Source organism: Hallella multisaccharivorax DSM 17128 (assembly GCF_000218235.1).
Classification (GTDB): domain Bacteria; phylum Bacteroidota; class Bacteroidia; order Bacteroidales; family Bacteroidaceae; genus Prevotella; species Prevotella multisaccharivorax.
Genome location: NZ_GL945017.1, coordinates 1664376 through 1779718, shown reverse-complemented (window position 1 = coordinate 1779718; position 115343 = coordinate 1664376). Strand labels below are relative to the sequence as shown.

The following is a 115343-nucleotide window of genomic DNA, read 5'->3' as shown; positions in this document are numbered from 1 at the left end:
TGAAGGATGCTGATGCTATAATTGTACGTTCAGATAAAATCACGAAAGAAGTGCTCGATGCTGCTCCGAAGCTGAAGATTGTGGTGCGTGCGGGTGCTGGCTACGACTCCATTGACACGGCTTATGCCAAGGAAAAAGGTGTTGTGGTGGAGAATACTCCAGGGCAGAACTCTAACGCAGTGGCGGAGCTCGTCTTTGGACTACTTGTCTATACCGTACGCAATTTCTTCAATGGAAAATCGGGATCAGAGTTGAAGGGCAAGAAACTTGGTATCCTCGCTTTTGGTAATGTGGGTCGTAATGTGGCGCGCATCGCCAAGGGATTCGATATGGATGTCTATGCTTTCGACGAGTTTGTGCCGTCCGACAAGATTGAGGCGCAGGGTGTACATGCCGTAAAGAGCCGCGATGATCTGTTCAAGACCTGCGACATCGTGTCGTTGCATATTCCTGCTACCGACGAGACACGCAAGAGCATTAACTATGAGGTGGCCGGCCTGATGAAGAAGGGCGGTATCATCATTAACACCGCCCGTAAGGAAGTCATTGACGAGGACGGGCTGCTGAAGCTTTTAGCCGAGCGTGAGGATATGAAGTATATCACCGACATTATGCCTGACAAGGACAGCGATTTCCGCCAGTTCGTCGGACGATATTTCTCCACACCGAAGAAGATGGGTGCACAGACGGCAGAAGCAAACATTAACGCAGGCATCGCAGCGGCTAATCAAATCAACGCATTCTTCAAGGACGGATGTACGAAGTTTCAAGTGAACAAATAATTACTGATTACCGATTACTAATTATTTTATGGCAACAGTAAAACCATTTCGGGGCATACGTCCACCGAAAGAGTTCGTAGAGAAAGTGGAGAGCTATCCATATGATGTGCTCTCCTCGGAGGAGGCTCGTCAGGCTGCCGGTGATAATGAGATGAGTTTCTATCACATCAATATGCCGGAAATCAACTTCCCTGAAGGGGTGGCATCTGATGACCCACGCGTCTATGATGTGGCGAAAAGGGAGTTTGATAAGTTTCTCAGCAAGGGATGGTTGAAACAGGACAGCAAAGAGAATTACTATCTCTATGCGCAGTCGCTTTCTCCGGAGAAAACGCAGTTTGGAATAGTCGTAGCGGCCTATGCCGACGATTACCATAAGGGTATCATCAAGCGTCATGAACTCACGCGGCGTGAGAAGGAAGATGACCGCATGCGGCATGTACTCGCTACGGACGCCAATGTGGGTCCGGCTTTCTTTGCTTATCCTGACAATGAGGTGCTTAACGACATTATATCCCGCTATGCGCGTACAGCGCCGGAGTATGATTTTGTGGCTTCTGAGGACGGTTTCCGCCATCGCTTCTGGGTGATTAGTGACAAGAAAGACATTGATACTATCACCAATGAGTTTGCCAAGATGCCCTCGCTCTATATCGCTGACGGGCACCATCGCTCGGCGGCTGCCGTGCGTGTGGCTGATGAGAAGGCAAAGGCTGATCCTAATCACACGGGAAAGGAGGAGTACAACTACTTCATGGCTGTATGCTTTCCTGCCAGTGAATTGACTATTCTCGATTACAATCGTGTGGTGAAGGATCTAAATGGTTTGACGCACGATGAGTTTCTTAATGAGCTTGAGAAGGACTTCGTTGTTCTGCTCATGGGATCTGAGGAGTATCGTCCAAGTCATCGCCATGAGTTTTCTCTCTATCTGGACGGTAACTGGTACAGCTTGACAGCACGTCCAGGAACGTATGACGACAATGATCCGATAGGCTGCCTTGATGTAGACATATCGAGTCGTCTTATCCTTGACAAGCTCATGGGTATCAAGGATTTGAGGTCAGACAAGCGTGTTGACTTCGTTGGTGGACTGCGTGGTTTGAAAGAGCTCAGGCGTAGGGTCGATGATGGTGAAATGCGCTGGGCATTGGCGCTCTATCCGGTATCCATGGATCAGATCATGAGAATAGCCGACTGCGGAAAAATCATGCCGCCTAAAGCTACTTGGTTTGAACCTAAGCTCAGGTCGGGACTTGTGATACATAAATTGTCTTGATAGGAAAGGACTTGATGGAAGATTCTTATCTGACAATAAGCTCTGAACAGACAGGCGAGGGATTTTACACGGAGAAGCGCAGTAAGTTCCTCGCCTTTGCACATCATGTTGACACTATTGAGGAGGCAATGGAGCTCATTGCCGGCTATCGTAGAAAGTATTATGATGCGCGCCATTGTTGTTATGCTTACATGCTTGGCAGTGACCGTGAGGAATATCGTGCGAATGATGATGGAGAACCGTCATCGACTGCCGGCAAGCCTATTCTCGGGCAGATCAATAGCCATAATCTTACGAATATTCTTGTTTGTGTCGTCCGTTATTACGGTGGCGTCAATTTGGGTACAGGCGGTCTGATCGCCGCTTATCGTAGGGCTGCTGTAGATGCTATTGAACATGCGGTCATAGAAGAGCGGCTAGTTGAGGAGGCCATTACCTATGAATTTACTTACCCTATGATGAATGGAGTGATGCGTGTGGTGAAGGAATTGCAGCCGCGTATTGTCAGCCAGCGCTTTGATAGCGATTGCTCTATCACACTTGCCATTAGGAGAAGTAAGGCGGAGGAACTTAAAAGCAAGCTTGGACAGCTTGCCTTCGATATGTGAAGATACAGCTTTTGTGGTTTTGTAGATGCTGTTTTCGTGACTTTTTTATTGTGTGATGATGGATGTTTTTGTATCTTTGCACAATAAAGATATAATGAGAGATTGATGAATTATTTGCTCTTTTCTTTTGCCCCTGAGATGATGTGGGCGCAAATTTTGCTTCTTCTTGTCGGCATAGTCTGTGTGTTGAAAAGTGCAGACTTGCTCACTAATGGAGCAGTTGGACTGGCCACAAAGCTTGGAGTCTCACAAATGGTGATTGGACTGACCATTGTTGCTATAGGGACGTCTATGCCTGAGTTCTTTGTCTCGCTTGTCTCTGCGGTCCATGGTACGCCTGACTTGGCCGTGGGAAACATCGTTGGTAGCAACATATTCAATTCGCTACTCATAGTAGGTGTCGCTGCATTAGTCGCACCTATTGCCATTCAGCGAGTTACAGTAAAGAAGGATATCCCCATCGCTGTGCTTGCCTCTATCATGCTTATGGCGATGACCCTTGATGACACTATTTCTCGGGTAGACGCATTATTGTTGTTTTCTGTTTTTATTGCTTTTATTTGGATCACGCTTCGTGGTGCTCGAAGTGATGCTCAGGAGAAAGAATCGTCAGAACAACCAGTAGGAGCCGGTAAGGCACTTTTCTTGTTGTTGGTTGGGCTTGTTGGCCTTCTCTTGGGATCAAATATCTTTGTGGATAACGCCTCAGCGTTGGCACATAGTTGGGGCATCAGTGATGCGGTGATCGGCCTTACTATTGTTGCTGGTGGTACATCGCTGCCGGAACTTGCGACGAGTGTAGTGGCAGCAAGAAAGGGAGACAGTGGAATCGCAATTGGTAATGTCTTGGGATCTAATGTTTTTAACATCTTGATGATCCTTGGTGTGACAGGTCTTATAACTCCGATGCATATTCAAGGCATTACGATGGTGGACTTATCGGTGATGGTCGTGTCTATGGTATTACTTTGGCTTTTCTCATTTACCAAATTCCGTATTGAGCGTTGGGAAGGCGGTGTTCTGGTTACTTCTTTCTGTGGTTACATGGTTTGGTTGTTGATTAATGTATAGCGTTGTAGAGCTGTTCATATCGCTTTGCCACCTTGATATAATCATGGTGGCGGCGGATATACTCCACGCTTTGTTGTTTTAGTGCCGGGATGAGATCGGGATTCAGTATGAGTCGCTCAAGCTGTGTATAGACACTGTCGTAGTTTGGCTCTACATTGATGATGGGTCTCAACTCATGCTCATTCAGAATGTCGTAGTTTTCAGGCTCGCCTCCACCTATCACGATAATACCACGACTCATTGCTTCCAATGCGTTCATGGCGGGAGTATAGCTGTACAGCTGGTCGAGAAGCACGTCTGATTGCTGCATAGCCTTGGTGTACTCAGGGAAAGGCAGGCTCTCTGCGATGAATAGCTGCGCTCTATCGGGATATTTTTCAGATATGTTTTGTGCGGCTTTTAGCATGATGTCTGTGCCCTTGTACACACTACGTTCCTGATTGATACCGATAAATAGCCTCAAAGGATAAGAGAAAGAGTAGGATTCCGGTACCTTTTTCAGTTTGATGGGGAAGGGGATGAATGATGTTTTCGTAGGGTAAACCGGTTGGTAGGCAACCCAATACTCATAGAGTCCTGCAACGATGGCATCACAGTCCTGAGCTATCAATTGGTTGGCTCTCTCTTTTTCAGTTCTTGTCCAGTCGTTGATGTACATTGCCGCTTCGTGATCTTTTCGCAGTCGATGACCGATATTGAAGTCGCTGTATCGTAGTGGGAGCCGCGTAATGTTCTCATGTACCCAGTAATAGTCCATCCCGAAGGCACCGAGCACGATCTTGCGATTATGATTTCTCAGATATTTGTATAGAGGTGGAATATGCTTCGCCTTCAGCTCAAAAAACAAGGGATTGATGAGTTGAACGGTATCGTAGTTTCTGAGTTTAGGCAGGATGGAGGCAATTTTCAATGATAATTGATATCCGCCCCATCTTCCTTTTTCTCTGCTGACATCAATGTCTCTCGGATAATTCTTCCAGAAATCCCCATTGCTGACAACGGTCACCGAATGGCCTAATTGTCGCAGTCCTTCAGCAAGGGTTGCGTGTACATTGCTGTATTCTCCTATTAGCAAGATCTTCATGTCTCCCCCTTGGCTCTTGTGATTACAGCGTGGCAATAAGTATGAGTTGCCCGGCACGCTTTTGTATCATGTATCTGAAAATGACATACTCTGTCGTGTACTTCTTGTCTGGCAGTGGATAGAGAGAGTGCTCTTTGAGCAGTTCAATGGCTTTGAGAAGCTGTTGGCGGCTCTTCGTCATGCGGATGACATTGACTAAAAAATCCATTGACAACTGTGCCACACGCCGTTCCATTGATTCACGATGGGCCGGATCGCCATGAGCTGCAATGTCATTGAGATGCAGAATGACTTTTAAGATGTCCGTAAGCCGTTTGTTTTTCTCCTTTTCATTATCCGTATGCGTGATAGAGCCTTTTCTTTCTCTGTAAAAATAGGCTTTGGCTGAGGTACAGTAAATATTGCGCATCTTAAGCACGAGTTGGGGAGTAAACTCTTCATCTTCATGGTAGATGCCGGGAGTGAATCTCAATTCTCCCATCCTGCTCTTTCGAAAGATATAACCACAAGCTGCCGCTCTGAGGTTTTCGTTAGTCATGTACGTTTCCCCAGAGATAGGACCGTTAAATGTAAAGTCGGTTGGCTGGTTTCGTAAGTTTGATGTAAGAAACATGATCATGTCGACAGGCTCTTTATATCTGATGATGTCCAGACAATGCTCATAGGGCGCGTCAATGAGGCAGTCATCGCCATCAACAAACTGTATGAACTTTCCTTTTGCGAGACTTAAGCCAATATTACGTGCTATGGAGAGTCCTCGGTTGGGTTGTCGGATAAAGATGATGTCGTTAAGAATCTCTGTCATCTCGTTGACGGGAGAGAAGTCGGACCCGTCATCTACAATAATTACCTCTCTTTCCTGAGGCGATAGGGACAGAGACGCGATGCTTTCAAGGCATTCACGTAGCATGACAACTGGCAGATTATAGGTTGTGACGATAAATGAGATTAAAGGTTGCGGCGTATTACTCATCATTTGGATATCTGATTATCAGTGCAAACTTACGAAAAAATCCCGTCAATATGGCAATAATGACGGGATTTTTCTATTTGAGTGAGGATTTTTTGGTGGTTATCCAAGGTATTTGATGAGCAATTTCGCGTAGCCACTCTCACGCAACTTTACGATGCTTTTCTCTCTAATCTGCCTGACGCGCTCACGTGTCAGACCAAGCTGATCGCCGATTTCCTCCAATCCTTTCTCAGGCCGGCCTATGCCGAAGCACTCCGTCACGATGATAATCTCACGGTCTTTCAGCACTTTCCGCAGCACTGTGTCGAGCTCCTTAGCCATACTTTCATAATCAACCTGCTTGTCGGCACGGCTGTCTTCGCCTGACGCGAGCACGTCAGCCATCGAGTTGTCATCATCATCTTGGAAAGGTGCGTCGATACTCATGTGATGATTGTCGGCCTTGATGGTCTGATCGATCTTTGTCTCGTCTATATTTGTCAGTGAAGAGAGCTCCTGAACGGAAGGCCGACGCTGGTTTCTCTGCTCAAACTTTGAGATCTCAGAGTTGATCTTTGACAGAGCTCCGACCTGGTTGAGCGGTAAGCGCACAATACGGCTCTGCTCCGCAATGGCCTGCAGAATGCTTTGGCGAATCCACCACACAGCATAAGATATGAATTTAAAGCCACGCGTCTCATCAAACTTCTCGGCTGCCTTGACGAGGCCAATATTACCTTCATCGATGAGGTCGGTGAGGCCGAGGCCTTGATGCTGATACTGCTTTGCCACAGACACCACAAATCTCAAGTTGGCTTTTACCAGCTTCTCCTTGGCGCGCTCTCCCTCGCGGCCACCCTTGCGGATCTTCTGTGCCAATTCAATCTCTTCGTCCACACTGATCATTGGTACTCGGCCTATCTCTACGAGATACTTGTCCAATGCCTCACTGGAACGATTGGTGATGCTCTTCTGAATCTTTAACTGACGCATGTTTGTTTTACCTTACTTTAAATAGGGTACTCCTTACATTTCGGCGTGCCCGTAATACCTATGAAGACTTATATCTTTTCTTCGTAAGGGCATAATAAGCCCAATTAGGCTGCAAAGTTAGTAAAAACACCTCAAAGTTGTCGCTTATTTATTGCTATTTAATAATTTTAAAACAATATTTAGAACTATCTTTGACGTCTTTCCAATAATACGACATTTTCCACGTGAGGGGTATGGGGAAACATGTCGACGGGTTGAACTTCCGCAATCCTATACGTTGTGTTGAGCAATTGCAAGTCGCGGGCTTGTGTTGCGGGATTGCAACTGACATAGACGATGCGCCTGGGTTTTGCATTTATGATGACATTCACAACGTCGGGATGCATGCCGGCCCGTGGTGGATCGGTGATAATAATGTCGGGCTGTCCATGCTGTGCGATGAAGTCGCCGGTTAATATTTTCCGCATGTCACCTGCAAAGAACTTCGTGTTCTCTATGCCATTGATCTCACTGTTTATTTTCGCATCCTCAATGGCTTCAGGCACATACTCTATACCTATGACCTTACTTGCCGATCGGGCCACATAGTTGGCAATGGTACCCGTGCCGGTGTAAAGGTCATAGATGAGCGGCCTCTCATCGTGCGACAAGTCTTTGAAGGCAAAGCTTTTCGCAATATCGTACAACCTGTGAGCCTGCTCTGTGTTTGTCTGATAGAAACTCTTAGGCCCTACTTTGAACTTCAGGTCGCCCATCATCTCATAGATGAAGTCGGTACCTTTGAACGTCGTCAGGGAAAGATCGCCAATGGTGTCGTTGCCTTTTTGGTTGTTGACATATATAATAGATGTCAGTTGCGGGAATTTGTCTCCGATGTGCTGCATGAGCTGTCGGGCAAGTTTCTCATCGCCTGTATTGTCATAATGGAATTGTATAAGCAGCATCCATTCGCCGGTATTGGAGTCGCGAAACATCAGATTTCTCAGGAGTCCATGCTGTCCCCGGACATCGTAAAAGGTCATGCCGATTTCTTTGGCGTAGCGTTCTATCTCGTTGCGCACTTGATTGTGCAAGTCGTCCATCAGCCAGCATTTCTCAATGGGATAGATCTTGTCAAACGCACCGGTGATATGAAAGCCTATGGCAGAATGGTTGCCATCGGCAAGGTTCAGGTTCTCATCCTCCAGTTCTTCCTTGGTGAACCACCTGCGGTCGCAACAGCCAAACTCCAGTTTGTTGCGGTACTCCGTTGTCTTCGCTGATCCGAGGATTGAGTTTACAGGTGGCAGCTCCACTTTGCCGATTCGTGTCAGTTGGTCGGTTACCTGTTGCTGTTTTGCTTTCAGTTGTTCCTCATAGGGCAGATTCTGCCATTTACAGCCTCCACAGATACCGAAATGCTGACAGAAAGGCTCCGCACGCACATCACTTTTCCGGATAAATCGGGCTATGCGGCCTTCTGCATATTTGTGTTTCTTGCAGATGATCTCTACGTCTGCAATATCGTCCGGTACACAAAACGGCACGAAGACGACATAGTCGTCGTGGTGGAAAAGGCATTTGCCTTCTGCAGCTACAGCCTCTATGGTGACATTCTCAAGGATAGGATTGGCTTTGTGGTTTCTGCTCATAATGACATATCTTTTTATGTTGCAAAATTACTTGAAAAGCGCGTTATAGGCAAACCTTTTGGCTTTTTGTTTGCGCTAACTGAAAAAAATGTGGGGTGTTGCAGTATCTTTTTCCCATTTCCTTTGCAGTAATGAAACTTATACACTATCTTTGCAAAGTCAACATTGCAAAATAACCATATACTGACACAATTTATAATAATATCTTACTATAATGGAAGAAAAGAGGGTATACACCTTTGGTAACGGCAAGGCCGAGGGCCGTGCCGACATGCGCAATTTGCTTGGTGGCAAAGGCGCGAATCTTGCGGAAATGAATCTTATTGGCGTGCCGGTGCCTCCTGGTTTCACCATCACGACGGAAGTGTGCAACGAATACTTTGAGAAAGGCAAGGCTGACGTTGTGTCTCTTTTAAAGGATGACGTAGAGAAGAGCGTGCGTCACATCGAGAACTTGATGGGGCTCCGTTTTGGTGATGCCAAGAATCCGCTGCTTGTCAGTGTGCGCTCAGGGGCGCGCGCCTCTATGCCCGGCATGATGGACACCATCCTGAATCTGGGCCTTAACGACGAGGTGGTCGTTGGTTTGGCCAGGAAGACCGACAACGAGCGCTTTGCTTATGACAGCTATCGTCGCTTCGTGCAGATGTATGGTGATGTCGTGCTGGGCATGAAGCCTGTCAACAAGGATGACATTGACCCCTTTGAGGCCATCATTGAGCAGGTAAAAGCCAAGCGTGGCATCGTTCTTGACAACGAGATGAATGTTGATGAGCTCAAGAAATTGGTTGCGCTCTTCAAGGCTGCCATCAAAGAGCGCACGGGTGAGGTGTTTCCTGAGAATCCTATTGATCAGCTGTGGGGCGCCATCTGCGCTGTGTTCGACTCCTGGATGAACGAGCGCGCCATCCTTTACCGTAAAATGGAGGGCATACCGCAGGAGTGGGGTACCGCTGTGACCGTCATGGCGATGGTTTTCGGTAACATGGGTGACACGTCGGCCACGGGCGTGTGCTTCAGCCGTGATGCCGCTACCGGAGAAAACCGCTTCAATGGTGAGTATCTTGTCAATGCGCAAGGTGAGGACGTCGTGGCAGGTATCCGTACCCCACAGCAGATTACGAAGGAAGGCTCTCTGCGCTGGGCCAGGCAACAGGGCATCTCCGAGGAGATCCGCGCTGCCAAGTTCCCGTCGATGGAAGAAGCCATGCCCGATATCTATAAGCAGCTTGACGCTCTGCAGGACAAACTGGAAAAGCACTACCACGACATGCAGGACATGGAGTTCACGGTGCAGGAAGGTAAGCTCTGGTTCCTCCAGACCCGTAACGGCAAGCGTACCGGAACAGCCATGGTGAAGATTGCCATTGACTTGCTGCATGAGGGTGAGATTGATGAGAAAACAGCCATCGAGCGTTGTGAGCCCAATAAACTTGACGAGCTGCTGCATCCCGTCTTCGATAAGGAGGCTTTGGCAAACGCGAAGGTGTTGACACGTGGTCTGCCTGCATCGCCGGGCGCAGCCTGCGGACAGATTGTATTCTTCGCCGATGACGCTGCCAAGTGGCACGATGCAGGCCATAAGGTTGTCATGGTTCGCCTTGAGACGTCGCCTGAGGATTTGGCAGGTATGTCTGCGGCTGAGGGTATTCTCACGGCCCGTGGCGGCATGACCTCGCACGCTGCTGTCGTGGCGCGTGGCATGGGCAAGTGCTGTGTATCGGGTGCAGGCGCTATTATGGTGGATTATAAGACCCGTACTGTGGAGATTGACGGCGTGGTGCTTCACGAGGGCGACTATATCTCTCTCAATGGTACTACCGGTGAGGTTTACAATGATCAGGTGACAACGAGGCCCGCCACTGTTTCCGGTGACTTTGCTGAGCTCATGAAGCTTTGCGACAAATACACTCGCATGGTGGTACGCACCAATGCTGATACGCCGCACGACGCTGAAGTGGCTAAGAATTTCGGCGCCATCGGTATCGGTCTCTGCCGTACGGAGCATATGTTCTTCGAAAACGATAAGATTAAGGCGATGCGTGAGATGATTCTTGCTGAGGACAGGAAGGGCCGTGAGGTGGCTCTGGCCAAGCTCTTGCCACTGCAGGAGAAGGACTTCTACGGCATCTTGAAATGCATGGATGGTATGCCGGTCAATATCCGTCTGCTCGATCCGCCTCTTCATGAGTTTGTTCCCCACGATCTTAAGGGTCAGGAGGCAATGGCTCAGGAAATGGGCAAGAGCCTCGATTTCATTCAGAAGCGTGTAGCTTCCCTTGCCGAGGTCAACCCGATGCTCGGCCTTCGCGGTTGCCGTCTCGGCATCACTTATCCGGAGATCACGGCCATGCAGACCAAGGCTATTCTCGGTGCGGCCTTGCGCCTGAAGAAGGAAGGCCTTGATCCCCGACCGGAGATCATGGTGCCGCTCGTGGGTACTGACAAGGAACTCAAGTCGCAGCAGGCTGTCATCAAGGCAGCCGCCAAGGAGCTCTTCGACGAGAAGGGCATGAGCATCGACTTCAAGCTCGGTACGATGATCGAGATTCCGCGTGCCGCTCTTACCGCTGACCGGATTGCCAAGCATGCCGACTACTTCTCGTTTGGTACCAATGACCTCACGCAGATGACCTTCGGCTACAGCCGCGATGATGCGGCCCGCTTCCTTCCCACTTATCTTGACAACAAGATTCTGGAGGTGGATCCGTTCCAGGTGCTTGACCAGACAGGCGTTGGCCAGTTGGTGGATATGGGTGTCAAGAAGGGGCGCTCCACCAATCCGATGCTCAAGTGCGGCATCTGTGGCGAGCATGGCGGTGAACCCTCATCGGTGAAGTTCTGCCATCGTACAGGTCTTGACTATGTGAGCTGCTCTCCCTTCCGTGTGCCTATCGCCCGTTTGGCTGCGGCACAGGCTGCTGTGGAAGAGTAAGTCTTTGTATAACAATCAGAAAATGGCGGCTTTTCGGGTCGCCATTTTTATGCTGTCTTATTGCGGGTAACGTCACACACGTTTTCCCTTTACACCGTAAAGGCATTGTCTCTACAGTGTAAAGGCAATGCGTTTACGCCGTAATCGCATTGCCTTTACACTGTAATGGGAAAGCCGTTTTATTAGAGTGGCCTGATGACGTTGCAGGGATTGCCTGCAGCCAACACATTGCCGGGGATGTCATGCGTGACAACCGATCCGGCTCCAATGGTGGTGCCGCTTCCGATGCTCACCCCTGGCAGGACGATCACATTGCCGCCAAACCACACGTTGTCGCCAATGTGAATGGGCAATGCCGACTGTATGTCTTGATTTCTTTTCTCTATGTCCAGCGGGTGTAAGGGCGTGTAGAATGAGCAATTGGGGCCAACGAAGACGTGATCACCAAAGGTGACGAGGTTCTCGTCAAGAATCGTCAGGTTGAAATTGGCAAAGAAGTAGTCGCCTACCTCTATATTGTAGCCAAAGTCACAATGCAGGGGCGCATGCACGTTCAGATGAGAACCTGTCTTCCCGAAAATCCTTTTCACAAGTTCCATGCGCTCTTCTTGTCTTGACGGTGCCATTTGGTTGAAGTCGAAACATAGTTGCTGGCACTGGTGAAGCTCACGGACAAGCTCCTCGTCAGCAATGGCTTCATACCATTCTCCATCGCGCTGTTGCTGTCTGATGGTCTTCTTGCTGTTGTCTCCGGTGGGGATTTCTTTCATAGTTGTTGGCCTTCATTTATCCGCATATGTTTTTGTAGATACATGTGCTGCATCTCTCCTTATGTTCTGTAGGCACGAAAGGACGCTGCTCATCGAAAATCTCGCCGAGCAATTGCCTCAGGTGCTGTGTGAAATTGTCGTGTACGCAGGCAATGTCGTCTATTTCCTTATAGACGGGTCTGCGTGCGTCTTCCTGACCGTCTTCCTTTATTTTCAAAATGGGATTGTAGCTTGTTTTTCCTGCCTGACGGATGAAGAGCAATGCCGGTGCCACAGCTTCCCCATTTGGATTGGCCGTTTTTCTTGCCTGTGGGCTGTTGCGGATGATGGAGGAGTAGAGAAAAGTCTGAAGATAATAGATGGAGTGTTTTGAGTCGACATAGTCGGGATTGAAAACCTCTTCCATGGAGGGAGGCGCCAAAGCCAACGGCTGACCGGTCTTGTAATCGACCACGCGGAGCCGCTGTCCGGTTTTGTCAAGCCGGTCTACCTGCCCCCCAAGCGTGAGGGTGCGCTGCTCGCCATTGGCCTCAAAGGTCAGGTCGTCGTAATAGCTTTCCTCCAAGGCGATGATTTCGAATGGCGTGTTGGCCTTGTCCAGGCGCAACAGCCTTTGGATATATAGTTTCAGCACGTTACGGTTGAGCAGTTGCAGGCCGTTGTAGCGCGGGTGGAAGTCGGCACGGTCCGTCTTGAACAGCTTCTCCCGGAAGGCCTGGTCAAGAAACGCCTCTATTTTGTACTTCTCCTTGACAAGCTGATCGATGGCTTCAGCCGTGACGGTTTTGTTGTGCCCTTCGCCGGAGAGCTCATTGTAGATGAGCTCTGCCGTGCGGTGGAAAATGTCGCCAAAGATCTTGCTGTCTATCTCCTGCTCGTCGTCATCTTCCTGCTCATACAGTCCGCATAACGTGTTGTAGTAGAACATCAGCTGGCATCTCAGGTAGCGGTTAATAGCCGATGGCGAGAGCGATGTAACCTTACGGAGCCGCTTTGCCACCGCTCCGGTCTTGGCAATGGGCACTCGCGACACGGGCGACACATTCTGCCCCGACAGCATAGTCAACCTGCGGATGTTCTGTTTCTGTCCGCTCTCCACCATGAACTGAAGCATGAACCGGCTCATTTCACCCTGCCGCCCTTCGTCGGTGGCGTTGTTATAGGTTAGCGTAATGTCGGAGGCGCGCTGCAGGAGGGAGTGAAAGTAATAGGAATAGATGGCGACTTTATTCTCTATAGTCGTCATCTCGTAGCCTTTTCGCAGTGAGTGTGGAATGAACGAGGCATCGTTGACGCCCTTGGGCATGTTGCCCTCATTGCATGAGAGTAGCAGTACATGGTCGAAATCAAGGTTGCGGGTTTCCAGAACGCCCATGATCTGGATGCCGAGGGCAGGCTCACCGTGAAACGGCACCGACGTAGAGTCGATGAGTTGGGAGAGAAGCCGCTGCAGCAGTACGGGGGTACTGTCTACTTCTGATTGTGCGAAGACCTCACGCAGCCGGTTTACAATGGTGTACATCCGGAAGATGGACTCATGCGTCAACGGGTCCTCCTCCTCGCGTGAGCCAATACCTGCGAGCTTGAGCATGTCGGAAAGCCATTGCAGCAGGCTTATGGTGAATGCCTTTCCTTGCTTTGTGGTGCCGTCTTCGTGGATGAAGAGCCGCCGGATCGCGTCGCTCTGATTTACGGTCAGCTGCTGGGTGGAGGGGAAGAAAGTCTTGCTGGCGTTGAGATTCTCATAGAGTACGGTGACATCTTCAGAGATAAACTTGGCGTAAGGATGGCGTAATACCTGGTTGACATAGGCGAGGCGGTAAGTCCGGCCGTCTTTTGACAAGCCTTGTAGGCGTAGGGCCAGAAGGGCGCCGATCAGTGTGGCGGCAGGCGTGGCAGAGAGCGGATAGCCTGTGGTGATGTTCACATCGCCTACTGTCTCCGGCAGACTATGAATGACATTCTGCAGCAGTCCCTCATCGCACAGCACGATGGCGACCGACCTTGGGTCAGTCTTCACCACGTCGCCCAAGCCCCGCAACCAGGTGGTCACATAGCGTGCCTGGATGTCTTCCGTCGGTGCAGAGATGTAAGTGATGTCTTTTTTCTCGGACAAGCGGTTGTACAGCTTGTCGGTGTCAATGTCGGCAGAGGCTCTCTCCGTATTCAACTCATTGGGCAGACGGTCAAGATACTGTCGGATATAGCGTCCCGCCTCATGGCCCTGCAACATGAAATAGTTGTCGTAGTCCCAGTAAAACTCGGCCTTTCCGACTTCTTTCAGTTGCAGGAACAGCCGTTGCTCCACTTTTTGCAGCAGGTTGAAGCCGATGAAGATGTAGTGCTTGTAGTGGAAGTCGGTGACATGGTGCTCCACTACATCACGGTAAAGCATGCCCTCGTAGGCGAGTCCGTTGTCTCTCAGGTCCTTGCGGAAAGCGTGATAGAGTGGGCCAAGGTTTTTCCAGATGTCGTTGAAGCGTTGTTGCAGCACCGTGTCGGTCTCTACCTTACCGAAGAATTCCTCCAAGCTTTTGCGTTGCTGATCAGAAAGAAACGAGAAGTCGCGCATTTCCTGCCATGCTTCGAGATTGATGAAGAGCTTATCGGCGTCCACGAGGTTCTTGTCGAGATCATCGAAGTCGGAGAGCATGAGTTGTCCCCAGGAATAGAAATGATCGAGAGGCTCATCGCTTCCTGTGAGCCGGACATAGGCTTGATAGAGTCTGAAAACGAGGTCTATCTGGCCGGCCACGGCAAGGGAGGAGTGGTTCCGGAAAAGGTCGCTGATGGTGAAATAGGATGGGCTCCACACCGCATGCCCTGCCTCTTCGTAGAGCGCCTGGTTCAGAAAGAGAGAGGCCCGCTTGTTGGGGAAAATGACGGCAATGTCGGCGAGATTCTCACCGCCATGCTTAGTAAGGATATCCTTGGCTACGTTTTGTAGGAATGTACTCATGCTGATTATCTCCTTACGTTGATGATCTTATTTTACTTTTTCAATATTTCCGGGGCGGATATACCATAGGTACCCTTCCACATCATGATACCCTATTTCCTTGAGCAGGCTGATATAGTTTTTCACTTGGCTCTTGTGCCTCTCTTGTTCACGGCCGGTTTTGAAGTCAATGACGATCATTTTCTTTCCGTCATAAATGACGCGGTCGGGCCGTTGCTCGCGTACACGCTGCTCGTTGGGATCATAATAAAGCATGGAGCATTCGTTATAGACCCTCCATTTGGGTGAGAACCATTCGTGTATCTGCGGATTGGAGAGGGCTTTGTCGATGAGTTCTTTCAGCTGGGCGCGTGTCATCGGGCGGTCATAGAGAATGCCGTCAAACTCCATCTTGCTGATGGCGTCGTCCACCTCGGTGTAGTCGTGGATGGAAGCGAAGAGCTTGTGGAGGATATTGCCTGTATTGATATAGCTTTGACGTTTCTGTAGCTCTTCCATTTCGTCTTCAGGGGTCATGAAGTCGGTACTGTCATTGCTCTGAAGGAAGTGAGCTGTCGTCTCGGTGCCTTCTATTTTCACGGGTATGCCTTGCTCTCTCCGCTCAAAAATATTTTCAGCAGGCAGCTCGTTCATGTTGTCAGGAACAGCGGTCTTCGTGCTTTGTCTGACTGAGAGCTTGCCGAAACTATAGTTCACGATGCCGTCCTCGTCCTCTGTCGGCTCCGTTATCCGCATGTCTGCCATCACGTTTCTGATGAGCGTGGAGGGAAACTCAGCGCTCTCTTTCTTGCCCATGACAAAGAGATTGCGTGATGCACGGGTAAAGGCTACGTAGAGAATATTGATATTGTCGATGATGTTCTTGACGTGCTCGACAGTGTAGTCGGTAGCGTAAACAGAGTTTTTCAGCTTGTTGGCATTAAGATTGACGGGCACGACAGGCAGCTCATTGAAAGGTTTCACGGCGGGTTCCACCCACAAAATGTCTGTGGATTTCTCTAATCTCCAGTCGCAGTAAGGCATGATGACATTGTCAAACTCCAGTCCTTTACTTTTGTGGACGGTGAGAAGGCGTATACCGTCAATGTCATCGCTATGGATAGACTTTCCGCAGAGGGTCTCATCCCACTCCGTGAGAAAGTCATCGATACCCACGATGTGACGTTTCAGATAGTTGGAGAGCTGGTCGAAGAAAGCGCAGACATATGCATTTTGATTGCTGAGCCGCTCGAGTTGGAAGATGCTGTAAAGCTTTTCGGCAAGGTCGATAAGCGGCATTGAGAGCAGTGCTGTGCGGTTGACAATCAGCTCCTGCGGTAATAGAGCCTTGTAATTATCGGTTGTTTCTATTGGTTCTTTATCTTCCGTGGGCTGGCATTTCTTGCCGTAGGGTTGCAGCTCGGTACCGGTAAATGCTTTAGCAAGAAAAGCCACCGTCAGGCGATCGCTGGGGTGAGTGAGGAAACGCATGGCGTTGACAATGACGTTTACAGACTGTGAGGCGTCAAGACGGAAGGCTTCGTCAGAGACCATTCTAAGCATGCGGGGCTCTCCATTCACGTTCACAGGGTTGTGAAGGAAGTAGTCGGCAAGCAGCCGGATGTGCTTGTTTCTCCTCACAATGATGGCTATTTGATTGTAGGAAACACCATTTTCAAGCAACATCTCAATAGTCCGCTGCACCTGTGCAATCATTTGTTGCTCATAGTTCTTGCTGGGCAGGAGTCTCACTTCCACTTGTCCGGCTTCGGGTCTGCTTTCAGGGATCTGCTGCCTGACGTCGGCATAAGCCTCCGTCACAATGGGTACATCTTCAGAAAGCTGTGCCGCGGCAGTACTGAAAAAAGCGTTGTTGAAAGCCACTACATTGCGTTGCGAGCGGTAATTGGTGCCGAGTGTTTTCACCTGGACTGTTTCGGGATAATTATTCTCGTTGAGAGATTGCAGCAATTGCCAGTCTCCGTCGCGCCATCGGTAGATGCTTTGCTTGACGTCGCCTACGATGAGGCTGCCTGCTTGATGAGCGATACAGTCGTCAAGAAGCACTTTGAAGTTGGCCCATTGCACGGTGGATGTGTCTTGAAACTCATCGATCATGATGTATCTCAACTGCCCGCCGATCTTCTCATATATAAATGGAGAGTCCTGTCGGTCAATGAGATCGTTGAGCAATTTCTGTGTATTGGATAGTGGGTAGTCGTTATTGTCGGCATTGATACGGCTCACTTCTTGCTCAATACGTCCAAGAAGTCGCAGCTGGTTGACGTTCTGGAGCGTCAGATCAACCGAGTTGACGGTGATTGCTGCATGTTTTCGCATCTCCTCAGCTTCTTCTATCAGCGGCGCGACAAACTCGCGTATGGCTTGAGTTTCGGGCTTGTCGAGGTCGCTTTTCTTCACGAATTTGTCCGAATCAGCAAGTCCTGAGAGAATGTATGAGTTGGGCATCTTGGGCTTATCACCAAGAAAGTTGCCGTTGCCAAGGTTCTCGAAATAGCCGGGAGCGTTGCTATGGCCATGCGAATAACATGTGTCTGTGAGCCCGTATTGCGTGGCGATGGTGGTGTAGCGGTCGGCGTAGGTTTTCATCTCCTGCATGGTCTTTGCTTTCAAAGCACGCAGTTGGGAGGTGTAGCGCTTGAAAAAGTCAGCATCGTCCATAATAAGGCGAAGCTGTTGTTGGTGGCTTTTATAGAAATCGGTGAAGATATTCTGTCCGAAATCCTTAATATTGCTCACGACATTCCAGCTTTTGTCGTCTTCCATGCGCTCGTTGACAAAGTCCATGATCCATACGAGAAGGGGATCGTTGCCGTTGTCGATATTACTGATAAGATCGTCCACGGCTTGGCTCTCCACTTCATTGTCGTTGAGCATCACCTGTAGATTGGCCGTGAGGCCAAGTTCCCGGGCGAGGTTTCTCAGTACTCGTTGGAAGAAACTGTCGATGGTTTCCACGCGGAAACGACTGTAGTCGTGTACCAACAAAGAAAGCGCGTCACTTGCTCTGTTGCGAATGACACGCTCTGAAAGATTTGGAAACGAGGCCTTTACATTATTGAAATAGTCCTCAGCGTCCGGTAAGTTATTGGCAATACCATAGAGTTTCGACAAAATACGCTGTTTCATCTCTTGCGTGGCCTTATTGGTAAAGGTCACGGCAAGAGTAAAACGGTAGTTCGTCGGGTCGCTGACGAGCAACTTGATATACTCTACGGCAAGTGTGAACGTCTTTCCTGACCCTGCACTCGCTTTGTAGACGGTGAGGGGTGCGTCCTTAGTAGGCACGGGCGATAATTACTTTATATTTGGCTTTTGCGCCACTGACCATATCTTTTAGGCCGTCGACGTCTTGGTCGTAGGCAAACGGAATGCAGCGGATGGTGGCCTGCGTGTCTTCTTTGATCTTCGCTTCAGTCTCGGCAGTGCCATCCCATGGGCAGAGAAAGAAACCGCCATCCTTGATTCTCTCCTTAAACTCTTCGTAGTCATGGCACTCGTAGACGTGAGCGTCACGGTAGGTCTTGGCCTTCTCGAAGATAGATTTCTGCATGTCGTCGAGGATGTTTTTCACACGCTCTACAATGCCGTCGAAGCTCACGTTCTCTTTCTCCAGTGTGTCGCGACGCATGATCTCGATGGTGTTGTTTTCCAAATCACGTCCGCCCATGACGAGACGCACGGGCACACCTTTCAGTTCATAGTCAGCGAATTTGAAGCCAGGACGCTTGTTGTCGGCATCGTCGTATTTCACGCTGATACCTAATTGACGCAGCTCGTTGATGACGGGTTGAAGCTTTGCTGAAATAGCCGTGAGTTGTTCTGCGTTCTTGTTGATAGGCACGATGACAACCTGGGTAGGAGCCAATCGCGGTGGCAACACGAGACCATTGTCGTCGGAATGCACCATGATCAGAGCGCCCATGAGGCGTGTAGAGACGCCCCACGATGTTGCCCACACATATTCTGGTTTGTTATCCTTGTTGAGAAACTGCACGTCGAAACTCTTGGCGAAGTTCTGTCCAAGGAAGTGGCTCGTGCCACTCTGCAGTGCTTTACCGTCCTGCATCATGGCTTCGATGGTATAAGTGTTGAGGGCGCCGGCAAAACGCTCTGTAGGACTTTTCACTCCCTGCAGCACAGGCACGTCCATCCAGTTCTCTACGAAGTCGGCATACACATGCAACATCTTCTGTGCCTCGGTCTCAGCTTCTTCCTTCGTAGCGTGGGCGGTATGCCCCTCCTGCCAAAGAAACTCTGATGTGCGCAGGAAAGGACGGGTGCGCATTTCCCATCGCATGACGTTGCACCACTGATTACACATGATTGGCAGGTCGCGCCAGGAGTGAATCCAGTTTTTGTAAGTGTGCCAGATCATGGTTTCGGAAGTGGGACGAATGATGAGGGGCTCGTCAAGCCTGGCGTCGGGGTCAACAACAATCTGCCCGTCGTCAGTGGCTTTCAGACGGTAATGAGTCACCACAGCACTTTCTTTTGCAAAGCCTTTCACGTGCTCGGCTTCCCGTGCGAAAAAGCTCACGGGAATCAGCAAGGGGAAATAAGCGTTCTGAACACCTGTTTCCTTGAACATCTTGTCAAGTTGAGCTTGCATCTTCTCCCAAATGGCATATCCATAAGGCTTGATTATCATGCAGCCACGTACGGGTGCTATCTCCGCCAAATCGGCTTTCATCACCAAGTCGTTGTACCACTGGCTGTAGTTGTCAGCGCGCTTGGTCAGTTGTTTCAGTTCTTTTGCCATAATTTTTCAGTCATAGGGAAATCCCTACACGAATGTAGGCGTTTCCGGAATGCGCAAATTTTATTATTGTTTAATTTTGCGGCAAAGTTAATAAAAAAAGATAGCATAAACGGCTTAACCGCGAAAAAAAGGCTACCTTTGCACTAAGAAAAAAGGAATAACATATAATTAACACAAACATTATGAAAAACGCAAAGTCTATTGCACTTGGTATGTGCATGCTTACACTCGTAGGTGGAACGTCATTAACCAGCTGTGCCACAAAGCAGGGTACAGGTACGCTTGTCGGTGGTGGTGCCGGTGCAGCCTTAGGTTCTGTCATTGGCGGCATTTTGGGTCATGGCAAAGGTGCCGCAGTCGGTGCTGCTATTGGTGGTGCTGTCGGTTCTGGCGCGGGTGCCTTGATTGGTCATCATATGGACAAGGTAGCTGAGCAGGCGCGCCAGGTGGAGAACGCCAAGGTGGAGACAGTGACCGATGCTAACGGCCTGAAAGCTGTGAAGGTGACCTTCGACAATGGTATCCTCTTCAAGTTGGGTAAGTACGATTTGCAGAGTGGCGCTATCAAAGACCTGACCCAGTTCTCCAAAGTACTGAAGAATAACCCTACTTGTTCGGTTGATATTCAGGGCTATGCCTCTTCTGACGGCTCCGATGAAGTGAATCTCAAGCTCTCTCAGAATCGTGCTAATTCAGTGAAGAACTTCCTCGTGGGCAACTGTTCTGTTCCTTCCTCACAAATCAAGAACGCTGTGGGTTATGGTGAGAGCAATCTTGTCACCAATGCTGATGGTACAGAGAACCGCTCTGCAAGCCGCCGCGTGGAGGTCTATCTGTATGCCTCACAGGCTATGGTCGACGCTGCCAACAACGGCACGTTGAAGTAATGAAACTTTTTCGCAAAATAGTACGCTGGGTGGTGGGGGCATTCTTTGCTTCCACCATTCTTGCTGTCATAGCTTACCGTTTCATTCCTGTCTATATTACTCCGCTGATGGTGATTAGGTGTTTCCAAAACGGTTCAACAACCATTCATCATCATTGGATTTCTCTTGACGAGATGTCTGCGCACATGCCGGTTGCCGTCATGGCCAGTGAGGACTCGCGCTTCTTGCTGCACCATGGCTTTGATTTTGATGCCATAGGCAAAGCTGCGGAAAACAACCTCAAGGGAAGACGAAAGCACGGGGCCAGCACAATATCGCAGCAGGCGGCCAAGAACGTCTTTCTGTGGCCGGGACGCTCATGGATAAGAAAAGGCTTTGAGGTTTATTTCACGGCTCTGATGGAGCTTTTCTGGAGCAAGCAGCGCATCATGGAGGTATATCTCAATTCCATTGAGATGGGACCAAGCATCTATGGTGTGGCATCGTGTGCCGAATACAATTTCGGAAAGAAGCCGGCGGACTTGACGCGCGCTGACTGCGCGCTCATTGCGGCCACTCTTCCCAATCCCCGTAAGTTCTCTTCTAAATATCCGAGTGCTTACATGCGCAAGCGGCAGCGGCAGATTATGGCCAACATGCGCTATATACCGACCTTCCCTAAAGAGGGTGAGGACTATAATCCAAATACAGCTGTAGGCGGCACCTACCATTGATCTTTTTAATTGCCAATAACACCATCATGCAGACAGACGACACTATTTTCGCACAACTTAATCCCGCACAACAGCAGGCGGTAGCTTATTGCGATTCCCCGCAGCTTGTCATTGCCGGCGCTGGTTCGGGGAAAACACGGGTGCTCACTTTCAAGATCGCCTACCTTCTGCGGCATTACGGTCTCAAGCCCTGGAATATTTTGGCGCTGACCTTTACCAACAAGGCTGCGCGGGAAATGAAGAACCGCATTGCCGCCATTGTGGGACAGGAGCGGGCAAAGTATCTGCAGATGGGTACCTTCCACTCTGTCTTCTCTCACATTCTTAGAGTGGAGGCACAGTCGATCGGCTATGGTTCTGACTTCACTATCTATGATGAGGCTGACTCCCGCTCGCTCATCAAGAATATCCTCAAGCTGATGGGCCTCGACGACAAGACCTACAAGCCCGCCACGGTGCATGCTGCCATCTCTATGGCTAAGAACCATCTCCTTGGTCCTCAGCAATATGCCGCGGACAGTGACGCCCTGCAGCGTGACCGGCGCCGCAACATGCCGGAGACGTCCAAGATCTTCGCGACCTACCAGCAACGCCTCAGACAGGCCAATGCCATGGATTTTGACGACCTGCTCATCGAGACTTTCCGTTTGCTGAAAGACCATGAGGACATCCGTCAGAAATACGCGGCGCGTTTCCAGTACGTCCTCGTTGACGAGTATCAGGACACCAACTATGCTCAGCAATGCATCGTGGAATTGCTCACGAAAGACAACCCACATGTCTGTGTGGTGGGCGATGACTATCAGAGCATCTATGCTTTTCGGGGCGCTAATATTGCCAACATTCTGAAGTTCAGCAAGATTTATCCCACTGCCAAACTTTTTAAGTTGGAGCGGAACTACCGCTCAACCCAGAACATCGTGGCGGCAGCCAATTCGCTGATGAAGCACAACCATGACCAAATTGACAAGGATGTGTACAGTGAGAATGCTGAAGGCGAGAAGGTTACGGTCTGTGAAACCATCTCCGACAAGCGCGAGGCGAGTATTGTCTGCCGTGAGATCAAACGGCTCATGAAAGAGGAGAACCTGCACTACAGTGATTTTGCCATCCTCTACCGCACCAACGCACAGAGCCGTACCTTTGAGGAGGAAATGCGAAAACCCGAGGTGGGCATGGGAGCCAACTACCGTATCTATGGCGGGCTGAGCTTCTATCAACGCAAGGAGATTAAGGACATCATCGCTTATTTCCGTCTCGTCGTCAATCCTGATGATGAGGAGGCGTTCCGCAGAATCATCAACTATCCCGCCCGTGGCATCGGAAACACCACTGTCCTAAAGATTGTTGCGGCAGCTGAACAGGACGGCGTGAGTCTTTGGGAAGTCCTTAATCATCCCGCAGAGCACCGCTTGGATGTGAACAAGGGCACGATGTCGAAACTTTTAGGCTTCCGTTCACTCATCTCCTCTTTTATCGATGAGTCACGGGAAAAAAACGCAATAATGCTTGGCCAGAACATTATTGAGAAGTCCGGCATTAAAGCTGATCTTGCCCAAGACAAGACTCCGGAGGGTGATTCCAGACGGGAGAATGTTGACGCACTGGTTTCAGGCATTGCCTCGTTTGTACAAGCGCAGCGGGAAGACGGGCAGGGCGAGTTCACCCATCTGGCGGATTATCTGCAGACAGTGTCGCTAATGACTGATGCCGACGACGACGATGACTCCGACGACAAGGTGACACTCATGACCATACATTCGGCTAAGGGTCTGGAGTTCAACACGGTCTTCGTGGTCGGCTTAGAGGAAAACATCTTCCCCAGTATGATGTCGCTCGACAATCCCAAAGACTTGGAGGAAGAGCGCCGCCTCCTTTATGTAGCTATCACGCGAGCCGAGAAGCATTGTTACCTTACTTGGGCGCATACACGCTGGCGATATGGCAAGATGGACGCGTTTGTCAATCCCAGCCGTTTCATTGCGGAGATTGATTCCAGATGTCTACGCACGGAAGTTGAAGGAGGCCGGAGCGCCGGCGGTTTCGCTTCGTGGGCGGGTTCGCCGGAAGGCTCATTCCTGGGTGATAACGATTATGAGGCTAACAGACCTTATACGGGCTACCATGCCTGGGGTGAGGGTTACACGCAGCGCAGCGGACGTATGCAGAACTCAAGACCGGTGGCAGGGCAGTTCATGGCTGACCCCATACCCAAGGCCACAGCGCCACACCGAGCGGAAAAGGCAGTCAATCCGTTCTCCGAGGCTTTTGAGCAAAAGCTCCGTCAAAGCGGCAGATGGTCGAAAGTGTCGCGTGCCATGACAAATGGTGGCCGCGCTGTGAGCAACGGGACAACTTCGAGTTCACAGGCTCTGAAGACGGGTGATGTGATTGAGCATCAGCGCTTTGGTAAAGGCACCGTGGTGAAGATTGAAGGGGAGGGCGAGAACAGGAAGGCTACCGTTTCATTTGAACAGACCGGCATGAAACAGCTTTTGCTGAAATTTGCCCATTTCAAGGTGGTGTCGTAACACCTCACTTTTGTTTTCTTTACTTATGTGATGTGATCGTGTGACAACTGTCGAACGATCGTCAAGCAGTTGCCGCACAATCGTTCCACAGTTGCCGCACAATCGTTCGACAGTTGTCGCACGATCGTAAATAACAAGTCGGGTGCGATTTACTTTACGATACCTTTCTCCAGATACTCTTCCAAATTGACCCTTACTTTAGCGGCAGCATCATTAGCAGCAACCTCTTTCATGTCGTTGTTGACCATGATTTTGACGAGTTCCTCGAACGAGGTTCTGGTGGGATTCCAGCCGAGCACGGCTTTCGCTTTTGTTGGATCTCCCCAGAGATTCACTACGTCCGTTGGCCGGTAGAAGTCGGGTGATACCTCCACAAGAATTTTTCCTGTGGCTTTGTCAATACCCTTTTCGTCGGCACCCTCACCGCTCCATGCCAACTCGATGCCTACTTCATGGAAGGCAAGGGTCGCAAATTCGCGCACGGTGTGTTGTTTACCTGTCGCGATGACGAAGTCGTCGGGTCTTTCATTCTGCAGGATGAGCCACATGCACTCCACATAGTCTTTTGCATATCCCCAGTCACGGCGACTGCTGAGATTGCCGAGATAGAGCTTATCCTGCTTTCCCTGCTTGATGCGTGCTGCTGCCAGTGTAATTTTCCGAGTCACAAAGGTTTCGCCGCGCCGCTCGCTCTCGTGGTTGAACAGGATACCGTTGCATGCAAACATGTGGTAGGCATCGCGGTATTCCTTTACAATCCAGTAACCGTACTGCTTTGCGACGGCATAGGGAGAGTAGGGATGGAAGGGTGTGTTCTCATTTTGGGGCACTTCCTCCACTTTGCCATAGAGCTCGGAAGTCGAAGCCTGATAGATGCGGCAACAGTCGGTGAGTCCTAATTGGCGCACGGCCTCCAGTATGCGCAGCACGCCTACGGCATCCACGTTGGCAGTGTATTCAGGCGAGTCAAAACTCACTTGCACATGGCTCTGTGCGGCAAGGTTATAGATTTCTGTAGGCTGGACAACGCTTATGACGCCGAGAATGCTCATAGAGTCGCTCAGGTCGGCATAGTGAAGGTGGAAATTTGTTTTTCCCTCAAGATGCGCAATACGGGGCCGGAAGTCTACGGAAGACCTGCGAATGACACCGTGTACATCGTAGCCTTTTTCTAATAACAATTCGGCCAGATAGGAACCGTCCTGGCCTGTGATGCCCGTAATAAGGGCTGTATTTCTTTTCTTCATAATGCTGTTTGTGATGATCTGTCCTTTTTGAAGGGTAGCGTTTTAATGGTTTAGATGGTTGCTTAATGCCGCGATTGTGTTTTTCACGCGTCGGACTGTTGTTATCATCCTTTCAGAAGACTCCTGCATGGAATCGGGTTGGAAGGAGACTGGGCTTGTCATGGGTTCGCGCGCGGAGAAATGATATTCCCTGATTCCCGTCTTTTTGTAGAGTTGAAGAATGTTTTCTTCATTGACACCGCTTCCGGCAAGAATGGCAATGCGGCCAGCTGCCTGAAGATAAAGATCGTGGAGGAGAGAAGCTCCGTCAATGGCGTTAGAATGCTGCCCGGAGGTAAGCACGCGGTCGAAACCGAGTCCGATGAGTTTTTCCAGCGCCTCTTTTGGCTGTCGACAACGGTCGAAGGCACGATGGAAGGTTACCGAGATGCCTTTACAGTGCGCGAGCAACTGTCGGCAGGCATTCCCGTCAAGGGTGCCATCGGGGTGAAGACAGCCAAAAACGACGCCGTCTGCACCAAGTTGTCGGGCCATGTCGATATCAGTAGCCATTCGTTCCAACTCGAGTGGAGAGTAACAGAAGTCACCGCCACGGGGACGGATGATGACATGAAGGCGGATGGCAGTCAGCAGTTTTCGGGCGGTCTTGATCTCGGCATAAGAAGGTGTTGTGCCACCTTCTGGAATGCCTGCACAGAGTTCCACACGGTCAGCGCCACCTTCCTGCGCGGCCAGACAACTCTCAACGCCATTGGTGCAAATCTCAAACAGAAAATTCTTTCTATTCATAAAAATTGCTTTTATGGTTGTAAAATTACAACTTTCCATTGAAACATTTGCTCTTTTATTAAGAAAAAAGTACTTTTGCAATGATAAATAATTTTAGCAATGAGACACAGATCACTTCTGTTTTGCTGTCTGTTAGCCTTTGCGATGACAGCGCACGCCGGTCATTTCATCACTGATGCGTCTTATCGCCAGAAGGTGAATACGGCATTTAATCACAAGATGCATCTGGTGGGAACCAAGTTTTTTCAGGTCCGTAACCTTGGCGTAACGCAAGAGGAGCAAGAGGCTTTGGAGTTTCTCTATGCCTACATGCCAATTGCTGATGTGACTGACTATCCTACGCGTTACCATTTGAACAATGTGCGTGTAGCCTTGCGCGCCCGTCGTGAGATGCCTTGGGGTGGTCGTGTGCCGGAAATGCTCTTTCGTCATTTTGTTCTTCCTATGCGTGTCAACAATGAGCCATTGGACTCATCAAGAGTTGTCTTCTATCGCACATTAAAGGATAGGATCAAGGGCATGACTATGGAGCAGGCCATTCTTGAGGTCAATCACTGGTGTCATGAGCACGTGACATATGAGCCGAGTGATGCGCGTACTTCGTCACCTTTACAGACGCTCCGTACGGGTCGCGGGCGTTGTGGTGAAGAAAGCACGTTTACGGTGGCGGCGCTCCGCTCTATCGGCATACCCGCGCGCCAGGTCTATACACCGCGATGGGCGCATACCGATGACAACCATGCCTGGGTTGAGGCATGGGCTGACGGTAAGTGGCATTTTCTTGGAGCTTGCGAGCCCGAGCCGGTTTTGGACCTTGGATGGTTCAATATCCCGGCCTCACGGGCCTTGCTTACCCATACACGTGTGTTTGGTGACTATGAGGGACCGGAGGAAGTGATGCTGCGTACGCCCAATAATACAGAGATCAACTTGATCGATAATTATGGCAGTTCGGCTCCGGTTAGGTTTCATGTTGTTTTTGCTGATGGCTCACCGGCTGCAGATGCACGAGTAGATTTCAAGATATATAACTACGCGGAGTTTTATCCTGCAGTTGCTAAATATACGGACAGAGATGGATATACCACTCTTTCAGCAGGAAAAGGAGACATGTTGGTATGGGCTTCGAAAAATGGTTATTACGGTTATGTGAAGGCTTCTTTCGGCAAAGACAGTCTGTTGACCATTCGTCTGACCAATAATGGCAGTACCGTGTTCTCGGGTCAGGAATTAGATATTGTGCCGCCTCCGGAGCAAGCTCATCTGCCGGTAGTTTCAGCTGAAGCGCGTGTGAAGAATGATAGGCGTCTCTCTTATGAGGATTCCTTGCGCAATGCCTATATAGCTTCTTTTCCCACCGTTGAAAGTTTGAAGCAGTATCCTGACACAGCCGTGGTGCCTTTGTTAGTCAAAGCTCGTGGCAACTGGAAGGTGATAGAGGCTTTCCTCTTAAAATACAAGGGCCAGCATGACCGTGCAATCCGGCTTTTGGAAAGCCTCTCGGATAAGGATTTACGTGACATCCCGATGGAAATACTGGATGACAACATGCTGGCTTCGACGGATCAGCTTTGCCCCCGCGTGGAGGATGAGATGATAACGCGTCCTTTCAAATGTTTCTTTGAAAGGGTATTTGCCTCTCAGGCAAAGTCTTTCCGTGCGGATCCTTCGAGGCTTGCGGTATGGATGAGCACTCATATAAGACTGAATCCGGATAAGAAATCCATGAGTATTGCCCAAACGCCGGTAGGCGTCTATGAGAGCGGACTTACAGATGAACGTGGCCGTGATATTTTCTTTGTGGATGTCGCTCGTAGCTTGGGCATAGAGGCGAGGAAAGACATGGTAACATCGAAAGTCCAATATATGAGAAATGGTCAGTGGGTAGATGTGAATTTTGACCACCAAAAGTCATCAGTGGCGCAGCAGGGTACTTTGGTGTTGGACTATCAGCCCACTGAGCAATTGGAGAATCCAAAGTACTATAGCTATTTCACGATCAGTAAAATAGTCGATGGCCGCACGAGTCTTCTCAATTTCGATGAGGAGCAAGTAGATATGGGTGGCGGTACGTCCTGGGCAAATACATTCAAGAATGGCACGCCGTTGGATGCGGGTACTTACCTGCTTGTTACCGGACAACGTCTTGCTGACGGAAGTGTGTTGGCGAGAAATACAATTTTCAGGGTGATGCCGGGCAAGACCACGCATGTGGCATTAGTGATTCGCGAATCAACGGATGGGGTAAAGGTCATTGGTAATTTTGACAGTGAGTCGCTTTATCAAAGCCAGAATAAAGGTATGGTCAGTATTCTCAGCCAGACGGGAAGAGGCTATTTCGTGGTTGGCTTATTAGGGATCGGGCAGGAACCTACCAATCATGCACTGCACGATTTGGCTCGGGTCAAGGCACAACTTGACCGTTGGGGACGCCCGTTAGTCTTTCTCTTTGAAAACGAAGAGGCTGCGAAGAAGTTTGTGGTGCAAGCGAATGAGTTTGGCGCTCTGCCGTCCAACACTCTTTATGGTATTGATAAAGACGGAAAGATCCGTAAGCAGATTGTAGCGGGGATGCACCTGAAGAGCACCACTCAATTGCCGGTCTTCATTATTGCCGATACGTTCAATCGCGTACTGTTCGTTTCACAGGGATATACTATTGGTCTTGGAGAGCAGATCTCCAAGGTGGCAGCAAAGTTATAAGCAAAATGAAGGGGCCCTGAAAAGGCACCCCTTATTTTTGGTTAATGGTCTATTTATAAATACTCTGAAGTGAACAGTTTGGATCGTGCGATCATGGCGGCACCGATTACGCCTGCCTTCTTCTTGAGTGTGGAAGTCTCAATGATGGAGTCGTCACTGACCAAATGCAACGCGTATTTCTTGATAGCACTGCGGACACTTTGTGTAATATAGCCGCCGTCATTGGACAGTTCGCCTCCAATAATGAGCTTGTCGGGGTTAAAGATATTGATCATTCCGGAGAGGAACATGCCAAGCTTGTCTCCCATCTGACTGATACACTCAATGCACATCATGTCTTCTTTGCCCAATGCAGTAAGAATATCGTCCAGACAAAGCACTCCGTCTTTCCCAGAGCCACCCTTGCAGAGTATAGACTGCTCACCTTTTGCCAGCCGCTCATTGATGATCCGCAAGAGAGCAGCGCCAGAGACCTCCGTCTCCAGGCAGCCTTTTTTGCCACAGCGGCAGATGATTTCATTGTTAAAATAGTGCATGTGCCCGATCTCTCCGGAGAATCCAGACTTCCCAATGTAAAGTTTTCCGTCTGTGATAATGCCCATTCCTATTCCATAACTCACATTGACAAAAAGAGCATTTCTTACACCTTCTGCACAGCCTTTGATATGTTCGCCGTAAGTCATGGCACGGGTATCGTTGTCAATGTGCGTAGAGACTCCCACACGGTCGCTGAAGGAATTGGCAAGGTTTTCCTCGAAGGCGAAGGTGCTGAAGCTATTTCCGGTGTGAGGCTTCACACGGCCAGAGATATTGACGCAGACCTTGAATAGGTTACCGTTGTTAAGTTGTTTTTCTTCGATGTAGGTCTTGATGCCCTGGCATAGTTTTTCAAAACATTCTGGATTGTTTTCCAAATGGAAGGGAATTCCCATGCGCAGGTCTTTCACCTCGCCTGCAAAGTCCACGAGGCAAAAGTTGAGTGCATCTTGACAAGGATCCACACCGAGGAAATATCCACATGCGGGATTGAGTCCGTACATCATTGGCACGCGTCCCAATCCACTTTCATGCTTTCCCATCTCTATGACAACACCTTTTTCCAAAAGTTCTCCAACAATCTTTGTTGCTGTTGGCGTGCTCATCATAGCACTTCGGGCCAAGTCAGGAATGGAGGTTTGTCCTTCTGTGATGAGCGTGTTCATCAACTTTTTCTTAGGCAGCGTGTCCATCGCTGCAATGACAGATTTGACTAATCGTTCCATTTAAAAAAATGTTTAAGGCCTTTATCAGCTCTCATGGAAAAGATGAAGAGCATTTTATTAATAAATGCCAGAATACTTGCTCCTTTCTTTTCGAGGGAGAGCTGGTAAAGGGGAGATTAGGGTCGTAACAATAGTGTTACGGCCGGTATTGTACGAAGGCTTCCATGGCTTCATAGCAAGCCAGTCCGAGATCATCGTAAAGCTTTGCCGTTCCACGGTTACGATCTTCAGCTCGTTGCCAGAATAGGCGCTCGTCGTTGCCGAGGAAGGGCGCGCTTTCCATTTGTGAGCTGTGCTTGAGGATAGCGTTTCGTTTAGCTCTTAGCTCTTCCGGCGACATAGGAACACACATCTCGATGTTTTCAATTTCCCATTCTGCCCAAGCTCCACGGTACATCCAGATGCGGCAGTTCTTGAGCCACTGTGCGCCAGCCTGCTTCTCAAGGTCTATGGCTGCCAACACAGCGTCGGTGCATTTACGGTGGGTACCGTGTGGGTCAGCGAGGTCACCAGCTACGAATATTTCGTCCGGATGGATCTCGACAAGCAACTTTCTGACAATGTTCACGTCTTTCTCCGTCATGGGGAATTTCTCAATGCGGCCGCTCTCATAGAAGGGAAGGTCGAGGAAATGGACGTGGTCGAGTGGAATGTGGTTGTAAGTACAGGCTGTACGTGCTTCACCACGCCGGATTAATCCTTTGATATGGCGCACGTCGGGAGTATCAATATCTCCTTCTTTCTTCTCGGCAAGGAAAACTTTGATGTCTTTATACATCTTCTTGATGGTCTCATCTTTCTCGCCTATGAAGATTTGATTGAATCCGTTGATGAAATGCATGAAGCGAGTCACCTCCTCATCGCCCACTGCGATGTCTCCTGATGTCTCATAGGCTACATGGAGGTCATGTCCCTGGTTGACGAGACGTTGGATGGTGCCACCCATAGAGATGACATCGTCGTCAGGGTGGGGTGAGAATACAATGATGCGTTTGGGGAATGGTGTGGCACGCTCTGGACGGTTGCTGTCGTCAGCATTGGGCTTACCGCCAGGCCATCCAGTGATGGTGTGCTGCAGGTCATTGAATATCTTGATATTACACTGATAGGCAGAGCCATAAAGTGCTAAAAGTTCGGAGAGGCCATTCTCGTTGTAGTCTTTGTTAGTAAGTTTGAGGATAGGCTTACCAATCTTCTGACAGAGCCAGACGAGAGCGGCACGAGTAAGTTTGTTATTCCATTTGCAACTGGCTACGAGCCACGGATGGATGATACGCGTGAGTTTCCCTGCCGCTGCCAGGTCTGTCACCACATGACAGTCGTTATGGGTCTGCAGAAAACTGGAAGGAATGGAATCGGTGAGTGGGCCTTCAACTGTTTTCTGGATGATGTCGGCTTTCTCTTCGCCCCATGCGGTGACGAAGATTTTGCGTGATGCCATGATGTTGGCCATGCCCAGTGTGATAGAGCAGGGTGGTACTGCATCCTGTCCGCCAAAGCTCATGGTCATCTCCTCACGTGAAGTAGCGTCAATGAGCATGAGGCGTGTACGCGATGCGAGACCTGAACCTGGCTCATTAGTAGCGACATTACCGATACGTCCTATGCCAAGGAGCATGATGTCAATACCACCTGCAGCGGCAATATTTTCTTCATATTGGCGGCAAAGTTGCTGTACGTCGCCTTGTGGCACCATGCCATCAGGAGAGAAAATGTTTTCAGCAGGGATGTCAAGGTGGTCAAGAAAGAGCGTCTTGAGCTGATGAAGACTGCTGATTGCACTTTCTGCCTTGAGTGGGAAATACTCGTAGGCATTGAACACCACTACGTTGTGGAAGCTCAGGCTCTCTTCTTTGTGACGGCGGATAAGCTCTTCGAAGATGGGAGTAAGACTCTGTCCTGTTCCTACTCCAAACACACACTTTTTCCCCTCCCTTTCTTTTGCTTTGATTTCTTGTTCTACAGCATCTGCAATGGCTTTTGCACCGTCTTCTACTTTGGGATAGATATCGGTAGGCAGCTTCTCAAAGCGTGTGATTTCGGACCGTTCTACGGCGGTGGAAGGGTGATAGAATTCCTCAGCAACTTGGTTGAGGACAATCTGTGAACTTAAATTCAAATTCATGGTTGTATGTACTTAGTAGGCTTTTACTATATTGTCACATCAGATATTGTCTTTCTCTATATCTTTGAAATAGCGATAAGTACCCACTTTCAACTCTTCACTTGCAGCCTCATCGGCAACGATGACGGCATGTGGATGTTGCTGAAGGGCGCTGATAGTCCATGCTTGTGTGACGGGTCCTTCGACAGCCGCCTTCAGCGCGCGAGCTTTATTGTGACCGTTGACCAGAATGAGAACTTCTTCAGCATCCATTACAGTACCAACACCAACAGTGAGTGCATGCTTAGGAACCTTGTTTACGTCGCCTTCAAAGAAGCGAGAGTTGGCAATGATCGTATCCGTGGTGAGTGTTTTCACCCGTGTACGACTGGTGAGTGACGAGAAAGGCTCATTGAAAGCAATGTGCCCGTCAGGTCCTATTCCACCGATGAAAAGGTCGATGCCGCCTGCCTTGATGATGCTTTCTTCGTATGCAGTACATTCTTTTTTCAGGTCCGGTGCATTTCCGTTGAGGATATGGATTTGTGTTTCGGGGCAGTCTATGTGGTCGAAAAGGTTATGTCGCATAAAGCTATGGTAGCTCTCGGGGTGCGTTTCCGGCAGGCCTACATACTCATCCATATTAAAGGTGATGACGTTCTTGAAGGACACACGTCCTTCTTTACAAGCCTTGACCAAGGCTTTGTACATACCAATTGGTGAAGAACCAGTCGGTAAACCGAGCACAAACGGTTTGTCAGCACTGGGATGTGCAGTGTTAATGCGGTTGATGACATACTCTGCCGCCCAGTGTGACAGGCTGTCGTAGTTTTTTTCAATGATGACTCTCATGGCTTTTTAATATAGCTTTTATTATTGCGTTTTTATTGGCAGATAGCTTTTATTCTCTGTGTATATGTTGTTACATATGTTCTCTTATTAAGAGAAGACACATTGTTTATCATTCCATTGTGCTGCAAAGTTAATCAAAATCTGATCCCTTACAAAATATTTTTAGTAATAATATGGTAATTATAATTAATTTACTTTCAGTAAACTGGCATTTATCTGACAATAATCTCATCAGTGAAGATCCATTCTCCAGGATTATCACAGTTAGCTTCGATATGCAGATAGCGTGCACGGTCTTTTCCTTTCCACTGCCAAGGCATCACCGTAATAGTGTTCAGATGCTCCCGTGGCTGCACACGAGTATACAGTTCGCGATAGTTGACACCGTCTTTGGAGACACTAATGCGAAAAGTCTTGGGGAAGAATATCCATGGATTATCAAATTGCATCATTTCCATTGTGATACTGTTTAGCGGTTTGACTTCGCCTAAGTCTACAGTAATATCAAGTGGATTTTTCGTGAGATCCCTGCCTTGCATGAATCCTTGCCATCGGCCATCGTTGTTGGACCAGCCGCCTAACTTCCCGTCCACGAGTGACTTGTCACCTTCTGCAGCATAGCGGTCTGCATAGAGACTATGGTATGTCACCGTGGCAAAAAGGGCTCTGTTGTTGACAGGTTTTAAGCTCTCTTTTCTGTCACCATGTTCTTTCCGGAGATCGAATGCGTTGACTTGATGGTCATTGAGCCATTCTATTTGGTTGAAGATCGATTGTCTGAGTTGTGGATAGGAGAGTCGATCGCCGCTCCATCCTTTCTCAGCTATAGCCATCTCACGTGGATAAAGCATATATTCCGCATGCTTGGCGGTAGGTATCTGCTCTGTCCATAAGTTCCCCTGGATACCCAAAATATGTCCTTTCCCGCAGGTATCGACAGTTGATGGGAGTGAAAACTGATCAGGACGATATCTCCATAATCCCTCTAATGAAAGGTATCCGCCAAAGGCTTTGTGGACAAATCGGGGATCATCCTGGTAACGGTCAAGGTAGTATTCTCCTGGTGTCAGAATGACATTATGCCCTCTCATGATCGCCTCTTGGACAGCTTTGGAATCGCGCCATACCATTATATTCATGTTGCTGCCTAATGAAGGATTGCTCTTGACGAGACTGTCGGTGAGTACTTCATCCCAGCCAATAGCCTCTCGTCCAAAAAGTTTGAGGAAGGCTGCCATGCGCTGAATAAGGTATCCTTGTAAGTTGTCGGTTGAATGAAGTCCTAACTGCTTTGCCAAATGAATGCATCGTGGGCATTTGCGCCATGCCTCTTTTCCAGCTTCATCGCCGCCAATATGAATGAAATGAGAGGGAAAAACATCCATTACTTCTCTCATTACATTAAAAAGAAAGGCATAAGTAGCTTCGTTGGAAGGGCAAAGATCACCTTGTGGACCAGAATTCCCAATGCATTTAAGTTCAGGATAAGCCTCCGTTACTTCTTGACTATGTCCAGGCATCTCTATCTCTGGCACAATGGTGATGCCTCGATCGGCAGCATAAGCCACAAGCTCTTTAAGCTGCTCTTGCGTGTAATAGCCTCCATAAGCGGCGGGATTGCCTTCGGAAAGATACTGTCGGTCATACCCTTTGTCCCACCATTCGGTCCAGTCGCTTTGTGTTCGCCAGGCCGCTATCTTTGTCAGTTTGGGGTATTCTTTGATTTGGATGCGCCACCCTCCTGCGTCAGTCAGATGAAGATGTAGGCGGTTAATCTTATAATGTGAGAGGATCTCAACTTGTTTTTCGAGAAAGCTGATGGGGAAAAAGTGCCTTGACACATCTATCATACATCCTCTCCAGGCATAGGTTGGATGGTCTTCAATATGGCCTAATGGGAGCTTGTCGCCTTGCCTAAGTTGGCTAAGAGTTTGAAGGGCATATAAAAGTCCTTGCCGGTTACGGCTCTTGACGTTGATACCTTGTGCTGTAATGTCAATCTTATACCTCTCTTCAGGCAGTGAAGTGTCGTAGGTACTCTCAACGCATTCCTGTAAGGGCTTGGTTAATTTGAAAGCCTTGCCTTTCTCCATTTCAATGACTTTAGGTTGGGGCATGAGATGCGGAATGAATTGTTGAGCAGCTGCAGGTATCGTAAATACAGCCATAGAAGAGATGAGCATTTGGCGGACCATGTTCTTCATTCAGTTTGGTTCTGAATGCAATATTACGAAGAATATTTGTAATATTCGAATGAAATAGCATTTTTAAATTTCTTTATAATTGTGCGAATCATACTATCTATGCATATCTGCTCAGGTAATTGGTGGATAGCAAGTTACACAGGTGATATGCTCCCCGACCCTCTGGAGAAGTACTTGCAGCAACTTACGGTGATGACGTATACTCACTCTTTTCCAATGGCAGCAGCAGGCTGGCTTATGGCTTAGCGTTGGGAACTCTGCGTGCCAACTATGTCTACAGCCTGCCCAGAGATATCCATGGTGCTGGCAAAGAAAGCGCTTTAGCCTGCCCGAGTGACGTCATCGCGTCGATGACACCCGACAGACGCCGTCTGCGATTACGGTGTAGAGGCAATGCGATTACGGTGTAGAGGCAATGCGTTTACGGTGTAGAGGCAATGCGTTTACGGTGTAATCGCATTGCCATTACGGCGTTGAGGTGATGCTTACAAGCGTGCGGTAAATGTATAGCAGTCGGGGAAGGTTGCCGCCACTTTCGTGGGGTTATTGCGGAAGATACCGAAGATGGCACTTCCGCTGCCTGACATTTGCGCGTAGGCGGCACCGATCCCGTAGAACCGTTGCTTGATAGCTTCCAATTCGGGATGCGCCTTGAAGACCGGTCGCTCAAAATCGTTGCTAAGGTCGTCTTTCCAGGTGTCGATAGGCTGTCTGACTACATCGCGGCAACACCTTTCAGGCTTTCGGCAGACTATTTCACGGTAGGCCTGAGCGGTGGAGACGGCGACGTCGGGCTTGACAATGGCGATGTAGTAACCGTCGAGATTTCCTTTGGGTCCGTCGGCGGGTTCAAGTATTTCACCACGGGAGGTGGCAAACGACGGCTCTGCCTCAATGAAGAATGCACAGTCGGATCCCAGTAGGGCGGCATAGCGCTCCATCTCGGCGATGCCGATGTTGAGGCGGAAGCGCTCGTCGAGCAGACGGATCATGAACGCGCCGTCGGCTGATCCGCCACCGAGACCTGCCTGCATGGGTATGCGTTTGAAGAGATGGGCATGGATTCGGGGGAGCTCATAATCGGCGGCAAGCAGTGAGTAGGCTTTCACCACGAGGTTTTTCTGCTCGTCACAGTCCACGGCGTTGCCGGTGACTTTCAGGTCGCAGGGAACATCTGAAGGAAACTCCTCGCTCATATACTTGATCTCAAGGGCGTCGGTGAGGGGAATAGGGTAGAACACGGTCTCTATGTCGTGGTAGCCATCAGGGCGCTCCGCTACAATGTTGAGTCCGAGGTTAATCTTGGCGCAAGGAAAAGTAATCATAGTCTCTAATGGTTTTCGATACGCATGAATCATGCGTCATGTTTATACTTTGCAAAAATAAATCTTTTTGTTGAAACAGGAACTCTTTGCAGCGGGAATTTTGTAATTTTGTACCGAATTAATTGCAGACTATGCCAGAACAAAGTAAGAAACCACGCCGTAAGGCTTCTGCCCCCATTGACCCGACCTATGGTCATTTGCAGCCTCAGGCACTTGATATAGAAAAAGTTGTGCTTGGCGCGCTGATGATTGACAAGGACGCTTTCTCCATTGTGTCGGAGACTCTTCGACCCGACACTTTCTATGAACCTCGCCATCAGAAAATCTATGCGGCAATACAGAAGCTCAACATCGACGAGAATCCTGTAGACATTCTCACTGTGACCAACGAGCTGGAGAAGGAGGGCACCCTTGACGACGTGGGCGGCCCCACCTATATTGTTGATCTTGCCTCGCATGTGGCGTCAGCTGCCAATGTGGAATACCATTCGAAGATTCTTCAGCAGAAGTATATGGCACGTCAACTGATCTCTTTTGCCAGCAAGGTGGAAACGGCGGCCTTTGACCCGATGGTTGACACCGACGAGCTGATGCAGGAGGCGGAGGGCTCTCTCTTTGAGATCTCGCAGAAAAACATGCGACAGGACTACACCCAGATCGATCCCGTAGTCCGTCAAGCTGTCGACATCATACAGAAAGCCTCATCGAACAGCACCGGTCTGACGGGTATTCCGTCGGGCTTTACCAAACTTGACGACATGACTTCGGGCTGGCAGAAAAGTGACCTCGTCATCATTGCCGGGCGTCCTGCCATGGGTAAGACCTCTTTTGCACTGTCCATTGCCAAGAATATTGCAGTGGACTATTGTGAACCTGTGGCTTTCTTCTCGTTGGAGATGAACAACGTGCAGCTCGTAGATCGCCTGATAAGTAATGTGTGTGAGATTGAAGGCAAGAAGATCATGAACGGTCAGCTTGCCCGCGATGAATGGGAGCGCCTTGACAAGCGATTGTCTAAACTGACGGGTGCGCCGCTCTTCATTGACGATACGCCAGGCATGTCTATCTTTGAGTTGCGCACAAAAGCCCGCCGGCTGGTGCGCGAGAAAGGCGTGAAACTCATCATGATCGACTATCTGCAGCTGATGAATGCCAATGGCGCGCGCTTTGGCAATCGTCAGGAAGAGGTCTCGACCATCTCTCGTTCGCTGAAAGGTCTTGCTAAAGAGCTGGATATTCCCGTCATCGCACTCTCACAGCTCAACCGTACAGTGGAAAACCGTGAAGGCTTGGAGGGCAAACGGCCCCAGCTAAGTGATTTGCGTGAGTCAGGTGCTATTGAGCAGGATGCCGATATGGTGCTTTTTGTGCACCGTCCTGAATACTATCACCTGTATGAAGATGAGAAAGGTAACGACCTGCGCGGCAAGGCACAGATTATTATCGCCAAGCACCGTAAGGGCGCTACAGGTGATGTGCTGCTCTCTTTCCAGGGGCAGTACACGCGCTTTGCCAATCCGGAGGATGCCATGCTGGCACCATTGCCCGGCGATATGGGCGGAGAAATCATTGGATCGAGGCTTGGCAACGATGATGATCCGCTTGGGGGTGGCAGCGGATCAACCCCCTTCTGATAGATTATCACATTTATTCATAAAAAAATAACAGATTATTTGTTGGTATGTGGATAAATGTTTACCTTTGCAACCGAAAAACAAAATAAACGACAATGATAGCACTTATCGCCATCCTTACCATTATTATTTTGGGCATTCGACTGCGTACAACGGTTGGAAGTGAAGGGGCGTGCGTGCATGTCTGATAAGATATCCCATAGCAAGGCCTTTCCACTTCCAACAGTGGGAAGGCCTTTTTGCTTTATGAAAGTGATTCTTTATTTAATTCAGATCATTAATCGGTAAATATACACATTATTATTATATATTATGAGTGAGAGACTTTATATTTTTGACACAACGTTGCGTGATGGTGAGCAAGTACCCGGTTGCCAGTTGAACACAGTAGAGAAGATTCAAGTGGCCAAGCAGTTGGAGCTTCTCGGCGTGGATGTCATCGAGGCTGGCTTCCCCATCTCTTCGCCTGGCGACTTCAACTCCGTAGTGGAAATCAGCAAGGCCGTCACTTGGCCGACGATTTGCGCTTTGACGCGTGCTGTGGAGAAAGATATCGACTGTGCAGCCGAGGCATTGAAGTATGCAAAGCATAAGCGGATACACACAGGATTGGGCACGAGTGACTCTCACATTAAGTATAAGTTTAATAGCAATCGTGAGGATATTCTCGAGCGTGCCGTGCGTGCCGTGGCCTACGCAAAGAAATATGTGGAAGACGTGGAGTTCTATGCTGAGGATGCCGGACGCACAGACAACGAGTATCTTGCCCGTGTGGTTGAGGCTGTCATCAAAGCCGGTGCCACGGTTGTCAACATACCTGACACCACCGGTTACTGCCTGCCCAACGAGTATGGCGCCAAGATAAAATACCTTAAAGAGCATGTCGACAACATCGACAAGGCGATTATCTCTACACATTGCCATAACGATCTCGGCATGGCTACCGCCAACACACTTGAGGGGGTGCTCAACGGGGCAAGGCAAGTAGAAGTGACCATCAACGGTATCGGTGAGCGTGCCGGAAACACCTCCTTGGAAGAGATAGCAATGATTCTGAAATGCCATAAAAACATAGGAATTGACACTAATATCAATACCCGTAAGATCTATCCCATTTCACGCATGGTCTCCTCGCTGATGAACATGCCTGTGCAGCCTAACAAAGCTATCGTTGGCCGCAACGCCTTTGCCCATTCGTCGGGAATCCATCAGGATGGTGTGTTGAAGAATGTACAGACTTACGAAATCATTGATCCGAAGGATATAGGTCTGGAGAATAACGAGATTGTGCTTACCGCACGGTCGGGTCGGGCTGCTCTCAAATATAGATTGGAGGCCAATGGCGTTGACATCAAGGACCAGAGCCGGCTTGACAAGATCTATGAGGAATTCCTCAAACTTGCAGACAGGAAGAAAGAAATCACCGATGATGATGTGCTGATGCTCGCAGGAGCCGACAAAGCAGCCTCTCATGCTGTTAAGCTCGACTATCTGCAGGTGACGGCCGGTAAAGGCGTGCGCAACGTGGCAAGTATCGGTCTCGATATCGCCGGAGAGAAGTTCGAGGAGAGTGCTTCTGGCAATGGTCCTGTGGACGCGGCCATTCAGGCACTTAAACGGATTATCCATAGGCAGATGACGTTGAAGGAGTTTACCATTCAGGCCATCACGCAAGGCTCCGACGATGTGGGTAAAGTGCACATGCAGGTGGAATACGACGGACACGTTTACTATGGCTTCGGTGCTAATACAGACATAGTTACAGCTTCTGTTGAGGCTTATCTCGATTGCATCAACAAGTTCAGGAAATAACGGAGACAGAGCTTTGGATTCTTAAAAACATCAATAGAATATGAATACACTTTTCGATAAGATTTGGGACAGCCATGTCGTCCAGGTTGTCAAGGACGGTCCCACACAGCTTTACATCGACCGACTCTATGGCCATGAGGTGACGACTCCGCAGGCTTTTGACGGTCTGCGTCAGCGTGGTTTGAAGGTCTTCCGACCGAAACAGAACTTCTTTATGCCTGACCACAATATTCAGACACATGATCAGGATAAGCCTATCGTCGATCCCGTAGGACGTCACCAGGTGGATACGCTCGACAGGAACTGTGAAGAGTTTGGACTGACAGAGTTCAAGATGAACACTGAGGACAATGGAATTATCCATGTCATTGGTCCTGAGAAAGGACTTTCGCTGCCTGGAATGACCATTGTCTGTGGTGACAGTCACACATCGACGCATGGTGCTGTGGGGGCCGTGGCTTTCGGTATAGGCACTTCTGAAGTGGAGATGGTGCTTGCCTCTCAGTGCATCTTACAGCAGAAGCCAAAATCGATGCGTATCAGTGTCAATGGGAAGCTGAAGCGGGGAGTGACTGCAAAGGATGTGGCGCTCTATCTGATGAGTCAGCTCTCCACATCGGGCGCGACGGGCTATTTCGTAGAATATGCGGGCGATGTAGTGCGCGACATGTCGATGGACGGACGTCTCACACTCTGCAACCTTTCCATTGAGATGGGTGCCCGTGGCGGTTTTGTGGCTCCTGATGAGACTACTTTCGCCTATCTGAAAGGCCGTGAGTATGCACCTAAAGGTGCCGATTGGGATAGGGCTGTAGCTTATTGGAAGACCCTCAAGAGTGGCGATGACGCGGTTTTTGACCAAGAACTTGTATTCAATGCAGACGACATTGAGCCCCGTATCACCTATGGTACCAATCCCGGCATGGGCATAAGCATCAATGAAGCGATTCCCACACTTGATGAGATTCCGGAGACAGAACGTTCCGGTTTCGAGAAAAGCCTCAAGTATATGGGTTTCCAACCCGGTGAGAAATTATTGGGTCACCCCATCGACTATGTCTTTCTTGGTGCCTGCACTAATGGCCGTATAGAGGATTTCCGTGCATTTGCCGGAATGGTGAAGGGCAAGCATAAAGCTGAAAATGTTGTGGCTTGGCTTGTACCCGGATCGCATCTTGTCGCGCGTCAGATCAAGGAAGAGAGCCTTGACAAGGTATTGATAGAGGCCGGCTTCGCCATCCGCCAGCCAGGATGCTCCGCATGTCTGGCAATGAACGATGATAAAGTACCTGCCGGTAAGTATAGTGTTTCAACAAGTAACCGCAACTTTGAAGGGCGACAGGGACCTGGCAGTCGTACCATTCTCGCCAGCCCTCTCGTAGCGGCAGCAGCAGCAATAACAGGAAAAATCACAGATCCCAGAACTCTTTAATCATGAAGCAGAAATTCAATATCATCACATCAACATGCGTTCCCCTTCCCCTGGAGAACGTGGATACCGATCAGATCATCCCGGCACGCTATTTGAAGCTGACCCAGAAAGACGGCTTCGGGCCTTATCTCTTTCACGATTGGCGCTTTAATGCTGACGGCTCAGAGAAAAAAGACTTTGTGCTTAACAAACCTGACTTTAAGGATGCCGTCATACTCGTAGCCGGAAAGAACTTCGGGTCAGGTTCCTCGCGTGAGCATGCTGCATGGGCCATCGCAGGTTATGGCTTTAGAGTCGTTATCAGTTCTTTTTTCGCGGATATTCACAAAAACAACGAGCTCAACAACTTTGTACTTCCCGTGGTTGTCACAGAGAGCTTCCTGAAAGAGCTCTTTGACAGCATTGCCCATAATCATCAGACACAAGTGCGTGTCGATTTGCCCAATCAAACGGTTACGAATCTCGCTACCGGTCGCAGTGAGCATTTTGAGATTAATGGATATAAGAAGCATTGCCTGGAGAATGGGCTTGACGATGTGGATTTCCTGGTACAAAACCGAGACAAGGTAGAGGTGTGGGAAGAAAAACACAAGAGATAATGGTAGGTAAGGATCGTGAGATAGAGATCATGGACTGTACGCTACGTGATGGCGAACAGACCAATGGCGTAAGTTTTCTGCCGCATGAGAAGCTGATGATAGCCCGCTACCTACTTTCTGAAGTAGGAGTTGATCGCATAGAAGTGGCCTCAGCAAGAGTATCGGAGGGTGAGAAAGACGCTGTGTCCATGGTATGCAATTATGCCCGACAGCACGGGATGCTCAATAGGGTAGAAGTCTTGGGGTTTGTTGACGGTGAGAAATCAGTAGATTGGATAACAGAGTGTGGTTGCAAAACCATTAATCTGTTGGCGAAAGGCTCTTTGAAGCATTGCCAGTGCCAGTTGAAGAAAACGCCAGAGAAACATATAGACGATATTAAGGCTGTAATTGCTTATGCGCATTCTAAAGGTATGGATGTAAACCTCTATTTAGAGGATTGGTCGCAGGGCATGCGTGACAGCCGCGACTATGTCTGGGCCATGATGGATGCGTTAAAGGACGAGGGGATAGTGAGGTTTCTTTTGCCTGATACACTCGGCATTCTCAATCCTTTAAACTCTTATGAATATACCCGCGCAATGACGGACCGGTATCCAGATACGAAGTTTGAGTTTCATGCCCACAACGACTATGACATGGCAGTAGGCAACTCATTAATGGCTGTGGAGGCTGGTTGCTCAGGATTGCATGTGACCGTCAATGGGCTGGGCGAGCGTTGTGGCAATGCGCCACTGAGTAGCATTCATGTGATGCTCAAAGACCAGATGCACGTTAAGGAACATATAGATGAGACAACACTGATGGAAATCAGCAACATTGTTGCGGGATACAGTGGCATCGGGTATTCGCCCAATACGCCGGTTATCGGTGAGAATGTTTTCACACAGGTAGCAGGCGTTCATGCTGACGGTGATAATAAAGCCCATTTGTACAGTAATGCCCTCGTTCCTGAGCGCTTTGGCAGACATCGTGAGTTTGCTTTGGGAAAGAACTCCGGTAAGGCGAATATTGTCAGGAATCTGGAAGACATAGGCCTGGAACTTACCAAGGAGCAGACAAAGGCTGTAACGCAGCGTATCACGGAGCTTGGAGACAAAAAGCAACTGGTCACTCAGGATGATTTACCCTATATTGTCAGTGATGTGTTGAAGCACTCTTCACCTGAGCAGACAGTGAAATTGGTGAGTTATATGGTTTCTACCAGCTATGGACTGAAGCCTATTGCCAGTCTGAAAGTCAGCATCAATGGTAAGGAATACGAGGCTGACTCGACAGGTGACGGTCAGTATGATGCTTTCGTGAAAGCCTTGCGAAAGATATATAAGGAAAAGCTCAACCGTACATTTCCATTGCTGCAGAACTATGCGGTGACTATTCCCCCCGGTGGCCGCACAGATGCCCTCGTGCAGACTGTGATAACATGGAACGATGGAGAAAAGCAATGGCGCACGCGTGGGCTTGATGCAGACCAGACTGAGGCCGCTATCCAAGCTACGATCAAGATGCTGAATATGATAGAGGAGGCGGAGAATGCTTCGTTGAGAAATAAAGAGTAAAGTGGAATTAAAGAATAAGGTAAAACAATTACGATATGAATTTAAAAATTGCGGTGCTCCCCGGCGACGGTATTGGTCCGGAGATTATGCCAGAGGCCTTAAATGTGCTGAATGTGATCGCTAAGAAGTTTGGACACACTTTCACGTACAAGGAGGCTATTTGCGGTGCTCATGCCATTGATGCTTGTGGAGACCCATTCCCCGATGAGACATTCAAAACATGTATGGATGCAGATGCAGTGCTCTTTGCAGCTGTAGGTGATCCGCGTTTTGATAACAACCCAACGCTGAAGGTTCGTCCGGAGACAGGCCTTCTCGCTATGCGCAAGAAGCTTGGGCTTTTTGCCAATGTACGACCTGTGGCGACATTCGACTGTCTTCTCCACAAGAGTCCACTGAAAGAGGAGCTGATCAAGGGTGCAGACTTCGTCGTCATTCGTGAACTGACTGGCGGAATGTATTTCGGTGAGAAGTATCAGGATAATGATAAGGCCTATGATACAGACATCTACTATCGTCCGGAGATAGAGCGCATCCTGAAAGTGGCTTTTGACTTTGCCATGCGCCGCAGCAAGCACTTGACGGTCGTTGACAAGGCTAACGTCCTTGCCAGCTCAAGACTTTGGAGACAGATTGCCAAGGAAATGGAACCTAAATATCCTGAGGTAACCGTCGACTATATGTTTATTGACAATGCTTCCATGCGGGTGCTCACGGAGCCTCGTTATTTTGATGTCATTGTCACTGAGAACACATTCGGCGATATTCTTACAGATGAGACGTCGGCCATCACGGGTTCTATGGGCTTGCAACCGTCAGCCTCTCTTGGTGAGCACACGCCACTATTTGAGCCTGTCCATGGATCTTGGCCGCAGGCTGCGGGCAAGAATATAGCCAATCCTCTTGCTGAAATCCTTTCTGCTGCCATGATGCTTGAGCATTTCGGATTGAAAGAGGAGGGTGCCGCTATCCGAAAAGCATGCAATGCAAGCCTTATCAACAATGTCCGTACTCCCGAAATTCAGGTTGAGGGTGGCAGCCACTATGGTACGAAAGAGGTAGGCGAGTGGATTGCGAAATGCATTGAAGAGAATTAATACATGTTTAAGTCTATGTTGTGCTCACGTGCCATTTTGCGCATGTTGAGCATAGCATACCTCATTCTTCCTAATGCTGTATTGATGCTTACATTGGTTGTTGCGGCAATTTCTTTAAAAGACATTTGTTGAAAGTAGCGCATGAAGACAACTTCACGTTGAGATGCTGGCAGCCTATTCATGATATTTTTAGCATCTTCCATGACCTGGCTGTTGATGAATATTTCTTCGATATTCATTTCCTCTATTTCCCTGGTCTGTAGGTTCGAGAGATCGTTGTCTTCAGTAGGCTCGACAATATGGTTGTTTCTTGATGCCCGAAATCCATCCATTATCACATTATGGGCAATACGCATGCACCACGCAATAAATTTGCCTGTTGGCGAATATAATCCGTTTTGCAGCTTCGTGATAATCTTGATGAAGGTCTCTTGGAAAATATCGTTGGCCTTGTCCTCATCATGCACCACATAAAAAATATATGAGAAGAGACTTGTCTTATTATGCTCCAACAACAGTTCAAACGCCCTGTCATCACCGTTCATATAGCATACGGCGAGTTCTTCATCAGACTTTCTTGAGAGAGTCTTAATAGATTCCTTCATTGAATGGATGTTTTGAATGAAGTAAAAATATGTCTATAGGCCAAATGTTTAATTGAAAATGACTGCTGCAAAAATAAGTATTTTTGGTCTTCCCACCAAATTTTTAACACAATAAATGCAATAAACTTTATTCCTTATATTCATGAGATATCAATTATTATGTGTATTTTTGCAGCACAATTGATTAAAAGTATAGTAAATGAACTTGAAAATCCGTTTGTCCATATTGACGTTCCTTGAGTTCGGCGTTTGGGGAGCCTATTTAACTTGTATGGGGAATTATCTTGGTGTTGCTGGAATGGGTGCAGAGATTTCTTGGTTTTATGCCATCCAGGGTATTGTTTCCATTTTTATGCCTACACTAATAGGCATCGTTGCAGACAAATGGGTTCAGCCTCAGCGACTGCTTGGCTTGTGCCATCTGCTTGCGGGTGGTTTCATGCTATCACTTTGGTTCATTGGGATGAATGCAGGGTTTGGTCACGAGGTACCTAACAGGTCTGTCTTTATTGCTCTTTATACACTGAGTGTGGCTTTCTATATGCCGACGTTGGCATTGACGAATACTACTGCATTTACCATATTGAAAAATCATGGAGGTGATACGGTCACTGATTTCCCTCCTATCCGTTCCTGTGGTACAGTTGGTTTTATCATCGTAATGTGGTTTGTAAACTGTGCTACATGGGATAACGGGACTTTCTCCATGACGTTTGCACAGAACGCACACAAGTTCCAGTATACTTATAATCAGTTTCTTGTATCTGGTTTATTGAGTCTTGTTATGTTCTTCTATGTGTTTTCTCTTCCTCAGTGTAGGATTGTCAAGCAGGCTTCTGTGCAGGAGAAGACGCTCACCCAAATGCTTGGACTTGACGCTTTCTGTCTTTTTAAGGACCGCCGTATGGCTTTGTTCTTTATCTTCTCAGCTTTGCTGGGAATGTCTCTTCAAGTTACCAATAGTTTTGCAGGGCCGTTTATTTCAAGCTTCCAAGGCAGTGCAGATCCATTGATCGCTTCATCATTTGCAGCAAGCAATGCTACACTGCTTACTTCTATTTCTCAAGTGAGTGAAGCTTTCTGCATATTACTTATTCCCTTTTTTATGAAGCGTTATGGCATTAAGAGTGTGATGATCATTGCTATGTTCGCTTGGGTATTGAGGTTTGGTTTCTTCGGGATAGGCAATCCTACAATGCCGGGTGTATTGTTCTTTATTCTCTCATGTATTGTCTACGGTGTGGCTTTTGACTTCTTTAATGTTTCGGGTGGCATCTTTGTGGATAGAGAATGTGATCCTTCAGTTAAGGCTTCAGCGCAAGGTCTTTTCATGTTGATGACTAATGGTATTGGAGCGACTGTAGGTACTTTGTCGGCAGGTGCCGTCGTCAATCATTTTTGCTCATGGACCCAAAAAGGTGAGGCTTCTTATCTAATGGGCGATTGGCGGTCTTGCTGGTTTATCTTCGCAGGTTTTGCTCTTGTCGTTTGCATTGCCTTCGCTTTGGCCTTCCGTCCAGCCAGGCATAATGGGAAATAAAATTAGTGAATGTCAAGGATCAGACTATATTTCCAACTGGCAACAGAAGTAGTCGGGGTTGATCACGAAGGCTTGCTCATTCTTGCTGATTCCTTTCAGAAACGGCAGATTGTTATTCCATGCAATGAAAGCGTTCTTGATGAATTCAAAGAGCGCTTGAATAGCCATCAGCAGCAGTCAAGGGTATCGGATGTGTTATTCAGGGTCATTAAATGGCAAACGGACTTGTCGCTTGAGCTTGTAATAATGAATGTTGTCAATGGCAATTATTCAGTAATTCTAAATAATACTGATTCATTGGAGCAGGTTCCTATTAATGGTGCGCAGGCAGTATTACTCAATTTTATCAGCAAGGACAAGATTCCGGTTTATATTGATGAAGGGCTTTTCTTAAAACAGAGTTCTCCTTTTGATTTACGTGCTTCAGGTGTGCCGCTCCCTATCAATACACTCCCTTCATCGATGCTGCGACAAGCACTTACGAAGGCTATTAATTCGGAAAATTATGAACTTGCCTCTCAGTTGAGAGATGAGTTGAGCCGAAGGAGGAGAACAGGAGATAGTTCTTCCAAAGAACTTGATTCCTAAAACTTAACAGATTAAGATTTTGAAAGAAGAAAGATATTTCTTTGTTCCTAATGCAGCCAACAGTACAGAACTTCCTGAGGAAGAGGCTCAGCATGCTGTTCGCGTCCTACGTCTGAGTGCGGGGGATTCGATTTGGCTTATGGATGGTGCAGGATTCTTTTATCGTGCCGAGGTGGGGATGGCGAATAAAAAGCGTTGTTTCTATCATATTGTTGAGTCTTTGCCTCAGAATAAGTCATGGTCAGGAAATATTCAGCTTGCAATAGCTCCTACAAAGATGATGGAGCGCATTGAGTGGATGGCAGAGAAGGCGACGGAGATCGGTTTTGATGAATTATCATTGCTTGATTGTAAGTTCTCTGAGCGCCATGTTGTGCGTAGTGACCGCATAGAAAGAATTGTTGTATCCGCCATGAAGCAGAGCCGCAAGCCATTTAAGCCTACTGTCAATGAGATGACTTCTTTTGGCCAATTTGTTTCCTCCTGCAAGGCCGACTATAAGTTTATAGCCCATTGCTATAATGACCGTAAGCGAATCGATTTTTTTGACCAGCTTCAAGAGCTTCCTAAAGATTCTTCAGTGTGTATACTTGTCGGACCGGAGGGAGACTTTTCTATAGATGAAGTTGAAATGGCGATTGGCAATGGTTTTGAGCCAATTACGCTTGGCAATAGCAGGCTGCGAACAGAGACGGCAGGCTTGATGGCAGTCACATTGGCTCAGCTTTACAAAAGAATTTGATATTAATTTTTACATTTTCCAATTAGTGAGATGAATATAAAACGTCATGTAAGAATAACGACATTACCTATTATAATAGGTGTATTTGTTCTTGTCGTTTTTTTTTCTTCATGTTCTGGCAATAACTATCTTAATGCCATTCCTGCAGAAAGCCAGATGTTGATACGGTTAAACACGACCAGGCTTAGCGGTGCTAAAAGTCCTTTGATATTGAAGACTTTGCTTCATGTGAAGAATGTTGATGCGACAGGAATAGATCTTTCACAAGATGTATACTTCTTTGAGGATCCTCAAGGAAATTTCGGATTATGTGCCAAGGTAAACAGTGACAGTAAACTTGAAGGGGCATTAACGAAGGCTGGACTTAGTCTTAAAAAGCGTCGCGACTATCGGTTTGCCGCGTTGCCTTCCAATTGGGTGTTAGGTTTCTCAGATGATGTGCTTTTAATGATGGGACCTGTCGTTCCTGCGGCACAAGATGATCTCATTACACTTATGGCTCGTTATCTTAGTTCTGATGAAGATCAGGGCATAAAGTCCTCTCCCATGTATTCAACAGTCGATTCTATTGATGCCCCAATGGCTTTAGTTACCCAGGCTAATGCTTTGCCGGAACAGTTTGTTGCGCCTTTTACCATGGGCGCACCAAAGAATACAGACCCGTCGGATATTATTCTTGCAGCTGCTATGGAGGTGAAGAACAACCGTTTGCTCATGCATGGTAAGACGTTGTCGTATAAGAAAAGCATCAATACTGCTATACAAAGAGCAGCTAAGGTGTATCGTCCCATCAAGGGCAATTATATCAAGGCTATGTCACAGGATGACGTGCTTGGACTCTTCCTCAATGTCGACGGTAAGCAGTTTCATCAGTTGATGATTCAGAATCAGGCCGTTACTGCAATGTTGGCAGGCATCAACACAGCTATAGATATGGACAATATTATCAAGAGTGTGGACGGTGATCTTACGCTCGTTACATCATCACTGGGCAAAGATAATCTCCATCTTATGATGGCAGCCCGCCTCTCAGGCGCTCCTTGGCTTGCCGATGTGGACTATTGGAAACAGAGTGTGCCTTCTGGTGGGCATATCGGTGATTGGGGAAAGAATTGTTATTATTACACCGGTAATGGCACTACGTACTATTTTGGGGTCACTCCTGACATGCAGTATATGAGTGGCGGCTCCCCTGAGGAAGCTCGTCTCAGTATTACAGCTTCTCCGAAACCGCTTCCTTCTGACTTGCAGAGCCTTGTCAAGGGGACAAGGTTCGCCATGGTTGTCAATTTCAGAGCTTTGGGCAATGATAAGGCTGCAGCCGTAATATCACTTCTCAAACCGTTACCGTTATTCGGTGACATCAATACGATTGTTTATACAATGGATAAATGAATAAGATATCTTTTCAAAAGGTTCTGCCCAACGTCTTTTCTGAGCGCAAGGACTTGAACTCAGACGTATGGGCGAATGACATTTCCTTTGAGAAAGGGCATCTCTATCTTGTCGAAGCTGATTCCGGCAAGGGTAAGAGTACCTTTTGTAGCTATATCGTGGGCTATCGCCACGATTACACTGGCAATGTTTTTTTTGACGATTCAGACCCATTGCAGTATAAGGTCTCACAATGGGTTGAGATGCGTCGTCGACATATCAGTCATCTCTTTCAGGAGTTACGTCTTTTCCCGGAACTTACGGCGATGGAGAACGTACAGATCAAGAATAAGCTCACGGGATTCAAAACGGAACAGCAGATTCTTGAGTGGTTTGACATGCTCGGCATTGCCGACAAGATCAATGCCAAGGTCGGCCGCATGTCGTTTGGTCAGCAGCAGCGCGTGGCGATGATTCGCGCATTGGTCCAGCCTTTCGACTTTATTCTTGCCGACGAGCCCATTTCTCATCTTGACGATCGTAATGCCAACATCATGGGCCACATTATGATGGAAGAGGCGAGACGTCAGGGAGCTGGAGTCATCGTGACCAGCATCGGCAAACACATGAACTTAAATTATGAAAGGACAGTGAAGCTATGAATCTTGTCTGGAAGCTTTTGCGTCAGCATATCAGCATCCCTCAGTTTGCCGGATTTGCCTTTGCCAATCTTTTTGGCATGCTGATCGTTTTGCTCGGTTATCAGTTTTATAAGGATGTGTCACCGGTTTTCACCGGCGATGACTCTTTTATGAAGTCCAACTATATCATTGCTGAGAAGAAAATTGGTACTGGCAGTACACTGTCAGGACGTTCCAATGCCTTTACCAAGCAGGATATAGACGATATTCACGCGGCTCACTTCGCGACGAGGATTGGCGCGTTTACGGCCACCCAGTACACTGTGACGGCACGCATGGGCATTAGTGGCACCAATATTCTTAACTCAGAACTCTTTCTTGAAAGCATTCCCGATGATTTTGTCGACGCGCCTAAGGGTACCTGGCATTATAAGCCCGGCGACCATGTGGTGCCAGTCATTCTTCCCCGTAGTTATATTGCGATGTATAACTTTGGCTTTGCGCAAAGTCGTTCACTTCCAAAGATTAGCGATGGGCTTGTAGGCATGATCGACTTCGACCTTTTCGCCCAAGGCGCCAATGGCAATGGCTCGTTCAAGGGGAAGGTTATCGGTTTCTCTTCGCGAGTGAGCAGCATACTGGTACCGCAGGCTTTCATGGACTGGAGCAACCAGACCTTTGCGCCAGACAAGCATCCGGACCCGACACGTCTTATTCTTGATCCCGATGACAGCAAGACGGAGCAGATGACTTCCTACTTCGATCGCCATGGCTATGAGGTGGAGGATGATAAGCTCGATGCAGAGAAGACTACTTACTTCCTTCGTCTCATGGTAACGATGGTGATGGTTGTCGGCCTTGTCATCTCTGTCTTAAGTTTCTACATTCTCATGCTCAGCATTTATCTATTGGTTCAGAAGAATTCGTCGAAGTTGGAGAATCTCCTGCTTATTGGCTACAGCCCTCATCAGGTGGCACGCCCTTATCAGTTGCTGACAATATTCCTCAATCTGGGTGTACTTGTCATTGCGCTTGTTGGCATATTCTTTATCAGGGTTTACTATATGGGCGTTATCTCGACGTTGTTCCCCAATATTGAGGGTGGAACCATGCTTCCGTCAGTATGTCTTGGCATAGGGCTTCTCCTGCTGGTGAGCATCTTTAACATCTTTGCCATCCACCGTAAAATTGCAGCGATATGGAAGAGAAAAGAATAAGTTATAAGTCAGATCTCACGCCTGAGGATCACTATGACTTCTTTACAGTTGAGGAGACAGCCAAGCTTCTCGACTGGTTGCTTTCCCATTTACATGAGAGTCGCAGTAAAGTGAAAGCCACGCTCTCAGGACATGGCATTAAGGTCAACGGAAAAGTAGTGACACAATTCGACTATGCATTACGCCCTGGAATGAAAGTAGCCGTGAGCAAGTCGAAAAAAAACACATTGTTTAAGAACCGCTATGTCCGTATCGTCTACGAAGATCGTTACCTTGTCATCGTGGAAAAGAAGCCTGGCATTTTGTCTATGGCAGCAGGGCATAGCACATTAAACGTGAAGACGGTGCTCGATGATTATTTCCGACAGAGTCATCAGCATTGTACGGCACATATTGTTCATCGTCTTGATCGCGATACGAGTGGTCTGATGGTCTATGCAAAGGACAAGCAAACAGAGCTTGCATTTGAAGCCGATTGGCATAATATTGTTTTCGACCGCCGATATGTGGCTGTTCTCTCCGGAGTGATGGAGCGTGGTGAGGACACCGTGCAGAGTTGGTTGAAAGACAATAAGGCCTATTTTACCTATAGTTCAAGCTATGATAACGGTGGGAAGCTCGCTACCACTCATTATCATGTCTTGGCGCGCTCAGAGGCCTATTCGCTTGTGGAGTTTCGCCTTGAGACAGGTCGTAAGAACCAGATCCGTGTTCATGCTGCCGACCTTGGTCATCCTGTCTGCGGAGATGTGAAGTATGGCAATGGAGATGATCCGCTGGATCGTCTGTGCCTGCATGCTTATCGTCTGTGCTTCTATCATCCGGTCAGCCATCGCCCCCTGGAGTTTGAGACAGAGATACCTTTGGCATTCCGGTCATTGTTTAAGTAACATTCCTAATTCACAATTAACGTCATGACCGATTATACCATCGTTCTTCTTGTCATCATCGTTGCCGTCATTGTCATCAAGAAGGTCACTACCTGCCTGCTGAAGACAATTGTGGCCATCATCGCTTTAGCCATTATTGCTTATATTCTGTATCAGGCCGGTATTTTCTAAAGACAGTGGGAAAACGAAAATTATCTGGTAAAGAGAGAAGATTGTCACCTTTTTGTTTCCCATTTCTTGTAAAAAGGCCTAACTTTGCAACAGAAGCAAATTTTGTCCAACTATGAAACATCAAAAGAAATTCCTTTTGTCCGAGCAGGATCTGCCCACACAGTGGTATAACATTCAGGCCGAAATGCCTAATAAGCCTATGCCGCCGCTGAATCCAAAGACACATGAGCCGCTGACAGCAGGTGATCTTTCTCATATCTTTAATATGGAATGTTCCAAGCAGGAACTCGACCAGACTCATCCGTGGATCGATATTCCGGATGAGGTCCAGGAGAAATATGCTTACTATCGCTCCACTCCGTTGGTGCGCGCCTATGCTTTTGAGCAGGCACTCGGTACACGCGCGCACATCTATTTCAAGAATGAGAGCACCAATCCCCTTGGCTCTCACAAAATCAATTCGGCTCTGCCGCAGTGCTACTATTGCAAGCAGGAGGGTGATACCAATGTCACTACGGAGACGGGTGCTGGACAGTGGGGTGCTGCCCTTGCCTATGCTGCCAAGCTTTATGGCCTTGAGGCCGCAGTCTATCAGGTAAAGATCACGATGCAGCAAAAGCCTTACCGGTCCTACTTGATGCGTACTTTCGGTGCCGCCGTACAGGGCTCTCCATCAATGTCAACACGTGCAGGCAAAGATATTATTACCCGTGAGCCTAACCATCCCGGCTCTTTGGGCACTGCCATCTCTGAGGCTATAGAGCTTGCCACCACAACTCCCGGATGCAAATACGCGCTTGGTTCGGTGCTTAATCATGTGGCGCTGCATCAGACCATTATTGGTCTGGAAGCAGAGAAGCAGATGGCCATGGCCGGTGAATATCCCGATAAGATTATCGCTTGCTTTGGCGGTGGCAGCAATTTCGGTGGCATTGCTTTCCCCTTTATGCGCCATGTCTTCGACGGCACACACAAGGACACCGAGTTTATAGCTGCTGAGCCAGAGAGTTGTCCCAAGCTCACACGCGGAAAGTTCGAATACGACTTTGGTGATGAGGCCGGTTATACGCCGTTGCTGCCCATGTATACATTGGGGCACGACTTCAAGCCGGCCAATATCCATGCTGGCGGTCTGCGTTACCACGGAGCAGGTGTCATCATCTCTCAGCTTGTCAAGGACGGATACATGCGTGGAGTTGACATTCCACAGTTGGACAGTTTTAAGGCGGGGATACTTTTTGCACAGACCGAAGGCATCGTGCCGGCTCCTGAGAGTTGTCATGCCATTGCCGCAACGATTCGCGAAGCACAGCTTGCCAATGAGGAGGGAAAGGCTCCCGTCATTCTATTCAACCTCTCAGGGCATGGACTGATTGATATGCCGTCGTACATGAGCTATATTGATGGCGACCTGGTAAACTATCGGGTCTCTGATGCCGAGATCGAAAAGAACCTTGAGGAGATCCCATTGAAAATAGATTAACATTCATCTGAATGAAGAAAGTAATTGTCAAAGACGCTGCACTCCGGACTGGTGCGCAGCAAGGCATGGACGAGTTTCTGAAAGTCGTTACCGATAGCATTTACCAGGCTATCGGCGGCGATTTAACGGCAGAGACAATGGCAGAACTCAATGCCGATCAGATTACTCTTCTTGCCTATGTCATCTTGCGGGATACAGTGATGGACGGTGGTTTTGTTGAGTTGATACATAATGGCTATGGGCCGTTCATCTATCTCAATCCCTTTGCCAAGGCGGTCCGTAACTGGGGATTGCATGACCTTTACAAGATGATCAGCGACACTCATAGACTCTTCGGCAAATATCGTGCGGATATAGAAAAAGACTGTACGCAAGAAGAATTTGACGCACTCTACGAGCAGTTTCCTGAATTTGACGACTACGACGACGCTTTTGTAGAAAACGAAGAAGAGTTCACTTCGGAGATTGCTCATTATGTGGACGAGCATTTGGATGACTTTTGCAAGATTGAACCATGAACAAGACTGAACAAGAACTGCGACGTAAGAGTCCGGTGCAGATACGAAACAAGAAAGCTTCATTCCTTTATAACTTCATTGACACCTACACGGCGGGTATTGTGCTTACGGGCACTGAGATCAAGTCGATACGTATGGGCAAGGCATCGCTTGTAGACTCTTTCTGCTTCATTAACAATGGCGAGATTTGGGTCAAGGGCATGAATGTCTCTCCCTATTTCTATGGTTCCCGTGCCAATGTGCCGTCTCGTCGTGACCGAAAGCTGTTGCTCAATAAGCGGGAGATACGCCATCTGGTGGAGGACATCAAGACACCGGGGCTCACGATTGTTCCTACGCTCATCTTCATTGATGACAAGGGTAGGGCCAAGATGGACATCGCCCTGGCACGCGGAAAGAGAGAATACGACAAGCGGCAGACGCTCAAGGAGAAAGAGGATCGCCGCGAAATGGACAGAGCTACAAAGCACTATCGCATTTGAAATGCATTACAAAGTCAGTCTCTATACGAAAAGAAGCAAGTTGCCAGAGATGACCTGCGACAACTTCTTCCACTCAGCTGAGCTCTTTCATATTGTAGAGAACTCTCCTTGGCAAAGGCCGTATATGGCTGTAGTTACCGATGAGGATGGCTGTGTCGTCGCTCATCTCCTGGCCTCTGTACGTCGAAAAAAAACGTGGATCCCTCCTTTTTTCTACTCACAAGGGCGTATCTACGGTGAAGGGGAATATACCACAGACAAAGATAAAGAACAGATTTTTGGTCTCATGCTGCATGAACTGACACGGCGACTGAAGCGCAGTCTGTGTCTTTATATCGAGTTTAGCGACCTCTCAGTAAAAATGTTCGGCTATCGTTTCTTCCGCAAGGAAGGCTATTTCCCCATTAATTGGCAAGAAGTGCACAACTCGCTCCATTCCGTACCACCAATCGATCGGCTCTCCGAGAAGATGAAAGAGCGCATACAGAAGTGCTATCATGCGGGGGTGAGCACGCGCGAGGCCTTGACAGAGGCGGAGGTCCATAGCTTTTATCACCTTCTGCATGGCTTCTACCGGATGAAGCTTCGTCGCATTATTCCGGCAGAGAAGCATATCCAGCAAATTTATAACAGCGAAAATGGGCGTATCTTTCTAACGCTCTATAAGAACAAAGTCATTGGAGGTTGCGTTTGCGTATTCAGTGAGGGCAATTCTTATCTTTGGTATCTTGCTTCCCGGCGGAAGCGTTATGTGCTGTTGCATCCTAACATGATGACGGTGTGGGAGGCAATTAACTGGTCGTGGAAGCACAATTATGCCCATATCTTCTTTCTCGATGTGGGCTTGCCGTTTCATCAGAATCCCTTTCGCGAGTTCATCCTGTCTTTCGGAGGGAAGCCTGTGGGCAAATACAGGTGGTTCCGGTTCAATTTGCCCTGGCTGAACAGCATACTGAGGTACTTGTTCCGCGAATGAGCTGCGTTTATAAACGCAGTTTCACTTTTTTCGTCTTACTCTCATTCGACATCTTGTCGAGTGCGGTCACCACATAGGTAAATCGTTCTTGCCCTTTGTCGTAAGGCAATTTATAATAGGTGTCGGTGGTGATAGCGACAATCTTTGAGGGATCTTCCGTGTTCACTTTCTCACCGTCTGCGAAGCGGTAAACAACATATTGCTTAGCCACATCGTTCCAGCGTTTGCCTCGTGGCACTGACCAGAAGAGCGTATAGCCGTCGCTTGTCCAGACAGCTTTCACCTTTCTTGGCTTTTTAGGCCGCTTATTGTCGATGAAGGGCATGAGTGGCTGGAGAGCCGGATACTTCCAATAAGAAGTCCGGAGCACTGTGCCATAGTTGCCGACATTGTCTTCCACTGCCTGTGCATACCACAGCACGGTTCCCTTTACATGACGCGCTTCTTGGTGAAGCCGGTATTTCGCCGGCATCTGATTGATATTTGGGTTGCTGACATCAGCGGTTTTCACTGTCCGGTTTACGTCTTCTCCAATATATAGTGGACGGTATGCGGCAAATTTATCCCACCACTGAATGAGCGTCTTGTAGTCTGCGGCACGATTCCCTATCTCCCAATAGAGCTGTGGTGCGCAGTAGTCCACCCATCCGTTGTTGACCCAGAGCAGCACGTCGGCATAGAGGTCGTCATAGTTTTGCAAGCCATTGGTGGCAGAACCGTTGTTTGGATCCGAGCGTTGGTTGCGGTAAATACCGAAAGGCGACACGCCGAATTTCACCCATGGCTTGCATTTATGAATGGTTTCAGCTAACTGCTGGATAAAGTGGTTGACGTTGTCGCGACGCCAGTCACCGATGTTTTTAAAGCCGTTGGGATTGGTACGGTAAAACGTTTCGTCAGGAATGTCTTTTCCTATAGCAGGATAGGGATAGAAGTAGTCGTCAATATGGAGGCCGTCAATGTCGTAGCGGCTCACGATGTCGTCCACAACTTTGCAGGTATAGTCAGCCGCAGCTTTGACTGCAGGGTTGAGGATGAGCTGTCCGTCGTAAGGAAACGTCCACTCGGGATGCTGTGAGGCGACATGGTTGGAGGCGAGCATTGTGGTCCCTTTCGTCTTCGCGCGGAAGGGATTGATCCATGCGTGGAGCTCCATGCCACGCTGGTGACATTGTTCGATCATCCATTGAAGCGGATCCCAATAAGGTTGTGGCTCCCGCCCTTGTTGCCCCGTAAGATAGCGGCTCCAGGGCTCAAGCTCACTCTTGTAAAGGGCATCACACTCAGGCCGCACCTGGAAGATGATGGCATTGACACCGTCAGCTTTGAGCACGTCAAGCTGCCGGCTCAGCTTCTGTTGAATAACCTGAGTGGGCAATCCTTGGAATTGGCCGTTCACGGTTTGTATCCACGCACCGCGAAACTCACGTTTCTGGGCAAGGACAGAACTGGTTGTCAGGGCGACAAAAATAAACAAAAGCAAGGTCTTAAGCCTGGAAGTATTCATCTCTGATATTGATTGATTTTGCAAATTTAGTATTTTCGCCGCTTTTTTGCAACTTTTTGAGCATAAAAAAAGTCCGAAACAGCATTTCGGACCTTTCTTAATGGGCATTGCCTTTACGGTGTAGACGCATTGCCTTTACGGTGTAGACGCATTGCCTTTACGGTGTAGACGCATTGCCTTTACAGTGTAAAGGCGTTGCCACTTTATTTATCTTTAAAACTTATAGCCAATCGTGAAGATAGCCTGATGGCGGTTGAAGCTCACCTTTGTGGCGTCGGCGATATTGTTATACTGCGATTTGGCCTTGTCATCGCTATAATAGCTCATGAAAGGATAGAAGTCGCCATTGGTGCAACTGTACTGATAAGCAGCATCTGCAAAGAAGTTTTTATAGCTGTAGCCAATACCCAGAGTGACACGGTTGGTAGCCTTCCAGTTGGTGTAATCGGCCGAAGTGGCATAGCCAACACCTGGCGATTGAAGTGAACCGTCACGGTGGGCCCTCTTGTTGAACTGCGGCGACATGTAATTATAACCCAGACGGACGGCGAACTCAGGGACGGGTTTATACTCCAAGCCCAACTTGAGCAGGTGTACACTCTTCAGGTTCAACTCCGTGTCGTTGTTCATTGCGTCGTCACTGTTGCTGTCGGTATAATAGCTGTCGCTCCAATAGTCATAGTATGAGTCATTATCATTGATACGGTTGTCGATGGCACCATACTTCTGATACTCATAGGTAAAGCCCATGGCAAGATAGTTGCCGACGGTCTGACCCAGGCTCACACCGAACTTCCACGGCGTGTAGACCTTGTAGTCGTAGTCTGCTTTCCGTGCTTGCTGATTGTTCTCCTTGACAGGGGCGAACGTCAGGTCATAGGCACTGTGCATAGTCAGGTCATAGAATACCGGCGTATTGGCATATACGCCGATACGGAAGGGAGACTCGGCAATGGGGCGGAAGATAGCGCCAAACTTGATGTCGAAGCCTGTTCCGTCAATCTTCAGTTGCTCATAGTTGTCAGACAGAGCTCCCGTGGCATCGTCTTCAACATAGAGTTTGTTGCTACGGTAGTTGACATCGTGCAGGCCAAATGTAGCACCGAGGAAGACGCGGTTGTTGAGATTTCCACTGACATTGAAGTCGTACTCACCAATATACCCCTTTTGATACTGACCAAACACGAACGACGTGGCGTTGTAGTACTTCATGGGACTTTTGTCGTTGGCCAGGAGAGTTGCATAAGAATTATCGACAGCATTCCATGCCATACTGCCTTTTCCTCCTAAGCCGTTGGCATATTTAGCTGCGCTGAGCTTGTTGAGAGAGGCATTGTCGAGTTTATTGGCCGTGGAGAGAATCTGGTCGAAGTTGCGGCTCTTGTGGAAGTTGAAGCCGAGATTGAGCCATGAGTTTCGCCCTGTGCGCGAAGCCCAAACGAATCCGGCCTGGTCGAAGCTGGCATTGGTGGCATCGCCTTTAAGGTCCAGTCCCCAGTTCTTCTTGGAGTTGTCACCCGACTGGGAGACGAGACCACCAGAGAGAGCAAACTGTGACTTGCGGAAAAGACCTATACCAGCAGGGTTTGACTGCATGGTAGACAGGTCGGCGCCTAATGCCTCCATCGCACCACCCATGCCTACATAGCGGGCGGTACCATTCAGCTCATTTTCCATGAGCTTTGTATCCTGATAGGTTTCTTGTGCTGCAGCGGGAATGGAGAGTATTCCTGCCATTGCAAGCGAAAGAAAATATTGTGTCTTCATAGTTATTCTTTCATTGAAAAAATAGATGTTTGACATCGCTATACCAAATTTTGGAGTATGAAGAATGGTATAGCGCTATCTGTTTGTTATGATGATGGATGAAGCTAATCAGCGCCTTCCGCCGCCGAAGTGTCCGCCACCACCTCCGAAGCTGCCGCCAGAGCGACCGCCGCCGGAGTTGCCTCCGCCGGAGAAGCCACCGTTGCTGCCACCGGAGAAGCCACCATAGGAGCGTGTACCATATGAATTGTTGTTATAGGTGCGCGTACTGTTGTTACTGTTGCTGGGCTGATAGCTGCGTGAGCCGAAAGAACGGTTACCGGCACTGCGTGAAGTGTAGCTTCCGTAAGAGCGGCTGCCGTTGGTATTGCCATAGGTCCTGCCGGATGACCAAGTACGCTGGCCGCTATATCCGCCAGAGTTGGCACCGCCATTGTTGACAACTACACCTCCGCCCCAGTAAGGATAGTCCCAGCCGTACCAGCCATAGCGATAGGGCCATCCCCAACCATAGTAGCGGTTGTACCAGGGGCTGTACCAACCCGCATAGCCATAGTACCAAGGATCATACCATCCACCACCATACCAACTGGTGTACCAAGGGTCGTACCATCCGTAAGGGCCATAGAAATTGTCGTAGAACCACGGATCGTAGAATCCATCCCACCGTGACATGCGGCGTGTGTAAGTGTAGTCATCACTATTGTCAAACTTGGCACTGCCAGGATAGACATAGGCAGTGTCGGCGAGGGTGGAGTCACGGTAAGCTCCCTTGCCTGGCATGAAAGTAATGATATCGTTGCCCAGCGAGTCGGTACCTATCTTCTGATAGTAACTGTTGAGCCTGCCATAGCGGTTGTATTCGTCCACACTACGTCTGCTTCCAGAATAAGAAGGCACTCTTTCCACCTTCGGGGTGTTCGCCTCCTTACTGGGTGTAAAGTAAACATCATCTTGCGCCATCGATGCCAGCGGCATCGTGCCCGCGAAAACTAACAGCATCAATAACTTTTTCATATCTTTATTCTTTAATTGTTGTTCTTATCTGGTAAATGGAACTATCCATATATCCTTGCTTTTCTACACTACAAAATTAATGCCTATCCTTTTGCAAATTTACGGAAAAACCCTAAGCTGTGGTAGGTTTTCCCCTATTTTTTTTTAATTTTGCACATATATTTATATTACGTTCTCATTTAAACGCAATTTTGTTATGGAATATTTACAAGCTGATTTTATCATCTCTTGTCCTGACAGCCTTTTGCAGACAGCACGTGACCTTTTGGCAGACGTTGCGGCAGAGGCCGGCTTCGAGTCGTTTGAAGACACAGCTGACGGCATACGGGGATACGTACAAACTCTATTGTTCAATCAAAAAGAGTTAGATAGTCAGCTTGCTGCTTTTCCTTTACAGAACACGACCATCAGCTATTCCATGGAAAAAGTTGAGGATAAGGACTGGAATAGGACATGGGAGGACAATGGCTTTGATCCTATTGACATTGACGGCAGGCTGCTTATCGTAGATGCAAATCATCCGCAGCCCTTGCCAAGCACTTCAAAACGTATCATACAGATTGGTGCGCGTCTTGCTTTTGGCACGGGGACGCATGAGACTACCCAGATGATCATCGACACGCTGTTAGGTACTGGTGATGACGAATATCCATTGCAGGGCTGCCGCGTCCTCGATTGCGGTTGCGGTACAGGAATATTGGGCATAGCGGCATCGATACTTGGTGCTAAGGATGTCGTGGGTTATGACATTGATGAGTGGAGCGTCAACAATACCCGTCACAATGCGGAGATCAATGGCGTCGAGAACCTGAAGGCCCTTCTTGGCGATGCCTCTGTGATGAACAGTATTGACGAACAGTTTGACATTGTGCTGGCTAATATTAACCGTAACATTCTTCTTCACGACATGAAGGCGATGCGTGACAAAATGGCGGACAGGGCATTGCTTGTGCTCAGTGGTTTCTATGAGGACGATGTGCCCCTGCTCGTAGATAGGGCTGCGTCGCTTGGCTTGAGCCTGAAAGCGAAAAAAGAAAAGGGACTGTGGCGCTGTATTGTCCTTGGATTTTGGCAATGCCTTTGCTTTATCGTCTTACTCCCTTCGTCTATCTATATGACTGATGTTTAGCGTTTACTGTTCATGGCGATAATAGGATACAAGGTCCGAGACATGATGGAGAAGAAGGTTGAGTGATATTTAGGTGGCCGCTTCACGTTATTCTTTCAACAATTATATCCTTGTAAGATTACGATTTGTTTTTCAGATGCATTGGTATTTGGATCTTTTTTCTTATCTTCGCAGTCAATTATTGACATCAAGGTATAATATAAGATGAAGAAACCAAAGATAAAGATTACTGTCGTAGATAAGAAAGGTCCTAAGGCTTGTCATCATAGGCATCGAATTGGCGACACGTGGGATTTCGACACTGAGCGTGGCACTCTTTGCCCTATGGCTGCTCATGTGGCTTTCCCTTATGTGGATATCTTGCGCTATGGTGGTAACATCCCTGGCATGAAGAATAATTCCATTTGTATTTGTTGTCCGGATGTGGATGTAATTAATGTCTTTCGGATAGAGAAAATCGATGAGTAAGTTTTTTTCTTATCATTTCTTGTTCCATTGGCGAATTATTATTAACTTTGCAAACACGTAATCACAATGGCCCCGTAGCTCAGTTGAATAGAGCATCAGATTCCGGTTCTGAGTGTCGCGGGTTTGAGTCCCGCCGGGGTCACGATTGATAACCCCTGCAACTCATCGAGTTACAGGGGTTATAGCGCTTTGATTAAAATACCATCTTATTTCTTCGTAGACTCATTAGGACTGGTTGACCACCCCCCTCAAGTCTGATAGCAAACAGAATTATCTATTGTGCCGATTTTGCTGTGGCCTTGATTTTTTTGTTCAATTAGCGTAAAATCCAAAATATTATATAAGTTTTTATATAAGTTTGCAAGGACAAATATCCTGAAGCAATAAGAGTCTTCGAAGATGGAATACAACTAAAATATAATGAGAAGAAGATGAAGAAGATGTTATTATCCACGGCCCTTTTGGGCTTATCAATTGTGGGCGACGCACAAAACATCCAGTTACCGAAGCAACAGTTTGATAACCAGGTGACGTTGATGCAAGCATTACAGCACCGTCATTCTACACGTGAGTTTTCAGAACGGATGATTACTGACAGCGAGTTGTCAACCATTCTGTGGGCGGCCTGTGGCATCAATCGCCCTGAGAGCGGAAAACTCACGGTGCCTTCTGCCATCAACGCACAGGACGTGGCGGTGTATGTTATTCGCAAGGATGGCGCATACCGCTATGAGCCGAAGCAGAACCTATTGGTGCAAGTGACTAAGAAAGACCTTCGTACAGCCGTTGCCGGTCGTCAGGCTTTCGCGGCAACAGCACCGGTGTCATTGCTCCTGGTGAGCGATCATTCCAAGTTTAGCGGCTTATCGGCTCAGGCTGCTGAGCGCATGGGGGTAGTGGACTGCGGCTATGTGTCGCAGAACATTTGCCTGGCGTGCGAAGCGTTGGGATTGAACACCGTGCCAAGGGCAACCATGGATACGGATGCCTTGCGCAAGGCTCTGAATCTTGGTGAGCAAGCTGATCTGGTGCTCAATCATCAGATAGGCTACCCAAAATAAATTATTTGCATGAAAAGAAGCGGATTTTGCTTGCCTTGAGATCAGCCGGTTATAAGACCTATCTCCTGAGCAATACCATCGACTTGCATTGGCGTTACTGCGTGGAGCAACTGTTCCCCATGAATGATTACACGGTCGATGATTACTTTGAGCACACATTCGTCTCACAAGAGATGCACATGAAGAAACCAGACGATGAAATCTTCCAGGCGGTCTTGTATGAGGCTGACATTCGCCCTGAGGAGACGCTCTTTGTTGATGACCTTGAGGTGAACTGCCAGGCAGCAGAGCGCAATGGCATTCATAGCTTTCAAAATAAGGAGTTCGACGATTGGATAGATTACTTTAAACAATTGTTGAGATAGGAGAGGAGGCCTATATGTAATTGGTGAGTACTTGAAATAAATAAAGTAGCGTATCACATGATTGCACTTTAGACACTCATGTACTCAAAAATAAACGATGATGGAAGAAAAGATGAATAGCCCGTGGCTTCGTATTGCCTTACTCCAACAACCGTCATTATAAAAAAACATGATGATTGTAGGAGGCAATAGGAATGTCGCGCCGTCTGCAATTTGATTACTAAGCGAATGTTATTGCCTGGTAACGTGACCACGGTTTGGTCAACACGTGACCACGCTTTGGTCAGCACATGACCACGGTTTGGTCAACACGTGACCACGCTTTGGTCATTTCAGTTATCATGAGTAGCCACACCGTCAGAACTCGAAGCGTATCTTTCCATTTATCTGTCTTCGTGTGAGGTAGTTGGGCACGGCATACATCTGATTGGTGACATCGGTAATCCAGTAGTAGGAGTTGACATTGCTGATGTCGAAGAGATTGAGACAGTCAATGCCTAACCAGATATTCTTGAAGATGCTCTTGCGATGATGGTCTTCATTGTTGAGCAGTCGGTAGGTCATGCCAATGTCAGCACGTCTGTAGGCTGGCGCGCGGAATACATTGCGTTCCAGCTCACGGTGTGGCGCAGAGAAAGGCAGACCGTCAGCATAACTCAGCCGCAGCGTCATCAGCCAGCGGTCGGACCCTGGAAAGTAGTCGGTATAAAACAGGTGGGCGGCAAACCGTTGGTCGGTGGGTAAAGGCATTGTCCGGCTATTGATGTTCATACGCGTATTCATCAGTGAAAATGTCAGCCAGGAATCAGTGCCGGGCACAAATTCACCGTAGAGTTTCATGTCAAGTCCCACAGCGTGTCCCTTGGCATTATTGTCACCGAAATATGTGATTTTCATGTTGTTGACGGAATATGGCACGAGGTTACTGAGGAGTTTGAAATAGAGTTCAGAGGAGAATTTGAACGGTCGGCCGTTGATTTTGAAACGGTATTCCATGCCTCCTGTGAAATGGATGGATCGCTGACTCTTGATTTTATTGTTGAGTGTAGCGTAGGTCATGCCTCCGACAGTAGTCGTATCACGCAGTTCTTTAAAGAAAGGAGCCTGGTAATAGAATCCGGTTGCAAGTCGGAAACTGATGTTCTGATTGAATGCCGGAATGATGTTGAGCGACACTCTTGGGGAGAGAATCGACTCGTGGGTATAGTTCCAATGTGAGAACCGCACGCCATAGTTGAGGGTATAAAGCACGGGAGAGCCCGCGGTGGAATCGCTTTTCTCCGAGTCTCCCCCCGATTGGAACCGCCAGGTATCTTGCAGGTAAAGTTCAAGCCGGTTGCTGTTGATGGCGTTTTTTGCCCTTAGACTGTAGATCATGTACAGGTCTTTCCCCGTATGAGGCATGACGTATCCCGCCGAGTCGCACATCTCATACTCGGCGGAATTCTCTTCCACATGTTCTCTCTTATAGGTGATGGCCCCTTCGATGTCGTGCTTCCGTGCCGTGTGCCTTGCCAGGAGTTTCACGCTTTCAACATTTCCTTTCAGGTAGTTACGGGCGTGCTGGAAATAGGTTCCGACTCCCAGGTTCTCCGAAGTCTCTGTTTGCGTCAGCCAATACTGTCCCTCAATATCGTATTTTTCTTGCTCATCAGTATTGAAAGCGGATGCTATAAGCGAGACAGATGTTGAGTCACCATAGTGGCGGCCGATATTGAGAGATCCGAAGAAGGTGCGGAACCGGTCGCGCTCCTTGCCGTCGAAATATACTCGGAAGGCGTGGGCGTTCTCCATCGTGCCAAAGCGGGTCTCCCTGTCTTTGGGCTTGAAATTGTAATGGTTGTCGGAGATGTCACCGATGAAGTCGAAACTCCACCGCGAATTGGGTCTCCAATTGAGATAGGTTTGATAATCCATAAAGTCGGGCTCATATTCCCCGTTGGTATCAAACGTGCCGAGAAGGCAGCGGTTGGTCTTGTAGCGTAATCCGTTACACCATGCGAATTTTTTGTTAGCGATACCTACATAGGCTGCCGCGCCAAGAAGTGACGCGTCGAGGGCTGCTTCGAAATGCTGAGGGCGACGGTAAGTAATGTCAAGCGCTGACGACATTTTGTCGCCATAGCGCGCGGAATAGCCTCCGGTAGAGAAGCCGATGTTTCCCACCATGTCGGGATTGATGACAGAGAGTCCCTCTTGTTGTCCGCTTCTGACCAGAAAAGGGCGGAAGACTTCAACATTGTTGATGTAGACGGCATTCTCGTCGAAGGAGCCGCCGCGCACGTTGTATTGCGACGAGAGCTCTGAGTGACTGCTTACACCGGCCTGGCTTTGCAGGAGCTCTTCAACAGCATTCCCCGTAGTGGAAGGCATGTTTTTCAGGGGTTTGGTCTTGAGTCCCTCCATTTGTCCGGTCTGAATCCTCTCGCCTTGTACATTCACCTCATCGAGTGTATTCTCTCCTTGATAAAGTACAACCTGAAGCGTTTGCACGCCATGCGGCTTTACGAGCACTCGTTTTTTCGTGCGATAGCCCAGCATGGAAAACCGGATGACGACCGAGTCAGCAGTATGCAGCGTGAGATTGTATTCGCCTTTGAGGGAAGTGACTGTGGCCTTGCCCTGTGCCACACATGCTACGGAAGCCAGTTCAACAGGTTTCCCCTCCTCATCGGTCACGCGACCTTTCAGAGTGAAAGTCTGTGCTACCACCGTCAAGGCAGAAAGTAAAGAGATAATGATAAATAAAGGGCGCTTCATGTAAGAAATAACGTTATCCTTCCGTTATTATTTTATATGATGTCATGAAGATATGAAGATTTTTATTGCTATTGATAGTTTTAAGGGTTGCATGACCTCAGCAGAGGCCAATGCGGCTGCGGCTCTCGGCATTACGTCGGTGCATCCGGAGGCTGAAGTGCATTGCTTCACGGTCAGCGATGGCGGCGAGGGGTTTCTTGATGCGATGTGTCCTGACGAAGTGGTTCACTGCCATGTCCATGATGCCATGATGCGTTGGCGAGACGCTACTTTTGGCATCAAGGAAGGCAGGGCCGTCATTGAGACAGCAAGGGCTGTGGGGTTGTCAATGATAGAGCCTGAGTTTCGGAATCCGTTGCGAGCATCCAGCTACGGTGTGGGAGAACTGATGGTTCAGGCTTTGCGGCGTGGCTGTAGAGACTTTATCGTTGGGTTGGGCGGCAGTGCGACGAGTGATTGTGGACTGGGCATGTTAAAGGCTTTGAAACATGAGTGGCAAACAGAAAAACGGAAAGCATGGTATGATTTGTTTGACACAGCATGGTTGAAAGGACTAAAGGTGACTCTTGCAACAGATGTCACCAATCCTTTATGTGGACCTAAAGGAGCCGCGCGCGTCTTTGCTCCACAAAAGGGGGCCGATGAAGCAATGATAGATGAACTTGAGCGGCGGGCTGTCACTTTTTCGAAAGCTGCCGCGAAGCATCAAGGACGTGATTGCAGTAATTTGGTAGGTGCCGGAGCGGCTGGAGGATTGGGCTATGCGTTCATGGAGTTTATGGACGCGACAGTGAAGAGTGGAGCTGACGTTGTCTTGCGGTCGAGTGGTTTTGTCAGTCAGTTGGGGCTTCCGTATAAGCCCTCGTTGATCATAACTGGAGAGGGGAGTGCTGATGGTCAGACGCTGATGGGCAAATTGCCAAGCGTAATTCTCAATCATGGACTGGCTTCCGGTGTGCCCGTAATTTTATTGGCAGGTAGAGTGGGGGATGAAAAAAGCCTGCTTGACGCAGGCTTTAAGCGAGTGGTGAATATCAATGAGGGCTTACCTATGGTAAATGCGCTTGGAAAAGAAGTCGCCTTGAATCGATTGACGGACAGTGTTAATGTAGTCGTCTCTTCAATTTAAGATTGGGGATCTTGATTTTATCTCCAGCTTTGATATTTTTCTTTCCACCATTGACAGCCTCTACGTAGCATTCCATGCCAGGACCTAAATGAGCCTTGCTGATGCTCCCTATTGTCTGTCCTGGACGTGCGGTTACAGTTTGCTTGATTCCTGTGATGATATAGGCACCTGTGCGGACTCTTGCATCCTTATTGTATTCCGACTGTAAATCAGCATTGTTTTTATCGGCTGACAATGTCTGCACGGCTGTTTGTTGTGCTGTGGCAGTCGTTTTGCCTTCTGGATGATCTCGCCTTACTTTTACGGTGTCTGCTGAAGTTAGTTTCACAGGTAGAGCTTTTTCGGCGATGGCTTGCTGGGATCTTTTATGGTGTTGCGCCACCATTGTCATTTGTTTTTCTAAGCGTTCTATGTGACTGTCACGTTTTTGGATCTGTTTATATAGATAGTATCCACCGCAGAAACAACCAATTACGATGACAACAGCAGTAACGATCAAAGCTTTCAATGCATGATTTTGATGCTCCTCAACTTTTTCGGTGGTATCATCTCCGGCTGTCTCTTCTGTTGTCTCAACTATGGGAAAGTCTGACACAGGCTCACTTATTGACGTTTCCTCAGATGGTTCTTCCTCGTTTCCCTCTGGCATTCGGTTGTCATTCTCCGGAGTCTGGTTGTCTTCCTCCGGTTCTTCATGGTCTTTATCCGGCAAAACATCGTCTTTCTCGGTTCTCTCCTCGTCCTCTTCCGGTTCCTCATCAGGCATCTGATCATGATCTGAAGGTACAGCCGGAATGACGGTTGCAGGGCCAGCTTCACTATCTTGTTCTGGTGAAGCAGAGAGTTCCTCTTCAAACTCTTTGTCAATTGCAGCGAAGTCAACACCATCGTTGACAGCCACCGTCTCAAATTGCGAGAAGGGTTTGTTTACCTCGTCACGCAAGGCAGCATCCGGTGTGAAACTTATTTTGTCCCTGCCCTCAATGACGATAGGTTCGCCCGTATTGACATCTACACTCTTTCTTGCAGCTATGCCGACAATCTTGAATGAGCCCAAGCCCTTTACTTTGACCAGCTTGTCTTGCTTAAGGCCATCATTGATGACCTCGAAGATGGCTGTCACGAATCGCTCAGCATCAGTCTTGTTAAGACCATGCTTGTCGGTCAGCGAAGAGGCGAGCTCCTTAATACCAGTCCTACTCATTATTGGTTTGTGGCTTTTTCAAGTTTTCTTTAATTGCGGCTATGGGCTTAAAGCTAAGCACGAGCTTAGGTGGCACAAGCATGCGTTGCTGGGTTGCTGGATTGACAACGATGCGCTCCAGCCGTTTCTTCACTTCGAACGTACCGAATCCATTAATCTGGATAGTATCGTTTTCTTCAAAGTGCAACCCCATTTCAGCGATGATCGTACGTACCATCTGCTGGGTGTCAGCTTGAGTAAAGCCAGTTTGTGAGGCAAGTTGGGCTATGAATTCTTTGTTGTTCATACTACCTTTCCATAAAGGTCAAACTCATCACTTGATGTCATCAGAACATTATAATAGTGGCCAACACGCAGTCTTCGGTCGGCAGCAGGGATGAGAACTTCCGGGTCAACTTCCGGAGAACAGGCTTCTGTGCGACCTACATAATAGTCGCCTTCCTTTCTATCGATGATTACCTTAAAGTTTTTGCCTACTTTAGCCGCTTCTATTTCAGCGCTTATCTCTTCCTGAACGCTCATGAGCTTGTCCAATCGGGCTCGTTTCACATTGCCAGGAACATCGTCTTTGTAGTGGATAGCTGAGTAAGTGCCTTCCTCTTCGGAGTAGGCAAAGGCGCCCATGCGTTCAAATCTCTCTTGCTTTACAAAGTCGAGAAGCTCATTGAAGTCATCCTCCGTTTCCCCGGGAAAGCCTACCATAAGCGTTGTGCGGATCGTGAGACCGGGTACTTTTGCTCTGATAGCGTGAATGAGATCAATGGTTTCTTGTTTTGTAACGTGTCTGTGCATCCTTGTCAGCATGTTGTTGGAGATGTGCTGCAGAGCGATGTCAAGATATTTGCAAACGTTGTCGTGCTGAGACATCACGTCAAGCAGCTCCATAGGAAACTGATTGGGATAAGCATAGTGCAGGCGTATCCACTTTACGCCTTTGATGCAGGCCATCCTGTCGATGAGCTCAGCGATGCGGGTTTCTCCATAGAGATCTCTGCCATAGTAGGTCAACTCCTGTTCTATAACCTGAAACTCTGTTACACCTTCATTGACGAGTTCTTCCACTTCCTGCAGAATATCTTCCATGGGGCGGCTCACATGCTTGCCTGTGATGAGTGGGATGGCACAATAAGCGCAATGCCGGTCGCACCCTTCTGCAATCTTAATATAAGCATAATGCGATGGAGTGGTAATTATGCGTCGACTGTTAGCTGCCACGCGCGCACCGGAGAAGGTCTTGCTTTCTGACGGCCGTTGCTCAGCAGGACCAAGGTCTTGGAGAAGTTGTGAATAGTTGAACTTGCCGTAGAATTTGTCAACCTCAGGAATATTTTCTTCTAATTCTTTCTGATAACGTTGGGAAAGGCAACCCATCACAAACAGTTTGCCGAGGCGTCCCTCGCTTTTCGCATTTACAAATTCAAGGATCGTGTTAATGCTTTCTTCTTTGGCACTCTCAATGAAGCCGCACGTGTTGATGACGGCAATTTCTCCTTGTGGACGTTTAGGGTCATGGACACAATGATACCCCATGTTTTCAAAACGACGCATGAGCTGCTCTGAATCGACAAGATTCTTTGAACAGCCCATGGTGATAAAGTCAATTTGATTTTTCTTCATGTTTGAATGTCAATCAGAAGAGGGAGTCGACAAATTCTTTCTTATTGAATAGTTGCAGGTCTTCCATCTTTTCACCGAGGCCTATATATTTCACCGGTACCTTTAGCTGGTCGGATATTCCTATGACCACGCCGCCTTTTGCGGTTCCATCAAGCTTAGTGATAGCGAGAGAAGTGATATTGGTGACGGCTGCAAACTGTTTAGCCTGTTCGAAAGCATTCTGACCTGTGCTTCCATCAAGCACAAGCAATACTTCATCAGGCGCAGAGGGGATGACTTTCTTCATGACCTCTTTAATTTTTTTCAGCTCATTCATCAGTCCTACCTTGTTGTGTAGTCTTCCTGCAGTATCAATTAGCACAACATCAGCGCCATTAGCCTTCGCGCTTTGCAATGTATCAAACGCCACACTTGCCGGATCAGATCCCATTTGTTGTTTGATGACAGGTACGTCCACGCGGTCGCCCCAAATCTGAATCTGCTCTACGGCAGCGGCACGGAAAGTGTCTGCAGCTCCGAGATAAACTTTCTTTTCCGCCTTTTTGAATTGATAGGCAAGCTTCCCAATCGTTGTGGTTTTCCCGACACCATTAACGCCTACTACCAGTATGACATAAGGCTTATGGTCGGAGGGAAGATCCCAGTTAGCATTGTCGTCAGAGTTGTTCTCAGTAAGCAGTGCGGCAATTTCTTCTTTCAGTATTCGGTTAAGTTCCGATGTAGAGACATATTTATCGTGTGCCACTCTGTCTTCGATGCGATGGATGATTTTCACGGTTGTTTCAACGCCGACATCCGACGTAATGAGCACTTCCTCAAGATTGTCAAGCACATCGTCGTCGACTTTCGACTTACCGGCAACGGCACGGGTAAGCTTTGAGAAGACACTTTGTTTGGTCTTCTCAAGGCCTTGATCAAGGGTCTCCTTATTTTTTTTACTGAATAATCCGAATATTCCCATAATGCGCGATGGTTGTGTTATAAGCTTTCGTCCTCCGGCTGTTGGAGCTTTCGTTTTATTTTAGGCATGTGCTTTTTGTTTCTAAGCCACGCTTCTTTTCGCTCCTCGTAATCTCTCCGATGTCGTTCGAGAAAATTGTCAGCCATTACTGTAGATTATTTAAATCGACTGTAAATGACTTTCAATTGTAGTGGACTGTTGGTTGCAGTACCCTTTACGAGCTTCGTACTTGAGAGGGACATATCGTGCGACACCTTGGTCACAACGGTGTTAGCTGACGAGCTTGATGTCCCATAGTAATAACTGTAATAGGAACTGTACGAGCTGGATGTAGCAGCCGTTGATGTTGTCAGCGTCACGGGGATGAGTACAACCTTATTCCAATCAGCCGATCTGTGGGCCTTATCAACGGCAGCCATAGCAGAAATCATTCCTGATATATTATTATATGTATAGCTGTTGGTTGACGATTTGCCGGAATAAGTGGCAATGAACGAGTTGCGGTTATTGTACATTTGCTTGTTCTCGAAGAAGCTATTGATGGAGTCTTTCGGTATCATCAACAGTGTCTTGGGAATGTCAAACGAATAATTGTCAGCGTTAACGGTACTGTTGACTCTGGGTATTGTCAGGGAGGCACTTGCAATGTTATCGTGCTCATGCCCTGTAACAATGCTTTCTACCGGCAATGTCAGTTCAGTAAAGATTCCGGAGGGAGTCTTCAAATAGGTACAACTCTCATCGGCTGCCAGCTTCAGGAGAGTATTTCTATCGTTGCTGATGGTCGTGGTCTGCAGCACTTCTTCAGTGCCCCAAAATATTGTAATACCATTCAGCACACTATCTTTGTATTCTGTCACGGTCTTGCCGTTGACAGTAGATGTATGGGCCACTTTATCCGTGTACTTGTAATAGACATTGAGCTGAGCAGCGTCAATATAAGCCATATTTCCAAGGCCGGACTTGTGCTTGAAGTAGAATCCTGGGACAACATTGTTGCGGAAGGTATTAGCATTCTTGAAGAATGCAGGATTCTCATAGTATTTCTCTAAGATATACGTACCATAGTTATTGTAAACCTTACCATTGGCATCCGTGTACTTGTCGTTGAGTTTGAGCGTGATATACGGTTCATAGGTAGATGTGTCACGTGTAGATTTGGCCACCATATAGTCTGTGAGCGTATATACTTTATCTTTACTTATGCCTCCATTACGGATATATCCTTCTTTCAAAGGGTCGAAGTTGCTGTAATAATTCCTGTCTTCCCCCATAGGTTTCGCCATCTCATAGGCGGTGAGCTTCATGGTACGTGTGCTGTCACCATAGTGCTTAGTGTAGAAGAGACGTATCTCGCACGAGTCAGCATTTATGATGCCTTTCAACGTCTGTCCGTCAGCATTGGTTGACGTCATGGCTTCCTTCTCTGGGAATTTGTAGCCTTCAATACTATAGAATTGCGTCATGATATTGCCCGTGATATAGTTACCTGTCTCTGTATCACGTACTTTGCCTAAATATCCTGTTGTGTTTCTCGACAATACAGAATCTGCGAGGATCGATTGGCTGGAGACGTCATAAGACGCCGCTTCCACGTTCACAGCATCTGTATTGGATGTCAGTGAAGAACCTATGCTGTCGGTGGTATCGGAGCATGATGCCATGACGAAACCTGTGAGTAGAAGATATGCTGCTTTTATATTCATGCTTTTCACATGTAGGATTGTTAATGCCTCAATTTAATGATTCGGGAAAGTACCAGCTTAGCCTAATAGCTTATGGTAGAACTCTTTGTAGGCAGGAGCATAGTTCTCTCCAGGATATTCCAGTATGGGTAATTTCGACTCTTTGGCGTAGGATAGCAGATTATCATTGACCTTTTCCGCAGCCTCAATGATACCGTCGCTATAGTCGATAGCAAGCTTTCCAAGTTCAATAAAATCGAAATGTTCAGAATACTTGTCAAGCAAACTGGCCTTTGCTGAGCCGTAATCGACGTACTCCTTAAACTTTGTGCCGAAGTTAGACTTAAACTGGCTGGGGAAGAGTGACGTGACTACTTTGGAGTTGGAAAATGTGGGGTCGTCGTGATAAGCAGTCTTGACATAGAGCGGGATAACCCCTGCCATCCACCCTTGACAATGAATGATGTCAGGGTTCCAACGCAGCTTTTTCACCGTCTCGAGCACGCCGCGGGCAAAAAAGATGGCACGCTCGCCATTGTCTGTATATTCGTCGCCATTCTCATCTTCCGTCATTGTGCGACGTTTGATAAAATAGTCCTCATTGTCAATAAAATAGACTTGAAGCCTTGACACAGGCACGCTTGCAACCTTAATGATCAGCGGATGGTCGGTGTCGTCAATGACAATATTGAGTCCCGAGAGCCGGATGACCTCATGAAGTTGTCCTCTGCGCTCGTTGATATTCCCCCATTTTGGCATAAACGTGCGCACATCAAGGCCGCCCGATTGCATCTTTTGTGGAAGGTCTCGCCCTAACACTGCCATTTCTGACTTGGGTACATAGGGTACAATCTCCTGATTGATGAATAAAATTCTCTTTTTGGCCATTACGATTTTATTCTAAAGTAATTTTGGTACAAAGGTACGCATAAATAATGACAAAGCGTCTGATTTTGCATGATTTCACACAAAACCAGACGTTTTTATATTATATAATGTATGGTTGGGGCTTATTTACCCTAACCTCAGTTTATTCGATTACGACAAGCGCATCATCTTCCATGACGCTCTGCCCCTCCTTGACACAGACTGCTGTCACCTTGCCGTCCTTGTCCGACTCAATGTTGTTGGCCATCTTCATGGCTTCCAAGACGAGCAGCGTATCTCCAGCCTTTACCTCGTCGCCCACTTTTACATTGACGGCTGTAATGGTTCCCGGCAGCGGAGCCTTGATGGCGTTGGCGGTGTCGACATTGGCTGAGGAAGTTGTTTCTTCACTATCTTCCTCAGCAGGCTTACCGAGAGTTACTTTCGGTTTCTCCTCCTCGGCAGGCTTTTCCATGCCCACCTCAAAGGCTTTCCCATTGACTTTCACGTTGGCGACATTGGTCTCCTCGTTGATGTCAACAATCTCAACCTCATATTCCTTGCCGTCTATTGTATATTTAAACTGCTTCATCTTTCTTATGGTTTTGCGGTAAATGAAATCTGCCTGGCATTCCACAGTGTCTGTTTGGGTCTGATGGTGATGATGTCGGGCTCTTTGTCGTGCACATTATTACCTTGGTATTCGAAGATGGCCATGGCAATAGCAGCATAGATATTCTTATCCATTTCTTCTTTGTTTATTTACATGGGAATGCAACCGTGCTTCTTGGCGGGTAGCGACTGACGCTTATGGGCCAACTGTGCCAGACCGCGGCAGATGCGGAAACGGGTATTGCGGGGCTCGATGACATCGTCGATATAACCGAACTGGGCAGCCTGATAGGGGTTAGCAAATGTCTCGGTGTACTCTTCTTCCTTTTCGGCGAGGAAAGACTTGACGTCGCCGCCTTCTTCCTTGATCTTCTTTGCCTCCTTGCCGCAAAGCACAGCCACGGCACCGCTGGCGCCCATCACGGCGATCTCTGCTGTTGGCCAGGCAAAGTTGAGATCGGAGCGGAGCTGCTTACAGCCCATCACGATGTGGCTTCCACCATAGCTCTTTCTCAGAGTGATGGTAATCTTGGGCACTGTGGCCTCACCGTAAGCATAGAGCAGCTGCGCGCCATGCAGGATAACGGCGTTGTACTCCTGACCTGTACCGGGAAGGAATCCGGGTACATCTACGAGGGAGACAATAGGAATGTTGAATGCGTCGCAAAAGCGTACGAAGCGCGCTCCTTTGCGCGAAGCGTTTGTATCGAGTACGCCCGCATAAGCTGAGGGCTGGTTGGCAACAATGCCCACGCTCTGGCCATTGAAGCGCGCGAAGCCTGTAATGATATTCTTGGCAAATTTCGGCTGCACCTCGAAGAATTCTCCGTTGTCTGTAATAGCAGTGATGACCTTGTACATGTCGTAGGCTTTGTTGGGATCATCAGGCAGTATCTCATTGAGCAAGTCAGCCTTGCGGTCAATGGCATCGGTGCATTCCACGCGCGGAGCCTCCTCCGTATTGTTGGAAGGAATGTAGCTCAGGAGCGTCTTGACCATCTCCATAGCTTCCTCTTCTGTCTTGGCTGTGAAGCTGGTCACACCGCTCTTGCTGGCGTGAACGCTGGCACCACCGAGGTGCTCTGAGTCAATATCCTCACCGGTGACGGTTTTCACCACTTTCGGACCCGTGAGAAACATATAGCTTGTGCCTTCAGTCATGAGAATGAAATCAGTAAGTGCCGGTGAATAAACGGCTCCACCAGCGCAGGGGCCGAGAATCATGGAAATCTGCGGAATGACACCCGATGCTAGGATGTTGCGCTCAAAGATTTCACCATATCCGGACAGGGCAGAGATGCCTTCCTGTATGCGTGCGCCGCCAGAGTCGTTCATGCAAATAACGGGAGCGCCGTTTTGCATGGCCATATCCATGACTTTGCAGATCTTCTGCGCCATGGTCTCCGACAAAGAGCCACCATTGACAGTGAAGTCCTGGGCATAGACATATACGAGACGGCCGTCGATCGTAGCAGAGCCAGTCACGACACCGTCGCCCAGATACTGCTTCTTTTCCATACCGAAGTTATGGCAGCGATGAAGCTTGAACATGTCGTACTCTTCGAAAGAGCCCTTGTCAACAAGCATCTCAATGCGCTCGCGGGCTGTGTATTTGCCGCGGGCGTGCTGCTTGTCGATGGCCTTCTGTCCGCCTCCAAGACGGGCCTGCTCGCGCTTGGCAACAAGCTCCTTAATCTTCTCAGTTTGAATGCTCATAATTCCTTTTATTATTGTGTTCTGAAAATTTTGTGCAAAGTTACTAATTTTTTCTGCTAAATGCTTGTTGGAAGCAGTTTTTTAAGTATCTTTGTGGGCTCAAAGATAAACTTTTAATACTTGATATTGTAATGAAGCAGACCATTCTTGTGACCGGAGGTACAGGGTTTATAGGCTCCCATACTTCTGTAGAGCTGATTGAGGCAGGCTACAAAGTAGTCATTGTTGACGACCTTTCCAATTCAAAGATTGAGGTTCTCGATGGCATTGAGAAAATCACCGGTGTGCGTCCTGCTTTCGAGCAGGTAGACTTGCGCGACAAAGAAGCCACGGAGAATGTATTCAAAAAGTACACGGACATTGAAGGCATCATTCATTTCGCCGCCAGCAAAGCGGTAGGGGAGAGCGTCCAGAAACCGTTGCTCTACTATCGCAACAATGTTGTTTCCCTGATCAATCTGCTGGAGCTCATGCCGAAATATAACGTCAAAGGCATTATTTTCTCTTCAAGCTGCACCGTTTACGGTCAGCCTAAGCCGGAGAATCTGCCTGTCACCGAGACGGCGCCCCACCAGAAGGCCACTTCTCCTTACGGCAACACGAAGGAGATCAACGAGCAAATCATCTTTGATTACATCCACAGCGGCGCACCTGTCAAGAGCATTATCCTGAGATATTTTAACCCCATTGGCGCCCATCCGACAGCTTTTATCGGCGAGCTGCCTAACGGTGTCCCCAACAATCTGATCCCTTATGTCACGCAGACAGCCATCGGCATCCGCAAGCAACTCACTATTTTCGGCAACGATTACAACACTCCAGACGGCACCTGCATTCGTGATTATATCTATGTCGTAGATCTTGCCAAAGCTCATGTGGCTGCCATGAGACGCGTACTCGACGACGAGGACAGCCCTGTCATTGATTACTTTAATATCGGCACCGGACACGGTAACTCTACGCTGGAGATTGTGAAGACCTTTGAGAAAGCTACAGGTGTGAAGCTCAACTGGGCTTACGGTCCACGTCGCGAAGGCGACATCGAGAAGATATGGGGCGATTGCTCTAAGGCGAATAAAGTACTCGGTTGGAAAGCAGGGACTTCACTCGACAATGTGCTGCGCTCTGCCTGGAAATGGCAGCTCAAGCTTCGCGAGGATGGAGTGATGTAAGATTGGAGGCTCACTTTTTTGTTAAAAAATGATGCTGACCGATTGTGATTAAGTGAAAAAGCAGTAACTTTGCACCCGCTGTCACGAGTTGACAGCATAAAATTCAAACCTTAATAAGTTTTTATAAACAGTATTTTTTTAACAAAATGGCAACAAAAATCAGATTGCAGCGCGGCGGCCACAAGGGCTACGCAGTTTACAGAATTGTGATCGCTGACGTAAGAGCACCACGTGATGGTAAGTTTATCGAGAAGATTGGTATGTTCAATCCCAACACCAATCCTGCTACTGTAGATTTGAATTTCGACCGTGCCCTCTATTGGGTAGAGACCGGTGCACAGCCCACTGACACAGTACGTAATATCCTCAAGAGCGAGGGTGTCTACATGATGAAGCATCTTCGCGGTGGCGTGAAGAAAGGAGCTTTTGATGAGGCTGCCTGTCAGCAGAAGTATGACGCATGGAAGACGGCGAAGGATCAGAAGCTCACAGCTGCCAAAGACGCTCAGAGCAAGAGCCGTCAGGAGGCTGCCGCTAAGGCACTTGACGCAGAGAAGAAAGTCAATGAGGCCATTGCCAAGAAAGTAGCTGACAAAAAGGCTGCTGAGGCTGCTGCCAAGGCTGAGGCCGAGGCTGCGAAAGCCGCTGAAGCTGCACAGGCTGCTGAGGCTGCCAATGCCGAGGCTCCCGCTGAGAATGACGCTGCTCCTGCTGAGGCCTAACCTGCAAAAGAGTCTGGCTGCTTAGGCGGGTAGAATAAAAGGCCGTTGTCTTATCCTTTCATGGAGAGACAATGGCCTTTCTCGTTTTCTGTTCACCTCTCCTTCGTCTACACTGTAGACGCATTGCCTTTACACTGTAGACGCGTTGCCTTTACACTGTAGACGCGTTGCCTTTACACTGTAGACGCGTTGCCTTTACACTGTAGACGCATTTCATTAAATGTGCTCATTTTATTTTCAGCAATCAATAGCTTGGCATGTATTTTGTTGTCAAGCTTTTACAAATAAGACGAACAGGAAGATTTATTATGGCATTTATCGATTATTATAAAATTTTAGGCGTCAGCAAGGACATTCCCCAGAAGGATGTGAGACGCGCTTTTCTGAAACGCGCCAAGCAGTTTCACCCTGACTTACATCCCGATGATCCAAAAGCCAAGGCAAAGTTTCAGGCGCTTAATGAGGCCTACGAGGTGATCAGTGACCCTGAGAAACGAAAGAAATACGACCAGTTTGGGCAGAATTGGAAGGAGGCGGATACCTTTAACCACGCAGGGGATGGTGATGGAGGAGGCCAGGAATTTCATTGGAGTTCTACGGAAGGCGGTTCGCCTTTCGAAGGTTTCGACTTCTCCAACTTTGGAAATGGCGGCGGTTTCTCCAGCTTCTTCCAGGATCTTTTTGGCAACATGAGAGGGTCGGGGGGAAGCTCCACGTCATCCCGTACCAGTAGTGGCGAGATGGATGCTAAAGTAAACATCGACCTTTATACCGCGCTCTTGGGTGGAGAGGTCATCATTCAGCTTCGGAATGGCTCAAAGATTAAGCTGAAAGTACAGCCGGAAACGCAGAATGGCACACGAGTGCGCCTGCGGGGAAAAGGATATGACCGCGGTGACGGTACTTTTGGTGACTTGATCATTACTTACAACGTTAAGTTGCCAACCAATCTGACGGAGAGGCAAAGGCAGCTTCTCAATGAGATGAGATATGCATGATAGCTTATCGGTCATGAATAATTAAAATATATTAAACCGAAAGTCGACTTGTAAATATCTCCATAAAAAATATTACCTTTGCATCCGCATTGAGAGCTAACTTCTCTTTGTAGGAAAGCCATGAACAGGGAGAGATGCTCGAGTGGCTTAAGAGGCACGCCTGGAAAGCGTGTATACCTCCAAAGGGTATCCGGGGTTCGAATCCCCGTCTCTCCGCTGAAAAATTTTAACATTTATTGCTAAAAGTTCAAGAAATTAGCTAAGTGCCGTAATTCCAAGGAGTTACGGCACTTTATTTTGTATTCGTTCTCATCACGAAACCTCTAAAAATCCTCTCACGGGTCTCAAGATGGTCTGTTTTCGGTACATATATGGTACAGAAAATCATCATCGACGAAAATTGTACCAAAGACCACATAAAGACCCTGCAAAGACCTTGCAAAGACCACTATAAAGTCATTGTAATTCAGCCGATTATGTTTAACTTTGCAGCCGGATAAATTTCGGTGCTTGAGCCCACAACTCCTGCTTTTTGTGTACCAAACGGTGCATTTTGGCAGGATTCCGTGTACCAAGCCTGGATACCGCTGTACTATTTAAAAATTAATTCGTTATGAGACGAGCTTTTAAGACGATTTTCTACATCCGTGGAAATTATGTGAACAAAAATGGACAAAGTTCCATCATGATTCGTTTGTGCCTGGACAGAGACCGCCTTTGTATCGGCACAACTGGTATCACCATTGACCCTACCCTTTGGGACAAGGACTATCAGAAGGTGAAGGGTCGTACTACCGTCGCCTTGCAGGTGAACAAGAAGCTTGAGGGCATCCGCACCGAGCTGCAGGGCATCGCTGACAAATTGGAACTGGAGAATACCCTTTCATTGGACAAGGTGAAGGCAGCCTACCAGCATGAAGACGTGGAGTATAACACCATTGGTCAGCTCTTCGACAAGTATATAAGTAATGTGAAGGCGAAGACAGGCACAACGCTCAGCACGACATCCTATCACAAGTATGAGCTTTGCCGCAAGCGTTTCATGGAAATGCTCGAAGCCAAGTACCACTGCAAGGATATGCTGCTCCATGAGCTTAACCCCACTGTCATCGAGGATTACTACATCTATCTGACTACATCTATCGGCCATTGCAACAATACTGCCGTTAAGACGATGAAGACCATGCGAACCGTTATCCTTCACGGCATCAAGATGGGCGTGCTACACAACGATCCGTACCTCGGTGTCCATTTGCACATGGACGAGGTTGACCGTGGCTATCTCACGGAAGAGGAGATTAAAACCATCATGGAAAAGCAGTTCGATCTTGAACGCCTTGAGCGCACCCGTGACCTTTTCATCTTCTCATGTTTCACCGGTCTTGCATATATCGATGTCAAGGCATTAATGCTGGAGAACATCGTCATCCTCAACGGTGTGGAATGGATAAGCTCTAAACGAGTAAAGACAGGAACGAAGATCAGTGTCGTACTCTTTGAGGGTGCCAAGCTAATCATTGAGAAATACAAAAATTATCCTAGAAAGAAAGGTCATGTATTCCCAATCTACTCCAACCAGAAGACAAACGATTATCTGAAGGAGATCGCTACGGCATGCGGCATCGACAAGGATATATCGTTCCACATGGCGCGTCACACTTTTGCCACACTGACGCTTAGCAAGGGTGTGCCTATCGAGTCCGTTTCCCGTATGCTGGGTCATAAGAACATTAAGACTACGCAGATTTACGCAAAAATAACCAATAAGAAGATCGAGGAGGATATGGCCAAATTCTTCAATGACAAGACAATCAGCAGCCTCGGTGAGGAGTCTGTGAACATGACGGCCAAGGATAAAAACACCACCAAGGCCAAGAATAAGAAGAAAGGCGGCACCCAGGCATCTGCCCAGGCTTGAAGCCTATAGCCCGCCTTGTTGTCCTTACTGTCGAAAAAGGCTCTTGATGCAACAGATGTATCAAGGGCCTTTTTGCGTTTATACATACTTAGCCATTTATCTGCTTGTATAACGACTATCCATCAAAGGCTTGGAAGCCTCAATCGTTCTCGATCTATAACGTTCTATGGATTGTGTGCCGTCAACGCAGACGAAGCGCGGCAAATCCGAGCGAAGCCGCTTGCCGCCAACGAAGGCGAAGATGACAGGCACTCAATCCTGAGAACAAACGAACAGACCACTCTCCCCTGCCGCCGGAAGTCCCCGTCCGGCGGTTAAAGCGGTGCTGCACGAAGCATGGCTTTAAGGGTGAAAGGATAACCTATATGAGCCGATACACATTATTATATAGCCTAAGCCATCGTGTCAAGTCCATCTTTAATTCAGATATTTGCTTTCAGAAACGAGTATATGGAATAAAATACCTAAATTTGTAGCCCAAACTTATCATCCCGCAATTATGAAATACGAAGAGATAGAGAAGAAGCCATATCACTTCACGTTGGAGCGCATAGACCCCTACGACGAGAATGTGCCCGAAGCCGTTATTCCCGAGGATAAATGCCTCTACTTCCAGCCGGAGGAGCTGCTTGAGCTTCGCAATTTCTACAAAAGGGAAGGTCGTGACGCACCTTTCGAGTTCTTGCAGGATTATGCCCCCGATTCCTATGACGAAGACTGGTGGGCCCTGCTTGACTATCTCTACAGCTGTACATCCATTGACATGATAGTAGCGGAAACCGCTGCCGCTCCCGACCCTGTGATAAACAGGGACGCATTGGTTGCCCGTCTTCTGAATGAGCTGCCTTACAGTCTTGATGACTACAATATCATAGCCCCGCAAGAGCTCATTGACGATGTCCTCGATGACAATTTTACGGACTGGGTTGGGATAAGGATTCGGATAGAATTAGACAATGCCCTCGTGGATGCGGACTTTTATGATTCTGAATGCAAATAGTCTTGCAGGAGTCTTGTGTGGCAATCAAGACTTTCAATTCTCTCTGTCAAGAATATCCTGAAACTGCGGATGCCTCTGGTACCAGACAGCGGCAAATGAGCAGACGGGCTTCACTTTCAGTTCTTTGCTGACAGCATAGTCGTTGACAGCACTGACAAGCAGACTCCCCACACCCATCCCCTCCTTGTAGGCATACGTGTGGTCAATGCTCAATACATTTCCCTTGAAGGAAAATTCCAGTCGGCCGACAAGTTCGTCACCGTCATAGGCAAGCACCTTGCCGCCAGTATTCGTAGTCTCAATCTTCGTCTCCATATTGGGCACAAAGGTACGATATTTCCCCGACATTTCGGAGTTATTGTATTTCATACTCATATTATTATATATCTGATATTTCCAATCAATGCATAGCGCTTCAAGAGCTTGACTTCGCCCTTGCAGTCCCCGGACGAAAGAGCGAAGTGAAGCACTCAAGGGCTTGTGCGCAAGGCATGTGGCGGAAGAGCATCGAAGCGCAGCCTTGATGCCACTGTAGCCACTTGCCTTGCGATACTGTGGTACTCCCATGCATTGCATGGCTTATACTTCCATGCATTGCATAGCTTATACTTCCATGCATTGCGTAGCGGATATTCCCAATCATTGCGCAGCGCATCAAGAGCTTGACTTCGCCCTTGCAGTCCTTGGACGAAAGAACGAAGTGAAGCATTCAAGGGCTTGTGAGCAAAGCATGTGGCGAAAGAGCATCGAAGCGCAGCCTTGATGCTACTGTAGCCACTTGCCTTGCGATACTGATAATCAGCCAACAAGGGCTACGCTTTTCCAAGCTCTGTTCCCAATTGTACGACCAAAGGCCGTGTTAACTCGTCCAGTCTCCAGTTTTTCCCTTCCGCCAGCGTGACTTCCTTGCCGCTGTAAAACTTGGCAACGACATTGTTCCGGTCGAAGTCAAGACGCGCCTGTATCAGCTCAAAATATCCTGGATGCAGATAGATGACCGGCCGTATCTTCCTCAGGAACCTCACCTGCTCATCAGCCAGTTCCCCCATCATCCTTAGGTAGTCGATGAACTGCTGCAGCGACGCTACGCTGTCCTCCTCGAACGCCGTCGAGAGGATGTCAAACTCCCCGAAGTCCCGGATCTGAATGCTGTACCCACTCTGACGCAGCACGTCCAGTCCGTAGCCGTTGATGAACATCCAGCTCACCGGCCCAGTCGTAGCCTCCACATGTCCCGTCTGCCAGCCGAAGACCTCGAAAAGTCGGTCCGCATCCTGCCCTATGGCCGCCCAACGCCTGGCATTCGGCTTGCCACACGGGAAGATGACGATATGCACGTCCTCCCCACGCTGCGTCGCCTTGAGCAGAATGTCCACCAGCTCACGGTTCCACTGTTCCGTCTCCGTCCACTTTTCCGGGTTGAAGCCTAACTTCCACCTAATGAAGACAGACAAGATCTTGTCATTGGCACCCTCGGCATAGTCGTCGAGAATGCCCAGCATATTATTCTTCTGGGCTATGCCATCCACATCCGTGAACGACAGCCCATAGTCTTTCAGCAGCTTTCGCCACTGCTTGAACTCATCCACGCTCGTTACCGACAGCAGCGTCTGATAAGCCTTCCGAAGCTCCTTGTCTTCGAGCAGCTGCTGGTTTCCGGCGTAGAAGTCCAGAATGTCGAGGTACTGCTTTCTGAGCAGATTCACCCACGTCATGTTCAATGTTTCCATAGTAGATTCTTGATTGTTCGTTACATCATTCATAATATAAGGTATTAACAGTTACGGTATCGGCAGTTCAAAGGCTTTGTACACCTGCTTGCCCTCCTTGTCGATGAAGCACCACCGCTCCGAGCGGTACGGCAGTCCGGCGGCATCAACACAGGCATAGTCAATCTTCACCTTCCATCCGCTGAACTCCCCCTTCCTGTCGCCTTTCATGATGAGCGATCGTATGTCCGCCATGCTCCGCATCTGCCGTTCAGCAAGACTGACGACATAGTGGTCGGACGGATTGAACCGGTTCATGTTGTCCGTGCGCTTCATGATCGTGTCCGTGACCACCTGCATCGTCCTGAGCATTCCCTTCACCTCATCCTTGGTGAAGTAACCCGTTCCGAATGCCGAGTCCGGCTCCGACACCGCCAGCACACGCAGCTGCTTGGGATAGTCCACGCTGAGCTCCAGGTTCTCCTTTGCCAGCCGCTTCATCTTCTCACCCGAGTTGCCGCACGACACCATCAGTGCGGCACCCATCATCAAACACATAAATTTCTTCATGGCAATACAGTTTCATCGTCCGTACTTCAATGTGTAGTTGATCACGTTACCGAAGGCCTTGAACTTCACCTTCTTCATCGGCGGCGCAACGAACTTCTCCCCCGTCTGCGGATTACGGCATACACGCTCCCCGAACCGGTAGATGTAGAACTTCCCGAAGTCTGGGATGATGACCTCCCCGTCCTCACGGAGGATGTCCGACACCGCGCAGAGGAAGGCATCCACCGCCTTCTCCACGTCCTTGACAGAAAGCCCCGACTCAAAAGCCGCCTTTCTCAACAGTTTCTTCTTGTTCACAGTACTCATGGTTAATGGTTTGAATGGTTGATAATCAATAGAATAGTAAAAAGTAGACAACGTTTAGTTTAACTCGTTATAGTATGCTCACTTGTTATAATCCGCCACAATCCGTTTCCGGTCATCCGACAGCCGCAGGTACGCCTTCGACAGCGACCCCTTCTCATCCGTTAGCATCACCTCATTCTTCGTGACGCCATACTCCAGCAGCTCCTTCAGCTCGTCGAGCGTCACCTCATGCCCACGGATATGCCGCCATAAAGTAAGGTGGTATGGCTCCCCGAGTTTCTCGTGACAGGAACAGTTGAACGCCATCGGACTCACCAGCACGTCCTCGCCGCATACCGGGCATTTGCCCACTACCGAGCTCAGCGACATGCCATAGACCTCACTCTCCACCAGCACCGCCGAGAAGATCCGTCCCTGCGAGTTGAAACAGCCGTCGAGTACCGTCGGATGCCCGTCAAGGAACGCCTCTATCTCATGCGGCAGGATAAAGCGGTGCGAGAGGATGCCGTTGCAGTGCCATTTGCAAGCATCACCTTTGTCAAAGTAATGCTCACAGAAGTACCCCTTCGAGGTGATCTTGATACGCCCTCCACAGTGCAGACAGCGGTGCTCCAGGTATCTGCCTTCCGACACCACAGCCATCTTGCCGTCCTGCATCTCGATGTGCGCCATGTACTGTTTTCCCTTCTTGTCCTTGAATGTCAGCACACGGCTTCTGCCCGTGTCCTCCAATTCCTTGATGACAGCGTCCGTGATCTGTACGCCACGGATAGATTTCTTGATTTCCATAGTTGATAAAGTTAATAGTTGATGATTAATAATGATTCGTAGTTATTGATTACTGATTGTTGATTAGTAGTTGACAGACAACTATATACATAACAACGTTGAAGTTGATTTGCGACTACAGATACTTCCAGTCCAGTATCAGTCCGTCCACGACCGCCTTGCCCGACATCACCGTCGCCCATCCGTCCGGGTCGAGCCCGAACCACAGGTCATTCCACGACAGCGTGCGGATCTGCCAGGCCAGCAGCCACAAGTCCGTGTTGATGCTCTCCAGCCGCGTGACAATCTCATTGGCTACATAGTACCGCTCCGCCGAGTTCAGCAGGTTGACCTTGTGCTTCTCCGTCTTGCCGTCCGCATTGGTAACGTTGTACGACCCACTTGTCACCAGCTGCTTCATGAACGGATAGAGCGAGAGCATCTGTGCCGAGGCATCAACAAGCTCTTCCGAGACCATCACCGCAATGGCAGTCCCTTTGAGATTGCCCGGCAACGACTTGCGGAGCAACGCCATGTTTTTGGGTATCTCCATTCCCACGAGCTCCGCGGCACGCTTGATCTGATAGATATTCTGCATGGCGCCCTGCGCATTCTGCAGATAGCCCAACATCTTATCCTCCAAATGGTGCATCCGTTCCATGGCCAGCGTGACCCCGGCTTCCGTTGCGATGATCGCCTCCTGCGTCTTCTCACGCTTCTTGAAGAGCTTCTTCAGCATTTCCGTCTGTGTGGTCACCGCCCCTGTCAGGAGCGGGTCTGTCTGCTGTGCGAAGCCGCAGACGGAACAGGACATGGCCAGCAACAGACAAAAGAATTTTCTTTTCATGGTTTTCCGGTTGTTATGGCTACAGACATCATTGACGGTACGGACTTGAAAAGTCGGTGCCGGAAGTGATGCGCCGTGACCTCGTTCACAATTCGCAGAATGGGACATTCAGAAAAAATTCCAATCCCATTGGCCTTTACATCTTAAATCCGCTCTTGCACTCGTTGCGCTCCCTTAGCTCCGTCCTGATCCTCGCGAGATTCTCATCCCGTTGGAACTTCGTCTTGAGCTGCAGCGCTTCCAAAGGCATGCCGCGTACAACATCGTTCCAGTCCTTGTAGTTCACCGGCGGTTTCATCACCTCGATGCGGTCTGGCAACTTGATGAACTTTCCCAGTTCCTCAACAGAAGCCTTCCCCACCGGCATGTCGAAGGACTTCCCCTCCATCTCCAGCCTGAGGTTGTCCCCCATCTGAAAAACGCTGAGCCGTTTCCCGTCGAGCAGCGCCGCCATACGCATACCGTAGATCCGCCCCGGCAGGTCATTGTCGAAACAGTCCACCGCCTTGGCCATGCAGAAGTGCTTCATCAGTCCCGACACCTGTCCGTTGGACAGCGCGCCGCCCACCGATACGAATGCCGAGTGCGGCAGGTCTATTTTCGCCCGGTTCGCCTGATAGAACGACATGGCATCGTAAGCCGACTCACAGAAATAGACATGCCTGACCATCTGCGGATTGTTCAGTGCCGAGTGGATGCCCGCCGTCCACATCGCCGTCGTCGAGTTCGTCCCTGCCGCCTTGCCCTTGAACCCGCGGTCGCCCCGCAGCTCATAACCAGCCAAGTCCGCACAGAAGTCCGGCTCACGGTACGGGAAGCCTATCATCGGCAGACCGTTCCTGTTCTTCTGGTCCGTGACGATGGAGATATGCCGCTCAAAGAGCGACACCGTCTCACGGCTGATCCCCCTGTCCTCAAAGATCCCCATGGCATAGTCCATGTTCCTTGCCAGCGGCTGAGCCGTATAGCGTTTGGGATTGAACACCGGGTTCAGACTCCCCAGCCCACCGGCATAGCCCCGGTCGTGATTGTCCACTACCGGCATGTTGGCGAAGTCCGCCAGCACCTTACCGATGACCTCCCACTGGTTGCGTCCGAACTTGTTGAAGCGACCGAGATTCTCACCGATGAAGTCCACCACGTCACCCCGCTTGCCCGAATTACGGTGGAAGTACCGCTGCCGGTCCTTCTCCTGCGGATGCGAGATGACGATGGTGTCAAGCTTCTCACCCCTGCCGTCGGGCAGGATCAGCTCGATGTACCGTCCCACGCCCGCCTGTCTGTTGAGCTTGTAGCCGAGCGAGAAGGCAACATCGTCGATGCCTACCCTCGGCTTCATTTCCTGAAAAGATACGTAAGACATAGGCTTGTAGTTTGATGTTTGTTATAGGTTTGATAGTTATAGATTTGATAGTTAAGCAGCCCACAAATGAAGTTTAATATATGGACTTAATCATCACAATTTCAAGCCTTTATTTTCCTTATTCTCTTGCTTCTGTTCACGTATCTCACGCACTTCCCCGACGAACTTTCTCGCCACCGTGTCGTGCAGCATCTGATCCTTCAGCGCCCCCGTCGGCATCATCTCATATCTGATACCCGTAATCTTGCTGATGGGCTTCATGCCGAGATCCTGCCCCTCGAAGGTCGCACGCACCGCATACCCCCCGTCCATGCGCTTGAAGATGGACGCACTGTCGAACTTTGCTGATAGCGCTATGTCATGCGGCTGCTGCCACACCTTCTTGGCAGCTTCAACCCCCTTGTCAAGTCCCACCTTATGCTGGTTCTCTGTAAGGATAGGCGTCTCACCAAGGGCAATCTTCTGCTCGTCAATCTTCTCAAGGATCATCTTCGAAGCCTTGTTCACGTCCGCCATGACCGATACGATGAACTTCGGCTCTTCTCTTAGCGCATTGATCCATCCGTCCATGTAGGCAGCGTTGTTGTTGAGGATACGCTTGTCAAAGCCCAGGGCATTGCCCACCATGGCAGCCGTGAGCTCCGCCACCAGCTCCTCCTTGGCATACTTTGCATCCCCGAACTTCGCCCCCTTGTCACGGTTCAGCCGGTTGGGGGTGCCCGTGGAGTGCGTCATCTCATGGAGCGCTGAAGAATAGTACTCCATACCGTCCTTGAAAATCTCCTCCGCGTTCTTGCCGATGTTGAACTGCTCCTTCTTGGGGACAATGACAATGTCACGTGCCGGGGAGTAGAACGCCCCGTCCACGATCCTGTCGGTCTGCACACGGCATATCCACTCCTGCTGCTCGAACATACGGTCGAGAGCCCGGTTCTCGTACATGCCTTGGGTGTCACGCAACTGCGGACCCTTGAAACGGTCCACAATGGCATCGTACTTCTCCTTGTTCACCTCTTCTAAGTTGGTCTGATCCACGTTGAACACGGAGAAAGCGCGGAGGGACGGCCGTACCTCGCACTTCGCCTGCTCGCCACGGCTCATCTGCCTGTAGTCCGACTCTGCTATCCGCTTGCCCCGCTCGTCCTTGATATTGAGGTCCCAGTAGATGACCGGCATCGACTGCGCGCCCTTCTTGATACGGAGGTTCTCCTTCTGCGCCTGCATGAAGGTCATGTATACCGGCGTGCGGTAAGCGTTCATCGCCGTGTCCATCTGTAGGAAGAACGAGTTCGTGCCCGAGTAGTTTCGTCCGCTGAGGTTCTGCGGCATGCCGAGCATCGTACCCTTCCCGTTCGTCCATCCCTGCCGCCAGTCAGACGCCTTCATCGCCTTCATGCGGTCGATCATGAGCGAGCAGAACCTGTCTATGGCCTTGTCGCCGCTGCTCTTGTAGTTTGACTTGGAATCCTTGTTTTCCATAGTGTCAGTATTGGTTATGTTAGGTTAGTAGCCCCTCAGTGCGATGGCACAGCCTTCGCACTGAGGGCGAATTTTGTATATGTGTCTCTCACGGTATCACTGAGGCAGTGACAGCCACTTAGACGACAGCTCCGGCAAACTCCTCCGCGAACTCGTCGCCTCCGTCATAGATACGGCTCTCGGTCTCTTCGAGGTAGAGTTCAGCGTTGTTGTCGTCAGGCTCGATGCCGTGATCGTCGCACCACTGCAGATAGTCTTTTCCGTGGTCACTGCGCAGTGCGAGCTCGCACCATCCTATCTTGCCGTCCTGTTTGAGTTGAATGAGTTCTTCGATTGTATTGTTCTGCATAGTTGTGATGTGTTAATGGTTGATTGATAATGGTTGATAATTGATAATTGATAATGGTTGATGATAAAGTTGGCTTACCGCTCTTACTAAACCTTCTGACTTTTTCTATTATTCATTGAAAGACAGTGTATAACGTCAATAAGTTGAAGTAGATCTATCGTTTGAACGCCTGTTTCGCACTGACCTTCTCCGACTGCATCTCCTTGATTTCCGTGTTGAGATAGCGTGCGGCTAACTGCTCCTTGGTAGCCGTCTTGTGCGTGAAGAGCGCCTGCTTGTCGTGCCATGAAAGCACCGCCTTGCCGGTCATTCTGTCGTCATCGAGCTTCGCCGATACCGTCCAGTCGCCTTGCTGGCTCTTGGCGATGCGTACCTCCTTTACACCCTCCTCCAGCTTGAACTGGTTGTAGAAGGAAGCGAGATGCAGCTGCTCCCCGAAATTCTTCTCTACGAGCTTGGAAGGTGTTGTCACACGGTCGAAGTAGGCGTTCAGATCCTCCTTCGACATCGTGCGAGACATCTTCTGCTCGCCCACCTGCGTGTAGAGCTTGTACTTGCCCACGTCCTGCCGCTGCTCATCGTGTTCCTTGTAGACCACCATCTTGTCGATGATGCGCCCGTCAGAGAGCTTGTTGTCAGCCTTGTACTCCTCCGGCGTAACCTTCTTGACCAGCTTTGAGGGATAGTACGTCTGCATGAGCCCTTCAACAGTTGTCTCCCTCTTCTGATAGGCAACGGCATCCTCCGGCTTCATAAGCTGCGGACGGAGCTGCTGTCCGTCGATACGGGCGGTAAAATACCACTTGTTCGGATCCTGGTTGCTTTGGAAGGCATGGCCGTGGGTAACCTTCTCACCGTTGACCGTCACCATCTGCGGCTCGCGCAGTTTGTGAACTTTGGTGTCAGCGGACTGACCTTCTGTTCTCTCTATAGAGTTGCTGACAGCTTTCTCTTTACTTTTTGAAGCGTCAGCCTTCACCTCTGTCTTGTCAACCTTGGCAGTCTCAGCCTTGTCGACCTTGTTCTCGGTCTTCTCAACCTTGGCTTCCTTCGTCTTGGTTTTCTTCTTTTCTGTTTTCTTTTCCATAGTATCGGTTTGAGTTTGGTTTTTGGTTTGATTAGTGGTTTGCTTTTTGCTCGGCTCCTGCATGTCAGCGATCGCCACACGATAACCTGCCCGGATGAGTTTAGGCAGGTAGGTGTCGAGCGTATGATGCGGAAACTCCGCGATCAGCTCCCCGTCCTTCTTGAATTTCGGCTTCTGTGCCGGAATCCGCAGCGTGTCCGACAGTTTTTGCGCGTCCTCATTCAGTGAGCGGTAGAAGTCCCCGTTGCGCATGAGGATCAGCGCGTCGGGGTGCTTGCTCTTGAGCCGCCGGTACACTGCCAACGGAGTGTCGGTCTTGTTCCTTACTTGCTTCTTCGTGGAATCAGCAGATTGCTTTTTGTCAGAAGGCTGTTCTTGCATCTTCTTTTCCATGTTAGTAGGAATTAGGTTAAACTGAAAGTTCTTGTTGGTCAGATGGTTCTTCGTATGTCCGAGGACGGCGAGCATCGTATCGGGATGCCCTACTACAGCTTTGATGGCGGCACCTGCGGTATAGCCGGTGTCCAGCACATTGTCTATGACGATAGGCGTGAACTGCTCCGGCACTTGTCGGTACAGATTGAGTTTCAGGTATATGCCCTCCGGCTTGAGGTCATTCTTCTTGGCATAGTGCAGCGGCATGTGCGGGCGGCAGGAAAGGATGTCCCATGTCGGGATGCCCGTCCTCCTGGAAATCTCATTGGCGAGCGTCTTGGTGTATATCGCCCTCCCATGGTGGTTCGGGACAGGCACCAGCACACAGTTGCGTCCTGCTGCCATCTCCCTTATTCCGTCCGCCATCATATCCGCAGCCTTGCAGATACTCGCGTAATCACCGTCCTTCAGTCCGTGCGCCAACTGACGGACTTTAGGGTATGGAGCACAGGAGGTGAATGTACATTCTTGTTTGTTTGACATAGTAGATATAGTCTCATAGGTTTGTAGATGGATGAAACGAAGAAAGTAAGCTAAGGAAATGAACTAAGAACTAAAGTGACAACCCTCTCTTCTTGTCCTCTTTCCTGTCTGCCTTTTCCCTCTCGGTCAGCCGGATGCTCTCCTCGTGGCGCAGCCTGTCCACCACCTGCTTGTACTCCCACCGGTTCTCGTCGGTCTGCACGTAACCCATGTAGCCCTCGTGCGCGTCGTCATAACGGATGGCCTGCTGTTTTTTCCATTCTTCTAAGTCGCCTTGCATGACCTTGAAGCCTACCGGCTCACGGAGGTCCACGCCCACGGTTACCTTCTGGTCACCGACTTCAAGCTCCACCGGCTTGCCTGAGGCGAGCGCTTCCTTTTGCCCAATTCCGAGTCCGATGTCCTTGATTCTGTCCACTTCCCGAAGTTTTTCCTCAAAATTAACAGTCGCCACATCACGGTACATCAGCGCGTTGGACTCCTTGTCCAACTGCACGTAACGCATCTTGCGGTTGTCACCCTCCTTGAACTCCTTCTGTATGACATCTCCCTTGCGCACACGCTCCAGCTCTGTGTCATTCAGCTTCAAGTTATTGTCAAGCTCACGATGTATTTGATACGTAAGCAGTTGCAGCTGTCCGTCCTTGTCGTGAACGAGCTGGATTTTCATGGGGATGGACACCGCCGAGTTGTCGTCCACGGGCACGTTGAGACGCATGAGCGGCGAGAGCTCACCGCTCAAGATAGAGTCGCGCAAGTCCTTCGGCATGCGCATGAGATCCTTGGGATAGATGCCGATTTTGGCAAATTTGTCGAATGGTACTGGTTCTGTTTTCATAGTTGATGGTTTGGTTATTCAGTTGGTTTATACTAATTTTGTGGTGAAAACATATCAAACTTAACACACTACTACCATGAAACACACACTGATGTGCGCTGTGGTCCTTATGTTCTCGATGAATGTATTGGAATCACCGGCACAGTTTTACACTGTTGAGAAAGTCGGTCCGGCTGCCGACACGTTATCCATTTCCACGGACCCCTACGTCCGTGACGTACTCCACGAAACAAAGCCAACGTCCAAGGTCGAGACTGAGACCGAGAACAAGAAAAAATCCGTATTCGGTCTGCCTTTGCCTTCGTTTCTGACCGCAAAGTTAGGAAACAAACCGCCAACCTCCAACAACGCTCAAGGAAAAGTGCTGGAAAAAGGCGAAAAAAGTTTGGGGAAATCTACTCAAAAAGTTGTAAAGCCACTCGTTTTATCCTTCCTCAGCACCTCTGACAGCCTGCTTTTGAGTATCCTTGAAAAGCGCCTAAACATCTGTATGCCATTGGATTACATTACTATTACCTCACACTACGGCTACCGCCAGGATCCCTTTACCAAGTGCCAGCGGTTCCATGACGGCATCGATCTAAGATGCGGAAACGGTTTGGTCTATAGCATGCTCCCGGGCAGGGTGGCCGCCGTGCACCACGGCGACACCGGCTACGGCAACTATGTCATCCTAGACCACGGGAGCCTCCGCTGCCTCTATGGTCACCTCAGTGAGATATATGCCAGGGAAGGCAGCGAAGTACCGGCAGGGGCTGTCGTCGGACTTGTCGGCTCCACCGGCCGCTCCACCGGTCCGCATCTCCACATACAACTTCAACGACTGTCAGCAAACAAAAGTTGGACAAGCGTCGATCCCATGCCGTTCATCCAAGCCCTTAACCGACAAGTGGAGTCCTTCAACGACCGACTGGCGGAAATCAGCTGTAAGGGCTCACCTATATATAATAAAGAGAAAGCAAAGCCAAACGAGTTAACCATAGAAAACCTCTATGCCGCGCTGAAGAAGCACGGCATCAAATACCCGAAGATCGTCCTTGCCCAGGCCATCCTCGAAACCGGCCGTTTCCGCTCCCGCGTCTGCAACGAGAACAACAACCTCTTCGGACTCCGGCACTCGAACGGCTACTACGTTTTTGACCATTGGGAAGAGAGCGTCATCGCCTACAAGAGCAAGGTGCAGTACAAGCACCGCGACAACGAGAACTACTATGCCTTCCTGAAGCGTATCGGCTACTCGACCTCGAAGGACTACGTCAGAAGGGTCCGTGAGATCGTCAGCCAGCTGTAATCATCACTCAAAGAGAGATGTGTTTGCAGTCAATAAGCCCGCTGAGACATTGCTATTACCCAAACCGATTCCACAAGTCGGGGCTTTTTTGAGGAAAATCGACTTTTTTCATCAAATTTGCCGTTCTATCAGCACTTTACAGTAGGCTACTGTTGCCATTATGCGGAATAGTCACTATTTTTGCAACAGAAAATCACAACGCAAGGTTTACTAACCATTGCAGGGCCAAGCTCCCCTGGAATACCGGCCTGAAGAAAAGGAGCGCGTCTTTTACCGTCACACGGAACTATCTTATGCCGCCACGAGGCGGACATAACAGCGGTGACCCAAACTCCATGACACGAGTTACCTATAACCAACCTTATGAACATACCATTTTTCAACATCGGGAAGACCACCCCGAAGAAGCGCAACAAGATTATCGTAGCCGCCAACCAAAAAGGCGGATGCGGCAAGACCACCATCAGTGTACTGCTCGCCGACCAGCTTGTCCTCAAACACCACTGCCGTCTCGTCATGCTCGACGGTGACCCTCAGCGAAGCATCGTCAAGAAGCATGAGCAGGACCGTGAGCGCTGGCCACAGCTCCAGCCCCTCTATCAGGTCGTACCCTGTACCCAGCTCAGCAGTGAGCGGGAGACCTTAAACCTTATCCGCGCCATGCGCAACGAGGACTTTGACTTTATCATCGACACACCGGGCAGCCTTACCCTTCAAGGCCTACTTCCACTTGTCTTCGAGGCTGATGCCGTCATCGTCCCCATTCAGTTGGAAAAGACCAGCATCAATTCCACCACCTCCTTTATTGAAATGTGCGCCATGGTCGCCAAGGAGAACGGTGGTAACAAACTGCCAGATTTCTATTTCGTGCCCAATCAGTTCAACAAGAACTGGGGCCGCAAGGCCGAGCTGACCGAGCAGCAGACGTTCCTCGACTACTTCGCAAAGTTGGGCACCGTATTGCCGAAGATACCCAACTGCGCCGAGATCCAGCGCTACAGCACGCTCATCCTCACCGACAAGCAACATGAGATTGTCGACAAATGCTTCGACACGCTCTACGACTGCGTCTATAATGATAAATCCGTATGACTGACGGCACTTCTCGACCCATGGTTTTCGGGGATATCCACGATCTTCTCCGGAAAGTCAACGGTGAGAGCGAGCCAGCCTACATGTGGCAGAGTGACAAGCAGGGGAAAGAGATAAGGACGGAGGAGCCACCGCCGGTCAAGGAAGAGCAAGTCAAGGAACCCGCCGAAAAGCTGGATGAGGAAACTAATCCCATTGCCAAGACAGAAGATGAACCCATGGCAAAGAAGAAAGTTCCCTCTCACAAGGAGAAAGCCAAGCCCCTACCCTCCAAGACCATAAGAGAGATAGGAGAAAACGCTGCCAAAAAGCCCAAGGGAGATAAGCAGCCCTCCGCCAAAAATCCATCTCCTTCCAAGGACGACATTCAGTCTCAGATAGAATCCTTCTCCTATGCTGGTGAGACGGGTCGCCGGTATTGGATCTTCGTTCCCGACGATGTCCACGCCACCTTCGAGGTCGTCTATGGCGGTCACCGTCTCTCGGCTATCTTCACCGCCCTTGCGAGGTCATTCATCGATGCCAACAAGGAGGAGCTCCGACGGCTCGTCACCCACCGCAGCGGACTGTTTGAATAGGACAGCCAAAGTGAGAAAATACAATCAACAAGTAACCACGAACTAAAAAACGAACTGAACACTATGCATACAGCAATCCATACAACCACCAAAAGAACCTTGTGGACACCAGACCACGATGACATACTCAAGGAACGTTTCCATACCGACTGTCTCCACGACATAGCCTCACATATCGGCTGCACGTGCAGCACTGTGAGCAGCCACGCACGTCGGCTCGGACTGAGAAAGATCTCCCCGTCTGGGCGCAACAGCGACGCTCGCTCCTTTGTCCTGATCGAATACCCAAACCTCAGCTACCAGGAAATGGCAGAGCGAACAGGTCTGCACAGAGAAACCATCCGGATCATCGCCCGTGAGCTCGGACTGGAGCGCACGCAAAAGCAGCTCCGTGAAATCCGCAGTCGCCGCCGTAAGGAACTCATCCAAAAGGAGCGCCGCCGCATCATCTTCGGTCTCGACCAGAAAACGAATATAAAGGTAGTGAGCAACCATCAGAAGATCCGCCTTCGTGGTTCGCTGAAGCGCCTCGGTTACATCATCGGAACCGACGGCCATACCTTCTACTATTATCCCGGTCTACGCCGCCACCCCATCAAGGAGTCCAACGGCAGAGCACTCGGATTCACCTTTTTGCCATTGCCGACAGCGTGTACGGAGGAAACGGAGAGAAATTCAGCATCTCCGGCCGTGTCGGTAAATGGACAGACCATCAACTAATCCAGACATATAATCAGACTACCAACCATGAAAATCACAGGAACGATCAAGAAAGTCCTGCCCGTGAGGACAGGCACGTCCAAGAAGGGCAGCACATGGGCCGCCCAGCAGTTTGTACTCAAGACCGATGACGGGGATATTCTCCTTGAAGTCTTCGGCCAAAAGGAGATAGACGAGTATGCCGTCACCGAGGGCGAGCAGCTGACGGTGAGCTACGTCCCCAAAGTCCAGGAAGTCGGAGACAAGGTGTTCGGCAAGAACAGTGTCACCGGCATCGAGCGCGACGAGTCCCAACCTTTTGCAGAGTAGCTTATGGCATTCACCAGTATAGTAATAATTGTGTTGGTGCTCTATGTCTTGGGTTACACGGGCATGATCATCCACGACCTCTTCATCAAGAAGGATCCCGCAGAGTTCATGCCCAAGCCCAAGGACGTAGAGATCAACATCTCCGACGAGGCGGGGCAGTTCAAGCCCATCTCCGTGTACAAGGACGAGCCAAGCCAACAGTCTGCCACCGCTAAGAGTACCTCATCTCATACACCGGAAGAGATTGTCACAGCACATCCCATTGCCGATGGAGAGTCCGGTGGAAAAGACGATGGAGAGCAATCAGCACCACCTCCTCCCTCAGCGACTCCATTCGGGTCAGACGATGCTAAGTCCGAAGGTAAGACCTCAGAAGACTTTGGTCCACGTCCAACCGACGCAGAAACACAAAAACGCATTAATGAGCTTGTCAAGCTCAGACGTGGTGAGATGTTGACCGATGAGATGACCGCTTCAAAGGACGATAGTTCATCCGCATCTGGTCATAAGACTGCGGAACAGAAGGAAAGACCCACTGATGGCGTTGAGTCTAAAGAGCTAAATGTCCTCTTCATAGGTCCTGAGCATACTGTTTCCCCTGATGTGTCGGATGCCGTAGGCAAAGAGCCTTCAAAAGAGAAAACTCCGTCAGAGTCACATACACAAAAAGAAAATTCTGTAAATTCATCAACTGCAAAGAAGTCAAAACTTTCCAAGCCTCCCAAGCCCCCGAAGCAACCGGAGTTCCACAGCGACGCATTCTTTGACATTCTGAAAGTTCAGATTGATGACACCAAGCAGCACACAAAGTTGCAAGGAACCCAGACTGCCGAACAAGTCAGCAAGGAGGCCAAACATGTCTCCCTTGACGATGCTCAAATGGCACTCAGACAAATCAACAGTTTATGGGTAAAGAAAGAATCGGAACGCGTCCCAGATGAGGACGAACGCCAAGCAATAGAAAAATCAGAACGGTCGAACCGTGAGGCTCCGCCACAATTCAATATTTAGCATTCTCTAGCATTGATAGATTGTTTTTCATTGTAAAATTTATAAGACAGCTTTCGGAAGAGGGCTGCGCCGTGAGGCAAGGGGATCAGACGGCCGCGTGAGTGGCACTCACCCATCTTCCATTTTCATGTGGTCTTTAAATTGTAACGAAGAAAAACCTTAACAAACTTATGTTACAAACCATTTCAACCAAAACCATCATGAACTCCTGCATGAGCGCATGCAAGAGAATCCCCGTGAAGCGTGTAGCCGCCTTCCTCGGAATGTTCCTTTTCTGTGCCGTCATGACCTTCGCCCAGAGCAAAGGAGCCGGCGGATTCACGAAAGCCATCACCGAGGTATCGAGCTACCAGACCCCTGTGAGCAACCTGATGAAGGCCATTGCTGCCGTCATCGCACTGGTCGGCGCGTTCTCCATTTATTTCAAAATGCGTGCGTCCGTATTGGTAATATGCTAAATACCTCTTTGGCAAGAGGTTAGGTCAGAGTTCGATGACCTACTCCCGACCGATTTACCCGAGGGGGAAACCCCGGAAGGGAACATAGCACGTCGGTATAAAAGAGAGAAAAGACTGCGTTTGTATGCAAGTTTTCGAAAAGCGCTAAGTTGACTAATTACGATGTCACGACTGAGGCGCAAGGGAGAAAGACAGATACGAGGATAAAGTCTACACTGACTGAACGATAATCTCGCGACAATCGAAGTGGTTATGGCGGAAGGTAGTTAGAATCGCCATAGTAGTGACAGGCAGCCTCCCTGCATTTGAGGTTTTGTCCAAGAACGTGTCACACCGCAGCCGCAATAAGCGGAAGGAGATGAAAGTCGTATCCGACAATCTGTCGTGCCAAGTTGGCATATTGCTAAACGGAGATTGTCTAAGTCGGAACGCCGAAAGGCTATTGGGGTGGGCCCATGAATATCCGATATGACAACGGAGCTCCCATAGTAGTCCGAGCAAGGGAAAGCCTTGTACATGGCGAAGGGGAGATGAGTACTAACACTTAATACGATTTAAAGGAAAATGAGTGATTCATTAAGAAATCCAGAGAGCGTATTAAAAGCTCTAAGCGAACACAGCTCAGATTCGGACTACAAGTTCGAGCGGCTGTACCGAAATCTGTTCAACAGAAAGTTCTTTGAAGTTGCCTATCAAATCATATACGCCAAACCAGGCAATATGACGGCAGGCACTGATAATAAAACTGCCGAAGGGTTCACCCTTGAACAGATTGACACTCTCATCAAAAGTCTCCGAGGCGAGACATATCAGCCATTCCCTGCAAGGCGAGTGTACATACCGAAGAAAAACGGTAAGAAGCGCCCGTTGGGTATCCCTGCTTTCAGTGACAAGCTGGTGCAACAGGTAGTGAAGATGATTCTTGAAGCCATCCATGAAGGATACTTTGAGTGGACTTCCCATGGTTTCAGACCTAATCGCAGCTGCCATACTGCACTTGCTCAGATTCAGAAGCAGTTTTCGGGAGCAAAGTGGTTTATTGAAGGCGATATTAAAGGATTCTTCGATAACATAGACCATGACGTTCTGATAGCCATTCTCCGAAAGAGAATAGCAGACGAGCGCTTCCTAAGACTGATTAGAAAATTCCTGAATGCGGGTTATGCAGAGGACTGGGTATTCCATAATACATACTCGGGAACTCCTCAAGGGGGTATTATTAGCCCGATATTGGCTAATATCTACCTCGATCAGTTCGACAAGTATATGGCGGAATACGCTGATAAGTTTACCAAGGGGGATGGACGAAAGAGAAACAACAAGTACTACTGCTTGAATACTTGGATGTGCAATCTGAAGAAGAAGATTAACTCTGCGGAAGACCGTAATGAGCGTGCGGAAATGATACGAGAGTATCAAAGTATGCGCAAGCAAAAGCTCAGCATGTCACCCACGGAGCCAATGGATGAAAATTACAGAAGATTGCAATATGTGAGATATGCTGATGACTTCCTTGTCGGAGTCATAGGCAGCAAGGCCGACTGCGAAAAGATGAAAGCGGACATCGCCAAGTTTATGAGCGATAAAATGCATCTTGAACTATCAGACGAGAAGACGCTCATCACCAATGCGCAGGATAAAGCCAAGTTTCTCGGATATGAAATCTCTGTAAGAAAATCCAACTCAGTGAAGAGAAACAAGAATGGAATCCGTAGTAGAGTCTTTAATGGTTCTGTTGTGCTGACAGTGAACATTGAGACTGCGAGAAAGAAACTATCTGTCCTGGAGGCTCTCAAAATTGAGAAAATCCGAGGGAAAGATGTGTGGCGTTCAAAGTCTCGTGGGAAGCTCATAGCACTTGAGCCCGACAAGATTCTCGCACAATACAACAGTGAAATCAGAGGATTCTACAACTATTTCTCCATTGCGTATAACACTTCTTCTGTGTGCTCTACTTTTGGCTACATTATGGAGTGGAGTCTATATAAGACTCTTGGACAGAAACTTAATCTTTCATCCATGCAGGTAAAGAAGAAGTTCCGCAAGGACAAAGACTTTGTTATTCCCTACAAGGACAAGAAGGGTAAAGAGAAGTTCAGAATGCTCTATAATGGAGGCTTTAAGCGCAGGAACGCTGATATTAACCATAAAGTGGACATTCTTCCACATCGGATTTCTATCCCGTTCCCAAGCATACCTGAAAGACTTCGGTCGGGGGTGTGTGAACTTTGCGGAAAAGAGCACGTTGATGGATTAATCGTCCATGAAGTTCGCAATCTAAATCACCTAAAAGGTGATAAGGAGTCAGAGAAAATCATGATGGCAATCCATAGGAAGACTCTTGTGGTGTGTCCAGAGTGCTTTTCACTGATTCAGCAAGGACTCAAATAGAGCTGTTAGTCAAGAGAGCCGTATACGTGGAAACATGTACGTACGGTTCGGGGGCAGATGGGCGAAGACCCACCGCCGTAAGGCGGAAATGGGCGTTGCCTTTTCGAGCCTACAGAACGGAGATCAGGACGTGAAGAAGGCCATCATGCTCACGATTGGCGGCTGTATAGCATTCCTTGCAATGAGCGAGGCTTTGCCTTTGTTCTTCAAGTGATTACACGCTACTGATTACAAGGTGTCCGACCGAAGTAAAGAGTCGGCTCGGACACCTTTCAACTCTGAAAATCCACCTTAAGAACTATATATAACGTAAACATAATTCTAAACAAAATATCAGCCTAATGGACATCAATTTCAACGGCATCCCGGTCTTCAAGGGACTCCAGAAACCATTGGAGTTCATGGGTATCCGCGGCAGGTTCCTGACCTATGCCGCTGCCGCCATCGGCATCAGCTTCCTCGGTTTTCTGCTCTCGTCCATCCTCTTCGGCAAGCTCGTAGGCTTCATCATCATGGTCGTCCTCATAGCCGTGGGAATCATCTCCATCTACGTGAAGCAGCGCAGCGGACTGCACAGCAAGAAACGGCACCGCGGCAACTTCTACTACTGTAAAATGTATGAGCATTAGCCCAAAACAACATTCGATAAAGACCTAAAAAGAAAGATAATACACCCATGAGTACCAAGAACAAGCCGCTTGACGGTCTCTTCGCCCAGCTCCAGGACATCAAGGATGCCGATGGCAAGCTGATGAACACGGTTCTCTTCTCGAAGAACGGCAATCCGTCCGTCATCATCGAGATCGAGAACCCCGTGCAGCAGTATGCCACCGATGCCGTGCAGTACGTCGCCTACACCGACGTGCTGAACAACATCGTCCAGACCCTCGGCGAAGGCTACGCCCTTCAGAAACAGGACATCCTCTGCCGTCAGAGCTACCACCATGCCATCACCGATGACATGGAGTTCCTCACGCGCAGCTACTTCCGTTACTTCAACGGCCGCCCATACACAGAGATCCGCACCTACCTCATCATCACCCAGGAGGCGGTGAAGTCCGCCTTCGTGAAGTACGACCCAAAGTCCTGGATCGACTTCCACACGAAGGTCAGCAAGGTCATGGACATCCTCAAGGAGCGCGGCGTCTGGCACCGCAAGCTCACGAAGGACGAGGTCAACGAGTACCTCCACCGCTTCATGGCGTTCCACTTCAAGGCCGGTCCATTCTCGATGCAGAGCTTCAAGGCCGGTGACGACTGCCTGAGGATGGGCGACAAGGTCGTAAAATCCTTCGACATCATCGACGTGGACGAGATAGACCTGCCATCGCTCATCAGGCCCTACCAGTCCGTCGCCGTCAACGGCTACGTCATCGCCACCGACCTGCTGGCTTTTCTTAGCGAGATACCCGATACTGACTGCGTCATCTACAACCAGGTCATACAAATTCCTCAGCAAAGAAAGCTCCTCCGCAAGCTTCAAGGTAAGGCCAAGCGCCACGGCTCCATGCCCGACCCCAGCAACAAGATCGCCAAGGCCGACATCGAAGCCGTGCTGAACCTCCTTGCCCAGGACAGCAAGCTGCTCGTCTACACCAACTTCAACCTGCTGGTCAGCTGCAAGGCCGAGAAGCTGACCCCCGTTACAAGCTTCATCGAGACCAAGCTCTACGAGTGCGGCATCTTCGCCAGCAAGAGTGCCTACAACCAACTGGAGCTCTTCATGGACTCCTTCCCCGGCAATGCCTACTCGTTCAACCCCGACTACGACCTTTTCCTGACGCTCAACAACGCAGCCCTCTGCCTCTTCTTCAAGGAGCACCTCAAACACTCCGAGAACACACCTCTCAAGACCTGGTACACCGACCGTCAGGGCCTGCCCGTATGCATCGACATCACCGGCAAGGAAGGCAGCGTGAAGATGACCGACAACGCCAATTTTTTCTGCATCGGGCCCAGCGGAAGCGGCAAGTCCTTCCACATGAACATTAATGTTGGCAAACGGCTGCAAACGGTCGCAAGTAATCGGTTGATTATCAGTTAACAAGCATTTGCAGTCTTCCCAAATGGCTATTGTGGGTTCCATCCGTTTTAATTAATTTTGTACCACATTTGGAACTTGACAATGAAGTGCCGCGGCATAAGATGTTGCACCATAAGGCAGATATTGCGACGCCACTGCACATTAATTGCCGGGCAAAGCGGAAAACGGATAAATTCACAAGGACAAGCACTATGGGAAAGAAAAACGAAACACAACTTAACACTACGGGCGGCAGCGTTGCCGGCGTGGGCTCTCGACAGGAGTTCTACCGCCCGCGGCAGGTGGCGGAGATGCTCGGCATCAGCCTGAGGACTTACTACACGATGGTCAGTCGTGGAAAGCTACACCCGGTCAAACTCTCGGAACGCGTGACGGTCGTCGCACGGAAGGAGATTCTCAGCATGATAGAGGCGGCACTTGGTGAGGCGCTCTCACAGTCGATCTTCTCAAAAGACAAATGGCATGACTGTAAGGGAAAGGACAGCAAGGGAAAGGCGAATGAGGGTGCCAAGACTCGCAGAGTGTCCAAACGGGCTGCCAAAGACCGCGCCCCCGTCGGTGTCACCCACGACACACATTATACGATGGCGGAGATTTGCGCGAAGTTCGACTACAGTTACGGTCGTCTTTATACGCTTAGGATGCGGTATCAGATTCCGTCCATCCACGCTTTCGGCACTACATGCTATCCGAAGGAGGCTGTCGACAAGGCCGTCAGTGAGGAACGTGAGCGTTTGGGCAGGACACTGAATGAGCATTGGTACACCTGCGGAGAGCTCATGCGCATCTATGGATTGGGAAAGACACAGGTCAGGCGGTTCGCCAACACCCACCATGTGAGGACGAAGAAGGCCAACGGCAACCGGCTCTATTACTTGAAGGAGGACTGGGAAGCGGAGCGCAGAAAGGCTGAGGACAAGAGCCCGTCGACCAAGGAAAAGCGCGAGGGAGCGACATGAGCCGTCAGAAACGGGTATGTGCTATTGACCAAATCCGAGTCCGTCCGTTTCGAAAAAACGGCAAATGTACGGGTAAAACATGGAAAATAAGGCATCAACAAGACCAAACGACTGCAAACAGTTGTTGCAAGACGTAATCGGTCGTAACTTTGTAGAAGATTTAGCTGCACTCGGCAATGTGAAAGCAAGCTTTCATTGCGCTCGTTTGCAAAATCTTTGTAAAAGATTTAGCTGCTCCCGGCAGAGCGATAGTGGAAATTTAGTCAGTTAATTTGAAACGAAAAAATAAGTATAACTATGACAAACCTTTGTACAAAAGTGACAGTGCGCCAGCGGAAGCTGGCAAAGGGCAAGGTCTCACTCTACCTTGACTATTACCCTGCCATCCGCCATCCCCGGACGGGTCGGATGACACGGCGTGAGTATCTGGGCATATACATCTATGCCAATCCTGTGGAGCGGTTCCAGCAGGAGTACAACCGCTCGATGATGAAGAAGGCGGAACTCATCAAGTGCCACCGCACGGAGTCGGTGATCAACGAACAGTTCGGTTTTCTCGACCGGTCCAAGGGTCGTGAGAGCTTCCTCGACTATTTCGAGAAGCAGATGGAGAAGAATGAGTACGGGCACAACTGGCGGACGGCATTTGAGCACTTCAGGAACTATTGTGGCGGCAGCTGCTGCTTCGACGACATCACCGTGGAATACTGCCAGAAGTTCCTCAGCTACCTCATGTCGGAGAAGTGCGCCCGCAACGGCAAACTGATGATGGCATCGTCGGCCAACAATTGTCTGTGCAAGTTGAAGGCGGTGCTTCGTATTGCCTTCGGGGACGGCAAGCTCAAGGAGAATGTCGCCACGAAGTTGGAAAAAGCAGAGAACGACAGTACGCCGAGGGAGTTTCTGACCCTTGACGAGGTGAAGCGTCTGTCGGCCACACCCTGCAAGAGTGAGGTGCTCAGACGCGCGGCATTGTTCTCAGTGCTCACGGGACTACGTGTCAGCGACATCATCCGACTGAAATGGGACAACATCGAGCCTTCGCCCGATGGCGGTTGGATGCTCCACTTCCGCACGAAGAAGACCCGGAAGGAGAGCTTCCTTCCCATCAGCGACGAGGCCGTAGAGCTGTGCGGAGAACGGAAGGACGGTCAGGTGTTCAAGGACTTCACCACGGGCATCGTAGCCTATCATCTGAAGAAATGGCTCAAGACGGCAGGCATCACAAAGCACATCACCTTCCACTGCTTCCGCCACACATTTGCCACATTGCAATTGGCAGCAGGCACCGACATATACACCATCTCGAAGCTGCTCACCCACAGCGACGTGTCAACGACACAAGTCTATACCGACGTAGTCAGCTCGCTCAAGCGTGACGCAACAAAAAAAATCTCATTGAAATGAGACTCACATTGTCATACTATTACATGCTCACATACTCACATACTTTTAGAATAGAAAAACATCATCATAACCTACTGACATTTTGATACTATGGAAAACCAAACACCTACCCCACAACCAACTACTACCATGAGAACATTTACCTTTGACGGGATGCCGGAATCTCTGGCATCCCTCCATGAGAAGTGCGACACGATCATCGCCCTGTTGTCGTCCATCGCCAGCGGCACGTGCGCTGCAGCCAAGCACACACCTATCGGCATGACGGAGGCCAGCAAACTACTCGGCAAGAGTCCGTCGACCATCTACGAAATGACCTCCAAGCGGAAGATACCGTTCCACAAGCGTGGCAACAAGCTCTATTTTTTCCAGGACGAACTGATGAAGTGGATTACCGACGGAGGATGCAGCGACACCCACTATCCGGACGATGCCGCGGCTAACATTGACGAACGCAAGGCCGAAAGGCATCTCAAAGCCCTGCAAGCGGAAGTCAAACGAAAACCAAAACCCTTGATGTCCTGACGTTGTGGCAAAGCATTATGTCAATATATTACTCTTGCAAGCATATTGCCTGAGCAAGAATATTACATGCGCAAACATATTGCTTGAGCAAGCATATTGCACTCGCAAATATCTCACTTGGGCAAACAACTTGCTTGAGCAAATATATTGTTTTATGTTCGAGAATCCGCAACGGTTGGGGAAAGATAAAATCAATCTGAGCAATCAGAGCAATCTGTGGATAGATTCTATCTCATCAATCAGAGCAATCTGTGGATAGATTCAATCTGATCAATCAGAGCAATCCGCGGATAGATTCTATCTGATCTATCAGAGCAATCCGCGGATAGATTCTATCTGATATAGCTGAGCAATCCGCAGATAGATTCTATCTGATCTATCTTTCCCCATCTTTGAGTTAGAGTTTATCTGGGTCAATTGATAAAGGTTATCATACTTATCATGGTTATCACATGATTAAGATTATCATACTTATCATGGTTATCACATGATAAATGTTATCATACTTATCACGGTTATCACGTGATAAAGGTTATCATACTTATCACGGTTATCACGTGATAAAAGTAATCAATCGCATAGTCTGAGCCAGTAAAATACTGAGTCTGCGACTAATCACGATCGCTCCACAACTACGGGAAATACCTCATTTAGCACCTTAAACAGACATTATGCCATATATATCGCAAAACATACCGCTACGGCAGTCAATTGGGAATAGCAAGTTGTACTTTTGTGGCTACACGAGGCATTCGCCGTCGTATGACCATAAAAGTCACTTGCCAGCGGAGCTGGGGATGAAATCTCGGTAGCAACTCCCGGATTATCTCTTGAAATATGAAGAGGCCATGAACTCAAAGACTGCCCAATGTGAATTCCAATCTCCAATAACTACCAACTTTAACAACTTCAACAGATGAACGATACCAACAGGAACAATGTCTGCAAAGTCAGACTCAACGATGAAGAGCTGCAGCTCTTCCAGAAGAAAGCACAAAGCTACGGCGACAATACGAGTGCCATGATTCGTGATGCTGTCACCCGTTTCGACGACAAACGAACAAGAGGGAGAATAGAAGCAATGACGACGCTGCTCACCTTCTACAACAAGTATCAGCAACAACTCTCGTGGCTCGGCGGCAACTTCAACCAAGTCATGCACCGTGCCAATGAGCTGGCCATTGATGACAAGCTTAGCAAGAACTACTTCCATAAGGTCATCATGCCGGAGGCTCAGGCTGCAGTGAAAGTAATCAGAGGTATCAAGGCTGAGTTGGATGCCATCCACGGCAATATAGAACAAATGTAATCCGTTTCATATCTCCATCAACGCCCATATCCATGTAATTACGTTCTGTGCAGCACCATATGGTCTTAAGCGAGGCCATAATCTTGAGAGAGTATTTTTAATTTCAAAATATAGTGTTTTATACAGAAAATATTCCAAATTTACACGTTCTTACAGATATTTCCATAGATTTGCTATTTATTTATGTTAAAACCATAAAAATATCGTTTTATTTATCCTATTTTATATACTTTTGCAAAAAAGTAATAGCCGCTAAATATGGACCATTTATTAAAGGCAGTCATATTCTCAGGACTAATTCTGTTAGGAGGTGACCTTTCAGCACAGGAATCTTCCTTCCAGTTAGGCATTCGCTTGGGTGGCGGAATGTCTGTCAACCCGGGCATGGACAAGATTCTCGTTCCGGAGGATTACTATTCCAACTACACTTTCAAGGACAAATGGCAGGTAGTACCGACGGCAGGTATCTTCGTACAATACCACGCTCCAGAGTCCATTATAGGTATTGAAGGAGGTATCAGCTACTGGCAGAAGGCCTCCCAACTGGTCTATGATGACAAGGAGGGGTTGCACTACGAGGTGACACCCCGCTACAACCACCTTGGTCTCACCGCCCTCTTCAAAGTCTATCCATGGAGAAAAGGCTTCAACATCGCCGTTGGCGGCAGGGCCGGAGCCAACCTCAATGGCAAGGGCATTTCCTATGACAGCAATCAGGAAGAGGAGAAGTTTTCCCGTTACCAATTCGCTACGGTTGCAGAGACAGAGCGTCTGATGAAGGAGAAACTGACCGGCAAGCCAGATGTGGCCATCGGAGGCGGCTTCGGCTATGAGATTGGAAGGCACTGGGGAATAGACCTTCGGTATTTCTACGGTGTCACCTCCACCATCAAAACGGAACGCAACGACTACAACTGGGTGGAGAAGTCCACTCACAGCCACACTGTCGAGCTAAGCGTCAGCTACCTTTTCGATTTGTAGTCATCCTCCACAATCCCAGACATTATGGAACACAGAGACAACAGACGCAATCGGTATATCCTGACAGGAGTCCTCATCGTCGTGGCAGTAGCTTTCGGCATAGAGCGATGTACGCAGGACAGTCCGGAGGAAGAACCTCCCGCACGGCGTCAAACCGTGCGTTCCGGCACAGGCACCCCAATAGCTTCCACACGCAAGGCTGTCGGCTCCCCACAGCAAGAGGTCGGCAAGCGTATATATGATAAGGATGCCATATCCAGCAAGGTGAGAAGAAAAGGAGAGCCCCATACGGACGAGGTAGCAAGCTGGGGACCCCATATTTCTCACACGAGGGCACACTACAGGACAAAGTCCGCCGTCTCAGAAGGAATCAATACATCAACATCCCTTCCAACAACCTCATCTTCATCCGTCTCCTCATCCGCTGGTAACGACACAGGTCATGCGGACAACCGGAATGCCGAGTCCGACTGCCAGCCAGCACAGAAGCAGGAAGAAAGACATCTCCAAAATACGGAGACAACGACATCCAGCACCGAAGCTACAGGTTCCCCGACAGGCCCGCGGCACAGCTTCTGTCACAGGCACCTGTTCCGCCTTGGTCTCAGGGCCGGGACTGGATATTCCAAGATCACGGGACTGGGAAGCATTGTTGAGAGCTACAACGTGCGTCCGACGTTCACGATGGAGGAGAAAGGCGGCATCGTCCCCCGTATAGGCATCTTCGGCACCTGGCAATACCGCCGCCTCGGTGCGGAGCTGGGGGTGGACTATACAAGGCTCTCCAGCAAGATTACCGAGCATAAGCTACCGCAGGATGTCACGGAGACAACAAAGTTCCACTATGATTTCCTTGCTCCGCAGCTCATGTTCCGCTTCTACGCATTCCCGAAATTCTATATGGGTGCAGGCATCAGTGCAGCCGTTCCCTTTGGCAGCCGCCATATTGATTTCAGCAATGACCGTAACGGACAGGTGTACCGCCAGCAAGCAGAGCGCACGCAGGACCATCTCAGGGAGTCGCTCAAAGCCCGCGTACTTTTCATGCCCTCTGTCAAGATCGGATTTGCAGACCCGAGAAGCGGGCTGGAGGCCGGTATCGAGTATGGCTTCGGTCTTAATGACCTGCTCCGCACACGCCCCAATGACTACAGCTATCAGGAGCGTAAGAATAACGTGCAGTATGTCAGTTTCACCATTGGCTACAGCCTGCCGCTGAACAAGAAAGAATAACCTTAAAGCGTCACTTCATGAAACAGAGATACCTCATAACAGCCGTCCTTCTCGCCCTTGCGCTATCATCCGCCGCCCAGACACCGGGAGGTGTGGGAAAGCCGGAGATATGGACCCGTGACACCGCATCGGTACGGATTGCACCAGGAACAGGCCTTACATACGTAGGTGTCAGTCGTGTCCTTGGGCCAGAGGAGCAGACAATCTGGAGCTTAGGCAGCGAAAAGAATACCACACGCATACAGACAACGAATCGTGCGGCAGACCTCGGTCACGGCACTTTCATGAACTACGTCAAGGACTCCCTTCCCGAGATGCGCTTGTACAGCTATACCACATCTTTAGGCAACGGCAACGGCCAGACGCTGCTTATAGGCCGTACTCCCAATGCCAAACTGCCAGTGAGAAACCTTGACGGCTGTACAGAAGAGTATGTCGTCTATAACCGCCAGCTATCCGATGTGGAGCGGCAGCGTGTGGAGAGCTGTCTTGCCTTGAAATATGGTATATCCCTCCGCAGCAGCTATCTGAACTCCCGTGGTGCGGTTATCTGGAACGCCTATGCCAATAAGGTCTATGGTCACCGTATCGCCGGCATCATCACCGACTCACTGTCAGCCCTTCATATCGGTAAGGGCAGGAGCTGTGAGGACGGAGCCTTCCTTACGGTATATACAAGAAAGGGTCTTGACGACGGTCAGAGTCTGCTGTGGGGTGATGACAACGGCAGGCTTGCCTTCGCTACGAGCAAGGCATACGGTAAATGGCTTGGCAGGAGGTGGAGCACATCTGCCACCAACATGACCGGAACAGAGGTAGACCTTGTGGCAGACAGCCGTCAGCTCCGCCAGATACAGCCCCTTTCCGATGGTGAGAGCTATTATCTTGCCGTAGATCCGACAGGTACCGGTCAATTTTCCGTCAAGACATTACAATATTACAAGGTAGAAAAGATATCCGGTGACAGCATCGTGTTCCAGAATATCAAGCCCGGAAGAAAAGACGTGTTCACCCTCCGAGCTGCCAAGGATATGTTCACCACCATTGAGGTCCGACAGCCCGGCGAGAAGAACGGAAGTACCGGAAGCCTCGATGTCAGAGTGACTGGTGGCATACCGCCCTACAGAATGACACTCCGCTGCGAGCGTGCTTCCATCTTCGACCGCACTACCGGCGACAGTCTCCAAAGCGCCGAAGGACTGGCAGAAGGCAAATATCTGTTGTCCACCACCGACCGTATGGGCAATGTCGCCGAGAATGAGTTTCAAATCTCCACGACAGGCATTACGGAGATACCTTTTGATGGCACGACAGATCATGATGGTGGTATCTTCTCCCATGTACGGATAAGCCCAGTACCTACGACGGACGGATATGCCGATGTGCAGGTGGAGCTTGGCGAGGCCGCCCCATTGGATATGACGCTCTATACCACCGGCGGCGCCACGGTCAGCACACGCTTCTACGCCCCTGACACCTATTTCGCCACGAAGGTCTACCTGCCCTCACCGGGTGTCTATCTCCTGACCCTTCGCAGCGGGAAGCAAGAGAGAACCGTAAAACTGATAAGAAAATAAACAGCCACTGGAATTGTCAACAAGACAGAGCAAACGATGAAGCATTCAACGCATACCCTTTTCCTCTCACTGATATTGTTATCAGGTCTCGCCCTGACATCCTGCAACAGGCAGGGGAGCCGTTCTGAGAACAGGACGGCAGTCGAGGCGGTATCTGCGAATGCGTCAGAAGATCCCATCCATTCTCGCGCCACGGACAAGGCCGGGCAGGAAAAGCATGCCGTTGACAGTACTTCTTCCAAGAAGCCGGCCAGTCGCATAATCACAAGCCGAAGTGCGTGTACAGCCACACACAAAGTCCGGAGATTATCCAACGGCATTCTTGCTGACCTTAGCAGACGTACCGTGAGCAAGTTCTTCTCCAACGCCGACAGCGACACGCTCTGTGTGGGACGTGCCCAGCTTGCCGTGCCTCGTGAAGCCATGGCATACGGCAAGGTTCTCAGCATCACCCCACTCAGAAGAGGAGAACTGCCTGAACTACCCACGGGCATGGTGAACGTCACGGGCGGATGTGATACGCTGATGGCGCGTACAGATACCGTTTCCGGCTATCGTTTTCTCCCTCATGGCAACCATTTCGTCCATCATCTGGCCAGCATCAGCGTACCCTACGACAGCACCCTCATCCCGAAGGGTTATACGGCTGATGATATTCATACCTATTATTATGACGGACAGCACCAGCGATGGACGATGCTCCAGTCAAAGGGCATCGACACCCGGCGTGAGGTGGCGATGGCGGAGACCTCCCATTTCACCGATGTCATCAACGGCATCATCAAGGTCCCGGAGAGTCCGGAGACACAGAACTATGTCCCCACGGGCATCAGCGAGCTGAAAGCCGCCGACCCCGCCGCAGGCATCCGGCAGATAGAGGCACCGACTGCCAATCAGAATGGAACGGCAAGCCTATCCTATCCTTTTGAGACACCGGCGGGACGCAATGACATCAGTGCCGGTGCAGGACTGCAGTACAGCAGCGACGGCGGCAGCAGCTTCGTCGGCTATGGCTGGAGTATGCCACTGCAGAGCATCGACATAGAGACCCGCTGGGGCGTGCCGCGCTTCGATGAGAAGTATGAGAGCGAGAGCTACCTCCTCATGGGACAGCAGCTCAGCGACCGTCTCTACCGCAGGACGGACTCGCTTGCAAGACAGGCCGACAAGACGTTCCACCCGATGGTGGAGGGCAGCTTCAGCAAGATTGTCCGCCGGGGAAACAGTCCGAAGGATTACTACTGGGAGGTAACCGCCAAGGACGGGACCACCTACTACTATGGCGGCTATAATGGTCAGGTGAGCGATGAGACGACGCTGACCGACGCCAAGGGCAACCGCATCAAGTGGGTCCTTCAGCGCGTCACCGACGTACACGGCAACTTCGCCGCCTTCCATTACACGAAGACTGGCAACAACCTCTATCCAACGAAGTACACCTATACCGGCTACGGCTCTGAGGAGGGACTTTACAGCATTGAGTTTGACGTGGACTCCACCGGTTCTTTCCGAAAAGACGTTGTAAAGAGCGGCCGCTTAGGCATTCTGCAGACCGACAAAGCCCTACTGAAACGTGTCACTGTCAAGAACAACGGCAGGCAGCTTCGTGCTTACCTCATGAACTACACTTCCGGTGTCTTCGGCAAGACCATGCTGGCGGGTATCACCGAACTTGACTCGAAGAACGATACGGTCGACAAGCACAAGTTCAATTACTACCAGGATGTGACAGGCCCTTCCAACCTGTTCTCCAAAGACGCTGTCGTCTATACGGCAGAGCAGGAGAACTATGGCAGGCTCGTCAAGTCCGTGGTTGGCAATTTCACGCCGACGCTGTCCCTGTTGGGCGGTGGTTCCGCCAAGGGCAATACCGTAGGCGGTGGTGTCATGGTCGGAGCCGGTTGGGGACCGGCGTCTGTCAATGCAGGAGCTTCCTACAGTCATACCAAGTCAAGCAATGAGGGCCGAGTGGCCCTTGTGGACATCAATGGCGACGGCATGCCCGACAAGGTATGGAAGGACCGGCACGGCTTGCACTATCGCCTGAACCAGAACCATGACCTCGGTCATCCCGCTTTCGGGGAGCAAAGAGACATAGAAGGCATATCCAGCTTCTCCCAGGGCACGGTGACAAGTCACTCCCTTAATGCCAATGTCGCCACGGGCTTCGGCCCCGGCAGTGCCGGCTATGCTGTCGACAAGACAACCGACCAGAGCAAGACGAAAGTCTATTTCCAGGACTTCAACAGTGACGGCCTGATAGACATAGCCTGCAACGGTACGGTATACTTCAACCACAGCGACGGGAAGACAGTCAGGTTCCTGCCGTCCAGTGCCAACACAAAGAACCAGATCCTCTCCGCTGCCCAGCCGTCCATAGTCAAGGCCTTTGTCCCCGATTATAAGGCCATCCGCGACTCGTTGGAGCAGGAATATCCCCTGCATGATGTCGTCAGGGTATGGAGAGCGCCCTACGCAGGTACCATACAAGTGACGAGCCGTGTGAGCAAACGCTCGGACACCGGCGACGGCGTCAGCCTGAGCATGCAGTTTAACAGTGATATTGTCTGGCAGGACACGCTGCTGCAGTCCGGCGCGGTCGATGTGCCGGTCCTTACCCGCAGCGTCAGTCAGGGCGACTACATCACGTTCAGGGTCGGCGCACGCTACTCCGGCGTGGGAGACGAGGTGGAGTGGGATCCGGCCATTACCTATACCTCGATGAAGGCCGACAGGTATGCCGGGGCTGACCTTACACACTATCAGAGCAGCAAGGATTATATCCATGGCGAGTACTCCACGGCAGCCGTCGCCGAGGGCAGGACGAACCGCTTCGACGGAACCTTCAGCAAGCAAAAGACCTCCGATGACGTGACATTAGCTGTCATCAAGACCGACAAGGATGGCAACCAGACCGTGCTCGACAGCCTGACGCTGAAGGCCGACACCGTTGTCGCCTCGGGCACTTTCGCCGGTGCGATAACGGCTGTTGCCGGAGAGGCCGCCAATGTCGACTTCATGATCAAGACCGGCAGCCCGATCGACTGGCAGCAGGTTGACTGGTCACCGGCGTTCTACACCGACACCACGAAATATGTGCTGGCTCCCCAGCGCATGATGTTCAACAAGAATATCGTCCTTGCCCCTGACACCGTTGTCAGCGCAAGGCTTTCGGCCAGCGAATCTCATCTGGGAAAGGGCCTCACGCTCATGCCCCACCTTACCGTCAGCCGCACATCGGACAAAGACACAGCTCCAGCTACCGTACATCTGACCATCAAGGACGACAAGGGTTCCCTGCTCTACAGGAAGGAGCTTTCCTTGGGCAGCAATAACCAGTTGTCCGTGGCCAGTATCCATATCAAGGACGGCACTGAGCTTGCCCGTAAGATGACGGCCGGCAAGGTTCAGGTGACCTTCTCCCTGCTGAACGAGCTGAGCTCAGCCTCGGCCACTTTGGAGGTTCTGCGTGACTCGGTGGACAGTGCCGGTCTCGCCGTGCCGGCCATTTTGGGACAGGTGAAGATAGCGGCCGTCAATGCCTCGGTCTATTCAAGCTACAACCGTTTTGACGTTGGCCTGCTCTACAAGGGTTGGGGCGAGTTCGCATGGAACGGCACCCGGCGGTTCGCTGCCATTCCCAAGGAGCAGATGAAAGTACAGGACAGCAACGCCTATTACCATGACGGGCACATCGACGAGAACGCCGTGGAGGCCAATGGCATGGATATCAACAGGCAGGACTTCTTTACGATGTCCTATCAGCCCAAGGCTGACCGTTTCGTCAGTGCCACCGACAGCGCGTTCATCACCGTTGACACCATGCGCCCGTCACGCCTCGGTGAGGATGACATCGTGGTGGACACCGTAGACTATGCCCTGGACGGTGAGGGACTGCCTGCTCCGGTCCTGCTCACGGAATCGAAGTCGAAGGGCAAAACTTACAACCTTGGTTTCTCGTTGGGGGCCAGCATTGGCATCAACAAGAGCCACAGCAAACAGGAGTCCTATACCCGTGTCTCTGCCATGGACCTTAATGGAGACGGCTACCCCGACTGGCTGAGCGACCATGACGGAAAGGTACAGGCACAGCTTACGACACCGACCGGGACGCTTGGGAATGAGGAACTGCAATATGATGTGGAGAACGCTTCCACCAGGGGAGAGGCCCGCAACATAGGAGGCGACGTGGGACTCTCGTCCAATCCCGATGACTACTCTTTCAAGAATTTCAACAGTCAGATGGCAGTGGCCAAGACAGCCTTTGCCCATGCAAAGACCGACAAGGAGATCATGAGCAGTATGCAGGCCAACAGCCAGGGGGCCAGCCATTCAGGTATCGTTTCCGAGTTCTCCTGCGCTGCCAGCGGCAACTTCTCCAGCGGTACCTCCGAGACCGTTCAGGGCTGGGAGGACCTCAACGGAGACGGTCTGCCCGATATGGTGACCTCCGGCAAGGTGCGCTATGGCCTTGGCTATAATTATTCGGCTGAGACAGAATCCGGTCTTGCCATGCTCGAGTCGAGCAAGAACAGCAATTTTGGTGATGGTCTTGGCATCTGCGTCCCTGTTCTTGGCCTTTTCAGCATCAATGCCGGACAGAACGACACCGAGGACCTTACCTCCACGCAGACCATGCTGTCGGATGTCAACGGCGACGGTCTGCCCGACCTGCTGCGCCTCGACGGCAGCGACCTGAAGGTAACTCTCAATACGGGTGACGGCTTCATGGCAGAGGATGAGCTTTACAAGAATCACAATGTCTCCGACAATTTAGGATCTTCCGTTGCCTATTATGGCAGCACCGCCTATACCTTTACCATCCATCTCCCATTCGGTTTCAGGATCAATATCACTCCGAGCATCCAGGCATCGCACAGTGAGAGTGTCAACCGCACCGTAGCCTCGCTGATGGACATAGACGGCGACGGACTGCCCGACCTGGTCTACAGCAACAGTGACAGCCGGCTCGTTGTCCACCGCAACCTCACAGGGCGTACCAACCTGCTGAGAACCGTGACGCTGCCCTTCGGCGGCCATATCCATATTGGCTACCAGCAGACAGAGCCGAATTTTGACATGCCCGGCCGCCGCTGGGTGATGTCCAGCGTGGAGACCACCGGCGGCTATACGGAGAACGGTGCCACAAGTACGCGCAGCGAGTTCACCTACGAGGGAGGCTACCGCGACCGCCGCGAGCGTGACTTCTACGGCTTCCGCAAGGTAACGACACGGCAGATAGACACGGAGAAGGAAAGCCACGACATCTACCGCTATTCTGTAGACACCTATGCCAACAATCGGGATTACTACCTTCACGGCCTTGTGACGGACGAGAGCCTCTATGACGGGGCCGGCAGGAAGCTGCAAGGTGCCTCCTATACTTATGAGACGGTGAAGGTACAGGATGCGCCCGCTTGTGCAGGTACTATCGGCAGCCACCACGACAATATGGAGGTGCTCTTCCCGGCCCTGACCAAGGTCGTCCAGTCGAACTTCGACGAGACAAGCGGCGACAGCCTGACCACGAAGGTGGAGAACACATACGATGATTTCGGCAACCTCCTCACCTATCAGGAGACAGCGGCCGGTGAGAAGCTCGATGCCAGAATTGATTATCACAAGCTGACGGACAAGCACATCGTCAGCGTACCGAGCCATATCACTGTCAGCAGCGGCGGCAGGACCTACCGTGAGCGCAGCACGAAGGTGGACGGCAACGGCGAGATCACGGAGATTACGCTCC

Annotated in this window: 95 protein-coding genes, 2 tRNA genes and 3 pseudogenes (1 of these 100 only partly in view); 58 read left to right on the top strand and 42 right to left on the bottom strand. The window is 49.4% G+C overall.

Annotated elements, in window-relative coordinates; genetic code table 11:
* The 4 genes from PREMU_RS07680 to PREMU_RS07665 form a co-directional block, all read left to right on the top strand.
* On the top strand, positions 1-782 hold the 3' portion of the coding sequence (locus PREMU_RS07680; protein ID WP_007574350.1) for an NAD(P)-dependent oxidoreductase. The gene continues 136 nt to the left of window position 1, outside the view; only the last 782 of its 918 coding nucleotides appear in the window; the start codon falls outside the window, past its left edge; its stop codon occupies positions 780-782.
* A 28-nt stretch (positions 783-810) separates the two neighbouring features.
* The gene (locus tag PREMU_RS07675) at positions 811-2061 is read left to right on the top strand and encodes a DUF1015 domain-containing protein (RefSeq protein ID WP_007574349.1); all 1251 of its coding nucleotides are present in this window, start codon (positions 811-813) and stop codon (positions 2059-2061) included.
* 14 nt (positions 2062-2075) lie between these two features.
* Positions 2076-2669: an IMPACT family protein gene (locus tag PREMU_RS07670; RefSeq protein ID WP_007574348.1), complete on the top strand. Its 594-nt coding sequence runs from the start codon at positions 2076-2078 to the stop codon at positions 2667-2669.
* A 105-nt stretch (positions 2670-2774) separates the two neighbouring features.
* Entirely contained in the window at positions 2775-3740 is a 966-nt protein-coding gene (locus tag PREMU_RS07665) for a calcium/sodium antiporter (protein ID WP_007574347.1), read from the top strand.
* On the opposite strand, the gene PREMU_RS07660 is transcribed toward PREMU_RS07665, so the two are convergent.
* The 4 genes from PREMU_RS07660 to rlmD form a co-directional block, all read right to left on the bottom strand.
* On the bottom strand, positions 3730-4824 hold the full coding sequence (locus tag PREMU_RS07660; RefSeq protein ID WP_007574346.1) for a glycosyltransferase family protein: 1095 nt from the start codon (positions 4822-4824) through the stop codon (positions 3730-3732). The genes PREMU_RS07665 and PREMU_RS07660 overlap by 11 nt on opposite strands.
* 22 nt (positions 4825-4846) lie before the next feature.
* Positions 4847-5800, bottom strand: coding sequence for a glycosyltransferase family 2 protein (locus PREMU_RS07655; RefSeq protein WP_007574345.1), 954 nt, complete (start codon positions 5798-5800; stop codon positions 4847-4849).
* Between the two features lie 96 nt (positions 5801-5896).
* On the bottom strand, positions 5897-6769 hold the full coding sequence (locus tag PREMU_RS07650; RefSeq protein ID WP_007574343.1) for a sigma-70 family RNA polymerase sigma factor: 873 nt from the start codon (positions 6767-6769) through the stop codon (positions 5897-5899).
* A gap of 185 nt (positions 6770-6954) precedes the next feature.
* Positions 6955-8400 carry a 23S rRNA (uracil(1939)-C(5))-methyltransferase RlmD gene (gene rlmD / locus PREMU_RS07645; RefSeq protein ID WP_007574342.1) on the bottom strand — a complete coding sequence of 482 codons (1446 nt, stop codon included), beginning with the start codon at positions 8398-8400 and terminating at the stop codon, positions 6955-6957.
* A 214-nt stretch (positions 8401-8614) separates the two neighbouring features.
* Here rlmD and ppdK point away from each other — a divergent pair, with 214 nt between their 5' ends.
* The gene (ppdK, locus tag PREMU_RS07640; RefSeq protein WP_007574341.1) at positions 8615-11335 is read left to right on the top strand and encodes a pyruvate, phosphate dikinase; all 2721 of its coding nucleotides are present in this window, start codon (positions 8615-8617) and stop codon (positions 11333-11335) included.
* A gap of 182 nt (positions 11336-11517) precedes the next feature.
* Here ppdK and PREMU_RS07635 read toward each other — a convergent pair whose 3' ends face one another.
* Genes PREMU_RS07635 through proS form a run of 4 tightly spaced genes read right to left on the bottom strand, consistent with a single transcriptional unit; the run spans position 11518 to position 19826 of the window.
* Entirely contained in the window at positions 11518-12105 is a 588-nt protein-coding gene (locus PREMU_RS07635) for a sugar O-acetyltransferase (protein ID WP_007574340.1), read from the bottom strand.
* Positions 12106-12121: 16 nt separating this feature from the next.
* Entirely contained in the window at positions 12122-15064 is a 2943-nt protein-coding gene (locus PREMU_RS07630; RefSeq protein WP_007574339.1) for a PD-(D/E)XK nuclease family protein, read from the bottom strand.
* 27 nt (positions 15065-15091) lie between these two features.
* Positions 15092-18352 (bottom strand): UvrD-helicase domain-containing protein, encoded by a 3261-nt coding sequence (locus tag PREMU_RS07625; RefSeq protein WP_007574338.1) that lies wholly within the window; start codon positions 18350-18352, stop codon positions 15092-15094.
* On the bottom strand, positions 18342-19826 hold the full coding sequence (gene proS, locus PREMU_RS07620; protein WP_007574337.1) for a proline--tRNA ligase: 1485 nt from the start codon (positions 19824-19826) through the stop codon (positions 18342-18344). Before proS ends, PREMU_RS07625 begins: the two co-directional genes overlap by 11 nt.
* Before the next feature lie 182 nt (positions 19827-20008).
* Between proS and PREMU_RS07615 the strand changes: the two genes are divergently transcribed.
* The 3 genes from PREMU_RS07615 to PREMU_RS07605 are packed head-to-tail and all read left to right on the top strand — an operon-like array spanning position 20009 to position 23957.
* Positions 20009-20713 carry an OmpA family protein gene (locus tag PREMU_RS07615; RefSeq protein ID WP_007574335.1) on the top strand — a complete coding sequence of 235 codons (705 nt, stop codon included), beginning with the start codon at positions 20009-20011 and terminating at the stop codon, positions 20711-20713.
* The gene (gene mtgA / locus PREMU_RS07610; RefSeq protein WP_007574334.1) at positions 20713-21426 is read left to right on the top strand and encodes a monofunctional biosynthetic peptidoglycan transglycosylase; all 714 of its coding nucleotides are present in this window, start codon (positions 20713-20715) and stop codon (positions 21424-21426) included. Before PREMU_RS07615 ends, mtgA begins: the two co-directional genes overlap by 1 nt.
* A gap of 26 nt (positions 21427-21452) precedes the next feature.
* Complete coding sequence (locus PREMU_RS07605) at positions 21453-23957, top strand: UvrD-helicase domain-containing protein (protein WP_007574332.1); 2505 nt, start codon at positions 21453-21455, stop codon at positions 23955-23957.
* Between the two features lie 149 nt (positions 23958-24106).
* Here the strand turns inward: PREMU_RS07605 and gmd are convergent, their stop codons facing one another.
* Positions 24107-25204, bottom strand: a complete 1098-nt coding sequence (gene gmd, locus PREMU_RS07600; RefSeq protein WP_007574330.1) for a GDP-mannose 4,6-dehydratase — start codon at positions 25202-25204, stop codon at positions 24107-24109.
* 42 nt (positions 25205-25246) lie between these two features.
* On the bottom strand, positions 25247-25993 hold the full coding sequence (locus PREMU_RS07595; RefSeq protein WP_007574328.1) for a copper homeostasis protein CutC: 747 nt from the start codon (positions 25991-25993) through the stop codon (positions 25247-25249).
* A 99-nt stretch (positions 25994-26092) separates the two neighbouring features.
* On the opposite strand from PREMU_RS07595, the gene PREMU_RS07590 reads away from it, so the two are divergent.
* A complete protein-coding gene (locus PREMU_RS07590) occupies positions 26093-28696 on the top strand; it encodes a transglutaminase-like domain-containing protein (protein ID WP_007574326.1) in 2604 nt (867 codons plus the stop codon).
* A gap of 53 nt (positions 28697-28749) precedes the next feature.
* Here the strand turns inward: PREMU_RS07590 and PREMU_RS07585 are convergent, their stop codons facing one another.
* From PREMU_RS07585 to ispE, 5 genes are all read right to left on the bottom strand, one after another.
* The gene (locus PREMU_RS07585; RefSeq protein WP_007574324.1) at positions 28750-29958 is read right to left on the bottom strand and encodes an ROK family protein; all 1209 of its coding nucleotides are present in this window, start codon (positions 29956-29958) and stop codon (positions 28750-28752) included.
* Between the two features lie 136 nt (positions 29959-30094).
* Complete coding sequence (locus PREMU_RS07580) at positions 30095-32083, bottom strand: glucosamine-6-phosphate deaminase (protein WP_007574321.1); 1989 nt, start codon at positions 32081-32083, stop codon at positions 30095-30097.
* A 39-nt stretch (positions 32084-32122) separates the two neighbouring features.
* The gene (gene nagB / locus PREMU_RS07575) at positions 32123-32914 is read right to left on the bottom strand and encodes a glucosamine-6-phosphate deaminase (protein WP_007574319.1); all 792 of its coding nucleotides are present in this window, start codon (positions 32912-32914) and stop codon (positions 32123-32125) included.
* A gap of 212 nt (positions 32915-33126) precedes the next feature.
* Positions 33127-35118 carry a glycoside hydrolase family 20 protein gene (locus PREMU_RS07570; RefSeq protein WP_007574317.1) on the bottom strand — a complete coding sequence of 664 codons (1992 nt, stop codon included), beginning with the start codon at positions 35116-35118 and terminating at the stop codon, positions 33127-33129.
* A 485-nt stretch (positions 35119-35603) separates the two neighbouring features.
* On the bottom strand, positions 35604-36443 hold the full coding sequence (gene ispE, locus PREMU_RS07565) for a 4-(cytidine 5'-diphospho)-2-C-methyl-D-erythritol kinase (RefSeq protein WP_007574315.1): 840 nt from the start codon (positions 36441-36443) through the stop codon (positions 35604-35606).
* Positions 36444-36574: 131 nt separating this feature from the next.
* On the opposite strand from ispE, the gene dnaB reads away from it, so the two are divergent.
* The 6 genes from dnaB to leuB all read left to right on the top strand — a co-directional run bounded on the left by dnaB (position 36575) and on the right by leuB (position 44576).
* Entirely contained in the window at positions 36575-38077 is a 1503-nt protein-coding gene (gene dnaB, locus PREMU_RS07560; RefSeq protein ID WP_007574314.1) for a replicative DNA helicase, read from the top strand.
* A 312-nt stretch (positions 38078-38389) separates the two neighbouring features.
* Positions 38390-39889: a 2-isopropylmalate synthase gene (locus PREMU_RS07555; protein WP_007574313.1), complete on the top strand. Its 1500-nt coding sequence runs from the start codon at positions 38390-38392 to the stop codon at positions 39887-39889.
* Positions 39890-39929: 40 nt separating this feature from the next.
* Entirely contained in the window at positions 39930-41321 is a 1392-nt protein-coding gene (gene leuC, locus PREMU_RS07550) for a 3-isopropylmalate dehydratase large subunit (protein ID WP_007574312.1), read from the top strand.
* A 2-nt stretch (positions 41322-41323) separates the two neighbouring features.
* Positions 41324-41920 (top strand): 3-isopropylmalate dehydratase small subunit, encoded by a 597-nt coding sequence (gene leuD, locus PREMU_RS07545; RefSeq protein ID WP_007574311.1) that lies wholly within the window; start codon positions 41324-41326, stop codon positions 41918-41920.
* Complete coding sequence (locus PREMU_RS07540) at positions 41920-43479, top strand: alpha-isopropylmalate synthase regulatory domain-containing protein (protein WP_007574310.1); 1560 nt, start codon at positions 41920-41922, stop codon at positions 43477-43479. Before leuD ends, PREMU_RS07540 begins: the two co-directional genes overlap by 1 nt.
* Before the next feature lie 35 nt (positions 43480-43514).
* Entirely contained in the window at positions 43515-44576 is a 1062-nt protein-coding gene (gene leuB / locus PREMU_RS07535; RefSeq protein WP_007574309.1) for a 3-isopropylmalate dehydrogenase, read from the top strand.
* Here leuB and PREMU_RS07530 read toward each other — a convergent pair.
* Positions 44573-45169 carry an RNA polymerase sigma factor gene (locus PREMU_RS07530; RefSeq protein ID WP_040558777.1) on the bottom strand — a complete coding sequence of 199 codons (597 nt, stop codon included), beginning with the start codon at positions 45167-45169 and terminating at the stop codon, positions 44573-44575. The two genes, leuB and PREMU_RS07530, sit on opposite strands and share 4 nt — an antisense overlap.
* Before the next feature lie 211 nt (positions 45170-45380).
* Between PREMU_RS07530 and PREMU_RS07525 the strand changes: the two genes are divergently transcribed.
* The 12 genes from PREMU_RS07525 to PREMU_RS07470 all read left to right on the top strand — a co-directional run bounded on the left by PREMU_RS07525 (position 45381) and on the right by PREMU_RS07470 (position 55803).
* Positions 45381-46721 carry an MFS transporter gene (locus PREMU_RS07525; RefSeq protein WP_007574307.1) on the top strand — a complete coding sequence of 447 codons (1341 nt, stop codon included), beginning with the start codon at positions 45381-45383 and terminating at the stop codon, positions 46719-46721.
* Positions 46722-46730: 9 nt separating this feature from the next.
* Positions 46731-47309 (top strand): UvrB/UvrC motif-containing protein, encoded by a 579-nt coding sequence (locus PREMU_RS07520; RefSeq protein WP_007574306.1) that lies wholly within the window; start codon positions 46731-46733, stop codon positions 47307-47309.
* Between the two features lie 19 nt (positions 47310-47328).
* The gene (locus PREMU_RS07515; RefSeq protein WP_007574305.1) at positions 47329-48051 is read left to right on the top strand and encodes a 16S rRNA (uracil(1498)-N(3))-methyltransferase; all 723 of its coding nucleotides are present in this window, start codon (positions 47329-47331) and stop codon (positions 48049-48051) included.
* A 156-nt stretch (positions 48052-48207) separates the two neighbouring features.
* A complete protein-coding gene (locus tag PREMU_RS07510) occupies positions 48208-49446 on the top strand; it encodes a DUF4836 family protein (RefSeq protein ID WP_223918576.1) in 1239 nt (412 codons plus the stop codon).
* Positions 49443-50087: an ATP-binding cassette domain-containing protein gene (locus PREMU_RS07505; RefSeq protein ID WP_007574303.1), complete on the top strand. Its 645-nt coding sequence runs from the start codon at positions 49443-49445 to the stop codon at positions 50085-50087. Before PREMU_RS07510 ends, PREMU_RS07505 begins: the two co-directional genes overlap by 4 nt.
* Positions 50084-51283, top strand: a complete 1200-nt coding sequence (locus PREMU_RS07500; RefSeq protein ID WP_007574302.1) for a cell division FtsX domain-containing protein — start codon at positions 50084-50086, stop codon at positions 51281-51283. Before PREMU_RS07505 ends, PREMU_RS07500 begins: the two co-directional genes overlap by 4 nt.
* Positions 51265-52173: an RluA family pseudouridine synthase gene (locus tag PREMU_RS07495; RefSeq protein ID WP_007574301.1), complete on the top strand. Its 909-nt coding sequence runs from the start codon at positions 51265-51267 to the stop codon at positions 52171-52173. The genes PREMU_RS07500 and PREMU_RS07495 overlap by 19 nt, the downstream gene beginning before the upstream one ends.
* Before the next feature lie 24 nt (positions 52174-52197).
* On the top strand, positions 52198-52344 hold the full coding sequence (locus tag PREMU_RS07490) for a hypothetical protein (protein WP_007574300.1): 147 nt from the start codon (positions 52198-52200) through the stop codon (positions 52342-52344).
* A gap of 112 nt (positions 52345-52456) precedes the next feature.
* Complete coding sequence (locus PREMU_RS07485; RefSeq protein WP_007574299.1) at positions 52457-53827, top strand: TrpB-like pyridoxal phosphate-dependent enzyme; 1371 nt, start codon at positions 52457-52459, stop codon at positions 53825-53827.
* An 11-nt stretch (positions 53828-53838) separates the two neighbouring features.
* Complete coding sequence (locus tag PREMU_RS07480) at positions 53839-54345, top strand: DMP19 family protein (protein WP_007574297.1); 507 nt, start codon at positions 53839-53841, stop codon at positions 54343-54345.
* Positions 54342-54827, top strand: coding sequence for an SsrA-binding protein SmpB (gene smpB / locus PREMU_RS07475; RefSeq protein ID WP_007574295.1), 486 nt, complete (start codon positions 54342-54344; stop codon positions 54825-54827). Before PREMU_RS07480 ends, smpB begins: the two co-directional genes overlap by 4 nt.
* 1 nt (position 54828) lies before the next feature.
* Complete coding sequence (locus PREMU_RS07470; protein ID WP_007574294.1) at positions 54829-55803, top strand: hypothetical protein; 975 nt, start codon at positions 54829-54831, stop codon at positions 55801-55803.
* Positions 55804-55810: 7 nt separating this feature from the next.
* Here PREMU_RS07470 and PREMU_RS07465 read toward each other — a convergent pair whose 3' ends face one another.
* From PREMU_RS07465 to PREMU_RS07455, 3 genes are all read right to left on the bottom strand, one after another.
* Positions 55811-57310, bottom strand: coding sequence for a glycoside hydrolase family 10-like protein (locus PREMU_RS07465; protein WP_040558133.1), 1500 nt, complete (start codon positions 57308-57310; stop codon positions 55811-55813).
* A 213-nt stretch (positions 57311-57523) separates the two neighbouring features.
* Positions 57524-59077 (bottom strand): OmpP1/FadL family transporter, encoded by a 1554-nt coding sequence (locus PREMU_RS07460; RefSeq protein ID WP_040558131.1) that lies wholly within the window; start codon positions 59075-59077, stop codon positions 57524-57526.
* A 108-nt stretch (positions 59078-59185) separates the two neighbouring features.
* On the bottom strand, positions 59186-60094 hold the full coding sequence (locus PREMU_RS07455; protein WP_007574291.1) for a hypothetical protein: 909 nt from the start codon (positions 60092-60094) through the stop codon (positions 59186-59188).
* A gap of 196 nt (positions 60095-60290) precedes the next feature.
* Here PREMU_RS07455 and prmA point away from each other — a divergent pair, with 196 nt between their 5' ends.
* From prmA to PREMU_RS07430, 5 genes are all read left to right on the top strand, one after another.
* A complete protein-coding gene (gene prmA / locus PREMU_RS07450) occupies positions 60291-61223 on the top strand; it encodes a 50S ribosomal protein L11 methyltransferase (protein WP_007574290.1) in 933 nt (310 codons plus the stop codon).
* 204 nt (positions 61224-61427) lie between these two features.
* Entirely contained in the window at positions 61428-61691 is a 264-nt protein-coding gene (locus PREMU_RS07445; protein WP_007574289.1) for a TIGR04076 family protein, read from the top strand.
* Positions 61692-61759: 68 nt separating this feature from the next.
* A tRNA-Arg gene (locus tag PREMU_RS07440) sits at positions 61760-61833 on the top strand.
* A gap of 289 nt (positions 61834-62122) precedes the next feature.
* On the top strand, positions 62123-62752 hold the full coding sequence (locus PREMU_RS07435; RefSeq protein WP_007574288.1) for a nitroreductase family protein: 630 nt from the start codon (positions 62123-62125) through the stop codon (positions 62750-62752).
* Between the two features lie 26 nt (positions 62753-62778).
* Positions 62779-63117 (top strand): HAD-IA family hydrolase, encoded by a 339-nt coding sequence (locus PREMU_RS07430; protein ID WP_050796387.1) that lies wholly within the window; start codon positions 62779-62781, stop codon positions 63115-63117.
* A gap of 357 nt (positions 63118-63474) precedes the next feature.
* Here PREMU_RS07430 and PREMU_RS07425 read toward each other — a convergent pair whose 3' ends face one another.
* Complete coding sequence (locus tag PREMU_RS07425; RefSeq protein ID WP_007574287.1) at positions 63475-65877, bottom strand: TonB-dependent receptor; 2403 nt, start codon at positions 65875-65877, stop codon at positions 63475-63477.
* Positions 65878-65929: 52 nt separating this feature from the next.
* On the opposite strand from PREMU_RS07425, the gene PREMU_RS07420 reads away from it, so the two are divergent.
* On the top strand, positions 65930-67006 hold the full coding sequence (locus PREMU_RS07420) for a glycerate kinase family protein (RefSeq protein WP_007574286.1): 1077 nt from the start codon (positions 65930-65932) through the stop codon (positions 67004-67006).
* Here PREMU_RS07420 and PREMU_RS15645 read toward each other — a convergent pair.
* The 10 genes from PREMU_RS15645 to PREMU_RS07375 all read right to left on the bottom strand — a co-directional run bounded on the left by PREMU_RS15645 (position 66981) and on the right by PREMU_RS07375 (position 75668).
* Positions 66981-68210 (bottom strand): HU family DNA-binding protein, encoded by a 1230-nt coding sequence (locus PREMU_RS15645; RefSeq protein WP_007574284.1) that lies wholly within the window; start codon positions 68208-68210, stop codon positions 66981-66983. The genes PREMU_RS07420 and PREMU_RS15645 overlap by 26 nt on opposite strands.
* Positions 68203-68496 carry an HU family DNA-binding protein gene (locus PREMU_RS07410; protein WP_007574282.1) on the bottom strand — a complete coding sequence of 98 codons (294 nt, stop codon included), beginning with the start codon at positions 68494-68496 and terminating at the stop codon, positions 68203-68205. Before PREMU_RS07410 ends, PREMU_RS15645 begins: the two co-directional genes overlap by 8 nt.
* A complete protein-coding gene (rimO, locus tag PREMU_RS07405) occupies positions 68493-69827 on the bottom strand; it encodes a 30S ribosomal protein S12 methylthiotransferase RimO (RefSeq protein ID WP_007574280.1) in 1335 nt (444 codons plus the stop codon). Before rimO ends, PREMU_RS07410 begins: the two co-directional genes overlap by 4 nt.
* A 13-nt stretch (positions 69828-69840) precedes the next feature.
* Positions 69841-70788: a signal recognition particle-docking protein FtsY gene (ftsY, locus tag PREMU_RS07400; protein ID WP_007574277.1), complete on the bottom strand. Its 948-nt coding sequence runs from the start codon at positions 70786-70788 to the stop codon at positions 69841-69843.
* 17 nt (positions 70789-70805) lie between these two features.
* Complete coding sequence (locus PREMU_RS15640) at positions 70806-70934, bottom strand: hypothetical protein (protein WP_007574275.1); 129 nt, start codon at positions 70932-70934, stop codon at positions 70806-70808.
* A 9-nt stretch (positions 70935-70943) separates the two neighbouring features.
* Positions 70944-72494, bottom strand: a complete 1551-nt coding sequence (locus PREMU_RS07390) for a DUF4270 domain-containing protein (protein ID WP_007574273.1) — start codon at positions 72492-72494, stop codon at positions 70944-70946.
* Between the two features lie 57 nt (positions 72495-72551).
* A complete protein-coding gene (locus tag PREMU_RS07385) occupies positions 72552-73361 on the bottom strand; it encodes a glycogen/starch synthase (RefSeq protein WP_007574272.1) in 810 nt (269 codons plus the stop codon).
* A 142-nt stretch (positions 73362-73503) separates the two neighbouring features.
* Positions 73504-73932, bottom strand: coding sequence for a biotin/lipoyl-containing protein (locus PREMU_RS07380; RefSeq protein WP_007574271.1), 429 nt, complete (start codon positions 73930-73932; stop codon positions 73504-73506).
* A 5-nt stretch (positions 73933-73937) separates the two neighbouring features.
* On the bottom strand, positions 73938-74087 hold the full coding sequence (locus tag PREMU_RS15255; RefSeq protein ID WP_007574270.1) for a hypothetical protein: 150 nt from the start codon (positions 74085-74087) through the stop codon (positions 73938-73940).
* Between the two features lie 15 nt (positions 74088-74102).
* Complete coding sequence (locus PREMU_RS07375; RefSeq protein WP_007574269.1) at positions 74103-75668, bottom strand: acyl-CoA carboxylase subunit beta; 1566 nt, start codon at positions 75666-75668, stop codon at positions 74103-74105.
* Positions 75669-75799: 131 nt separating this feature from the next.
* On the opposite strand from PREMU_RS07375, the gene galE reads away from it, so the two are divergent.
* The 6 genes from galE (at position 75800) to PREMU_RS07345 (ending at position 81478) form a co-directional block, all read left to right on the top strand.
* A complete protein-coding gene (galE, locus tag PREMU_RS07370; RefSeq protein ID WP_007574268.1) occupies positions 75800-76840 on the top strand; it encodes a UDP-glucose 4-epimerase GalE in 1041 nt (346 codons plus the stop codon).
* A gap of 146 nt (positions 76841-76986) precedes the next feature.
* Entirely contained in the window at positions 76987-77562 is a 576-nt protein-coding gene (locus PREMU_RS07365; protein ID WP_007574267.1) for a 30S ribosomal protein S16, read from the top strand.
* 308 nt (positions 77563-77870) lie between these two features.
* Entirely contained in the window at positions 77871-78560 is a 690-nt protein-coding gene (locus tag PREMU_RS07360) for a DnaJ domain-containing protein (RefSeq protein WP_007574265.1), read from the top strand.
* A gap of 128 nt (positions 78561-78688) precedes the next feature.
* A tRNA-Ser gene (locus PREMU_RS07355) sits at positions 78689-78776 on the top strand.
* 397 nt (positions 78777-79173) lie between these two features.
* A complete protein-coding gene (locus PREMU_RS07350) occupies positions 79174-80478 on the top strand; it encodes a site-specific integrase (protein ID WP_007574264.1) in 1305 nt (434 codons plus the stop codon).
* 499 nt (positions 80479-80977) lie between these two features.
* Entirely contained in the window at positions 80978-81478 is a 501-nt protein-coding gene (locus PREMU_RS07345) for a hypothetical protein (RefSeq protein WP_007574262.1), read from the top strand.
* Between the two features lie 33 nt (positions 81479-81511).
* Here PREMU_RS07345 and PREMU_RS07340 read toward each other — a convergent pair whose 3' ends face one another.
* From PREMU_RS07340 to PREMU_RS07285, 12 genes are all read right to left on the bottom strand, one after another.
* The gene (locus tag PREMU_RS07340; RefSeq protein WP_007574260.1) at positions 81512-81847 is read right to left on the bottom strand and encodes a GNAT family N-acetyltransferase; all 336 of its coding nucleotides are present in this window, start codon (positions 81845-81847) and stop codon (positions 81512-81514) included.
* A gap of 101 nt (positions 81848-81948) precedes the next feature.
* Positions 81949-82284: a hypothetical protein gene (locus tag PREMU_RS15025; protein WP_156803982.1), complete on the bottom strand. Its 336-nt coding sequence runs from the start codon at positions 82282-82284 to the stop codon at positions 81949-81951.
* Between the two features lie 6 nt (positions 82285-82290).
* Positions 82291-83208: a hypothetical protein gene (locus tag PREMU_RS07330; protein WP_156803981.1), complete on the bottom strand. Its 918-nt coding sequence runs from the start codon at positions 83206-83208 to the stop codon at positions 82291-82293.
* Positions 83209-83259: 51 nt separating this feature from the next.
* On the bottom strand, positions 83260-83757 hold the full coding sequence (locus tag PREMU_RS07325; protein ID WP_040558126.1) for a hypothetical protein: 498 nt from the start codon (positions 83755-83757) through the stop codon (positions 83260-83262).
* 12 nt (positions 83758-83769) lie between these two features.
* The gene (locus PREMU_RS07320; RefSeq protein WP_007574255.1) at positions 83770-84063 is read right to left on the bottom strand and encodes an HU family DNA-binding protein; all 294 of its coding nucleotides are present in this window, start codon (positions 84061-84063) and stop codon (positions 83770-83772) included.
* Positions 84064-84141: 78 nt separating this feature from the next.
* Entirely contained in the window at positions 84142-84852 is a 711-nt protein-coding gene (locus PREMU_RS07315; protein ID WP_007574253.1) for a hypothetical protein, read from the bottom strand.
* Between the two features lie 115 nt (positions 84853-84967).
* Entirely contained in the window at positions 84968-85678 is a 711-nt protein-coding gene (locus PREMU_RS07310) for a hypothetical protein (RefSeq protein WP_007574251.1), read from the bottom strand.
* Between the two features lie 136 nt (positions 85679-85814).
* Positions 85815-87041: a toprim domain-containing protein gene (locus PREMU_RS07305; RefSeq protein ID WP_007574249.1), complete on the bottom strand. Its 1227-nt coding sequence runs from the start codon at positions 87039-87041 to the stop codon at positions 85815-85817.
* Between the two features lie 93 nt (positions 87042-87134).
* Positions 87135-88520 carry an ArdC family protein gene (locus tag PREMU_RS07300; protein WP_007574247.1) on the bottom strand — a complete coding sequence of 462 codons (1386 nt, stop codon included), beginning with the start codon at positions 88518-88520 and terminating at the stop codon, positions 87135-87137.
* A 118-nt stretch (positions 88521-88638) separates the two neighbouring features.
* Positions 88639-88869 carry a hypothetical protein gene (locus PREMU_RS07295; protein WP_007574246.1) on the bottom strand — a complete coding sequence of 77 codons (231 nt, stop codon included), beginning with the start codon at positions 88867-88869 and terminating at the stop codon, positions 88639-88641.
* A gap of 154 nt (positions 88870-89023) precedes the next feature.
* A complete protein-coding gene (locus PREMU_RS07290) occupies positions 89024-90874 on the bottom strand; it encodes a phosphoribosyltransferase (RefSeq protein ID WP_007574245.1) in 1851 nt (616 codons plus the stop codon).
* 70 nt (positions 90875-90944) lie between these two features.
* Positions 90945-91712 carry a DUF4099 domain-containing protein gene (locus tag PREMU_RS07285; protein ID WP_007574244.1) on the bottom strand — a complete coding sequence of 256 codons (768 nt, stop codon included), beginning with the start codon at positions 91710-91712 and terminating at the stop codon, positions 90945-90947.
* Between the two features lie 76 nt (positions 91713-91788).
* On the opposite strand from PREMU_RS07285, the gene PREMU_RS07280 reads away from it, so the two are divergent.
* The 19 genes and pseudogenes from PREMU_RS07280 to PREMU_RS07190 form a co-directional block, all read left to right on the top strand.
* Positions 91789-93003 carry a peptidoglycan DD-metalloendopeptidase family protein gene (locus PREMU_RS07280; RefSeq protein ID WP_007574243.1) on the top strand — a complete coding sequence of 405 codons (1215 nt, stop codon included), beginning with the start codon at positions 91789-91791 and terminating at the stop codon, positions 93001-93003.
* Between the two features lie 363 nt (positions 93004-93366).
* On the top strand, positions 93367-94095 hold the full coding sequence (locus PREMU_RS07275) for a ParA family protein (protein ID WP_007574242.1): 729 nt from the start codon (positions 93367-93369) through the stop codon (positions 94093-94095).
* Positions 94092-94673, top strand: a complete 582-nt coding sequence (locus tag PREMU_RS07270) for a hypothetical protein (protein WP_007574241.1) — start codon at positions 94092-94094, stop codon at positions 94671-94673. The genes PREMU_RS07275 and PREMU_RS07270 overlap by 4 nt, the downstream gene beginning before the upstream one ends.
* A gap of 297 nt (positions 94674-94970) precedes the next feature.
* A pseudogene (locus PREMU_RS15970) lies at positions 94971-95150 on the top strand (DNA-binding protein); the annotation flags it as partial.
* Positions 95151-95420: 270 nt separating this feature from the next.
* A complete protein-coding gene (locus tag PREMU_RS07260; RefSeq protein ID WP_007574239.1) occupies positions 95421-95702 on the top strand; it encodes a DUF3127 domain-containing protein in 282 nt (93 codons plus the stop codon).
* A 3-nt stretch (positions 95703-95705) separates the two neighbouring features.
* Positions 95706-96713, top strand: a complete 1008-nt coding sequence (locus tag PREMU_RS07255) for a hypothetical protein (protein WP_040558123.1) — start codon at positions 95706-95708, stop codon at positions 96711-96713.
* Between the two features lie 170 nt (positions 96714-96883).
* Complete coding sequence (locus PREMU_RS07250; protein WP_007574236.1) at positions 96884-97171, top strand: DUF4134 family protein; 288 nt, start codon at positions 96884-96886, stop codon at positions 97169-97171.
* Positions 97172-97735: 564 nt separating this feature from the next.
* Positions 97736-99562, top strand: a complete 1827-nt coding sequence (locus tag PREMU_RS07245) for a reverse transcriptase domain-containing protein (protein ID WP_007574235.1) — start codon at positions 97736-97738, stop codon at positions 99560-99562.
* Positions 99563-99662: 100 nt separating this feature from the next.
* Positions 99663-99776: pseudogene (locus PREMU_RS07240) on the top strand (DUF4134 family protein); the annotation flags it as partial.
* Between the two features lie 127 nt (positions 99777-99903).
* Positions 99904-100191, top strand: coding sequence for a DUF4133 domain-containing protein (locus tag PREMU_RS07235; protein WP_007574234.1), 288 nt, complete (start codon positions 99904-99906; stop codon positions 100189-100191).
* A 47-nt stretch (positions 100192-100238) separates the two neighbouring features.
* A pseudogene (locus PREMU_RS07230) lies at positions 100239-101573 on the top strand (TraG/VirB4 family ATPase); the annotation flags it as partial.
* Positions 101574-101797: 224 nt separating this feature from the next.
* Positions 101798-102565, top strand: coding sequence for a helix-turn-helix transcriptional regulator (locus PREMU_RS07225; RefSeq protein ID WP_223918573.1), 768 nt, complete (start codon positions 101798-101800; stop codon positions 102563-102565).
* 297 nt (positions 102566-102862) lie between these two features.
* On the top strand, positions 102863-103972 hold the full coding sequence (locus PREMU_RS07220) for a site-specific integrase (RefSeq protein ID WP_007574231.1): 1110 nt from the start codon (positions 102863-102865) through the stop codon (positions 103970-103972).
* A 129-nt stretch (positions 103973-104101) separates the two neighbouring features.
* A complete protein-coding gene (locus tag PREMU_RS07215) occupies positions 104102-104497 on the top strand; it encodes a helix-turn-helix domain-containing protein (protein WP_040558752.1) in 396 nt (131 codons plus the stop codon).
* 916 nt (positions 104498-105413) lie between these two features.
* On the top strand, positions 105414-105806 hold the full coding sequence (locus PREMU_RS07210; protein ID WP_007574228.1) for a hypothetical protein: 393 nt from the start codon (positions 105414-105416) through the stop codon (positions 105804-105806).
* A 258-nt stretch (positions 105807-106064) separates the two neighbouring features.
* Entirely contained in the window at positions 106065-106787 is a 723-nt protein-coding gene (locus PREMU_RS07205; protein ID WP_007574227.1) for an outer membrane beta-barrel protein, read from the top strand.
* A gap of 24 nt (positions 106788-106811) precedes the next feature.
* A complete protein-coding gene (locus tag PREMU_RS07200) occupies positions 106812-108020 on the top strand; it encodes a porin family protein (protein ID WP_007574226.1) in 1209 nt (402 codons plus the stop codon).
* A 17-nt stretch (positions 108021-108037) separates the two neighbouring features.
* Positions 108038-109597, top strand: a complete 1560-nt coding sequence (locus PREMU_RS07195; RefSeq protein ID WP_007574225.1) for a T9SS type A sorting domain-containing protein — start codon at positions 108038-108040, stop codon at positions 109595-109597.
* A 36-nt stretch (positions 109598-109633) separates the two neighbouring features.
* Positions 109634-115343 (top strand): SpvB/TcaC N-terminal domain-containing protein (locus PREMU_RS07190; protein ID WP_007574224.1); only part of this gene is annotated, 5710 nt, incomplete at its 3' end.

Coding starts and splice junctions, on each gene's coding strand:
- PREMU_RS07675 (WP_007574349.1), top strand. CDS start 811: ATGGCAACAGTAAAACCATTTCGGGGCATACGTCCACCGAAAGAGTTC.
- PREMU_RS07670 (WP_007574348.1), top strand. CDS start 2,076: ATGGAAGATTCTTATCTGACAATAAGCTCTGAACAGACAGGCGAGGGA.
- PREMU_RS07665 (WP_007574347.1), top strand. CDS start 2,775: ATGAATTATTTGCTCTTTTCTTTTGCCCCTGAGATGATGTGGGCGCAA.
- PREMU_RS07660 (WP_007574346.1), bottom strand. CDS start 4,824: ATGAAGATCTTGCTAATAGGAGAATACAGCAATGTACACGCAACCCTT.
- PREMU_RS07655 (WP_007574345.1), bottom strand. CDS start 5,800: ATGATGAGTAATACGCCGCAACCTTTAATCTCATTTATCGTCACAACC.
- PREMU_RS07650 (WP_007574343.1), bottom strand. CDS start 6,769: ATGCGTCAGTTAAAGATTCAGAAGAGCATCACCAATCGTTCCAGTGAG.
- rlmD (WP_007574342.1), bottom strand. CDS start 8,400: ATGAGCAGAAACCACAAAGCCAATCCTATCCTTGAGAATGTCACCATA.
- ppdK (WP_007574341.1), top strand. CDS start 8,615: ATGGAAGAAAAGAGGGTATACACCTTTGGTAACGGCAAGGCCGAGGGC.
- PREMU_RS07635 (WP_007574340.1), bottom strand. CDS start 12,105: ATGAAAGAAATCCCCACCGGAGACAACAGCAAGAAGACCATCAGACAG.
- PREMU_RS07630 (WP_007574339.1), bottom strand. CDS start 15,064: ATGAGTACATTCCTACAAAACGTAGCCAAGGATATCCTTACTAAGCAT.
- proS (WP_007574337.1), bottom strand. CDS start 19,826: ATGGCAAAAGAACTGAAACAACTGACCAAGCGCGCTGACAACTACAGC.
- PREMU_RS07615 (WP_007574335.1), top strand. CDS start 20,009: ATGAAAAACGCAAAGTCTATTGCACTTGGTATGTGCATGCTTACACTC.
- mtgA (WP_007574334.1), top strand. CDS start 20,713: ATGAAACTTTTTCGCAAAATAGTACGCTGGGTGGTGGGGGCATTCTTT.
- PREMU_RS07605 (WP_007574332.1), top strand. CDS start 21,453: ATGCAGACAGACGACACTATTTTCGCACAACTTAATCCCGCACAACAG.
- gmd (WP_007574330.1), bottom strand. CDS start 25,204: ATGAAGAAAAGAAATACAGCCCTTATTACGGGCATCACAGGCCAGGAC.
- PREMU_RS07595 (WP_007574328.1), bottom strand. CDS start 25,993: ATGAATAGAAAGAATTTTCTGTTTGAGATTTGCACCAATGGCGTTGAG.
- PREMU_RS07590 (WP_007574326.1), top strand. CDS start 26,093: ATGAGACACAGATCACTTCTGTTTTGCTGTCTGTTAGCCTTTGCGATG.
- PREMU_RS07585 (WP_007574324.1), bottom strand. CDS start 29,958: ATGGAACGATTAGTCAAATCTGTCATTGCAGCGATGGACACGCTGCCT.
- PREMU_RS07580 (WP_007574321.1), bottom strand. CDS start 32,083: ATGAATTTGAATTTAAGTTCACAGATTGTCCTCAACCAAGTTGCTGAG.
- nagB (WP_007574319.1), bottom strand. CDS start 32,914: ATGAGAGTCATCATTGAAAAAAACTACGACAGCCTGTCACACTGGGCG.
- PREMU_RS07570 (WP_007574317.1), bottom strand. CDS start 35,118: ATGAAGAACATGGTCCGCCAAATGCTCATCTCTTCTATGGCTGTATTT.
- ispE (WP_007574315.1), bottom strand. CDS start 36,443: ATGATTACTTTTCCTTGCGCCAAGATTAACCTCGGACTCAACATTGTA.
- dnaB (WP_007574314.1), top strand. CDS start 36,575: ATGCCAGAACAAAGTAAGAAACCACGCCGTAAGGCTTCTGCCCCCATT.
- PREMU_RS07555 (WP_007574313.1), top strand. CDS start 38,390: ATGAGTGAGAGACTTTATATTTTTGACACAACGTTGCGTGATGGTGAG.
- leuC (WP_007574312.1), top strand. CDS start 39,930: ATGAATACACTTTTCGATAAGATTTGGGACAGCCATGTCGTCCAGGTT.
- leuD (WP_007574311.1), top strand. CDS start 41,324: ATGAAGCAGAAATTCAATATCATCACATCAACATGCGTTCCCCTTCCC.
- PREMU_RS07540 (WP_007574310.1), top strand. CDS start 41,920: ATGGTAGGTAAGGATCGTGAGATAGAGATCATGGACTGTACGCTACGT.
- leuB (WP_007574309.1), top strand. CDS start 43,515: ATGAATTTAAAAATTGCGGTGCTCCCCGGCGACGGTATTGGTCCGGAG.
- PREMU_RS07525 (WP_007574307.1), top strand. CDS start 45,381: ATGAACTTGAAAATCCGTTTGTCCATATTGACGTTCCTTGAGTTCGGC.
- PREMU_RS07520 (WP_007574306.1), top strand. CDS start 46,731: ATGTCAAGGATCAGACTATATTTCCAACTGGCAACAGAAGTAGTCGGG.
- PREMU_RS07510 (WP_223918576.1), top strand. CDS start 48,208: ATGTTGATACGGTTAAACACGACCAGGCTTAGCGGTGCTAAAAGTCCT.
- PREMU_RS07505 (WP_007574303.1), top strand. CDS start 49,443: ATGAATAAGATATCTTTTCAAAAGGTTCTGCCCAACGTCTTTTCTGAG.
- PREMU_RS07500 (WP_007574302.1), top strand. CDS start 50,084: ATGAATCTTGTCTGGAAGCTTTTGCGTCAGCATATCAGCATCCCTCAG.
- PREMU_RS07495 (WP_007574301.1), top strand. CDS start 51,265: ATGGAAGAGAAAAGAATAAGTTATAAGTCAGATCTCACGCCTGAGGAT.
- PREMU_RS07490 (WP_007574300.1), top strand. CDS start 52,198: ATGACCGATTATACCATCGTTCTTCTTGTCATCATCGTTGCCGTCATT.
- PREMU_RS07485 (WP_007574299.1), top strand. CDS start 52,457: ATGAAACATCAAAAGAAATTCCTTTTGTCCGAGCAGGATCTGCCCACA.
- PREMU_RS07480 (WP_007574297.1), top strand. CDS start 53,839: ATGAAGAAAGTAATTGTCAAAGACGCTGCACTCCGGACTGGTGCGCAG.
- smpB (WP_007574295.1), top strand. CDS start 54,342: ATGAACAAGACTGAACAAGAACTGCGACGTAAGAGTCCGGTGCAGATA.
- PREMU_RS07470 (WP_007574294.1), top strand. CDS start 54,829: ATGCATTACAAAGTCAGTCTCTATACGAAAAGAAGCAAGTTGCCAGAG.
- PREMU_RS07465 (WP_040558133.1), bottom strand. CDS start 57,310: ATGAATACTTCCAGGCTTAAGACCTTGCTTTTGTTTATTTTTGTCGCC.
- PREMU_RS07460 (WP_040558131.1), bottom strand. CDS start 59,077: ATGAAGACACAATATTTTCTTTCGCTTGCAATGGCAGGAATACTCTCC.
- PREMU_RS07455 (WP_007574291.1), bottom strand. CDS start 60,094: ATGAAAAAGTTATTGATGCTGTTAGTTTTCGCGGGCACGATGCCGCTG.
- prmA (WP_007574290.1), top strand. CDS start 60,291: ATGGAATATTTACAAGCTGATTTTATCATCTCTTGTCCTGACAGCCTT.
- PREMU_RS07445 (WP_007574289.1), top strand. CDS start 61,428: ATGAAGAAACCAAAGATAAAGATTACTGTCGTAGATAAGAAAGGTCCT.
- PREMU_RS07435 (WP_007574288.1), top strand. CDS start 62,123: ATGAAGAAGATGTTATTATCCACGGCCCTTTTGGGCTTATCAATTGTG.
- PREMU_RS07425 (WP_007574287.1), bottom strand. CDS start 65,877: ATGAAGCGCCCTTTATTTATCATTATCTCTTTACTTTCTGCCTTGACG.
- PREMU_RS07420 (WP_007574286.1), top strand. CDS start 65,930: ATGAAGATTTTTATTGCTATTGATAGTTTTAAGGGTTGCATGACCTCA.
- PREMU_RS15645 (WP_007574284.1), bottom strand. CDS start 68,210: ATGAGTAGGACTGGTATTAAGGAGCTCGCCTCTTCGCTGACCGACAAG.
- PREMU_RS07410 (WP_007574282.1), bottom strand. CDS start 68,496: ATGAACAACAAAGAATTCATAGCCCAACTTGCCTCACAAACTGGCTTT.
- rimO (WP_007574280.1), bottom strand. CDS start 69,827: ATGAAGAAAAATCAAATTGACTTTATCACCATGGGCTGTTCAAAGAAT.
- ftsY (WP_007574277.1), bottom strand. CDS start 70,788: ATGGGAATATTCGGATTATTCAGTAAAAAAAATAAGGAGACCCTTGAT.
- PREMU_RS15640 (WP_007574275.1), bottom strand. CDS start 70,934: ATGGCTGACAATTTTCTCGAACGACATCGGAGAGATTACGAGGAGCGA.
- PREMU_RS07390 (WP_007574273.1), bottom strand. CDS start 72,494: ATGAATATAAAAGCAGCATATCTTCTACTCACAGGTTTCGTCATGGCA.
- PREMU_RS07385 (WP_007574272.1), bottom strand. CDS start 73,361: ATGGCCAAAAAGAGAATTTTATTCATCAATCAGGAGATTGTACCCTAT.
- PREMU_RS07380 (WP_007574271.1), bottom strand. CDS start 73,932: ATGAAGCAGTTTAAATATACAATAGACGGCAAGGAATATGAGGTTGAG.
- PREMU_RS15255 (WP_007574270.1), bottom strand. CDS start 74,087: ATGGATAAGAATATCTATGCTGCTATTGCCATGGCCATCTTCGAATAC.
- PREMU_RS07375 (WP_007574269.1), bottom strand. CDS start 75,668: ATGAGCATTCAAACTGAGAAGATTAAGGAGCTTGTTGCCAAGCGCGAG.
- galE (WP_007574268.1), top strand. CDS start 75,800: ATGAAGCAGACCATTCTTGTGACCGGAGGTACAGGGTTTATAGGCTCC.
- PREMU_RS07365 (WP_007574267.1), top strand. CDS start 76,987: ATGGCAACAAAAATCAGATTGCAGCGCGGCGGCCACAAGGGCTACGCA.
- PREMU_RS07360 (WP_007574265.1), top strand. CDS start 77,871: ATGGCATTTATCGATTATTATAAAATTTTAGGCGTCAGCAAGGACATT.
- PREMU_RS07350 (WP_007574264.1), top strand. CDS start 79,174: ATGAGACGAGCTTTTAAGACGATTTTCTACATCCGTGGAAATTATGTG.
- PREMU_RS07345 (WP_007574262.1), top strand. CDS start 80,978: ATGAAATACGAAGAGATAGAGAAGAAGCCATATCACTTCACGTTGGAG.
- PREMU_RS07340 (WP_007574260.1), bottom strand. CDS start 81,847: ATGAAATACAATAACTCCGAAATGTCGGGGAAATATCGTACCTTTGTG.
- PREMU_RS07330 (WP_156803981.1), bottom strand. CDS start 83,208: ATGGAAACATTGAACATGACGTGGGTGAATCTGCTCAGAAAGCAGTAC.
- PREMU_RS07325 (WP_040558126.1), bottom strand. CDS start 83,757: ATGAAGAAATTTATGTGTTTGATGATGGGTGCCGCACTGATGGTGTCG.
- PREMU_RS07320 (WP_007574255.1), bottom strand. CDS start 84,063: ATGAGTACTGTGAACAAGAAGAAACTGTTGAGAAAGGCGGCTTTTGAG.
- PREMU_RS07315 (WP_007574253.1), bottom strand. CDS start 84,852: ATGGAAATCAAGAAATCTATCCGTGGCGTACAGATCACGGACGCTGTC.
- PREMU_RS07310 (WP_007574251.1), bottom strand. CDS start 85,678: ATGAAAAGAAAATTCTTTTGTCTGTTGCTGGCCATGTCCTGTTCCGTC.
- PREMU_RS07305 (WP_007574249.1), bottom strand. CDS start 87,041: ATGTCTTACGTATCTTTTCAGGAAATGAAGCCGAGGGTAGGCATCGAC.
- PREMU_RS07300 (WP_007574247.1), bottom strand. CDS start 88,520: ATGGAAAACAAGGATTCCAAGTCAAACTACAAGAGCAGCGGCGACAAG.
- PREMU_RS07295 (WP_007574246.1), bottom strand. CDS start 88,869: ATGCAGAACAATACAATCGAAGAACTCATTCAACTCAAACAGGACGGC.
- PREMU_RS07290 (WP_007574245.1), bottom strand. CDS start 90,874: ATGTCAAACAAACAAGAATGTACATTCACCTCCTGTGCTCCATACCCT.
- PREMU_RS07285 (WP_007574244.1), bottom strand. CDS start 91,712: ATGAAAACAGAACCAGTACCATTCGACAAATTTGCCAAAATCGGCATC.
- PREMU_RS07280 (WP_007574243.1), top strand. CDS start 91,789: ATGAAACACACACTGATGTGCGCTGTGGTCCTTATGTTCTCGATGAAT.
- PREMU_RS07275 (WP_007574242.1), top strand. CDS start 93,367: ATGAACATACCATTTTTCAACATCGGGAAGACCACCCCGAAGAAGCGC.
- PREMU_RS07270 (WP_007574241.1), top strand. CDS start 94,092: ATGACTGACGGCACTTCTCGACCCATGGTTTTCGGGGATATCCACGAT.
- PREMU_RS07260 (WP_007574239.1), top strand. CDS start 95,421: ATGAAAATCACAGGAACGATCAAGAAAGTCCTGCCCGTGAGGACAGGC.
- PREMU_RS07255 (WP_040558123.1), top strand. CDS start 95,706: ATGGCATTCACCAGTATAGTAATAATTGTGTTGGTGCTCTATGTCTTG.
- PREMU_RS07250 (WP_007574236.1), top strand. CDS start 96,884: ATGTTACAAACCATTTCAACCAAAACCATCATGAACTCCTGCATGAGC.
- PREMU_RS07245 (WP_007574235.1), top strand. CDS start 97,736: ATGAGTGATTCATTAAGAAATCCAGAGAGCGTATTAAAAGCTCTAAGC.
- PREMU_RS07235 (WP_007574234.1), top strand. CDS start 99,904: ATGGACATCAATTTCAACGGCATCCCGGTCTTCAAGGGACTCCAGAAA.
- PREMU_RS07225 (WP_223918573.1), top strand. CDS start 101,798: ATGGGAAAGAAAAACGAAACACAACTTAACACTACGGGCGGCAGCGTT.
- PREMU_RS07220 (WP_007574231.1), top strand. CDS start 102,863: ATGACAAACCTTTGTACAAAAGTGACAGTGCGCCAGCGGAAGCTGGCA.
- PREMU_RS07215 (WP_040558752.1), top strand. CDS start 104,102: ATGAGAACATTTACCTTTGACGGGATGCCGGAATCTCTGGCATCCCTC.
- PREMU_RS07210 (WP_007574228.1), top strand. CDS start 105,414: ATGAACGATACCAACAGGAACAATGTCTGCAAAGTCAGACTCAACGAT.
- PREMU_RS07205 (WP_007574227.1), top strand. CDS start 106,065: ATGGACCATTTATTAAAGGCAGTCATATTCTCAGGACTAATTCTGTTA.
- PREMU_RS07200 (WP_007574226.1), top strand. CDS start 106,812: ATGGAACACAGAGACAACAGACGCAATCGGTATATCCTGACAGGAGTC.
- PREMU_RS07195 (WP_007574225.1), top strand. CDS start 108,038: ATGAAACAGAGATACCTCATAACAGCCGTCCTTCTCGCCCTTGCGCTA.